The sequence below is a fragment of the Sphingopyxis sp. Geo48 genome (assembly GCF_949769155.1).
Taxonomy (GTDB): domain Bacteria; phylum Pseudomonadota; class Alphaproteobacteria; order Sphingomonadales; family Sphingomonadaceae; genus Sphingopyxis.
The window spans coordinates 841,397-954,837 of record NZ_CATKPA010000002.1; the positions used below are offsets into that span (position 1 = coordinate 841,397).

The 113,441-nt window shown below is 64.3% G+C and carries 110 protein-coding genes, 3 tRNA genes, 1 other RNA gene and 1 pseudogene (1 of these 115 cut by a window edge); 64 read left to right on the plus strand and 51 right to left on the minus strand.

Annotation, left to right across the window (positions count from 1 at the left end; translation table 11 throughout):
• The 7 genes from QOL79_RS10785 to QOL79_RS10815 all read left to right on the plus strand — a co-directional run.
• Window positions 1-692, plus strand: partial view of a helix-turn-helix domain-containing protein gene (locus QOL79_RS10785; RefSeq protein WP_058453881.1) — the 3' portion only. Its footprint begins 151 nt before the window's first position; 692 of the gene's 843 nt are visible here — the last part of the coding sequence; its start codon lies beyond the left edge, outside the window; the stop codon is at window positions 690-692.
• 131 nt (window positions 693-823) lie between these two features.
• Window positions 824-1,783 (plus strand): tol-pal system YbgF family protein, encoded by a 960-nt coding sequence (locus tag QOL79_RS10790; RefSeq protein ID WP_058453882.1) that lies wholly within the window; start codon window positions 824-826, stop codon window positions 1,781-1,783.
• Complete coding sequence (gene tilS, locus QOL79_RS10795) at window positions 1,737-2,738, plus strand: tRNA lysidine(34) synthetase TilS (protein ID WP_283419589.1); 1,002 nt, start codon at window positions 1,737-1,739, stop codon at window positions 2,736-2,738. The genes QOL79_RS10790 and tilS overlap by 47 nt, the downstream gene beginning before the upstream one ends.
• Before the next feature lie 87 nt (window positions 2,739-2,825).
• Window positions 2,826-4,769 carry an ATP-dependent zinc metalloprotease FtsH gene (gene ftsH / locus QOL79_RS10800; RefSeq protein ID WP_204994240.1) on the plus strand — a complete coding sequence of 648 codons (1,944 nt, stop codon included), beginning with the start codon at window positions 2,826-2,828 and terminating at the stop codon, window positions 4,767-4,769.
• A gap of 40 nt (window positions 4,770-4,809) precedes the next feature.
• Window positions 4,810-5,202: a hypothetical protein gene (locus tag QOL79_RS10805; protein ID WP_282947611.1), complete on the plus strand. Its 393-nt coding sequence runs from the start codon at window positions 4,810-4,812 to the stop codon at window positions 5,200-5,202.
• A gap of 25 nt (window positions 5,203-5,227) precedes the next feature.
• On the plus strand, window positions 5,228-5,701 hold the full coding sequence (locus tag QOL79_RS10810; RefSeq protein WP_282947609.1) for a hypothetical protein: 474 nt from the start codon (window positions 5,228-5,230) through the stop codon (window positions 5,699-5,701).
• 22 nt (window positions 5,702-5,723) lie between these two features.
• Window positions 5,724-6,329, plus strand: a complete 606-nt coding sequence (locus QOL79_RS10815) for a DUF3800 domain-containing protein (protein WP_282947608.1) — start codon at window positions 5,724-5,726, stop codon at window positions 6,327-6,329.
• 75 nt (window positions 6,330-6,404) lie between these two features.
• Here QOL79_RS10815 and rpoZ read toward each other — a convergent pair whose 3' ends face one another.
• The gene (gene rpoZ, locus QOL79_RS10820) at window positions 6,405-6,749 is read right to left on the minus strand and encodes a DNA-directed RNA polymerase subunit omega (RefSeq protein WP_058453888.1); all 345 of its coding nucleotides are present in this window, start codon (window positions 6,747-6,749) and stop codon (window positions 6,405-6,407) included.
• Window positions 6,750-6,895: 146 nt separating this feature from the next.
• Between rpoZ and QOL79_RS10825 the strand changes: the two genes are divergently transcribed.
• On the plus strand, window positions 6,896-8,113 hold the full coding sequence (locus QOL79_RS10825) for a phospholipase D-like domain-containing protein (protein WP_282947605.1): 1,218 nt from the start codon (window positions 6,896-6,898) through the stop codon (window positions 8,111-8,113).
• Here the strand turns inward: QOL79_RS10825 and QOL79_RS10830 are convergent.
• Window positions 8,110-8,745, minus strand: a complete 636-nt coding sequence (locus tag QOL79_RS10830; RefSeq protein ID WP_282947603.1) for a class I SAM-dependent methyltransferase — start codon at window positions 8,743-8,745, stop codon at window positions 8,110-8,112. The two genes, QOL79_RS10825 and QOL79_RS10830, sit on opposite strands and share 4 nt — an antisense overlap.
• Before the next feature lie 150 nt (window positions 8,746-8,895).
• Between QOL79_RS10830 and QOL79_RS10835 the strand changes: the two genes are divergently transcribed.
• Window positions 8,896-10,197, plus strand: a complete 1,302-nt coding sequence (locus tag QOL79_RS10835) for an MFS transporter (RefSeq protein ID WP_231729098.1) — start codon at window positions 8,896-8,898, stop codon at window positions 10,195-10,197.
• Here the strand turns inward: QOL79_RS10835 and QOL79_RS10840 are convergent.
• Window positions 10,194-12,521 (minus strand): CDC48 family AAA ATPase, encoded by a 2,328-nt coding sequence (locus tag QOL79_RS10840; protein WP_282947600.1) that lies wholly within the window; start codon window positions 12,519-12,521, stop codon window positions 10,194-10,196. The two genes, QOL79_RS10835 and QOL79_RS10840, sit on opposite strands and share 4 nt — an antisense overlap.
• 160 nt (window positions 12,522-12,681) lie before the next feature.
• Here QOL79_RS10840 and QOL79_RS10845 point away from each other — a divergent pair, with 160 nt between their 5' ends.
• On the plus strand, window positions 12,682-13,560 hold the full coding sequence (locus QOL79_RS10845; RefSeq protein ID WP_282947598.1) for a LysR substrate-binding domain-containing protein: 879 nt from the start codon (window positions 12,682-12,684) through the stop codon (window positions 13,558-13,560).
• A 6-nt stretch (window positions 13,561-13,566) separates the two neighbouring features.
• Here QOL79_RS10845 and QOL79_RS10850 read toward each other — a convergent pair whose 3' ends face one another.
• Together QOL79_RS10850 and QOL79_RS10855 are read right to left on the minus strand one after the other, a co-directional pair.
• Complete coding sequence (locus tag QOL79_RS10850) at window positions 13,567-14,640, minus strand: AI-2E family transporter (RefSeq protein ID WP_502957373.1); 1,074 nt, start codon at window positions 14,638-14,640, stop codon at window positions 13,567-13,569.
• A gap of 86 nt (window positions 14,641-14,726) precedes the next feature.
• Window positions 14,727-14,801: transfer RNA gene (locus QOL79_RS10855), tRNA-Thr, on the minus strand.
• A 116-nt stretch (window positions 14,802-14,917) separates the two neighbouring features.
• On the opposite strand from QOL79_RS10855, the gene QOL79_RS10860 reads away from it, so the two are divergent.
• Window positions 14,918-15,046: a hypothetical protein gene (locus tag QOL79_RS10860; protein ID WP_269433198.1), complete on the plus strand. Its 129-nt coding sequence runs from the start codon at window positions 14,918-14,920 to the stop codon at window positions 15,044-15,046.
• Here the strand turns inward: QOL79_RS10860 and QOL79_RS10865 are convergent.
• Both QOL79_RS10865 and QOL79_RS10870 read right to left on the minus strand, forming a co-directional pair.
• Window positions 15,036-15,350, minus strand: coding sequence for a DUF1905 domain-containing protein (locus QOL79_RS10865; RefSeq protein WP_204994245.1), 315 nt, complete (start codon window positions 15,348-15,350; stop codon window positions 15,036-15,038). The two genes, QOL79_RS10860 and QOL79_RS10865, sit on opposite strands and share 11 nt — an antisense overlap.
• Before the next feature lie 5 nt (window positions 15,351-15,355).
• Window positions 15,356-16,381 carry a peptidylprolyl isomerase gene (locus tag QOL79_RS10870; RefSeq protein WP_282947592.1) on the minus strand — a complete coding sequence of 342 codons (1,026 nt, stop codon included), beginning with the start codon at window positions 16,379-16,381 and terminating at the stop codon, window positions 15,356-15,358.
• Window positions 16,382-16,508: 127 nt separating this feature from the next.
• Between QOL79_RS10870 and QOL79_RS10875 the strand changes: the two genes are divergently transcribed.
• Window positions 16,509-16,599 (plus strand) — tRNA-Ser (locus tag QOL79_RS10875).
• A gap of 278 nt (window positions 16,600-16,877) precedes the next feature.
• On the opposite strand, the gene QOL79_RS10880 is transcribed toward QOL79_RS10875, so the two are convergent.
• Window positions 16,878-17,567, minus strand: coding sequence for a Crp/Fnr family transcriptional regulator (locus tag QOL79_RS10880; RefSeq protein ID WP_283419590.1), 690 nt, complete (start codon window positions 17,565-17,567; stop codon window positions 16,878-16,880).
• Window positions 17,568-17,985: 418 nt separating this feature from the next.
• Between QOL79_RS10880 and QOL79_RS10885 the strand changes: the two genes are divergently transcribed.
• The 7 genes from QOL79_RS10885 to QOL79_RS10915 all read left to right on the plus strand — a co-directional run bounded on the left by QOL79_RS10885 (window position 17,986) and on the right by QOL79_RS10915 (window position 25,100).
• Window positions 17,986-18,645: a hydrolase gene (locus QOL79_RS10885; protein ID WP_283419591.1), complete on the plus strand. Its 660-nt coding sequence runs from the start codon at window positions 17,986-17,988 to the stop codon at window positions 18,643-18,645.
• A 69-nt stretch (window positions 18,646-18,714) separates the two neighbouring features.
• Window positions 18,715-19,551, plus strand: coding sequence for an alpha/beta fold hydrolase (locus QOL79_RS10890; protein WP_283419592.1), 837 nt, complete (start codon window positions 18,715-18,717; stop codon window positions 19,549-19,551).
• Window positions 19,552-19,574: 23 nt separating this feature from the next.
• Complete coding sequence (locus tag QOL79_RS10895) at window positions 19,575-19,823, plus strand: DUF1427 family protein (protein ID WP_283419593.1); 249 nt, start codon at window positions 19,575-19,577, stop codon at window positions 19,821-19,823.
• Complete coding sequence (locus QOL79_RS10900) at window positions 19,820-21,751, plus strand: amidohydrolase (RefSeq protein ID WP_283419594.1); 1,932 nt, start codon at window positions 19,820-19,822, stop codon at window positions 21,749-21,751. Before QOL79_RS10895 ends, QOL79_RS10900 begins: the two co-directional genes overlap by 4 nt.
• A gap of 3 nt (window positions 21,752-21,754) precedes the next feature.
• Window positions 21,755-22,165, plus strand: coding sequence for a DoxX family protein (locus QOL79_RS10905; protein WP_283419595.1), 411 nt, complete (start codon window positions 21,755-21,757; stop codon window positions 22,163-22,165).
• The gene (locus tag QOL79_RS10910) at window positions 22,162-23,742 is read left to right on the plus strand and encodes an MFS transporter (RefSeq protein ID WP_283419596.1); all 1,581 of its coding nucleotides are present in this window, start codon (window positions 22,162-22,164) and stop codon (window positions 23,740-23,742) included. Before QOL79_RS10905 ends, QOL79_RS10910 begins: the two co-directional genes overlap by 4 nt.
• Entirely contained in the window at window positions 23,742-25,100 is a 1,359-nt protein-coding gene (locus tag QOL79_RS10915; RefSeq protein WP_283419686.1) for an alginate export family protein, read from the plus strand. The genes QOL79_RS10910 and QOL79_RS10915 overlap by 1 nt, the downstream gene beginning before the upstream one ends.
• Here QOL79_RS10915 and QOL79_RS10920 read toward each other — a convergent pair.
• Window positions 25,097-26,026, minus strand: coding sequence for a LysR family transcriptional regulator (locus QOL79_RS10920; protein ID WP_204994103.1), 930 nt, complete (start codon window positions 26,024-26,026; stop codon window positions 25,097-25,099). The two genes, QOL79_RS10915 and QOL79_RS10920, sit on opposite strands and share 4 nt — an antisense overlap.
• 113 nt (window positions 26,027-26,139) lie before the next feature.
• On the opposite strand from QOL79_RS10920, the gene QOL79_RS10925 reads away from it, so the two are divergent.
• Complete coding sequence (locus QOL79_RS10925) at window positions 26,140-26,838, plus strand: pirin family protein (RefSeq protein WP_283419597.1); 699 nt, start codon at window positions 26,140-26,142, stop codon at window positions 26,836-26,838.
• Window positions 26,839-26,874: 36 nt separating this feature from the next.
• On the opposite strand, the gene QOL79_RS10930 is transcribed toward QOL79_RS10925, so the two are convergent.
• From QOL79_RS10930 to QOL79_RS10955, 6 genes are all read right to left on the minus strand, one after another.
• A complete protein-coding gene (locus QOL79_RS10930) occupies window positions 26,875-27,219 on the minus strand; it encodes a UBP-type zinc finger domain-containing protein (protein ID WP_283419598.1) in 345 nt (114 codons plus the stop codon).
• 13 nt (window positions 27,220-27,232) lie between these two features.
• Window positions 27,233-27,787 carry a methylated-DNA--[protein]-cysteine S-methyltransferase gene (locus tag QOL79_RS10935; RefSeq protein WP_283419599.1) on the minus strand — a complete coding sequence of 185 codons (555 nt, stop codon included), beginning with the start codon at window positions 27,785-27,787 and terminating at the stop codon, window positions 27,233-27,235.
• 94 nt (window positions 27,788-27,881) lie between these two features.
• Window positions 27,882-28,382, minus strand: coding sequence for a retropepsin-like aspartic protease family protein (locus tag QOL79_RS10940; RefSeq protein WP_283419600.1), 501 nt, complete (start codon window positions 28,380-28,382; stop codon window positions 27,882-27,884).
• A gap of 93 nt (window positions 28,383-28,475) precedes the next feature.
• The gene (locus QOL79_RS10945; RefSeq protein ID WP_283419601.1) at window positions 28,476-29,345 is read right to left on the minus strand and encodes a hypothetical protein; all 870 of its coding nucleotides are present in this window, start codon (window positions 29,343-29,345) and stop codon (window positions 28,476-28,478) included.
• 17 nt (window positions 29,346-29,362) lie between these two features.
• Window positions 29,363-30,085 carry a PEP-CTERM sorting domain-containing protein gene (locus tag QOL79_RS10950; protein WP_204994106.1) on the minus strand — a complete coding sequence of 241 codons (723 nt, stop codon included), beginning with the start codon at window positions 30,083-30,085 and terminating at the stop codon, window positions 29,363-29,365.
• Between the two features lie 126 nt (window positions 30,086-30,211).
• Entirely contained in the window at window positions 30,212-31,084 is an 873-nt protein-coding gene (locus QOL79_RS10955; protein ID WP_204994107.1) for an EpsD family peptidyl-prolyl cis-trans isomerase, read from the minus strand.
• 98 nt (window positions 31,085-31,182) lie between these two features.
• On the opposite strand from QOL79_RS10955, the gene QOL79_RS10960 reads away from it, so the two are divergent.
• Window positions 31,183-31,437 (plus strand): XrtV sorting system accessory protein, encoded by a 255-nt coding sequence (locus QOL79_RS10960; RefSeq protein WP_283419602.1) that lies wholly within the window; start codon window positions 31,183-31,185, stop codon window positions 31,435-31,437.
• Here QOL79_RS10960 and xrtV read toward each other — a convergent pair.
• Complete coding sequence (gene xrtV / locus QOL79_RS10965) at window positions 31,434-32,342, minus strand: exosortase V (RefSeq protein ID WP_283419603.1); 909 nt, start codon at window positions 32,340-32,342, stop codon at window positions 31,434-31,436. The two genes, QOL79_RS10960 and xrtV, sit on opposite strands and share 4 nt — an antisense overlap.
• Window positions 32,343-32,607: 265 nt before the next feature.
• On the opposite strand from xrtV, the gene QOL79_RS10970 reads away from it, so the two are divergent.
• Entirely contained in the window at window positions 32,608-34,002 is a 1,395-nt protein-coding gene (locus QOL79_RS10970; RefSeq protein WP_283419604.1) for an oligosaccharide flippase family protein, read from the plus strand.
• A gap of 101 nt (window positions 34,003-34,103) precedes the next feature.
• Here the strand turns inward: QOL79_RS10970 and QOL79_RS10975 are convergent, their stop codons facing one another.
• The 5 genes from QOL79_RS10975 to QOL79_RS10995 all read right to left on the minus strand — a co-directional run bounded on the left by QOL79_RS10975 (window position 34,104) and on the right by QOL79_RS10995 (window position 40,561).
• The gene (locus QOL79_RS10975; RefSeq protein ID WP_283419605.1) at window positions 34,104-34,859 is read right to left on the minus strand and encodes a glycosyltransferase; all 756 of its coding nucleotides are present in this window, start codon (window positions 34,857-34,859) and stop codon (window positions 34,104-34,106) included.
• Between the two features lie 514 nt (window positions 34,860-35,373).
• Window positions 35,374-36,609: a glycosyltransferase family 4 protein gene (locus tag QOL79_RS10980; protein ID WP_283419606.1), complete on the minus strand. Its 1,236-nt coding sequence runs from the start codon at window positions 36,607-36,609 to the stop codon at window positions 35,374-35,376.
• Between the two features lie 98 nt (window positions 36,610-36,707).
• Window positions 36,708-38,012, minus strand: coding sequence for an O-antigen ligase family protein (locus QOL79_RS10985; protein ID WP_283419607.1), 1,305 nt, complete (start codon window positions 38,010-38,012; stop codon window positions 36,708-36,710).
• Window positions 38,013-38,075: 63 nt separating this feature from the next.
• Window positions 38,076-39,812, minus strand: a complete 1,737-nt coding sequence (locus tag QOL79_RS10990) for a hypothetical protein (RefSeq protein ID WP_283419608.1) — start codon at window positions 39,810-39,812, stop codon at window positions 38,076-38,078.
• 41 nt (window positions 39,813-39,853) lie between these two features.
• Complete coding sequence (locus tag QOL79_RS10995) at window positions 39,854-40,561, minus strand: exosortase C-terminal domain/associated protein EpsI (protein ID WP_282947554.1); 708 nt, start codon at window positions 40,559-40,561, stop codon at window positions 39,854-39,856.
• A gap of 146 nt (window positions 40,562-40,707) precedes the next feature.
• Between QOL79_RS10995 and QOL79_RS11000 the strand changes: the two genes are divergently transcribed.
• The 4 genes from QOL79_RS11000 to QOL79_RS11015 all read left to right on the plus strand — a co-directional run bounded on the left by QOL79_RS11000 (window position 40,708) and on the right by QOL79_RS11015 (window position 45,266).
• Window positions 40,708-41,925: a glycosyltransferase gene (locus tag QOL79_RS11000; protein ID WP_283419609.1), complete on the plus strand. Its 1,218-nt coding sequence runs from the start codon at window positions 40,708-40,710 to the stop codon at window positions 41,923-41,925.
• A gap of 1 nt (window position 41,926) precedes the next feature.
• Window positions 41,927-43,129, plus strand: coding sequence for a glycosyltransferase family 2 protein (locus tag QOL79_RS11005; RefSeq protein ID WP_283419610.1), 1,203 nt, complete (start codon window positions 41,927-41,929; stop codon window positions 43,127-43,129).
• A complete protein-coding gene (locus tag QOL79_RS11010; RefSeq protein WP_283419611.1) occupies window positions 43,126-44,148 on the plus strand; it encodes a glycosyltransferase family 2 protein in 1,023 nt (340 codons plus the stop codon). The genes QOL79_RS11005 and QOL79_RS11010 overlap by 4 nt, the downstream gene beginning before the upstream one ends.
• Window positions 44,149-44,294: 146 nt before the next feature.
• Window positions 44,295-45,266 (plus strand): glycosyltransferase family 2 protein, encoded by a 972-nt coding sequence (locus tag QOL79_RS11015; RefSeq protein ID WP_283419612.1) that lies wholly within the window; start codon window positions 44,295-44,297, stop codon window positions 45,264-45,266.
• A 39-nt stretch (window positions 45,267-45,305) separates the two neighbouring features.
• Here QOL79_RS11015 and QOL79_RS11020 read toward each other — a convergent pair whose 3' ends face one another.
• From QOL79_RS11020 to QOL79_RS11035, 4 genes are read right to left on the minus strand one after another with little or no spacing between them, the layout of a single operon-like run.
• Complete coding sequence (locus QOL79_RS11020; RefSeq protein ID WP_058454144.1) at window positions 45,306-45,821, minus strand: serine O-acetyltransferase; 516 nt, start codon at window positions 45,819-45,821, stop codon at window positions 45,306-45,308.
• A 48-nt stretch (window positions 45,822-45,869) separates the two neighbouring features.
• Window positions 45,870-46,628, minus strand: coding sequence for a WecB/TagA/CpsF family glycosyltransferase (locus QOL79_RS11025; RefSeq protein WP_282947543.1), 759 nt, complete (start codon window positions 46,626-46,628; stop codon window positions 45,870-45,872).
• Window positions 46,618-48,069, minus strand: coding sequence for an undecaprenyl-phosphate glucose phosphotransferase (locus tag QOL79_RS11030; RefSeq protein ID WP_058454145.1), 1,452 nt, complete (start codon window positions 48,067-48,069; stop codon window positions 46,618-46,620). The genes QOL79_RS11025 and QOL79_RS11030 overlap by 11 nt, the downstream gene beginning before the upstream one ends.
• The gene (locus QOL79_RS11035; protein WP_283404280.1) at window positions 48,054-49,634 is read right to left on the minus strand and encodes a tetratricopeptide repeat protein; all 1,581 of its coding nucleotides are present in this window, start codon (window positions 49,632-49,634) and stop codon (window positions 48,054-48,056) included. Before QOL79_RS11035 ends, QOL79_RS11030 begins: the two co-directional genes overlap by 16 nt.
• 196 nt (window positions 49,635-49,830) lie before the next feature.
• On the opposite strand from QOL79_RS11035, the gene QOL79_RS11040 reads away from it, so the two are divergent.
• From QOL79_RS11040 to QOL79_RS11070, 7 genes are all read left to right on the plus strand, one after another.
• Window positions 49,831-50,472: a polysaccharide biosynthesis/export family protein gene (locus tag QOL79_RS11040; RefSeq protein WP_282947537.1), complete on the plus strand. Its 642-nt coding sequence runs from the start codon at window positions 49,831-49,833 to the stop codon at window positions 50,470-50,472.
• 80 nt (window positions 50,473-50,552) lie between these two features.
• Window positions 50,553-51,695, plus strand: coding sequence for a hypothetical protein (locus QOL79_RS11045; protein WP_282947535.1), 1,143 nt, complete (start codon window positions 50,553-50,555; stop codon window positions 51,693-51,695).
• Window positions 51,692-53,158, plus strand: coding sequence for a GumC family protein (locus QOL79_RS11050; RefSeq protein WP_283419613.1), 1,467 nt, complete (start codon window positions 51,692-51,694; stop codon window positions 53,156-53,158). Before QOL79_RS11045 ends, QOL79_RS11050 begins: the two co-directional genes overlap by 4 nt.
• Window positions 53,159-53,166: 8 nt before the next feature.
• Window positions 53,167-53,952: a CpsD/CapB family tyrosine-protein kinase gene (locus QOL79_RS11055; protein WP_058453923.1), complete on the plus strand. Its 786-nt coding sequence runs from the start codon at window positions 53,167-53,169 to the stop codon at window positions 53,950-53,952.
• Window positions 53,953-54,670: 718 nt separating this feature from the next.
• Window positions 54,671-55,309, plus strand: coding sequence for a PEPxxWA-CTERM sorting domain-containing protein (locus tag QOL79_RS11060; protein WP_283419614.1), 639 nt, complete (start codon window positions 54,671-54,673; stop codon window positions 55,307-55,309).
• A 21-nt stretch (window positions 55,310-55,330) separates the two neighbouring features.
• Window positions 55,331-56,008 (plus strand): PEPxxWA-CTERM sorting domain-containing protein, encoded by a 678-nt coding sequence (locus QOL79_RS11065; protein WP_282947527.1) that lies wholly within the window; start codon window positions 55,331-55,333, stop codon window positions 56,006-56,008.
• A gap of 99 nt (window positions 56,009-56,107) precedes the next feature.
• On the plus strand, window positions 56,108-57,124 hold the full coding sequence (locus tag QOL79_RS11070; RefSeq protein ID WP_283419615.1) for a cell wall hydrolase: 1,017 nt from the start codon (window positions 56,108-56,110) through the stop codon (window positions 57,122-57,124).
• Window positions 57,125-57,154: 30 nt separating this feature from the next.
• Here QOL79_RS11070 and QOL79_RS11075 read toward each other — a convergent pair whose 3' ends face one another.
• The 4 genes from QOL79_RS11075 to QOL79_RS11090 form a co-directional block, all read right to left on the minus strand.
• A complete protein-coding gene (locus tag QOL79_RS11075) occupies window positions 57,155-58,516 on the minus strand; it encodes an efflux transporter outer membrane subunit (protein WP_058453927.1) in 1,362 nt (453 codons plus the stop codon).
• Window positions 58,513-59,670 carry an HlyD family secretion protein gene (locus QOL79_RS11080; RefSeq protein ID WP_283419616.1) on the minus strand — a complete coding sequence of 386 codons (1,158 nt, stop codon included), beginning with the start codon at window positions 59,668-59,670 and terminating at the stop codon, window positions 58,513-58,515. Before QOL79_RS11080 ends, QOL79_RS11075 begins: the two co-directional genes overlap by 4 nt.
• A complete protein-coding gene (locus tag QOL79_RS11085) occupies window positions 59,667-61,349 on the minus strand; it encodes an efflux MFS transporter permease (protein ID WP_058454147.1) in 1,683 nt (560 codons plus the stop codon). Before QOL79_RS11085 ends, QOL79_RS11080 begins: the two co-directional genes overlap by 4 nt.
• 132 nt (window positions 61,350-61,481) lie before the next feature.
• Window positions 61,482-62,114, minus strand: coding sequence for a cation efflux transmembrane domain-containing protein (locus tag QOL79_RS11090; RefSeq protein ID WP_283419617.1), 633 nt, complete (start codon window positions 62,112-62,114; stop codon window positions 61,482-61,484).
• A 66-nt stretch (window positions 62,115-62,180) separates the two neighbouring features.
• Here QOL79_RS11090 and QOL79_RS11095 point away from each other — a divergent pair, with 66 nt between their 5' ends.
• Complete coding sequence (locus QOL79_RS11095; protein ID WP_204994130.1) at window positions 62,181-62,591, plus strand: MerR family transcriptional regulator; 411 nt, start codon at window positions 62,181-62,183, stop codon at window positions 62,589-62,591.
• 5 nt (window positions 62,592-62,596) lie between these two features.
• Here the strand turns inward: QOL79_RS11095 and QOL79_RS11100 are convergent, their stop codons facing one another.
• Window positions 62,597-63,601: an NADPH:quinone reductase gene (locus QOL79_RS11100; RefSeq protein WP_283419618.1), complete on the minus strand. Its 1,005-nt coding sequence runs from the start codon at window positions 63,599-63,601 to the stop codon at window positions 62,597-62,599.
• 148 nt (window positions 63,602-63,749) lie between these two features.
• Here QOL79_RS11100 and QOL79_RS11105 point away from each other — a divergent pair, with 148 nt between their 5' ends.
• A complete protein-coding gene (locus tag QOL79_RS11105) occupies window positions 63,750-64,136 on the plus strand; it encodes a winged helix-turn-helix transcriptional regulator (RefSeq protein WP_283419619.1) in 387 nt (128 codons plus the stop codon).
• A 49-nt stretch (window positions 64,137-64,185) separates the two neighbouring features.
• On the opposite strand, the gene ssrA is transcribed toward QOL79_RS11105, so the two are convergent.
• Together ssrA and mscL are read right to left on the minus strand one after the other, a co-directional pair.
• Window positions 64,186-64,541, minus strand: a transfer-messenger RNA (tmRNA) gene (gene ssrA, locus QOL79_RS11110).
• Window positions 64,542-64,550: 9 nt separating this feature from the next.
• Window positions 64,551-64,994 carry a large conductance mechanosensitive channel protein MscL gene (gene mscL / locus QOL79_RS11115; RefSeq protein WP_283419620.1) on the minus strand — a complete coding sequence of 148 codons (444 nt, stop codon included), beginning with the start codon at window positions 64,992-64,994 and terminating at the stop codon, window positions 64,551-64,553.
• Between the two features lie 118 nt (window positions 64,995-65,112).
• Here mscL and QOL79_RS11120 point away from each other — a divergent pair, with 118 nt between their 5' ends.
• The 5 genes from QOL79_RS11120 to QOL79_RS11140 all read left to right on the plus strand — a co-directional run bounded on the left by QOL79_RS11120 (window position 65,113) and on the right by QOL79_RS11140 (window position 68,412).
• A complete protein-coding gene (locus QOL79_RS11120; RefSeq protein ID WP_058453934.1) occupies window positions 65,113-65,715 on the plus strand; it encodes a LemA family protein in 603 nt (200 codons plus the stop codon).
• A gap of 1 nt (window position 65,716) precedes the next feature.
• Window positions 65,717-66,241, plus strand: a complete 525-nt coding sequence (locus QOL79_RS11125; RefSeq protein WP_283419621.1) for a TPM domain-containing protein — start codon at window positions 65,717-65,719, stop codon at window positions 66,239-66,241.
• Entirely contained in the window at window positions 66,238-67,053 is an 816-nt protein-coding gene (locus tag QOL79_RS11130; protein WP_283419622.1) for a TPM domain-containing protein, read from the plus strand. Before QOL79_RS11125 ends, QOL79_RS11130 begins: the two co-directional genes overlap by 4 nt.
• A 12-nt stretch (window positions 67,054-67,065) precedes the next feature.
• Window positions 67,066-67,746 carry a TPM domain-containing protein gene (locus QOL79_RS11135; RefSeq protein ID WP_283419623.1) on the plus strand — a complete coding sequence of 227 codons (681 nt, stop codon included), beginning with the start codon at window positions 67,066-67,068 and terminating at the stop codon, window positions 67,744-67,746.
• Between the two features lie 123 nt (window positions 67,747-67,869).
• The gene (locus tag QOL79_RS11140) at window positions 67,870-68,412 is read left to right on the plus strand and encodes an NUDIX hydrolase (RefSeq protein WP_058453938.1); all 543 of its coding nucleotides are present in this window, start codon (window positions 67,870-67,872) and stop codon (window positions 68,410-68,412) included.
• Here QOL79_RS11140 and QOL79_RS11145 read toward each other — a convergent pair.
• From QOL79_RS11145 to carA, 5 genes are all read right to left on the minus strand, one after another.
• On the minus strand, window positions 68,409-69,044 hold the full coding sequence (locus QOL79_RS11145; protein WP_283419624.1) for a rhomboid family intramembrane serine protease: 636 nt from the start codon (window positions 69,042-69,044) through the stop codon (window positions 68,409-68,411). The two genes, QOL79_RS11140 and QOL79_RS11145, sit on opposite strands and share 4 nt — an antisense overlap.
• 25 nt (window positions 69,045-69,069) lie before the next feature.
• Window positions 69,070-69,546: a transcription elongation factor GreA gene (gene greA / locus QOL79_RS11150; RefSeq protein ID WP_058453940.1), complete on the minus strand. Its 477-nt coding sequence runs from the start codon at window positions 69,544-69,546 to the stop codon at window positions 69,070-69,072.
• Between the two features lie 97 nt (window positions 69,547-69,643).
• Window positions 69,644-72,964 (minus strand): carbamoyl-phosphate synthase large subunit, encoded by a 3,321-nt coding sequence (gene carB / locus QOL79_RS11155; RefSeq protein WP_283419625.1) that lies wholly within the window; start codon window positions 72,962-72,964, stop codon window positions 69,644-69,646.
• 2 nt (window positions 72,965-72,966) lie between these two features.
• Window positions 72,967-73,791, minus strand: a complete 825-nt coding sequence (locus QOL79_RS11160) for a ribonuclease E inhibitor RraB (protein ID WP_283419626.1) — start codon at window positions 73,789-73,791, stop codon at window positions 72,967-72,969.
• Window positions 73,792-73,796: 5 nt separating this feature from the next.
• Window positions 73,797-74,990: a glutamine-hydrolyzing carbamoyl-phosphate synthase small subunit gene (gene carA / locus QOL79_RS11165; RefSeq protein WP_283419627.1), complete on the minus strand. Its 1,194-nt coding sequence runs from the start codon at window positions 74,988-74,990 to the stop codon at window positions 73,797-73,799.
• Window positions 74,991-75,121: 131 nt separating this feature from the next.
• Here carA and QOL79_RS11170 point away from each other — a divergent pair, with 131 nt between their 5' ends.
• The 9 genes from QOL79_RS11170 to QOL79_RS11210 all read left to right on the plus strand — a co-directional run bounded on the left by QOL79_RS11170 (window position 75,122) and on the right by QOL79_RS11210 (window position 84,417).
• Complete coding sequence (locus tag QOL79_RS11170) at window positions 75,122-75,574, plus strand: GatB/YqeY domain-containing protein (protein WP_058453944.1); 453 nt, start codon at window positions 75,122-75,124, stop codon at window positions 75,572-75,574.
• Between the two features lie 55 nt (window positions 75,575-75,629).
• Entirely contained in the window at window positions 75,630-77,507 is a 1,878-nt protein-coding gene (dnaG, locus tag QOL79_RS11175; protein WP_283419628.1) for a DNA primase, read from the plus strand.
• 37 nt (window positions 77,508-77,544) lie between these two features.
• On the plus strand, window positions 77,545-79,572 hold the full coding sequence (gene rpoD / locus QOL79_RS11180; protein ID WP_058453946.1) for an RNA polymerase sigma factor RpoD: 2,028 nt from the start codon (window positions 77,545-77,547) through the stop codon (window positions 79,570-79,572).
• 52 nt (window positions 79,573-79,624) lie between these two features.
• Window positions 79,625-80,677, plus strand: coding sequence for a glycosyltransferase family protein (locus QOL79_RS11185; protein ID WP_283419629.1), 1,053 nt, complete (start codon window positions 79,625-79,627; stop codon window positions 80,675-80,677).
• Between the two features lie 27 nt (window positions 80,678-80,704).
• The gene (locus tag QOL79_RS11190; RefSeq protein WP_058453948.1) at window positions 80,705-81,472 is read left to right on the plus strand and encodes a glycosyltransferase family 25 protein; all 768 of its coding nucleotides are present in this window, start codon (window positions 80,705-80,707) and stop codon (window positions 81,470-81,472) included.
• Between the two features lie 344 nt (window positions 81,473-81,816).
• The gene (locus QOL79_RS11195) at window positions 81,817-82,113 is read left to right on the plus strand and encodes a PspC domain-containing protein (protein ID WP_283419630.1); all 297 of its coding nucleotides are present in this window, start codon (window positions 81,817-81,819) and stop codon (window positions 82,111-82,113) included.
• 266 nt (window positions 82,114-82,379) lie between these two features.
• Window positions 82,380-83,051 (plus strand): DUF6975 family protein, encoded by a 672-nt coding sequence (locus QOL79_RS11200; RefSeq protein WP_204994148.1) that lies wholly within the window; start codon window positions 82,380-82,382, stop codon window positions 83,049-83,051.
• A 95-nt stretch (window positions 83,052-83,146) separates the two neighbouring features.
• Window positions 83,147-83,992 (plus strand): AAA family ATPase, encoded by an 846-nt coding sequence (locus tag QOL79_RS11205; protein ID WP_058453951.1) that lies wholly within the window; start codon window positions 83,147-83,149, stop codon window positions 83,990-83,992.
• Window positions 83,992-84,417 (plus strand): GFA family protein, encoded by a 426-nt coding sequence (locus tag QOL79_RS11210; RefSeq protein ID WP_058453952.1) that lies wholly within the window; start codon window positions 83,992-83,994, stop codon window positions 84,415-84,417. Before QOL79_RS11205 ends, QOL79_RS11210 begins: the two co-directional genes overlap by 1 nt.
• Here the strand turns inward: QOL79_RS11210 and QOL79_RS11215 are convergent.
• On the minus strand, window positions 84,408-85,805 hold the full coding sequence (locus QOL79_RS11215; RefSeq protein ID WP_283419631.1) for a methyl-accepting chemotaxis protein: 1,398 nt from the start codon (window positions 85,803-85,805) through the stop codon (window positions 84,408-84,410). The two genes, QOL79_RS11210 and QOL79_RS11215, sit on opposite strands and share 10 nt — an antisense overlap.
• Before the next feature lie 485 nt (window positions 85,806-86,290).
• Here QOL79_RS11215 and QOL79_RS11220 point away from each other — a divergent pair, with 485 nt between their 5' ends.
• Window positions 86,291-87,469, plus strand: a complete 1,179-nt coding sequence (locus QOL79_RS11220) for a vWA domain-containing protein (RefSeq protein ID WP_058454148.1) — start codon at window positions 86,291-86,293, stop codon at window positions 87,467-87,469.
• 133 nt (window positions 87,470-87,602) lie between these two features.
• Window positions 87,603-88,409: a lipid II flippase Amj family protein gene (locus QOL79_RS11225; RefSeq protein ID WP_283419632.1), complete on the plus strand. Its 807-nt coding sequence runs from the start codon at window positions 87,603-87,605 to the stop codon at window positions 88,407-88,409.
• Here QOL79_RS11225 and QOL79_RS11230 read toward each other — a convergent pair.
• The 4 genes from QOL79_RS11230 to QOL79_RS11245 form a co-directional block, all read right to left on the minus strand.
• Window positions 88,406-89,650: a M24 family metallopeptidase gene (locus QOL79_RS11230; protein WP_283419633.1), complete on the minus strand. Its 1,245-nt coding sequence runs from the start codon at window positions 89,648-89,650 to the stop codon at window positions 88,406-88,408. The genes QOL79_RS11225 and QOL79_RS11230 overlap by 4 nt on opposite strands.
• Before the next feature lie 38 nt (window positions 89,651-89,688).
• A complete protein-coding gene (locus QOL79_RS11235) occupies window positions 89,689-90,519 on the minus strand; it encodes a hypothetical protein (protein WP_283419634.1) in 831 nt (276 codons plus the stop codon).
• A gap of 68 nt (window positions 90,520-90,587) precedes the next feature.
• Window positions 90,588-91,793: an exo-beta-N-acetylmuramidase NamZ family protein gene (locus tag QOL79_RS11240; RefSeq protein WP_283419635.1), complete on the minus strand. Its 1,206-nt coding sequence runs from the start codon at window positions 91,791-91,793 to the stop codon at window positions 90,588-90,590.
• A complete protein-coding gene (locus tag QOL79_RS11245) occupies window positions 91,790-92,356 on the minus strand; it encodes a DOMON-like domain-containing protein (protein ID WP_283419636.1) in 567 nt (188 codons plus the stop codon). Before QOL79_RS11245 ends, QOL79_RS11240 begins: the two co-directional genes overlap by 4 nt.
• A 182-nt stretch (window positions 92,357-92,538) precedes the next feature.
• On the opposite strand from QOL79_RS11245, the gene tyrS reads away from it, so the two are divergent.
• Window positions 92,539-93,765 carry a tyrosine--tRNA ligase gene (tyrS, locus tag QOL79_RS11250; protein WP_204994154.1) on the plus strand — a complete coding sequence of 409 codons (1,227 nt, stop codon included), beginning with the start codon at window positions 92,539-92,541 and terminating at the stop codon, window positions 93,763-93,765.
• Between the two features lie 75 nt (window positions 93,766-93,840).
• Entirely contained in the window at window positions 93,841-94,182 is a 342-nt protein-coding gene (locus QOL79_RS11255) for a PilZ domain-containing protein (RefSeq protein WP_058453957.1), read from the plus strand.
• Here QOL79_RS11255 and recG read toward each other — a convergent pair.
• A complete protein-coding gene (recG, locus tag QOL79_RS11260; protein WP_283419637.1) occupies window positions 94,179-96,245 on the minus strand; it encodes an ATP-dependent DNA helicase RecG in 2,067 nt (688 codons plus the stop codon). The genes QOL79_RS11255 and recG overlap by 4 nt on opposite strands.
• A gap of 173 nt (window positions 96,246-96,418) precedes the next feature.
• On the opposite strand from recG, the gene QOL79_RS11265 reads away from it, so the two are divergent.
• Together QOL79_RS11265 and mfd are read left to right on the plus strand one after the other, a co-directional pair.
• Window positions 96,419-96,679: a succinate dehydrogenase assembly factor 2 gene (locus QOL79_RS11265; protein ID WP_058454150.1), complete on the plus strand. Its 261-nt coding sequence runs from the start codon at window positions 96,419-96,421 to the stop codon at window positions 96,677-96,679.
• Window positions 96,676-100,254, plus strand: coding sequence for a transcription-repair coupling factor (gene mfd, locus QOL79_RS11270; RefSeq protein ID WP_283419638.1), 3,579 nt, complete (start codon window positions 96,676-96,678; stop codon window positions 100,252-100,254). The genes QOL79_RS11265 and mfd overlap by 4 nt, the downstream gene beginning before the upstream one ends.
• On the opposite strand, the gene QOL79_RS11275 is transcribed toward mfd, so the two are convergent.
• The gene (locus QOL79_RS11275; protein ID WP_282947469.1) at window positions 100,251-101,450 is read right to left on the minus strand and encodes a GGDEF domain-containing phosphodiesterase; all 1,200 of its coding nucleotides are present in this window, start codon (window positions 101,448-101,450) and stop codon (window positions 100,251-100,253) included. The two genes, mfd and QOL79_RS11275, sit on opposite strands and share 4 nt — an antisense overlap.
• Before the next feature lie 60 nt (window positions 101,451-101,510).
• On the opposite strand from QOL79_RS11275, the gene moaA reads away from it, so the two are divergent.
• The 5 genes from moaA (at window position 101,511) to QOL79_RS11300 (ending at window position 105,648) form a co-directional block, all read left to right on the plus strand.
• Window positions 101,511-102,518: a GTP 3',8-cyclase MoaA gene (gene moaA / locus QOL79_RS11280; protein ID WP_283419639.1), complete on the plus strand. Its 1,008-nt coding sequence runs from the start codon at window positions 101,511-101,513 to the stop codon at window positions 102,516-102,518.
• Between the two features lie 42 nt (window positions 102,519-102,560).
• Window positions 102,561-103,331: an NAD kinase gene (locus QOL79_RS11285; protein WP_058453961.1), complete on the plus strand. Its 771-nt coding sequence runs from the start codon at window positions 102,561-102,563 to the stop codon at window positions 103,329-103,331.
• A 61-nt stretch (window positions 103,332-103,392) separates the two neighbouring features.
• A tRNA-Asn gene (locus QOL79_RS11290) sits at window positions 103,393-103,467 on the plus strand.
• Window positions 103,468-103,649: 182 nt separating this feature from the next.
• Window positions 103,650-104,870, plus strand: a complete 1,221-nt coding sequence (locus tag QOL79_RS11295) for a tyrosine-type recombinase/integrase (RefSeq protein ID WP_283419640.1) — start codon at window positions 103,650-103,652, stop codon at window positions 104,868-104,870.
• 19 nt (window positions 104,871-104,889) lie between these two features.
• Window positions 104,890-105,648: a replication protein A gene (locus tag QOL79_RS11300; RefSeq protein WP_283419641.1), complete on the plus strand. Its 759-nt coding sequence runs from the start codon at window positions 104,890-104,892 to the stop codon at window positions 105,646-105,648.
• A gap of 227 nt (window positions 105,649-105,875) precedes the next feature.
• Here QOL79_RS11300 and QOL79_RS11305 read toward each other — a convergent pair whose 3' ends face one another.
• From QOL79_RS11305 to QOL79_RS11320, 4 genes are all read right to left on the minus strand, one after another.
• Window positions 105,876-107,054 carry a tyrosine-type recombinase/integrase gene (locus QOL79_RS11305; protein ID WP_283419642.1) on the minus strand — a complete coding sequence of 393 codons (1,179 nt, stop codon included), beginning with the start codon at window positions 107,052-107,054 and terminating at the stop codon, window positions 105,876-105,878.
• 18 nt (window positions 107,055-107,072) lie between these two features.
• The gene (locus QOL79_RS11310; protein WP_283419643.1) at window positions 107,073-107,897 is read right to left on the minus strand and encodes a DNA adenine methylase; all 825 of its coding nucleotides are present in this window, start codon (window positions 107,895-107,897) and stop codon (window positions 107,073-107,075) included.
• A gap of 409 nt (window positions 107,898-108,306) precedes the next feature.
• On the minus strand, window positions 108,307-108,573 hold the full coding sequence (locus tag QOL79_RS11315; protein ID WP_283419644.1) for a hypothetical protein: 267 nt from the start codon (window positions 108,571-108,573) through the stop codon (window positions 108,307-108,309).
• Window positions 108,573-108,710: a hypothetical protein gene (locus QOL79_RS11320; protein ID WP_283419645.1), complete on the minus strand. Its 138-nt coding sequence runs from the start codon at window positions 108,708-108,710 to the stop codon at window positions 108,573-108,575. Before QOL79_RS11320 ends, QOL79_RS11315 begins: the two co-directional genes overlap by 1 nt.
• A 261-nt stretch (window positions 108,711-108,971) precedes the next feature.
• On the opposite strand from QOL79_RS11320, the gene QOL79_RS11325 reads away from it, so the two are divergent.
• The 4 genes from QOL79_RS11325 (at window position 108,972) to QOL79_RS11340 (ending at window position 111,719) form a co-directional block, all read left to right on the plus strand.
• On the plus strand, window positions 108,972-109,298 hold the full coding sequence (locus tag QOL79_RS11325) for a glycoside hydrolase family 130 protein (protein ID WP_283419646.1): 327 nt from the start codon (window positions 108,972-108,974) through the stop codon (window positions 109,296-109,298).
• An 11-nt stretch (window positions 109,299-109,309) separates the two neighbouring features.
• Window positions 109,310-109,492, plus strand: coding sequence for a hypothetical protein (locus tag QOL79_RS11330; RefSeq protein ID WP_283419647.1), 183 nt, complete (start codon window positions 109,310-109,312; stop codon window positions 109,490-109,492).
• A gap of 1,112 nt (window positions 109,493-110,604) precedes the next feature.
• Window positions 110,605-111,477, plus strand: a complete 873-nt coding sequence (locus tag QOL79_RS11335; protein WP_283419648.1) for a hypothetical protein — start codon at window positions 110,605-110,607, stop codon at window positions 111,475-111,477.
• A gap of 98 nt (window positions 111,478-111,575) precedes the next feature.
• Window positions 111,576-111,719 carry a hypothetical protein gene (locus QOL79_RS11340; RefSeq protein ID WP_283419649.1) on the plus strand — a complete coding sequence of 48 codons (144 nt, stop codon included), beginning with the start codon at window positions 111,576-111,578 and terminating at the stop codon, window positions 111,717-111,719.
• Between the two features lie 329 nt (window positions 111,720-112,048).
• Here QOL79_RS11340 and QOL79_RS11345 read toward each other — a convergent pair whose 3' ends face one another.
• The 3 genes and pseudogenes from QOL79_RS11345 to QOL79_RS19595 all read right to left on the minus strand — a co-directional run.
• Complete coding sequence (locus tag QOL79_RS11345) at window positions 112,049-112,219, minus strand: hypothetical protein (RefSeq protein WP_283419650.1); 171 nt, start codon at window positions 112,217-112,219, stop codon at window positions 112,049-112,051.
• Window positions 112,220-112,530: 311 nt separating this feature from the next.
• Window positions 112,531-112,653: a hypothetical protein gene (locus QOL79_RS11350; RefSeq protein WP_283419651.1), complete on the minus strand. Its 123-nt coding sequence runs from the start codon at window positions 112,651-112,653 to the stop codon at window positions 112,531-112,533.
• Between the two features lie 67 nt (window positions 112,654-112,720).
• Window positions 112,721-112,939 (minus strand): annotated as a pseudogene (locus QOL79_RS19595) (hypothetical protein); the annotation flags it as partial.
• Window positions 112,940-113,441 lie beyond the last annotated feature (502 nt).

Genomic DNA, 113,441 nt, shown 5'->3' on the forward strand with positions numbered 1-113,441 from the left:
AGTCCGACTTCACCGAACTTCCCGGCCGCACCTATGTGACCGGATTCGCGCGCGCCTACGCCCGCGCGGTCGACCTGCCCGAGGCCGAGATCGGCGCCGGCATCCGCCGCGAGCTGGAAGAAGACGCCTATGGTTCGCGTCCGCTCTACGAAGCCTATGAACCCACCGATCCCGCCCGCCTGCCCACCGCGCGCCTGACGTGGACGCTGGTGATCGTCGCGCTCATCCTCGTGTCGGCCTATGGCGTTTGGCGCTTCCTGTCGGTCGAACCCGACGAGGCGCTGGTCGCTGCACAGAACCAGGCTGCCGACGCTTCGGAAGCCCCCGCAACCAAGGTCGCGGCACCCGCCCCGGCAAAGGCCGGGGCGACGATCGCAGCCAACGCACCCGTCGTGCTGACCGGCATTTCCGAGGTCTGGATCGGCTTCGACGATGCCAAGGGCAAGACCGAGAATTGGCGGACGCTCGACGCTGGCGAAACCTATGAAGTGCCGCCCGCCTATATCGAGCAGTTCACGCTGCGCACCAGCATCCCGCAGGCGCTCAAGGTCACCGTCGGCGGCCGCGACGTCGGCCCGATCGGCCCCGCCGACACGCTGGTGAAGGGCATTTCGCTGAAGCCGGCCGACCTCGTCGCGCGCGCCGAAGGCAGCCCGGCGGTGCCCGCCGCGGCGCCCAGGACCAGGGGCTGACCGCGCGCTGTATCGCCTCGTTCCGGCGACAACGCGCGGCATCGCGCCGAAATGGGTTTGCGCGCCCGCGCTTTGCGGCGTTATGGATGGACCCGCAGAATAGTTAATATCTCTTGGGGGCCAATCGGCACATGACGAAGCATCACATCACCCTTGCCGGCGCGGCCGCGATCGCGATCGCCGTGGCGGCACCCGCCGCGCTGGCGCAGGACGCGACGGTCGCGAAACGCGTCGACAAGCTCGAAAAGGAAATGCGCGCGGTTCAGCGGCAAGTGTTCCCGGGCGGCGCCCCGACCTTCTTCGAAGGCGAGATCGCACCCGAGGCGACGCCGGGCCAGGCGGTGAAAAGCAATTCGCCGGTCGCCGATCTCACCGCGCGCGTCGATGCTCTCGAATCGCAGCTTCAGGCGCTCACCGGCCAGACCGAGCAAAATGCCTTCCATCTCCGCGAGCTCGAGAAGCAGTTCGCTGCCTACAAGGCCGAAATGGACAAGCGTGTGCCCCCCGCCGCTGCCGGAGAGCCCGCCGTGACGCCTGCCAGCCTGCCGGTCGCCCTCGCGCCCAAGCCGGTCGCGCCGACGCCAACCCCGGTGGCGACAGCCACGCCGCCGAAAAAACCCGCGACGCCGCCAGCCGCCAGCACTGGAAAGCCCGACGCGGCACGCCTCGCGCTCGTGAAGAAGGTCGAAATCCCGTCATCGGGCAACGAGCAGCAGGACGCCTATGATTACGGCTTCCGCCTCTGGTCGGCGAAACTCTATCCGGAGGCGCAGGCCCAGCTCAAGACCGTCGTCACCAAATGGCCGAAAAGCAACCAGGCGAGCTATGCGCAGAACCTGCTCGGCCGCGCCTATCTCGACGATGGCAAGCCCAGCCTCGCCGCGGTGGCCTTCTACAACAATTACAAGGACCGCCCCGACGGCCCGCGCGCCCCGCACAGCCTGATGTACATGGGGGTGGCGCTCGACAAGCTTGGACGCAAGGCCGACGCTTGCAAGGCGTTCCGCGAACTCGACGAAGTCTATGGGGCAAAAGCGCCGCAGGATGTCCGCACCGATGCAGCCGCCGCAAAAGCAAAAGCAGGCTGTTGACAGCGGCGACGCGGTCGAGCGTCTCGGCCGCGATCTTGCCGCGCTCGCCGGCCCCGGCTGGCAGCGCCTCCACTATGGCGTCGCGGTGTCGGGCGGCCCCGACAGCATGGCCCTCCTTTGGCTCATGGCGGCGCTGCTGCCCGGACAGGTCCGGGCGGTCACCGTCGACCATGGCCTGCGCAAGGAATCGGCGGAGGAAGCGCGCATGGTCGCGGGCTTCTGCGCGCGCGAGCATATCCCGCACGCGACATTGACGCCCCCCGTTCCGCTTCGCGGTTCGCTGCAGGCCGCGGCGCGCACCGAACGCTACCGGCTTATGGAGGACTGGCGCGCAGCGAACGGCCTTGCGCAGCTGCTCACCGCGCACCACGCCGACGACCAGCTCGAAACGATCGTCATGCGCCTCAACCGCAGCAGCGGGGTCGGCGGCCTCGCCGCGATCCGCGCGCGTTACCGGCTCGTGCTGCGCCCGCTGCTCGCGTGGCGCCGCGCCGAACTGCTGCGCATCGCGCTCGATCACGATATTCCGTTCGTCGACGATCCGTCGAACAGCGACGACCGTTTCGACCGTGCGCGGCTGCGCCACGCCCTCGCCTCGCAGACCGCGATCGACGTCGAGGCGGCGGCGCGTTCGGCGGGCTGGCTCGCCGAGGCCGACGAGGCGATCGACTGGGCGGTCGAGCGGCTGATCGCGAACTGGCCCGACGCCTCGGACATCGCGGTCATTCGCGACGAGGGCTATCCGGCCGAGATTTTCCGCCGCGTCGTCACCCAGCGTCTGCGCGCGAACGACGGTCAGCTTCGCCTGCGCGGCGCCTCGCTCGACGGGGTGATCGCGGCGATGAAGGGCGGCCGCCGGGCGATGGTCGGCGCGCTGCTGATCGACGCCGTGCCGGGGCTTCAGGGCACGATCTGGCGCATTTCCGCCGCACCGCGCCGAAAAGCCCGAAAATAGGACAATCTGGCTCATTGTCATTTAACCCAATTATCCTACATTATCGGGATTGAAGCGCGAACGTGCGCGAAGTTTGGAAAGTTTCCGATGCAGGACGACAAGGAACCGCAGGGCAATCCCTGGATGAAGAGCGTGATGATCTGGAGCGGCATCCTGCTCGCAATGCTCCTCGTCGCCTCGATGTTCGGCGGCGCGACGCAGCCGACTGGAGCCCCCCTCGCCTATTCCGAGTTCCGGCAGAAGGTTCAGGAAGGCGCGGTCAAGGAGGTCGTGCTGTCCGAGGATCGCGTAACCGGCAAGCTCGACAATGGCGAAAGCTTCACCGCGAATATCGTCCGCGACCCCGATCTCCTGAAGATGCTCAACGACAATAATGTCAAATATGACGGCAAACCGACCGAGGTTCCCAATTTCTGGATGTATCTGCTCGTCCAGTCGCTGCCCTTCCTGCTGATTCTGGGCATTGCCTTCTTCGTGTTCCGCCAGGTGCAGAAGAATAATGGTTCGGGCGCAATGGGCTTCGGCAAGAGCCGCGCCAAGATGCTCACCGAAAAGCAGGGCCGCGTGACCTTCGACGATGTCGCAGGCATCGACGAGGCGCGCGAGGAACTGCAGGAGATCGTCGAGTTCCTGAAAGACCCCAGCAAATTCTCGAAGCTCGGCGGCCAAATCCCGAAGGGCGCGCTGCTCGTCGGCTCGCCCGGTACCGGCAAGACGCTGCTCGCCCGCGCGATCGCGGGTGAGGCGGGCGTTCCCTTCTTCACCATTTCGGGTTCGGACTTCGTCGAGATGTTCGTCGGTGTCGGCGCCAGCCGCGTCCGCGACATGTTCGAGCAGGCGAAGCGCAACGCGCCGTGCATCGTCTTCATCGACGAAATCGACGCCGTCGGCCGCCACCGCGGCGCCGGGCTCGGCAACGGCAATGACGAGCGCGAGCAGACGCTGAACCAGCTCCTCGTCGAGATGGACGGGTTCGAGGCGAACGAAGGCATCATCATCGTCGCGGCAACCAACCGCCCCGACGTGCTCGACCCCGCCCTGCTCCGCCCGGGCCGCTTCGACCGCCAGGTCGTCGTGCCGCGCCCCGACATCGAGGGACGCCAGAAGATCCTCGAGGTCCACACGCGCAAGAAGCCGCTCGCGCCCGACGTCGACCTCCGCCGGATCGCGCGCGGCACGCCGGGATTCTCGGGTGCCGACCTTGCGAACCTCGCGAACGAGGCGGCGCTGCTAGCGGCGCGCAAGGGCAAGCGCCTGATCGCCTCGAACGAGTTCGAGGAAGCCAAGGACAAGGTGATGATGGGCGCCGAGCGCCGCTCGATGGTAATGACCGAGGACGAGAAGAAAGCGACCGCCTATCACGAGGCCGGCCACGCGCTCGTCTCGCTCCATGTCGAGGGCAATGATCCGCTGCACAAGGTAACGATCATCCCGCGCGGCCGTGCGCTGGGCGTGACGTGGAACCTGCCCGAACGCGACCGCTATTCGATGAACATGAAACAGATGAAGGCGCGTCTCGCGCTCTGCTTCGGCGGCCGCATCGCCGAACAGCTCATCTATGGCAAGGACGAGCTCAACACCGGCGCGTCGAACGACATCCAGCAGGCGACCGACTCGGCGCGCGCGATGGTCATGGAATATGGCATGTCCGAAAAGCTCGGCTGGCTGCGCTACCGCGACAATCAGGACGAGGTGTTCCTCGGCCACAGCGTGTCGCGCGCGCAGAACATGTCCGAAGAGACCGCCAAACTGATCGATGCCGAGGTCCGCCGACTGGTCGAGGAAGGCGAAAAGACCGCGCGCAAGGTACTCACAGATCATCTCGACGAGCTGCACCTCCTCGCGGGCGCGCTGCTCGAATATGAGACGCTGTCGGGCGAGGAAGCGCGCCGCGCGATCAAGGGCGAGGATATCGGCCGCGAGAATGATCAGGACAGGTCGGGGACGCCCGTATCGGGCCACGTCGGCGGCCTGCCGCAGATCAAGCGCAAGCCGCGCCCCTTCGGCGACGCGAACCCGCAAGGCGTCTGATTCAGACCTTGTTCAGTGATTTGAAGCGATTCCGGGCCGCATGACCAGCAGGGACATGCGGCCCGGATTGGCTATCGCCGCCCTCAGTGCGGGTGTCCTGCTGTGCGGCATGGCGCCCGGTGACATGAGCGTCGCCGCCTTTCTCCAGCGCGCGAGCCTGCTCGAGCGGCTGGGCCCGCTCGCCATTGCCACACCCGAAGCGCAACGCCTGAAAGGCGAGGTTATCGAGGCCGGCAGGCGCTACAAGGCGCGGATCGATGCCGACCGCAAGGCCGGTCGCAAAACGGCAAGCTGCCCACCCGAAAGCGGCACGCTCACCCCGGAACAGTGGCTCGCGCATCTGCGCAGCTATCCCGCCCAGTCGCGCAAAATGATCTCGATCTATTCGGCATTCGACGGGCTGATGCGGAAACGCTATCCCTGCCCGGCGTGATGGAAACGGCTTCGAGGAGAGACGTATGAGGTTTTGCGGACCAGCGCTGCTTGCGGCCGCGCTCCTGCTGGGCTCACAGCCTGCAGCAGCACAGGGCACGCTGACCTCGAAGGTCGAACTCGAGAAGCTGACGTCCGCCAGCCCAGGCCAGCCCGCCGCCAAAAGCTATACCTCGCCCGATGTCGTCGTTCCGGGTGACCGGGTACGGATCACGCTGATTTTCACCAATGGCGGCGCGGCACCCGCTGCCGACGTCAAGATCGTCAATCCCATTCCCGAGGGACTGGTATTCGACGGCACGTCCGATCCGAAAGATTTCACCGTCTCGGTCGATGGCGGCCAGACTTTCGGGGCAATCGAGATGCTCACGGTTCCGGTCGCGGGCGCGGCACCGCGCCCGGCCACCGTTTTTGACGTAACTCATGTCCGCTGGCTCTGGAGTACCCCGATTCCCGTCGGCACCTCGCGCGCCGTCGCCTTCTTCGGCAAAGTGAAGTGATCGGCACGGGTTCGCGCGCGCCATGACCATCTATTGCGATGAGTCCGGCGGCCTCAACGCCGGGGCGATGACTTTCGCGGCGGTGATGCTGTCATCGGAGGCCGCAGCGGCCATCCACGCGCGCTTTCGCGCCGTCACCGGCTTGCGCGGCGAACTCAAGGGCAGCCGGATCAGCCTCACCGAGCGCGCCTATCTGCTCGAGCTGTTCGACCGCGCCGGTGGACGTGCCTGGGTCGCGGTCGCGAGGCGCCAGACGCTGGCGCCGCCCTCCGACGGCAAGTTGCCGAGCGACCTCGCGCTCTACACCGCCCTCCTCGATTTGGCGGTGAGCAATTGGCTTCCCGAAACCGGCGGCGTGTGTACCGACGTGGTGATCGACGATGGACGCTATGATCCCGCGATCCTCGCGGGCGTGCGCGAAACGATCCAGACGGGGCTCGCCGGATGGGGCCAGGCCTCGCTCGCCGACAGCCGCCGCTCCGACGGGGTCCAGATTGCCGATGTGGTCGCGAACAGCCTGTTCAACGTCACGATCGGTTCGCCCCGCGCACAGCGCATCGGCGTGATCATCGAACCGTTGCTCGCCTCGCGCGCGATCCGCATCGCCGAACTGAAACGGCTTCCCTGACCGCGCTACGAGCCTGAAAACAGGAAGGGCCGCGCTTTCCCGCGGCCCCCTTTGGCGATCGCTGTCGCGCTTCGCTTATTCGAAGTCGGCGCCGCCACCGGCCGGGCTGCGCGGCGGCGCAGCGGCGGTCAGGCGAAGCGCTTCTGCCGAACGCGCGATCGAGCTGATTTCATCGGGCGTGTCGTCATCGTCGACGACGACCTTCTGCAGCGTGCCAACGAGCGCATCCTTGAGCTCGACCGGACGGATCGTCTGTTCGGCGATTTCGCGCAGCGCGACGACGGGGTTCTTGTCGCGGTCGCGATCGACGGTCAGCTCCGAGCCGCCCGAGATTTCGCGGGCACGGTGCGCCGAAAGCAGCACCAGGTCGAACCGGTTGGGAACCTTGTCGACGCAATCTTCGACGGTAACGCGGGCCATGTTGTTTCCTTAAAAGTCGGAGAGGCCAGCCAATGGCATGGCGGCAAGCGCTGCGCGCTAGCAGGGGTCCATGCGAATGTCAATCAAACCGCCCTCCCCCAACCCCGTGCTTGCGGCCCTCGACGCGCCCGGCCTATGAGCAGGAGATGACCGATACCGCCGTTAGCGTCAGCGAGCCCTCCGGAAGCGCGAGCGACCGGATGAAGGCGGAGGTTGGCGGCCACCGGCTCGAACTGATCTTCGACGGCGAAAGGCGCCTCGAACGCCTGCTCACGCTGATCGACGGGGCGATCCGCAGCATCGACCTCATCATGTATATCTTCGAGCATGACGGCGCGGGCACCCGCGTGCTGGGCGCGATGACTGCCGCCGCGCAGCGCGGCGTGCGCGTGCGCGCGGTGATCGACAGCTTCGGTTCGGGCGATGTGGCCGACAGCGTCTTCACGCCGCTGCGCGAGGCAGGCGGCACGGTGACCTTCTTCTCGCGCCGCTGGCGATCGAGCTACCTCGTCCGCAACCACCAGAAATTGATCCTGATCGACGGGCATGTGGCGGTCACCGGCGGCTTCAATATTGCCGACGACTATCTGAGCAAGCCGTCCGCCGACTGCTGGTTCGACCTTGGCCTTGTTGTGACCGGCCCGACCGTCGAGCGCGCGGTGCAATGGTTCGACACGATCCATGACTATACGGTCCATGACGACGGCAAGCTGCTGATGCTGCGGCGACTGGTACGCGAATGGAATATCGGAACGGAGCCGGTGCAATGGCTGGTCGGCGGACCGACCGAGCGGCTGTCGCCTTGGGCGCGGGCCGTGCGAGCGGACCTCGACCGCGGCCGCCGCCTCGATATGGCAATGGCCTATTTTTCGCCCGGCCAAGGCGTGCTGCGGCGTCTCGGGCGCCTGGCGCGCCGCGGCAAGGCGCGCTTCGTCATGGCGGCGAAGTCCGACAATCCGGCGACGATCGGTGCCTCCCGCCTTCTCTACGGCTTCCTGCTGCGCCGCAGCGCAGACATCTGGGAATATCAGCCGTGCAAATTGCACATGAAGCTGATCGTCATCGACGACGTCACCTATATCGGAACCGCCAATTTCGACATGCGGAGCCTGTTCATCAATGTCGAGTTGATGGTGCGGATCACCGATGCCGCCTTTGCCCAAAGGCTGCGCGATTTCGTCGCGGGCCTTGAGCCGCAATGCGACGTCGTCACCGTCGAATCGCACAAGAAGCGCGGAACCTGGCTTACGCGCCTCCGCTGGCTTCTTGCCTGGTTTGTCGTGGGTTTCGCCGACTATACCGTTACGCGCCGGTTGAACTTCGGGCTGACCGAACACGACCCGAACGTCGATGTGCTGCGCTAGTCCTTCCAGCCCCAGAACAGGAAGCAGGGCGGGACGTTCACCCACTCGAACGCATTGTCGATGCGCCTGAAATGTGCCGCGAGGAAATCGCGCGCGCGGGCGCGGAACTGATAAACGAGAAAAGCGCCGCCAGGGCGCAGCACGCGATGCGTCGCGGCGGCGATCGCAGGGCCGACGCCCGACGGAAGAGTGGAGAAAGGCAGGCCCGACAGCACATAGTCGGCCCGCTCGAACCCATGCGCGCGGACGATCTCCTCGACATCGGCGGCCGAGCCATGAACGGCGATGAAGCGACTGTCTCGAATATCCTTGCGCAGATAGTCGATGAAATCCTCGTTGGTGTCGATCGCGATCAGGGTCGCGTCGCCCGCCATTTTTTCGAGGACGGGACGGCAGAAGGTGCCGACACCGGGGCCATATTCGACAAACAGCTTCGTATTTTTCCAGTCGACCGGCCGCAGCATATTGCGGATCAGCGTTGGCGAGGACGGAACGATCGATCCCACCATGACCGGATGCTTGATGAAGCCCTTTACGAACATGCCCCAGGGGCCGAAAAAGCGCTTCAGTTTCTCGCGGATCTTGCGGATCGGCGAGACATTCGATTGGGCGTGCGCCCGTGGATTGGTCATGATGGCTTTCGCGTTGTTGCGGTTGACGAATGCGTGGCAAAATCGTGACGCTCGCGCAACAAAAGAGTCAGTCTTGACACTGGACAGAAATGCAACCCGATGTACGGGGAGGGGCAACCCGCAACGAACTATGCGCAAAAAGGGGACCAAGTGACTGCCGCATCGCGATCGATTCCAGCCGACCGCATGGCCGTGCTGTTCGCGATCATGCTCGTAGCCGCGGCGGGCAATACCGCGATGCAGTCGATCCTCCCCGCTATCGGCGCCAAGCTCCACATTCCCGACGTATGGGTCAGCCTGGCGTTCAGCTGGTCGGCACTGCTCTGGGTGCTGACCGCACCGCATTGGGCGCGGCAATCGGACAAGCGCGGGCGCAAAGCGTTGATGGCGCTAGGGGTCATCGGCTTCTTTTCGTCGATGGCGCTGTGCGGCCTGACCTTGTGGGCCGGACTCGAGGGCTATCTGGCCGCTGGTTTCACCTTCATTGTCTTCGCAATCTTTCGCAGCCTTTATGGCGGGTTGGGATCGGCATCTCCCCCCGCGGTGCAGGCCTATGTCGCTTCGCGCACCGACCCCGAACAGCGCACGCAGGCGCTGTCGCTTGTCTCCTCCTCCTTTGGCCTGGGTACGGTGATCGGACCCGCGATCGCGCCTTTCTTCATTCTGCCCATGGTCGGCCTCGCTGGCCCCTTGCTGGTCTTCGCGCTGATCGGACTGATCGTGCTCGTCATGCTGCGCTGGCGCCTGCCCGACGACGTGCCACGATTCGCCGCGCGCGGCGCGATTGCTTCCTACCCCCTGTCGGCGGGCCCGTCGGAACCAACGGCAGAAGAGGAAAATGAACTCGACCCAGCCGAACAGGAACCGCTTCACTGGCGCGACCGCCGCGTCCGGCCATGGCTGCTCGCGGGCTTCTTCGGCGGTCAGGCGCAGGCGATGATGCTGGGCGTCGTCGGCTTCCTGATTCTCGACCGCCTGCACCTGCGGCTGAAACCCGATGAGGGCGCGGCGATTACCGGCATCGTACTGATGGCCGGCGCCTTCGCAACGTTGCTCGCGCAATGGGGGCTGATCCCGATCCTGAAGCTGACGCCGCGGCCGACCGTGCTCGCGGGTGCCGCCCTCGCCATCCTCGGCATCTTGATGACCGGGCTCGCACAGGATCTGCACGCGATCGTCATCGGTTTCGCGTCGGCATCGCTCGGCTTTGGCCTGTTCCGTCCCGGCTTCACTGCCGGCGCGTCGCTATCGGTCCCGCGCCGCGACCAAGGCGCGGTCGCCGGCATGACCGCGTCGATCAACGGATCGGCGTATATCATCTCACCCGCGATCGGCGTGCTGCTCTACAACTGGCACCCGATGGTCGCCTACGGGCTGATGGCGGCCTTCTGCGTCTGGCTGATGGTGTGGGGCTGGTCCGCGCTCAGGCAGGACCAGCCCGCAAACTCTTAGTCCTTCGTCGGTTCGCCCGCGTGCTTCTGCTCGCGAACCGGCTTCAGCATCCCCGGCGCAAAGAAGCCGATCGGGTCGACGCTCATCGCCTGCTGCTTGATCTCGCCCTGGATCTTTTCATAATCCTTTTCCATCGCCTCGGTCACCGACGCGCGCGTGTCCTTTAACGCCGCCTCGAAGTCCTCCAGCGTGACCAGATCGCTGTTGATCGAACGTTTGAGCGCCGCGAGACCCGCGCGGCGCACCAGATCCTCCAGATCGGCGCCCGTGAAGCGATCGGCCTTTTCGGCAAGCGCAGCCAGATCGACGTCCTTCGCGAGCGGCATCCGCGACGTATGGATTTCGAGGATGCGCTTCCGCCCCTCGGCGCTCGGTACCGACACATAGATCAGTTCGTCTAGCCGTCCGGGGCGCAGCAGCGCCGGATCGATCAGGTTCGGGCGGTTCGTCGCGCCGATCACGACAACCGATTGCATTTCCTCGATCCCGTCCATCTCGGCGAGAATCGTGTTGACGACACGCTCGGTCACCTGCGGCTCGCCCGACGTGCCGCTGCCGCGCGCGGGCACCAGGCTGTCGAGTTCGTCGATGAAGATGATCGTCGGTGCCACCGCCCGCGCCCGCGCGAACAGGCGCGCGATCTGCTGCTCGCTCTCGCCATACCATTTGGACAGGAGATCGGACGACTTGATCGCGATGAAATTGGCGTCGGACTCGCGCGCCGCTGCCTTCGCAAGCAAGGTTTTGCCTGTCCCCGGTGGGCCATAGAGCAGGAAGCCTTTGGCCGGGCGGATGCCGAGCCGACGGAACGCTTCGGGATGCTTCAAGGGGAGTTCGATTCCCTCGATCAGCTTGTCGCGCGCCGCGTCGAGCCCGCCGATGTCGCTCCAGCGCGTATTCGGCGCCTGCACCATCACCTCGCGCATCGCCGAGGGCTGGACGCGTTTCAGTGCGCCCAGAAAATCGTCGCGGGTCACGCGAACCCCTTCGAGCACCTCGGGCGGAATCGTTCCTTCCTCGAGGTCGATCTTGGGCATGATCCGCCGCACCGCCTCGATGGCAGCCTCGCGCGTCAGCGCCGCCATGTCGGCGCCAACGAAGCCGAAGGTCGTGCGCGCCAGTTCGTCGAGGTCGACGTCGTCACCCAGCGGCATACCGCGCGTGTGAATGCCCAGTATCTCGCGTCGTCCCTTCTCGTCGGGCACGCCGATCACGATTTCGCGGTCGAAGCGACCGGGACGCCGCAGCGCCTCGTCGATCGCGTCGGGGCGGTTGGTCGCGGCAATGACGACAAGGTTGGTCCGCGGCTCGAGCCCGTCCATCAGCGTCAGCAACTGCGCGACGATGCGCTTCTCGGCCTCACCGGTCACTTGTCCGCGTTTGGGCGCGATCGAATCGATCTCGTCGATGAACAGGATCGACGGCGCTGCTTTGGTCGCCTGCTCGAAAATCTCGCGCAGCCGCTTTTCGGACTCGCCATAGGCGCTGCCCATGATCTCGGGGCCGTTGATCAGGAAGAATTGCGCGTCGCTTTCGTTGGCGACAGCACGCGCGAGCCGCGTCTTGCCGGTGCCCGGCGGGCCGTGCAGCAAAACCCCGCGCGGCGGATCGACGCCGAGGCGCTGGAACAACTCGGGGTAACGAAGCGGCAATTCGACCATCTCGCGGAGTTGATTGATCGTGTCACCAAGCCCGCCGAGATCGTCATAAGTGACGTCGGTACGCCGCGCGTCCTGCGGCTCCTGATATTCCGCGAGCAGTTCGACCTCGGTATTCTCGTCGATATACACGATCCCCTTGGGGTTCGCCGACACGACGATCAGGCGCACCTCGGCAAGCGCATAGGCGGGCGCGTTGAGCATCTGGCGAAGCTGCGGCGGCATGTCGCCCGCCGGAAGTCGCTGCTGCCCGGCGGTCGCCACCGTGTCGCCGGCGACGAGCGGCCGGCCGAAAAAGCTGCGTTTCAGCGCCATCGCCGAGCCTTGCAGGCGAAGATTTTCCTGCGCTGGCGCAAAGGTCACCCGCGTCGCGGGTCGCATTTCGGCACGGCTCAGTGCCACCATATCGCCGGCGCCCGCGCCCGCATTGGCGCGTTGCAGGCCATCGAGACGAATAACCTCCAGCCCCTCATCCTCGGGGTAGGGCGCGACGACCCGCGCCGCGGTGTCGCGTTTGGCGCTGATCTGGACGACATCGCCCTCGGTCAGGCCCAGTTCGGCCATCGCGGTGCGCGGGATTCGCGCGATTCCGGCGCCGCTTTCCTCGGCCCGCAACGTCGCCACCTGCAGTTTGACCTGCTTTTCCTTTATTGCCGCATCGGCCAAGGCGTATCTCCCGCAAAAAGGTCGGAATGCGCAAGATAGGGCGATCGCTCGCGATTTTCGAGCCCCGAGAGCGCGTAATATTCGAACGATACTATGCCGCACTGCACAAATTGTCTGGCATGTCCGATATCGCCATGCCATCATCCGCCGAGAGACGCACATGCCACGCCTTCCTCCCCTCAGCAGCATGGAGGCCTTTCTGGAGGTCGCCCGCCATGGCACGGTGAAAGCCGCCGCCAGCGAGCTCGGCTTGTCGATGCCCGCCCTGTCGCGGCGCATCCAGACGCTGGAACATGCCGTCGGGCGGCCGCTGTTCAACCGCCATCACCATGGTCTCCGGCTCACCGAGACGGGGCGAGAAATGCAGGATCAGCTCTCGCCGATCCTCGACGAGCTGCGCGGCGTGATCGAAAAGGCGGGCAGCCCAGACGCGTCGCTCCGCCTCCATCTCAACGTCCTGCCGCTCTTTGCACAGCAACGGCTGTTTCCGCGCCTGCCCGAACTGAGGCGCGACCATCCCGAACTGCACATCGATATCGACACCATGTCGCACGCCGAAGCGCGGCTCGGCGAAGGGATCGACGTCGCCATCGCGCTCGCCCGATCGATCGACCCCATGCTCTATGCGGCGCGCCTCGACCAGGACAAGGTGTTCCCGATCGCGGCGCGGACGCTGACCGACGGGGGCCGCGCGATCGCCGTGCCCGAACAGCTCCAGCGCCAGACGATCCTGCTCCACCGCGAAATGCCAGAAACCTTCGCCGAATGGAAAAAGGCGATCGGGATGCCCTATCTCGAGCCCGCCGGGATCGACTTCTTCGATTCAGGCCCGCTGATGCTCGAAGCGGCCGCGCAGGGGATCGGCGTTGCCTTCATGCACGGTCACCATTTCGACGACGCCCATGATCCGCGCCTCGTCCGCCTCTTCGATTTCGATGTCGACAGTCCGTACAGCTATTGGTTCGTCTGCCGCCCGCGCGCGCTACGCCAGCCGGCGGTCAAGCTGTTTCACGACTGGTTGCTGGGCGCCCGGATCTGAGCGCCCTCAGGCCGACGCCTCGGTCCGCATCGTCGCGGCGATATCCCATACCGCGATGAACATCGCGGCGATCACCGGGCCGATCACGATGCCGTGCAGGCCGAAAAGCTGGAGCCCGCCGAGCGTCGTGATCAGCACGACATAATCGGGAATGCGCGTTTCGCGTCCGACGAGTACCGGCCGCACCACATTGTCGACCATCCCGATCACGAACAGGCCGCAGAATACGAGCACGACGCCCTGCCAGATCGATCCCGACAGGAAAAGATAGAGCGCCATCGGCACCCACACGAGCCCGGTGCCCACCGCAGGAAGCAGCGAAGCCGCGCCCATCAACACCCCCCACAGCAGCGCAGCCTCGATCCCCAGCGCCCAGAGGACGATACCGCCGATCAGGCCCTGCAGGATCGCGACGACGATGCTCCCTTTGATCGTCGCGCGCACCACCACGATGAACCGTTCGACCAGAAGCTGCAGATGGTCGGTCTGCAGGGGAATTGCGGCGCTGACGCGCTGCTGGATCGTCTCTCCGTCGCGAATGAGGAAGAAAGCGAGGTAGAGCATCACCATCAGCTTGACGAACAGGTCGAAAACCCCCTGCCCGATCGACAGGGCCTGGCCCAGCACCGCGCGGACCCCTGCCGCGGCGCCGCCGCCGAACATGTCTTTCACGGCGGCAATGTTGCCGATCCCGAGCCGGTCGAGCGCATCCGACAGCCATGCGGGAATTGCCGATTCGAACGCGACGAAGATTTGTTCGGGATCAAGGTTGCCCGACTGGATCCGCTGATACACCGAGGCAGCCTCGTTGAGCAGCGCGACGGTCAGCAATGCGGCGGGCAGCACGACGATCGCCAGAATCATCAGCAGCGTAAGCAGGGCCGCGCCGTTACGCCGGGCCGGCATGACGGCCAGCAGGCGGCGATAGGCGGGCTCGAACAAGATCGCGACGATCACCGCCCACAGGATCGCGGCGAAATAGGGCAGCAGAATTGCGGCGAAGGCCAGCGAGACGCTGATCAGCACGACCAGGAACGCCCAATAGCCGCTCGCCCTCGCTCCTCTGCCGTCGCTCACCACATGTCCCCTCGGTCGCCGCGCGCGGCGTACAGCAATCCTAGCCCGGGGGGCGAGCCCCGGTAAAGTCGGAAACGAAGGCGGAAAAATGGTGCTGCTGGAGAGGATTGAACTCTCGACCTCACCCTTACCAAGGGTGCGCTCTACCACTGAGCTACAGCAGCGTCCGGGGCGCCCGGGAACGCCTGTTCGCGGGGCAGGCGCGGCCTATGGCGGGGCGGCCTTCGCCTGTCAAGGTGCGAGACTTGACGCCGGGTCGATTTCCCCGCATCGCCGCCGCGTGAGCAAGCCGCCCTCCCCCGCCGACCTCGAACGCGAGCGCCGCCTCGCCGAGGCGCTCCGCGCCAATCTGCGCAAACGCAAGGCGCAGGCTCGCGAAGCCAGGCCCGATACGCCGCCTAAAGACTGACGGTCACCGTCACATCGTCGCCTTCAACCATCCCTTCGGCCTTGCGCACCGCAGCCTTGACTGGCAGCAACCAGCCGCCGCTTTCCTTGTGGGGAAACACCGATGTGCTCCAGATCGTGTCGCCGATCGTCGCGCGTACCTTGGCCGATCCGAAGCCCTTGCGGCCATCGAGCCATTGCCCGCTGATCGCCGCGAGCCTTATTCCATCGGCGACGTCGCCCGAAATAGTGACGAAAAACCACGCCGCCGGCGCGGTCGCCGACTGCCAGCGCCAAAGCCGCGTCGTGACGGTGAAATCCTCCAAGGCGGCTATTTCGCTTCGACCGGCCGGATCGGAATGGGAATGTTGCAGATATCTGCGCCGCCCGCCGGACGAATGAAAAAGGGATCGCGGCGGTTGGCGCGTGCGTCCGCATAGCGTCGAAAGCTTTCGCTGTCGGTCGACAGATATTCGAACCGCGGCCGTTCGGCGACAGGCAATTCCGTCGCCACGCGGATCGACATGATCGGCACCCGTTCAGCCCCGGTCTCGTAGAAACCCAGCGCCCCGGTCCCCCGGGGCAGGCTCGACAAATGCTCAATCCCGCGAACAACGCGTCCGACCAGGGCAATATTGCGGTCGAGATGGCGGGGTGCTTGCCCGATAACCACATAGAGTTCGGCACCCGACCCGGTATCGGGAGACATATTGCGGCCGACGCCGACCATGCCATAGCAGTGCAGCGGCCACCGTTGATCGGGCACCTTGCGATCGTCGAGACCGATCGGCCAACCCGATTCGAAGGTTACCCTCGGCGCATAGGCGTCGGTTGCCGGTTCGAAGCTGCTTCCATATATGTCGAGCCCTCGGTCTCTATCCATCCTTCCTGCCCGCCGCGCCGCTTCGTCCTTGGATAGGATGATGACCGGCTTTCCGCCGCTCGTCGTATCTTTGCTGGCGGGGTCGGAAACAACATATTCGCTCTCGGGCACCGTCACCAAATCTTGGGGCAACGGCTTCTTCTCGGTCGCGTCACCCCATTGCACGACATAATTGTCCTGCACCCGGTTGACGCTCGTCCCGTCCCACCAATGCGCGGCGGCGAGCTTGCGGATATTCCCGATCCAGCCTCGGCTGAAGGGTGCGGGCATGAGCTGGATGACGACGCGCCGCGGCTTGCCCTTCGCATCCGGAGCAAGATCCATCACGAGCAGATCGGAAGGTGCGATGGCGATCCAATCCGTCGCAGGCGCGGCGGCCGCAATTTCGCCCGGCGACGGGGTCGGCGCGGGTTCCTCGGCATAAGCGGGAAGGACGAGCGAAGCGGCGGCGGCCGCCAGAAGCAGGTGTCTCATGCGACGTGTCTGCCACGCCCAATCGGCTTGCGAAAGACCCGCCAAGCGATTAGGGCGCGCGTTCCAGTGCGAATTGGATAGCACCCGATTCACGCTCCGTGCTTCGCACGAAACGACCGGGTGCAGCGGAGCGGTGGCCGAGTGGTCGAAGGCGCTCGCCTGGAAAGTGAGTATACGTCAAAAGCGTATCGAGGGTTCGAATCCCTCCCGCTCCGCCATTCAATATCGAGTTTGTTATTTTTTCCGACATGGTTCCAAAGACTGTGTTGCTGAGGGCTCGGTTGGCGAGGATCAACAAGGAGGCTGCGCCGCCAATTTCCGGCGCCGGGGAGATACCTTTGAAACGCGGGAGCAAAGCCTGGCAGTAATGGGCGTTCAGGATGGACCCCATTTTTCCCGTGGGCATATTTTCAGTCACTTGATGTGAAAGTGCCGATGAGGTGGAGGAAACCCAGTCACTTTGACGCTAATCCCCCGAACTGACGCCGGCAGCCGGTCAGCCAGCCATCATTTCCACCGCCGCGCGGTCGTTGATCACGATTTCGCGGCGAGATGGCAGGTCGAGCAGACCGTCGGCGCGCATTTTGGTGAGCTGGCGGCTCGTCGTCTCGATCGTCAGGCCCAATATGTCGGCGATCTGCTGGCGGCCGAAGGGCAGTTCGAACCCGGCCTGCGTGTCGGCATGACACCCCTGCCCCGATAATCGTTCCGACATCTCAAGCAGGAAGGACGCCACCTTCTCCGACGCGGACTTGCGTCCAAGCAGCATCATCCAATGCCGTGCGCGGTCGAGTTCATCGAGCGTGCGGCGGAGCAATTTCTGCTGGAGGTCGGGGTGATTGCCCGCAAACTCGTCGAAATTGCTGCGATTGAAGATGCACACTTCCGCATCGGTCATCGCGGTGACGCTGTACGGGCTTTCCTTGCCGAACGGGCGTCCGATGAAGTCGGACGGAAAAACCACACCAACGATCTGCTCGCGCCCGTCGGCGGTCGACACGACGAGCTTCAGCACGCCCTCGAGGACATTCGCGACGACGGGCGCACCGTCGCCTTCCCAAAGCAGGGTCTGTCCGGCCCGTACCTTTTGCCGGCGTCCCATCTTGCCCAGTGCGGCAAGCTCCGCAGGGCTGAGGCTCGCACAAATCGCACGGTTTCGGACAACGCAGGTCGCACAATCGGTCACGGGCCCGCCTTACAGGACGCAAGCCGCTTTGCAAAGCGCAGCGGGTCGCGCCCTGGCGCTCGGGCGACGGGAATGGCGGCCCTGTCTCGACCGGACAGGGTCTCACGCCGCCGAACGGTACATCGCGCAGGCGAGGCCGACCGATCGCCCCATGACAGACCCTCGGGTCCGGCGGCGGCGATTTGATCGTTGCGGCGATGTTGTCATACAATTATCCTGCTCGCGCCGGGATGCATCTCCCGCGACCGGATTCGGAGCTCGAACGAAAGGAGCAGGACCGCAGCACTTTGCCATCTTTTCTATTTTCTAGAATATATGGACCAATTTTATATGTCTATTTCGCATTAATGAGACTGCCTAAACCATGGCCATCCCCGGACGGTTCGGGGCCCGCGCTTTCACACAAGGAGTTTCAGCCATGTCTATCAAAGCCGCCCCGACCCCCGCCAAAGCTTTGCTCGACCCGAGCAACCACGCGCTCATCCTGATCGACTATCAGTCGCAGATGGCCTTTGCCACCAAGTCGATCGCCCCCGAACTGCTCCGCAACAATGCCGCGCTGATCGCCAATGGCGCCGCGGGCTTCAAGGTTCCGACGATCCTGACCACCGTCGCCGAAAAGAGCTTCTCCGGCCCGATGTTCAACGAGGTCACCGATCCCTTCCCCGGCCAGAAGCTGCTCGACCGCACGTCGATGAACACCTGGGAAGATGCCGGTGTGATCGAGGAGGTCAACCGGATCGGCAAGGACCGGCTGGTTTTCGCCGGCCTGTGGACGTCGGTCTGCATCGTCGGCCCGACGCTGTCGGCGCTCGAACAGGGCTATGAGGTCTATGTGATTACCGACGCGAGCGGCGACATTTCGACCGAAGCGCACGAACGTGCGGTCGAGCGTATGATCCAGGCGGGTGCGCGTCCGATGACCGCCCTTCAATATCTCCTCGAACTGCAGCGCGACTGGGCGCGCGCCGAAACCTACGACCTCACCACCGGCATCGCCCGCAAATGGGGCGGCGCCTACGGCATCGGCATCACCTATGCCAAGACGATGTTTGGCGCCTCCGAAGGCGGTCACTGAACCCCTCCCGTGCGGCCGGACTCTCGGGTCCGGCCGTTTCTTTTGAAGCGAGCCTGAAAGGACAATGTCATGAGCTACGTCACCACCAAGGACGGCACCCAAATCTTCTACAAGGATTGGGGACCGAAGGACGCCCAGCCGATCGTATTCCACCACGGCTGGCCGCTGTCAGCGGACGACTGGGACACGCAGATGCTGTTCTTCCTGGCCAACGGGTATCGGGTCGTCGCGCACGACCGGCGCGGGCACGGCCGATCGGCTCAGGTCTCGGACGGCCATGACATGGCGCATTATGCCGCGGACGCCGCGGCGGTCGTCGATCATCTCGACCTGCGCGACGCCGTCCACATCGGTCACTCGACCGGCGGCGGGCAGGTTGCCGCCTATGTCGCGCGCCACGGCCTGCCCGCGGGCCGCGTCGCCAAGGCGGTTCTGGTCAGCGCGGTGCCGCCGATCATGCTCAAGACCGAACGCTATCCGGGCGGACTGCCGATCGAGGTGTTCGACGGGCTGCGCGCCGGGCTCGCCGCCAATCGCGCGCAATTCTTTCGCGACGTCGCGGCCGGCCCCTTCTACGGCTTCAACCGGCCCGGTGCGAAGGTCGACGACGGGGTGATCGACAATTGGTGGCGCCAGGGCATGATGGGCAGCGCGAAGGCCCATTATGAGGGCATCAAGGCCTTCTCCGAGACCGACCAGACCGACGATTTGAAGGCGATCACCGTGCCGACGCTCGTGCTGCACGGCGACGACGACCAGATCGTGCCCTACAAGAATGCAGGCGTGCTGCAGGCCGAAATCCTGCCCAATGCGACGCTGAAAATCTATGAGGGTTTTCCGCACGGGATGCTGACGACTCATGCCGACATCCTCAACGCCGACTTGCTCGCCTTCGTGAAGGCCTGACGCGAAGAGGGAGGACGGACATCGTGAAAATCTATCTCGTCTCGCTGGGAGCGGGATTGCTGGTTGGCGTCATTTACAGCCTGCTCGGTGTCCGTTCTCCCGCCCCGCCGATCGTTGCGCTGATCGGTCTCGGGGGTATTCTGCTCGGCGAGCAGTTCGTGCCCATAGCCAAGCGCCTCGCCGACCGCCCCGAACTCGCCCGCTTCGTCCGCGAAGATTGTGCCGAGCATGTTCTGGGACCGCTGCCCGACAACAAGGATTGCGGGTCATGAGCCCGCTGACCCGTCGCCAGACGCTCGCCGGCGCCGCCACCACCGCGCTTCTCACTGCAACGGAAAGTTTCGCCATGCGCCCGAAAGGCCTGATCATCGTCAACGCCAAGGTCACCACCCTCGACCGCGCAAACCCGGTCGCCGAGGCGGTCGCGATCCGCGAGGGCAAGTTCCTGAGTGTCGGCAGCGAGGCCGAAGCCCGCGCGGCAGCCGGTCCCGACGCCGATATCATCGACGCCAAGGGTCGCCGCCTGATCCCCGGACTGATCGACAGCCACATCCATGTCATTCGCGGCGGGCTCAACTATAATATGGAGCTGCGCTGGGACGGGGTGCCCAGCCTCGCCGATGCGATGGCGATGCTGAAACGCCAGGCCGCGAACACCCCCCCGCCGCAATGGGTCCGCGTCGTCGGCGGCTTTACCGAGCATCAGTTCGCCGAAAAGCGCCTGCCGACGCTGGACGAGATCAACGCCGCCGCGCCCGACACGCCGGTGTTCATCCTCCACCTCTACGACCGCGCGCTGCTCAACGCCGCGGCGCTGCGCGCCGTTGGCTATACGAAGGACACGCCGAACCCGCCGGGCGGCGAGATCGTTCGCGACGCCACGGGCAACCCGACCGGTCTTCTGCTCGCCCAGCCCAACGCGACGATCCTCTATTCGACCCTCGCCAAGGGGCCGAAGCTTCCGGAAAATTATCAGGTCAATTCGACGAAGCATTTCATGCGCGAATTGAATTCGCTCGGGGTCACCAGCGTCATCGACGCGGGCGGCGGCTACCAGAATTATCCCGACGATTATGCGATCATCGAGAAGCTCCACCAGGACGGCGAGATGACGCTGCGCATCGCCTACAACCTCTTCACGCAGAAGCCGAAAGAGGAACTCAAGGATTTCGCGACCTGGTCGACCAAGGTGAAACCCGGCGACGGCGACGACACCTATCGGCACAATGGCGCAGGCGAGATGCTCGTCTACTCGGCCGCCGATTTCGAGGATTTCCGGGTCGAACGCCCCGACATGCCGCCAAACATGGAGGCCGACCTCGAACCCGTCATCCGCCTCCTCGCCGAACGCCGTTGGCCGTGGCGCCTCCACGCTACCTACGACCAGAGCATTGGCCGCGCGCTCGACGTGTTCGAGAAGGTGAACCGGGACATTCCGCTCAAGGGGCTCAACTGGTTCTTCGACCATGCCGAGACGATCAGCGAGCGCAACATCGACCGCATCGCGGCATTGGGCGGCGGTATCGCGGTACAGCATCGAATGATGTTCCAGGGCGAATATTTCGTCGAACGCTATGGCGCCAAGGCGGCCGAGGCGACGCCGCCGATCAAACGGATGATGGAAGCCGGCCTACCCGTCGGCGCGGGCACCGACGCGACGCGCGTCGCGAGCTATAATCCGTGGGTCTCGTTGTCGTGGCTGGTCACCGGCAAGACGCTCGGCGGCGCGACGCTCTATCCCCTCCGCAACCGGCTCGACCGCGAGACGGCGCTGCGCCTCTGGACCGAGGCGAACACATGGTTCTCGAACGAGGTCGGCAAGAAGGGCCAGATCAAGGCCGGCCAGCTCGCCGACCTTGCGCTGCTGTCGGACGATTATTTCGGTGTCGCCGAAAGCGAGATTGTCCACCTCCGGTCGGTGCTGACCTTGCTCGGCGGCAAGGTGGTGCATGGTGAGGGCGACTATGGCCCGATCGCCCCCGCGCTGCCGAAACCAATGCCCGACTGGTCGCCCGTCGCGACCTTCGGCGGCTATTATCGTCGACCCGAAGCTAAGCAGAAAATGGCGGCGGCATGCGGCTGCGCCAGTGCCTGCGCGGTTCACGGCCACGACCATGCCGCGGCGCTCGGCGCCAATGTGCCAGCTGCCGATGTGCAGAGCTTCTGGGGCGCGTTCGGCTGCGGCTGCTGGGCGGTCTGACCCATGAATACTCCAGCCCCGATCGCCCGCCTGCTCGACGACAATCGCTTCGCGGTCCTCGCTGCAACGCTGCTGACGCTCCCCTATTGGACGAGCGGCATCGCCAAGCTCACCGACCTGCCCGGCGCGCTCGGCGAGGCCCGGCATTTCGGGCTCGAGCCCGCGATGCTGACCGTCGCCGCGACGATCCTCGTCCAGATCGGCGGTTCGCTGCTGATCATCCTCGGTCGCCAGGCCTGGCTCGGCGCGGGCGCGCTCGGGGTGTTCACCGCGATCGCGACGCTGATCGCGCATCCCTTCTGGCAGGTCGCCGATCCGATGACGCGCTTTCACGAGCGCAACACCTTCCTTGAGCATATCGGGCTGATCGGCGGACTGATGCTGGCCGCGATCCTGCGCGACCGAAAGGCATGACCGAGCCCGCCCAGCCCGACCAGCGCCCGCTGGCGAATCCCGTTTTCCGCGCGCTGTGGATCGCAACCGTCGTCTCGAACATCGGCACCTGGATGCACGACGTCGGCGCGGGCTGGCTGATGACCTCGTTGTCGCCAGATCCTCTGATGGTCGCGCTGGTGCAGGCCGCGACGACCTTTCCGATGTTCGTCCTCGCGCTCCCCGCCGGTGCGCTCGCCGACATCGTCGACCGGCGAAAGCTGCTGATCGGCGCCCAGCTCTTCGGCCTTGTCGCCGCGATGACGCTCGCGGCGATCACGCTCGCCGGCTTCACGACCGCGTGGATCCTGCTCGTTTTCACGGCAGCCATCGCGATGGGTGCCGCCTTTTCGGCGCCCGCCTTCCAGGCGATCGTCCCCGAACTCGTCCCGAGGCCGGCGCTGCAACAGGCAGTCGCGCTCAATTCGCTCGGGGTCAATATCGCGCGCGCGATCGGCCCCGCGCTCGGTGGGCTGATCATCGCTGCCTCGGGACCCGGCGCGGTGTTCGCAGCCAATGCGCTCTCGATCCTCGGCATATTGACGGTCCTCGCCCGCTGGCGGCGCGTCGCGCCCGATCGCCACCTCCCCGCCGAGCATATGGTCGGCGCAATGCGCGCCGGGCTCCGCTATGCGCTGCGTGCGCCGGAACTTCAGGTGGTGCTGATCCGGTCGGTCGGCTTCTTCCTCTTTGCAAGCGGGCTCTGGGCGCTGCTCCCGATCATCGCGCGGCGCGACCTCGAGCTGGGCCCGCTCGGCTATGGCGGCCTGCTCACCTTCATGGGGCTTGGCGCGATCACGGGCGCACTGGTGATGCCGAAGCTGCGCAGCAGGATGGGCGCGAATGCGATCACCCTCGCCGCTTCGATCCTGCTCGCAATCGCCATGGCCGGCCTTTCGCAAGCCGTCGCGTTCGCGACAGCGGCGGCGGCACTCTTCGTTGCGGGCCTCGCGTGGATCGCGATGATGGCGTCGCTGAACGGCGGCGCGCAGGCAAGCTCGCCCGGATGGGTCAAGGCGCGCGCGCTCGCGATCTATCTCCTCGTTTTCCAGGGATCTATGGCGGCGGGCGCGACCTTATGGGGCTCGGTCGCCTCGGCAATCGGCGTGCCGTCAACGCTGCTCGTCGCGGCCGGTCTGCTCATCGCCGCCAGCCTGATCCTCGCCTCGCGCTTCCCGCTCGACCGCGCGAGCACGCTCGACCTTGCCCCGTCGTCGCATTGGCCCGCGCCGCTCGTCGATGGCACGGTCGAACATGACAGCGGCCCGGTGCTCGTGACGATCGAATATCGCGTCGATCCGGCGAGGCTGCCCGACTTCTTCGCCGCGATTCAGGACATGCGCCGCATCCGTCGCCGCGACGGTGCGATCCACTGGGGCGTCTATGAGGATACGGCGGCACCCGGCATGGTCATCGAAACCTTTACCGTCGAAAGCTGGCTCGAGCATCTGCGCCAGCACGACCGCGTCACCAATGCCGACCGCGTGCAGCAGGAGGCGCTCGCCGCTTATCTGATCGGCGATGGCCCGCCCGTGGTGCGCCATTTCGTAACCCGTTGATGCGCCTTCTCCTGCTCCTCGCCGCGCTCGCGCCCGCGACCGCCTTTGCCCAATCGGTCGAGCAGACCAATTTGCGCTATGACGAGGATTGGTCGGTGTTGCGCGATGCGCCGCGCGAGGGCTGGCGGCAGGCCAAATATGTGCCGCTGGGCGATACGGGCGATGCCTATCTGACCCTCGGCGGCGAAGCGCGGGCGCGGTTCGAGGGCTTCGACAATAATCTGTGGGGCAGCCCGCCTGCCTCCGACGACGGGTATCTCTGGCTCCGCGTCATGCCGCACGCCGATTTGCACGCCGGTCCGGCACGCGTCTTCGTGCAGGGCATCGCGGGCCATGCGCGCGGCGTCGGCGCGGGCAAGGGCCCCGCCGACGAAACGGGGATCGACCTGCTGCAAGGGTTCGGCGACCTTCGGTTGACGCTCGGGACGGATAGCAGCCTCACGCTGCGCGGCGGGCGCGAACTGATGGCGCTGGGATCGGAGCGGCTTGTCGGCATCCGCTATGGCCCCAACATCCCACAGGCCTTCGACGGCGTCCGCGCAATCGCGGAGCATGGCGCTTTTCGCGTCGACGCCTTCCACCTGCGCCCCGTCGCGATTGGCGGTGGCGATTTCGACGACAAGACATCCAAGACGCGCCGCCTTGACGGCATCTATACGACGCTTGCGCCAGCCAGGGGCATCGGCGTCGACGCCTATTGGCTCGGCTATGCGGATGACGGCGCGCGCTTCACCAGCCGCAGCGGACGCGAAACGCGCGATACGTTCGGCCTGCGCTTCTTCGGCAAGCGCGGCGCCCTCGGCTGGAACTGGGAGGCGATGCTTCAACGCGGCCATTTCGACGGTGACCGCATCCGCGCCTGGTCGCTCGCGACCGAAACCGCATTGAGCTTCCCGCAGGCACCGCTGGCGCCGCGGCTTCGCCTGCGCGCCAATATCGCGAGCGGCGACCGCCATCCCGCCGACGGCAAGCTCGGCACCTTCAACGCACTCTTTCCCAAGGGCAAATATTTCGGCGAACTCTCGCCGATCGGGCCGCGCAACATCGTAAACCTCCATCCCAGCGTCGATTTCGATCTGGGCAAGGGCGTTACACTCGAGCTCGTCGCGGTACGGTTCTGGCGCGAAAGCCGCGGTGACGGCATTTATGACATTCCCGGCGGCCTCCTCCGACCCGCCGGGGGCAGCCGAGCGCGCCATATCGGCGATCAGGCCGAGATTTCGGTCGGCTGGCAGGCGAGCGAAACCCTGTCCTTTTCGGCCTCCCTCTCGGCCTTCCGCGCTGGCGCCTTCCTCCGCGACACCGGCCCTGCGCGCACGATCCGCATGGTCGGCGCCGAAGCGATGCTCAAGCTTTAAAGGTCGATCATCCCGGCTAGTTCGGCATCGTCGCGGCCAAGCTCGACGAACTGCTCGAGCAGCCACGACGCGGCGGGTCCCGGCGGCGTATCGCGCCGCCACACCCCCGCGAAGCGATAGGTGCCGCCCGGATGATCGGGCATCGCAAGCCGGATCAGCGTGCCCGCGACCAGATCGGCCTCGATCATCGGGAGCGGCATATTGCCCCAACCGACGCCCTCGCGCAGCAGCGCGTGCTTGGCGCCCAGATCGGCAAGCCGCCACGTCTTGGGACTCATCACCGAATAGTCGCGTCCTTCGGTAGAGCGCGACCGGTCGGTGAGCACGAGCTGCGTGTAATCGCGCCCCGCACCGGGCGGGATACGCTCCATCCGGCCGAGCGGATGGTCGGGCGCGGCGACCGGGACCATCGGGATCGAGCCCGCCGCGATGCATTCGACACCGTCGACCCCCGCCGCGAGCGGTCCCGAAATGCCGACGATCGCACGGCGGTCGAGGATCATTGCGGTGATCGCCCCCAGCGCCTCGACGTGCAGGCGAAGCTGGACGGTCGGAAACTCGACCGCGAAAGCGCGCAGCACCTTGCCGAGCCGCTCGGCGGGCAGCATCACGTCGACCGCCAGATCGACCTCGGCCTCCAGCCCGTCGAGCATCCCCTTCACCTTGGCGCGCAGCCCGTCGATCCCGAGCGAGATCGCGCGTGCCTCGGCGAGCAGAGCGCGCCCGGCGACGGTGAGCTGCGGCTTGCGCGTCCCCTCGCGCTCGAAGAGGATCAGGCCGAGCTGCGCCTCGAGGTTGGCGATGCCATAGCTGATCACCGAAACCGCACGATTGAGCCGCCGCCCCGCTGCGGCGAAACTGCCGGTGTCGACGATCGCGAGGAAGATGCGAAGCTGGTCGAGCGTCGGCGTGCCGGGGTTGCTCACTTTTCTATTTCCTCGAACGTTTCGATGAAATTTATCCCACTCAAACCGCAGGATCGCAATCCCTAAATCGCCTGCAACGGCGGCCTTTCCGGCCTGCACCTCGGAGACACATCATGATCGAACTTCGGCCTTTCGACAGCCTCGGTGCCGCCAACCACGGCTGGCTCGACGCGCATCATCATTTTTCCTTCGCCGGCTATCACGATCCCGCGCGGACGAGCTGGGGCAATCTGCGCGTCTGGAACGACGACACCATCGCGCCGCAGACCGGCTTCCCGCCGCATCCGCACCGCGATATGGAAATCATCACCTATGTCCGCGAGGGCGCGATCACGCACCAGGACAGCCTTGGCAACAAGGGCCGCACCGAAGCGGGCGACGTCCAGGTAATGAGCGCCGGCACCGGCATTCGCCATTCGGAATATAATCTCGAGGACGTGACCACGAAGATTTTCCAGATCTGGATTATCCCGACCCGCGACGGCGAACCGCCGCAATGGGGTGCCAAGCCCTTTCCCAAGGGCGAACGCTCGGGCAAGTTCGTGACGCTCGCCTCGGGCTATGAAAACGACAATGACGCGCTGCCGATCCGCACCGACGCGCGCGTCGTGGGCGCGACGCTCCGCGCGGGCGAGACGGCGGAATATCCGCTAGGCAAGGACCGCAAGGCCTATCTCGTCCCCGCCAAGGGCGCGGTGCAGATCGACGACCTCCGCGTCAACGCCCGCGATGGCGCCGCGATCAGCGGCATCGACGTGCTGCGCGTCACCGCGATCGAGGACAGCGAAATCGTCCTCGTCGACGCGGCCTGATCCCCGGGGCGGCGCGGCACCTCGTCGCCGCGCCGCCTATTGACGGAGCCGGCTGATCCAGTCCGCCGGCACCGCGCCTCGCGGACCGGGTACCGGCTGCGCGGCCGGGTGACTCGTCGGCGGGGCAAGCTGCGGCCCGGCGAGCGGCACGCCCTGCCGGTAATCCCAGAACCAGTCCTCGCCCGGTTCGAACGACTGGATAAAGGGGTGACCCGTCGCTTCGAAGTGCGCGGACGCGTGCTGCGCAGGCGAGGAATCGCAGCAGCCGATATGGCCGCAGGTGGCGCAGCGGCGCAGGTGGAACCACCAGCCGCCATGCTCCAGACATTCGGCGCAGCCGGTTCCCGACGGCGGAACCGATGGATCGATGTCGCTGCTCACGCCGCATTCTCCATCAGAAATCGAAGCCTTGCTGCGCCGGTTCGGGCTGCGCCACACCCTCCAGCGCGAGCATTCGGGCCTTCGAGATCGCACCGCCCGGGGCCGAAAAGCCCCCGATCTTTCCGCCCGCCGCCATGACCCGATGACAGGGAACGATCAGCGGTACCGGATTGCGCGCCATCGCCTGGCCGACGCTCCGCGCATATTCGGGACCGACTCCCAGCATCCGCGCAACCGCGCCATAGGTTGTCGTCTCACCCCAGCCGAGCTGGCGCACGACGTCATAAACCCTTGTAAAGAAAAGCTCCTGCGGGCCGAGATCGACGGGAACGTCGGAAAAATCGACGCGCTGACCCGCGAAATAGCGACGGATGCCGTCCATAACCACGTATACCTCCGGCGATGGGTCGGCACGCACGGCGTCAGGCAGGTGCCGCGCAATCGCTCGTTCGCTGTCTTGCGCGTCCGGCGCGGGCAGGCGCAGGCTGTTGATGCCGGAGGCGTTCCACCCGATCGCAGCGACACCGGCCGCAGTCTCGAAAAGCTGATAGTGGCTCTGCCTCGACATGTGCGGCTCCCATTCAGGGAGCCTGAATATAGGGAGCGCGGGTTTCGCGCCACAGTTTCCGGCCGCTTTCGTCACCCTTTTGATGGGCGGGGGTTCAGCGCGCCAGCGTCAGTCTGTCACCGTCGATGTGGATGCTGTCGAACTGCGCGAGGGCATTTTGCCCCAGCAGCGATACGCCGACATCGCGCCGCGGGACGGCCGCCTTCAGATTGCGGATCGGGTGGCCGTCGAATTCGATCTCGCGGATGACGATCCAGTCGACCGCCACGGGCCCCGCCGCAGTCAGCACCGCCTGCGTATCGCCCGTGACGACATAGCCGCCGAGCTTGCGGGCATCGGCGTGGCTCAGGACGACATGGCTTGCGCCGGTATCGACAAGAAACCGGATTGACCCCGCCGCCAGCTTTCCATCGATATAGAATAGGCCGTTGTCCGACCGCATTGCGCCCGACCGCGTTCCGCCTTCGGCCGGAGCGCCCGCCGCGCCTCCAGCCGAAAATGCGGTCGCAGGTCCCTGTCCCGGTTCGGACACGACCAGCGGCGACGTAACCATCGACGTCAATGCTCCGGCAAGAAAGATGGCAGAGGCCCGCATTCGGCCGCTTTAGGCGCGGCAATTTGACCTTCGGTTTCCCCATGTGGCTAACGGTGCGTTAACCGGAATTTGCCTCCGGTGCGACCGACCCGGTCAGCCGACCGCTTCTTTGGCCTCTTTGGCTTCCTCTTCGAGGTGTTTCACGCGCCGCGACTGCAGTACGCCGAACAGCAGGAGGAATACCGACAGGATCGTCCACTGGATCACCTGCAGCCAATATCGCACCTTGAGCGAATATTCGTCGCGATAGAGGGTGTAATAGGGATTGCCGATACCCACGCCGAGTGCGTTGAACAGGACGCGGATCGGGCCGGGCAATCCACCTTCGACCAGGATTCCCGACCAGGACGGGCGTTGGGTCGTCTCGGCAAGCCGCTTCCTGCTCTTTGCTTCAAGCTGCACGAAGAAGGTCGCGGCGCCTTTTCCGGCGGGCCGGTACGGCGAAAAGGCCATCCGGTCGTCGGCGATATACCAATCCTGTCCGAAGAAGACGATGGTGCCGAGTTCACCGCCGACCAACCTCGCCGGACCTTCGATGATCGCCACCGAACCCGCGTCGCTCGCGGCAATCGTCTGCCGCCGGCCGTCGGTGCCCGGCAGGGCGAACAGGATATAGGCGATAAAGCCGAGAATGACGCCGAGGGCTACAACCGCAAAGCTGTAGAATATCACGCGGAGCGTCTTGGCCCGCTTGATCTGGACCTCGAGCGGCGGCTCCACCTCCGGCTCCGGGTCGCGTTTGCGGAGAATGCGCAGGATGAGCCACGCCGGGAAGACGGCCAGAAGGAACAGGAACAAGAAGGTAAGCAACGGCGCATAAGCGCCGAAATGACCGATCTGCCATTCGGCAAGCCGCGCAAAGCAGCCGCGATATGTGGCTCCTTCCCACAGGAAATAGAGACCGCACAGCGCGATCCATACGCGAATAGCCAGTTTGCGAAGGGGCGTGGAGCGCGTCGACATGAACGGAGCGCGAAGCCTCAGGCGTTTGCGGCTGGCTGGAAACCAGCGCGGCGACGAAGGCGCATCGTCATTCCGACCCCGAACAGGCCGAGGATGAGCGATAGCCAGGTCGCCGGTTCGGGAACCGCCGGCGGCTGGTTCGGATCGCCGCCGCTGCTGGTCGTACCACCACTACTGCTGGTCGTCCCGCCGCTGCTGGTCGTCGTCCCGCCGCTGCTCGTTCCCCCGCCGCTGCTGCCCCCCGACGAACTGCTCGTCGTACCCGGGGGCGGTGTGCTCGCCGAAAACACATTGTTCGCGATGGGACCGAGCGCCGGCGCCGCCAGTGCAAGCACCGGAGGCCCGGCAGCGGGGGCAGCGGCAAACGCCTCGGTGGCAGCCGTACCGGTCGGGTCCGGGACCGCCGCCGCGCCGTCGGACGGCGCCGCGATGACCGGACCGTCGCGGCGCGCAATGGTGGCGAAGTCGCGATCGCGCAGGGCACGGCGCACCCTGTTGCGCGGCAGGCGCGTGGCCTTCGCGATCGGCACCGCCGCATCGGGTTCATCGGCGTAGCTGCCGTCATCCACCTCTTCCGAGGGTGGAATGGCCATCGCCGCCATCGCGCTGGCACCCTGCCCCGGAATTCCAAGGATCGCACGGTCTTCAAGACGCGTAAAACCGATCAGCAGGACACCCAGGATCAGCGCGATGCGCGTCGTCCTGTACCGTGACGGCTTGCTACCCTCACTTGCTTCCATGCTTCGGCAACCCCCACAATACGATTCGTGTCACCTATTGGTAGCATAGCGGATGCTTTTCAACAAATTAGCTGTCTCGACATGGCACAGTTCCACTGCGCCGCGCCGGGACGGCACCCGCGAATGCTACGATCCTGGAGTGGCCGCCTTTGCCGGCGCCTTGGCAGGCGCCTTGGCCGCGGGCGGCTCGAGCCCCGCCTGATAGGTGATGTTCGCCTTGGCCCGCGCCTCGTCGACGCGCTTCTTGAGGACCGCCCCCAGATTCTCGGCGCGCATGACCTGCGCCGCCATCGGCCCCGCATCCTGCTCGCTGACCGGAACGGGTTGCTGGCCGACGATGACGCTCACGATGACCTTGCCCTGTGTCGGGATAATGAAAGGCTCCCCGTCCGGAAGCGCCAGGATCTGCTTCATCACTGCCGCCGGAACGACGCCCGAATCGATGCTGTTCTTGCCCTTTTGGTAGGTGATCGCCTTTTGCTTCAGCGTCGCCTCGACGTCCGCGAGCGACCGCGCTGCCTGCAGGTCCTTCAGGATCTTCTGGTCGCTCGGCATATCGAAGCTGATCTGGTCGACCATATAGGCGGTGCGCTGGCCGAACCGGCCGGGATTGTCGGCGATGAATTTCTTTACCGCGGCCGCTTCCGGCACCCGGACGGTGTCGGCGGTCTTCTTGCCGTACATGCTGACGAGCAGCTCTTCCTTCAGGCGGCGTTCGCGAATGATGTACAGGGGATCGCGGTCGAGCCCGTCTTCCTTGGCGACCTGCGCCATCAGCCGGCGGTTGATGATCTGCTGCAGCATCTGCCGCTGCACCGCCTTCTTGTCGCCCGCCGGGGGGTTCGGAAGTTCCGCGATTTCGGCGTTGAGCTCCTGCTGCGTGATCTCCTCGCCATTGACGACGGCGACCACCTGCCCCGTCGGTTCCTTGTCGCATCCGTGGAGGACGATGGCGGCGGCGCAAATATAGGCGAGCCTTGCAGTTATAGCGGTTTTCACTTACGCCCCCAAAAGTTTCGAGCAGTGCAACAGGCAAGATGCCTAAGCTGCTGGCTGCATAGCGATTTAAGCGACCGCAATACAATGGGGAAACCGAATTGGAAACTGTCTACGATTGGATCACGGTTGCCATATTCGTCGGCCTGGCGGTACTCTTTCTCCAGCGCTCCTCCGAAGAGGAGCCGCGCGACAAAATCTATCATTACGCCCCGCCGGCCATCGGATGCGCGATCGCCAACTATCTGGGCAATGAGGGATATATGGTCGGGTCGGTCGTGCTGATCGTCGGCATCCTCGCCTATATCCACTACATCCTCAAACCCTTCGCGCCGTTCGACAGCAACGCGAACTAACCGCCGGCGGGTTTCCCGGCCGCGAAGCGCCAGACCCGCTGCAGCAGCTTGTCGAGCACATAGATCGTCACGAGCGAGATCGCGAAGGTCGTGAGCCCCGCGAAATTGTGCAGGAACCCCTGCGCCGCGGCTTCCCCCCAATAATAGGTGATGAGGATGAGCAGCAACACGCGCATCAGGTTCGAAAAGACCGCGACCGGGATCGCCGCCGCGACCAGCACCGCCATGTAGCGCCAGTTCGCCCGGTGGCTCATATAGACGTAGAAGAGCGTCAGGGCCGACAGCGTGATGAGCGAATTCAGCCCCGCACAGGCGGCCGCGACCAGCAGCTGATATTGCCCAATCTGGATCGTGACGCCCGCACTGGCGATCGGATAGCCGAGGGAATACAGCAGCGAGACCGCGCTCTCGCTGATCCATATCTTCAGCGGATTGGTCAGCGCGGCAACGAGGCTGTCGGGAAGCGGCACCGCGAACACCAGGTACAGCAGCGGAAACCACAGCCGCTGCAACGCCGCGGCGCCGACAAATGCATAGAGCAAGGCCACGACGAGCGCATAGAGCGCATAGACCTCCAGCTCGATGACCGCCGCGATCCGGAACAGCACGAGCGAGAGCGCGGTCACGAATATGGCGCCGAATGCCTTCCACGCGGCGGGTTTGTGCTGCACCGGACGCGTTTCCGGCAGCATCCTGACAAACAGCCATATCCCCGATGCCAGAACCAGCGGGCCGTGCGAGCCCTGCTCGGTCGACCAGCTTTGCGTGGCGATGAACCGCCATGTCGGAAACGACACCAGGGCCAGTCCCAGAAGGGCCGGCCAGTAACGCCCCGCCCATGCGAGCGCGGATTGTTTTACCACAGGGTTACCCGAAGCGTGCAATGTCGACTTTCGCCTTTGCATCGGGCAAGCAGGCCTTCCGCCACGATGGCGGTCACCGATCTCTCCCTGATGCACGCGACTAGCAAAACATCCGATCCTTTCGCAAGCCGGATGATGATGGGCATGCGGCGCGGGACGCCGATTCAGCGCGAACCGTGCTGAAGCGGTTCAGAATGGGGCGAAAGCTGTGCGATTTGCCTTCCCGTAAAGGGAGCTTTTTGCTCGACAAGATGCGCGCGAATGCTACCGCGTCGCGGGTGACGACATTTCACGCAGTCAAACCGGATTGGGCCAGCCGATTGTGGACCTAAAGCACCAGCTGACTTCGCTGAAGTCGATCTTCCTTGGTCAAGGCGACACCACCTCACTCCGCGGCCGGGCGATGAATTCGGGCGCGTGGATCGGTGCGGGGTTCATGGTGCAGAAGATTCTGCAGTTCGGGTCAAATCTGATCCTGACACGCCTGCTGTTTCCCGAAGCGTTCGGCCTGATGGCGCTGGCGTCGGTCTTCATGGTCGGGCTCGCGATGTTCTCGGACGTGGGAATTTATCCGGCGGTTATCAGGGATCCGCGGGGCGACGACCCGGATTTTCTGAACACGGCATGGACGGTTCAGGCTGTTCGAGGCCTTGGCTTGTGCGCTGTGGGAGCAGCGATCGCTTACCCCATATCGCTGATTTACGAGCAGCCCATTCTATTTCCGCTGCTTGCCCTGCTCAGCACCACTGCAGCCATATCGGGATTCCAGTCCATTTCCCTTGCCACGGCCGAAAGACGGCTGGATTTTCGCAGGGTCACGGTCATTCAGGTCATATCCCAGATTATTTCCATCACCCTGCTGATTACTTTATCATATTTATACAGATCGGTCTGGTCGCTGGCTTTCTCGGGCGTCATCAGCACGCTTGCCTCAGTTGTCCTGGGCCATCTGCTGCTTCCGAAGCACCGACATCGGTTCATGCTGCACCCCGCATCGGCAAAATCGCTTTTTCATTTCGGGCGGTGGATATTGCTGTCGACCCTCGCCACCTATTTGGGCGGGGAAGGACTCAAGGCCATTCAGGGAGGCCTGATTTCTCCTGCGGAATTTGGCGTCCTTTCTATAGCCTATACGATCGCGGCCATTCCGAACGAACTTGCGACGAAACTCGCCGCATCGATCGGACTGCCCGCCATTGCCGAAACCTATCGCGCCGCGCCCGATCGCACGTCCGCGGTGCTGCACGCACTGCGGATCCGGACACTTGCCGTTTCGCTGACACTTTTTGCTGGCGCAATCGTGGTCGCGCATCCCGCGATCCGCCTGCTTTATGATCCAAGATACCATGCAGCGGCAGACTATCTCGTGGCGCTGTGCGCAGGCAACGCGATTGCAGCGGTCGCCTCCGGCTACAATAGTGCAATTCTGGCGATCGGAAGGGCGTCAAGCTACTTCCTGTTGATCGCCTCGCTGGCGATAATTCGCATCGTGGCGGTCCTACTGGGCTTCCATATCGACGGAATCATGGGAATGCTATACGGGATGGCTTGCGCAAATCTTGTATATATCGCGATCACATGGATCGTCGCATTTCGATTCAAGATTATCGATTTGAAAATGGATATCATATTGATAATATTGGTTTTGTCATTTTTGCTCGTATTCAATTCGGCATATCATTTTATGGTTCATATCTTGTAGAGGAATTTGGACGTTTTACCTCAAAGAATACGCTGCATTGAAGGCAAATCTGTGCCAATAAAAATACCCCCTTATCTGGAACAGCTTGCCGGAATCGCGCATTAGTCCAATATGGTGGACAAACGATGGCGCCAGTCATGCCGGGTGCGGACATGTTCCACATTGCGTTCGCGGATGGTCGCTAGCTTCTGCGGTTCGGCGCACAAGGCGTGGAGCATGGCCAACGCCTCTTCTGGGGCCTCCGGTAGTTCGATGGTCGCCTCCGGCCAGTCGAGCAATTCGTCGGCTTCCTCGGTGGAGGGGCGGGAGCCAGCGACTATGCAGCCTGCCGCGAGCGATTCGAACCAGCGCTGGCCGACGATGGACATCGGCACCCGCATCGGACTGGTGATATGCGGGTCATAAGCGAGCGCGATCAGGGACGATTGCGCCAACTTCCAGAAATGCATGCGGTGTAGCCGCATATCATCGATGGCACCGATAGACAGATGATCGGTGTGGTGGAAGATGTAAGGGCTTTCCGGGGTATTCATCGCTTCGGCGACAGTACGGGTGATACCTGGCAGCTGCCGTCCGTAAGCGAGCACGGCAATCGGACGATCACTGTTAAGACCATTCACCAGCGTCGTATCTGTCGCCAGCGGCACGTGTCGCGCAATGGCGCGATGCTCCGGTCGGAGGCCCTCATAAACAGGGCGGAATGGCAGGCACAGCCGGTCGACGCTATCCTCCAGGCTGAACGCCGGGCGCAGGCGGCTTGCGATGGCTCGCGCCGGACCGGGCAGCCGTTCGATGAACTGCTGACCGCGCGAATAGAGTATGTGCGGCGTATCCCAGCAATCGAACAGGTAAACCACGACGCGATTGCCCGCTTCACGGAGAGCGCGCAATTGAGTCTCCAGAGGCGGCAATTGATAGAAAGCCGCAGGACACAGACGATCGTCGCGTTCCTTGCTTGGGCGGGGCTTTCCGGCAGGAGACACAGCTCGGCGTCATGCTCCCGCAGCAATATATTCTCCAACTCCGCCATGCAGCACATGGCCGGAGACCGATCGAGATTCCGCATCGACAGAACGTAAATCTTCCCGCCGGTACCGGATGTATAAACAGGAGCTCTACTCACTGCCTTCACCATATCAGGATCGGCGTTTATAGGGTGCGGCAGGCCGCGCCGCGCCTGACGTCGCGAAAAGTGGAACAGATGACACTTTCCGGACGAACGGACGCCAAGGCAGCTTGACTGGGCCTGAGCCAAATGCGGAATGGTACGGCGATGGCATCCCTTGCGTCCTTTTCATCCCCGGTCGCCAAATCGGGCAACGCCGTTTAAGTTCCAGGCGATCTTCACGGTCGAGGGCTGGTTCGCCTGTGTCAAATTCGCAAAACTACTCTCGCAAGCTGCGACCCCCATGATCGGTCGCGATCATAGAGCGCCTCGCGAACGACTGCCAGTTGATCCGACATTGCCGCAACACGCCCTTCGTTCACCATCAAGTCGCGCAACTCCGCTTCCATCGCGTCCTGACTGTCCGCCTCGAATATCGCGCATCCGTCACCCAAAGCAGCTATAGCGGGAACGATCGAACTCATGAGCGAGGGGACGCCGTGAGCAGCCGCCTCGAAGCCCACCACGGCAAGCCCCTCGTTGAAAGCCGTTCGCGTCGGACAGACCAGTAAATCCGCGGCATCGATTGCCCGATGCACCGCTGTCCCGTCCAGCTTGCCCACGAAGGAAACGCGCGGGTCATCGAGCTTGGCGATCAGCGCTTCGAGTTCGGCGGTTGCGCTCCCTGCACCCGCAAACACCAAAGTGAGATCCGGAAAGTCCGACTTCAACGCAGCAAACGCGTCCAACAGCATAAAGACGCCTTTGTCGTGCTCGATCCTGCCAAGATACAAAAGGTTACGAACTCGGCTGACGCGTTTCACAGCATGCCGATGCGCCATCTGAGGAATCTGTGCCAATCCCTGTACCCGCCCCAAAGTCACTTGCGCAATCTGCCGCGCGCATTCGGCCGATGTGCAAATCGCATCGTCGATCGACCGGGCGCGCCATGCAGTTTGCGCTTTTCGATAGACTCCTTTTGCACCGCCCAAGCGTTGCCCCATAGGCCAGAATGTATTGTGCGCCGTCAGCAGCAAGCGCTGGCTGCGCCGCGCGAGCCTCGGCCAGAACGCCGACGGAAAGTCGGTTGCCGCAAGGATCAGATGGGGCGCAAACCCATCAATTGCAGAACACACCCGGTTTCCATAGTCATTCTGCGCCGCAAAATATTCCTTGCGGCTATTCCAGCTACCTCGCGCGATCCGATGAAAAGAGAGGGACCGGTCCATCTGGTCCCTCGGAACGGATGTCTGAACGAAGATTTGCGCATCCATGCCAAGACGCTTCACCAATTCAAAGAATTGCGCGGAATAGGTGATGATCGGAATGCGCGGATCATGCTCCCGGCGACGCCAGCATTCATACGTGCCCGCAAGATCGCCCGGCCCCGGGATGTAACTTATGCGAAGCGGAGCATCTGGATCGAGCCCCAGGCGAAGACGCAACTTTTCCGGAGCGTCGGCGGGGAGACCCTCCACTCCGAAACTGTTGTCGGAACCCATCCAAAATCCAGACCTGAAACACGGGACAACGCGGCGGCACTCGAACGAGCCTTTTGCATCGCGGCGCCCTTTGATCAAGAGCTTGAATCGGATATCTTTTACCGAGTACGAGCCGGGCGTCCGGGCAAACTCGCAGTCGCGAACACGGCGCCGGCGATCAACCACGTCATCGGCACGATCGATGAGTTGGGAACGCTGTCCAGCAGATTGATGGCGAGCAACGCGCAGAGGGCGGCCGATGGAACCGAAATGGCCTCGAGCGCCTTGCGCCGCCACAAGAGGCTGACGGCTCCGATCGACAGCAGGCCGAACATCGACAAATACCCCGCCCAGCCCCACGTGCCGAACGCAATGATCCAGCTGCCGTCGGTGACGCTGTTGTCCTTCCCCGTTTCGGGGTCGTAAATGCGATTCCGGCCCCAGCTTCCCCAGCCGAACATCGGCTTTTGCGCGACTTTCTGAAGCAGCTCATCCTCGTTTGTCAGCCGCACTCCGAGCGAATCGCCGCGATCGGCGCTGAAGGCGTTGGTCATTTCGGATATCGTCGCCGTGGGGATCAGTCCGGCGGCGCGCACCGCGGGGTAGAGCAGCACCAAGCCGCATAGCGCCGCGCTCAGCAGGGCAAGCCGCCGGGCGCGCAGGAACGCGATCGCCGGGACCATCACCGCGGCGAGCACGAACGCCCCCAGCGATTTGCACAGAACCAGAATCAGCGCCAGATAGGCTGCGAACAGTCCCGACCGCGTACGGCGCGTTCCCGTGGCCTCCTTCCACCGCGCGGCAGCCGCCGCCAGCGCCATGGCACAGAAGATCGCGACTAGCAGGCCGTGACCCAGGAACACCACGGGGCGAAAGCCGCCTCCGCGGATCTGTTGCCCGAAGCTGTGCGGAAAAAAGCCGTAGATCAGCCGGTGCAACTGGGGGCTGAGCCGGACTTCGATCAGCATCAGCACCGAATAGGCCAGCGCCGCGAGCACCAGCGCAAAGAGGAACTGGCGGCGGCGCTCGTCAGTGTTCAACAAGCCATAGGCAGCCACAAACGGGATAAGCGTGATGACGTTCAAAGCCGCCTGCGACGCAGCGTCGTAAAGGGTCATCGGCGGAATGAAGCGGTCGCCGTAGAGGAAGGATTCGGGATTGAAGACCGACGTCGCGAACGGCGAGAAGACGAACAGCACGGCCAGGCCGACGATCGCGGGATTCTTGAAGGCGCCGAGCCATCGTTCGCGCGCGAACAGCGCGCAGCCGATCAGGATCGAGAGGTTGGAAATGCTGGTCTTGTCGAGCGGCGGCACACCCGAAAACTCGAACGAGGTCTTGACGGGGAGCAGCAGATAAGCGCCGAGAACCGACCAGATGAGCGCCCGGTGTGCGGGGAGCGTCGCAAACAGCAGGATCGCCACGCACGGCCAGACGCCGAGGACCAAATAGGCAAACAGATTCGGAATGGAACGCCCCCCGCGCGGTTATTCAGCGGTCGGCATATGCGGCCGCGGGACGTTGCAGTCCAGCAGCGCGCGCATTTTGGGGCTGTTTTCGTTCGGCGTGTCATAGCTCGCCTTGGCGCCCCAGCTTCCCCACCGGGTCCCTTGCCGCCCCACACTGTTGAAATGGGCGAGCAGGCTGCAACCAAGGTCGCGGTGCACCCGCATGAGTTCGACATAGAGATCATACATGCGCGGATGCGACTGCGCCGCCGCCAGCGCCGGACCATAGGGCAACTCCGCCTGCCCCTTGGGCTGGATATGCTGCCCTCCCTCATAAGCGATGTAGGCAAGTCCGTTGCGCTTCGCGAAATCGATCGTCCGGGACAGGCTGTCGCCGGCGCGCAGTTCCGCCAGCGTCGCCGCGACATCGTCGATCACCATATCGGCTGTCAGCGCCGCGCCAAGGCTCGCCCATTTCTCATAGGCCGCGTCGCGAGGCCCGACATAGGCCGCCGGCGACACCGTATCGACCCCGCCGTTTTCGAGACACCACCGGATCGTGCGTTGCGACGCGTCGAACCAGGCCGCCTGGACCGCGCCGACCCGCACCAGCCGCTTCGCATCGGCTCCCGCCCATTCGCGCTCCCATATGGCGAACGTCCGCCTGAACAGCGCCCCGATCCGCTCGGGGTGATCCTTCCCCTCGGTCTTCGCTTCATCCTTCCAGGGATTCCCGCCCTTCGCTTCGACCAAGGCGCCCGCCAGCGGCGAATTCAGCATCCAGCCGGCCTGCAGAAAGCCCCAGTTCCAGACCTCGTTCGAATATTCGAGATAGACTTTCAGCTTGGTGTCAAGCGTCTGATGCACCAGCTTCGCAAACTGTGCGATATAGTCGTCGGTCGCACGGTGCGGGATGCAAAACCACGGATCGATCTGAAGCGTGTTGCATAGCTGGACCATCAATTCGATCGCGACGCCGCCCGAAAACTTCATCTCGAACGGTGTCGGCGCAGGACCGAAACGCGCGTCGGGATCGCCCGGCATGGCCACCATCGTATAGAATGTCGGCCGTTTCCGGTTGCGCCAATGTTCTTCGATCGAGTTGTTCGTGCCCGCCCAATCCATGAACCGCAGGCAATGGAACGGACGGCAGAAATCGAGGAATTCGGGCAGGAACGGATCGCGCTTCAGGTCCGCATTCTCGTCTGCTTCCGCAACCAGCCGGATATTTCGGATGTGATTGCCGAGCTTCGAACGGTTGATACGGACCCCTTCATATTTTCCAGGCTCGTTCCGCATACGGAATTTCACGCGGCCCGGCTTGCTTGAGATGATCTGCGTATAAGCCGTTCCCTCGATTTCACCTTCGCCGTCATAGAGCAGGACATAAATGCCAGGTGGTCGGCAGTTAGGAACTAGGGTTGCAATCGTCTGCAGATCGTCGAGCCCGGCCACCCGGATCGGCACCTCTAAGGGATACCCATCCTCATCATATTGGAATGACGCGGCAACATCGGTGTTATCGGGCCCGGCGGGGCTCAGATTTTTCGTGTACCAGGGCCTCGCCCCCAAAAACAGGTTCCGGAAGGGAAAGCCCGGCTCCCAGTCCGCGATTCCGGCCAGATTCATGCCGATGGGCAATTTGGGAAAGCTGTCGCCGCGCGGGATGGGAATCGGTTCCTCACGCGTCGCGGCCCACAGTCCGCCGAGACCGGCCGTGAAGACGCCCGCGCCGGCCGCGGAAGCGAGCATCAACGACCGACGATCAATCTTCATCGGCCCACACCGCGCCGGTTATTGAGCCGCCGACGCGGCGTTCAAAACAAGACATTGTCCCGGAACTCGCTGGAACAGGCTCGAGCAAAAGCCTGCAGGAATTCCTCGAGCGCGTCGGGCGAATAGCCGGATGCCCCCTCTATCGTCGAGACGCGGAAAAGCAGCCCGTCGGGAGAAACGCCCCCAACATTCGCCAGCGCCATCGAGATTCTCTGTTCGGCCCACCCGACGGGAAAATCCCTACCTACGCGGACCCAGTACAGAATCTCCTCCTTCGGGCCGCCGCGATCGGCGATCAGCTTTCGCGCGGCGATGCGGCGACCGTCGAAATCGAGCGACACAGCCTTGGAAGAAACGATCGGGAAACCCGCCGCCGGATAGCAAACCTCGGGCCGATGGACCTGAACGTCATTCTGCTGGATATGGTTGTACGCCAGCAGCACCATGATTGTGGGCAACCCGTCGCCTTCGTAGATACGGGTTTCGAGATTCTGATAGAGCTTGTCGGAAAACGGGTCGGGGGCAGCGGTTACCAGTTCGCTGCTCGTCCGCGACCGCCACCTGCCCGCCGCCCCAGGGATCATCTTGCGGAACCGCTCTTTGGGGATGGGCGCAGCCAAGGCTCTCGGCATGTTGAGGGAGGAGATGGCAGCGGCCGTAGCCAGCCCTAGGCCAATCAGGGCGCCTCGCCGGTCGATCATCCTGATATCGGCACGTTCGCCCGGCGAAAAAATATTGCGTCTGGTCATATTAGCCCTTTGGATCGGCCGCTCATGCTTAGTCTCCGCCATACCAACTCGCCAACGAAAAAGATCGTCACTATACAAGGGCGCGGCTTGCAAAGCTGTTCGAACAGCCTAGGCGGGAAACAACGCAAGCGTTCGGGGGGCCAAGCTTGAGAATTGCGTATCTGGTAAATCGCTATCCGGCGACAAGCCACAGCTTCATTCGCCGCGAGATCGCAGCAGTCGAGGCCGCAGGCGCAGAGGTGTTTCGCTTCTCGGTCCGCCCCGCGGACCTCGCCGCCTTGCCCGACCCGCGCGACCAGGCGGAAGTCATGCGAACCGAGACGCTTCTAACCCCAGGCGGCCTGCGACTCATGCTGCGGTTGGCGGGCCGATTCTTCCGATATCCGGGCCGCGGCATCAGGGCGACGCGGACAGCCTTTGCGCGGGTGGAATGGAAGGTCGCGCCGATTATACGGCGCGTTGCCTATCTGGCCGAAGCCGCCGAACTGGCCGCGCGGATGCGGGCGCTGAAGGTCGATCACCTGCACGCCCATTTCGGGACAAATCCCGCGATGGTGGCCCGGATCGCCAGCAAATGGAGTAGCATCCCCTACAGTTTCACGGTCCACGGCCCCGACGAATTCGACCTCGCCGGCCCGCTCGACCTCGCCGGGAAGATCGCCGACGCCCGATTTTGCGTGGCGATCAGCAGCTTCGGGCGCAGCCAGTTGATGCGCTGGAGCGCGTTCGACGACTGGAGCAAGATCGAGGTGGTCCGGTGCGGCGTAGACGAAATGTTCCTCGATGACGACGCCCCGTCGCCTGTGCCTGCCACGCCGCGCCTGTGCGCCGTCGCGCGATTGAGCGCGCAAAAGGGCATACCGCTGCTGATCGAGGCCGCGAAGCGCCTCAGGGACGAAGGCAGGCATTTCGAACTTGTCCTGATCGGCGATGGCGAAATGCGGGACGAGATTGAACGGATCGTCGATCGCCACGGCCTCAAAGCGATAGTTCGGATCACTGGATGGGCGAGCGCCGACGAGGTGGTCGCGCATCTGTCCGAGGCGCGCGCTATGGTCTTGCCCAGCTTTGCCGAAGGGCTTCCGGTCGTGATCATGGAGGCGCTGGCACTCGAACGCCCTGTCGTTGTCACCGCAATTGCCGGCACGCCCGAACTCGTCGACCATGGGTGTGGCTGGCTTATTCCCGCGGGATCCGTCGACGCGCTGACCGATGCGATGCGCGCGGCGCTAGACGCCTCGCCTGCCGAGCTCGCCGCGCTGGGCAGTGTCGGAAGGGAAAGAGTGCGCGACCGGCACGATGCGAGCCGGAATGGCCGCGAACTCCATCGCCTGTTCCAGCTCCATCACGACATCGGCCGATGACATGATCGCGCTGCTGGCCTGGCTCCTCGCCCTCCCCCCTCTGATCGCTCTTTCGATATTCGTTCTTGAAACGCTGCTCGGCCTCGGGCGGCTTCGCGAAGCACCGCCACCACCGGGGCAGCCGGAAACCGTCATATTGATGCCCGCGCACAATGAAGCCGCGACGATCGGATCGACTCTCGACCGGCTGCAACCAGCCCTCGGGCAAAATATTCGCCTGCTAGTCGTCGCTGACAACTGCACCGACGACACGGCGAAAATCATCCAGTCGCGCGGTCATGCGGTGGTCGAGCGCCATGACCCGGAGAACCGGGGCAAGGGCTTTGCGCTGGCGTTCGGATGCGACCATCTGCTCGCCTCTCGCGATGAGCGCACGCTCGAATGCGTCGTCGTCCTCGACGCCGATTGCGAGACCGACGCGGCATCGCTGTCGACGCTCACGCGGACCTGTGTCGCGCGGCGCGTGACCGTCCAGAGCCGCAATATCCTTCGGGAAGCGAGCGACGCCCCCGCAAAGGTCCAGATGTCCAGTTTCGCATTCTGGATCAAAAGCGTCGTCCGCCAGCGCGGCGGGATGCGTTTGGGTGGTGCGGTCCTGGTGACCGGTACCGGAACAGCCTATCCTTGGGCCCTGTTCAAGACGCTTCCGCTGGCAACCTCGAACATCGTCGAGGACTTGGCGATTGGTATCCATCTGACGCGGAACCGGCAGGCGCCAATCTATCTGGACAGTGCCTCGGTCCGGAGCGCGGCCGCCGATGAGACGGCGACGCTGAGCCAGCGCACGCGCTGGGAGCACGGCTTCCTCCAAACCGCCCGGACATTCGCTTTCAGCGCGATCCACGACGGCATCCTGTCGCGGAATCGAAAGCTGCTCCACCTCGGCCTCCACCTTCTCGTTCCACCCCTGACGTTGCTCCTGCTCGTATCGCTCACAGCGCTCGCGGCAACCGGCGTTCTGGCGTGGCTCGGCGGAGATTGGTCGGCCTTCGTCGCGCTGGCTGCCGCGATCCTGCTGGCAGCCGCCGCTATCCTGCTCAATTGGGCGGTCGAAGGGCGGCGTTGGCTCAGCGCCCGCGCGATGCTCCAGTTGCCGCTGTACATGGTATGGAAGCTGCCGGTCTATCTCGGTTTCGTGCGCGGCAAGAGCGTCGGCTGGGTCAGGACCGAACGAACCGACGCGGGAACGGAACAGCGGCCTTGACCAAAATCCTGACCATCATCGTCAATTACCGCACCCCCGAACTGGCCGAAAAATGCCTTGCAGCGCTCGCCAGCGAACGATCGGGTGACGCCGGTCTCTCGGCCATCTTGGTCGATGGCAATTCTGGCGACGGATCGGCGGAGCGGCTCGCCGGCTTCCTGGCGCGTACCGGGTTCGACGGATGGACCGACCTGCTTCCGCTCGATTTCAACGGCGGGTTCGGTTGGGCGAACAATCAGGCGATCCTCAGCCGCGGCACCGACCTTCCCGACTATATCTACCTCCTCAATCCCGACGCGGAGGTGACGCCTGGCGCCGTCGCATCGCTCGCCGCGGTGCTCGATACGCATCCCCGGGTCGCGGCCGTGGGCAGTCAGCTTATCGAGTCCGACGGCGCCCCCGCCGCCTCGGCCTTTCGCTTCCCCTCCCCGGGCCGCGAGTTCGTGCGCGGATCGCAAACCTTTGCCCTGCATCGGCTGCTGGGCATTCCGCCGATCGTTCTGGCGCCGGACGAGGCAGGTCCGGTCGGCTGGGTAACCGGCGCCAGCGTAATGCTGCGCCGCGATGCGCTCGCCGCAACCGGCCTGTTCGACGACGGCTTCTTTCTCTATTTCGAGGAAGTCGAACTGATGCGACGCCTGACCCGCGGCGGCTGGCAGATATGGTGCGAACCACAAAGCCGCGTCCGCCATATCGGCGGCGCGTCGACCGGCGTCGACGGGAAACAGGTGCGAAAGCCGAAACCGGCCTATTGGTTCGCATCGCGCAACCGATACTTCACGCGCAGCGGTGGAGCCGCCTACGCCTGTCTCGCGAACCTTGCCTGGCTGTCCGGCTTCGCGCTGATCGGGGGCCCGCGCATGTTGCTGTCACGAACGGCGCGTGCCAACGCAACTGCGGGGGAGACGCGGGGCATCATCCAGGAGGGCATCTGGCCCGCGGCACGGCATCGCAGGGCCTCGATCGCCAGAATTGGCTCGGCCTTTGGTCAATTGCCCCGCTGGGCGGAGGATAGTTGACCGATCCGGAATATCGCCCGCGGACGTATCGAAACGCAGAAAGTCCAAAGCAATCATCGCCAATCGAGTGAGCGCATGACAAGAAGATTCCTGAGCCCCTCTCTGTGGATACTAGCTGAATGACGTCGCGACACAAACTCGGAATCGTGGTGATCGGACGCAACGAGGGCGAACGCCTCAAGGCCTGTCTGGCGAAGCTGCCTAACGGGCCCACCACCGTATATGTCGATTCCGGATCGCAAGACGGCAGCGTGGAGTTCGCGCGGGGACGGGGAATCGACGCGTTTTCGCTGACGTCAGACAAGCCGTTCACGGCTGCACGCGGACGCAACGCCGGTATCTGTCACCTGTTGAAACGGCACCCCGATCTTGAGTTCATCCAGACCGTCGACGGCGACTGCCTGATCGATGATCACTGGCTTGAAAAGGGCGTCGCCGCGCTGGAGGCGCATCCCACGGCAGGGGTCGTCTTCGGAAGCCTCCGCGAAGTGAACCCCGAAGGCAGCCTGTACAATTACCTGTGCGACAGATCGTGGAACGCACCCGTCGGCGAGGCCGAAAGCTGCGGCGGCATCGCGATGCACCGGGTTGCCGCGATCCGGCCGGCGGGCGGCTTTGACGAAACGCTGATCGCCGGAGAAGAATCCGACCTTTGCCTGAAGATCAGGAAGGCCGGCTGGTCTGTGCTGAGCGTCGACGCAGAAATGGGCCTTCACGATGCCGCGATATTCGAATTCTGGCAATGGCGACGCCGGATGCGGAGGACGGGCTATGCCTACGCCGAACATGTCGCGCGAAACGGCAAAGAAAGCCTGCCGAGCTGGAAGAGAGAGGTGCTCAGATTTTCTTTCTGGGGCTTGGCCCTCCCCCTGTTCATCGTGTTCGCCGCCTTCTCCCTGTTCTTCGCCAACAGGTCGTTGTTGTGGTTGGCGGCACCCCTTTCGCTGTACCTCCTTCAATTCTTCAGGATATGGAGGCGCGAGAGGGGGAAGAGCCGATATGCGATCCGGATCGCGCTGCTGACGGTGTACGAGAAATTTGCCGAGTTGGCGGGCGCTTTTCAATTCTTGACGAAACCGATCGCCGGCAAGCGATCGAAGATCATCGAATATAAGTAGAGCCGCGCCGCCGCGATCCGTCGCCGCGCGCAAGCTTGCTCAGTTTTCGGGCACGAGCCGACCCGGATTTCCGACCACGACGCCATAGGCGGGGACATCCTTCAGCACCACCGCATTCGCCCCGACGCGCGCATGGTCGCCGATCGTGACCGGCCCGATGATCTTCGCGCCCGCGCCGATGTCGACATGGCCGCCGATCGTGGGAATACCCCGGTCGTTCGCCCCTATGGTCACTTGCTGAAAGATCAGGCAATTGCACCCGATCTCGGCGCCGGGGTGGAGGACGATGCCGTTGGGATGGGGGATCAACAGACCACCACCGATCCGGCTGTTGATCGGGATGTCCGCGCCGGTCACGGCCGACCAGAAGCGATGCCGCAGGACCGCCAGCTTGCGCGCGAAGGGCGCCAGGATACCCCGTGCGTCCTGATAGCGCCGGATGCTGGCCAGCAGCGCCCGGGGCGGATCCCATGCGCCCGCCGCCTTGCGCTCGCGGGACCAGTCGGGGTCGGACGCCGATATTGCCGGCTGGCCTTCGGGATCGAGGATCGCCATGGGATATCGCTGTTCCTTCGAAATGCTGTCCGTCGGCGCCATCAGGGTCTAATGCCTGCGCTCGCGCCACGCCAAGGCGAAAATACGCGGGCCGGTGACCAGGTAACGCTTCCACAGGCGCCTCGGTTCGCTGAGCAGGCGGAACGCCCATTCAAGATGGAGGTGCTGCACCCAGATGGGCGCTCGCCGTTTGCGGTCGACGAGGAATTCGATCGAGGCCCCGATGCACAGTCCGACACCCCGGCAGCGCCGGTCGGCCTTGCATTTCGCAGCGACAATCTCGCTTTGCGGCGCGCCGATCGCGAAAAGGGTGAAATCGGCGCGTTCGCGCGCTACGAAATCGACGATCGCATCGATGGCCCCTTCGTTGCGGAGCACGCCCATCGGCGGAAGATGCTGGACGATTTCAAGGTCCGCGAAGCGCTCGCCAAGTTCGGCCATCATCGCCTCGTCACCGCCGACGAGAGCGATCTTTCGACCGGCGAGCCATCGGTTGCGAAACAGGTAGGCCGTGAGGTCGCTGCCCGTCACGACATCGAGCCGGATCCCGCGGAAGCGCGCCAGAAGCTGGAGAATACGGCTATCGCACAGGCGCATCGCGGCGTTGTCATAAGCCGCCTCCAACCGTCCTATCGTCGCGTTTCGCTGCCTGGGATTGAGCAGCAGGACGTGGTCGACGTTGGGCGTGACGACATAGGAAAAGCAATCGCGGCCCACGAGCTCGACAAGCTCGCGCGCGACCTGTTCATAAGACGATCCGGTAAATTCGATGCCGAGAAACCGAACACCGTCTGCGTCAGTAGGCATTCTTGTCCCAGACCAGCTTGAACAGGGTTTCGATCATGATCCTGAGGTCGAGCAGCGGCGACCAGTTCTCGATATAATAGATGTCATATTCGACCCGCTTCCGCGCCCGATCGGTGGTCGCGATCTCGCCGCGCAATCCGCGGATCTGCGCAAGGCCGGTGATCCCCGGCTTGACGCGATGCCGCGCCGTATAGCCTCGGACGGCGTCGAAATAATATTTGTCGCCGACGCGCATCATCGTCGCGTGCGGGCGCGGCCCGACCAGCGACATATCGCCGCGCAGGACGTTGAAGAGCTGCGGCAATTCGTCGATGCTGGTGCGGCGGATGATCCGCCCGACCCGGGTGACGCGGGGGTCGTCCTTCTGCGTCCGCGCCGCGCCGCTGACGTCCTGCCGGTCGACATACATCGAGCGGAATTTCAGCACCGAAATCTCGTTGTTGTTGAAACCGAAGCGCTTCTGCCGGAACAGGATCGGTCCCTTGCTTTCGAGGCGGATCGCCAGCGCCGTGAGCAGCAGGAGCGGCGATAGCAGGAGCACGGCGATCAGCGCGATGCCGCGGTCCATGACCTCCTTGAGAATGCCGTCGACGTCGCGGACGGGCTGTTGCCAGATCGTGAAGACGGGGATCGAGCCGAGGAAGTTGATCCGGTATCCCGCCTTGAGTTCGAGCGCTTCGGTCGGCAGAACACAGATGTCGATCGACGCGGCGCTCAGCGTCTCGGCGATATAGGCGAGCCGGTCCTGCTTGATCTCGGGCAACGCGAGGATGACCTGATCGAGGTCACCGTCGCGCGCAAGGTCAAGAAGCGCTTCGAAACCGCCGAGATAGGGCAGTTCCTCGACATCGTTCTTCGTACGGCTGCGATCGTCGGCGTAGCCGATGATCCGCAAATGCGGCAGGCGCTGGATTTCGAGAAGTTCCAGCACCTTGTCGATCGTCGCCTTGCCCGACGCGTAAAGCGCGACCCGCTGCCCGACGACGCCCTTTTCCATCAGGTTCCAGATCAGCTTCCGAAAAACGATGCGGCTCACGAAGAGCGCAATCATGCTGAAACCGATGAAGTAAAGCGCGAACCCCCGCGAGAATTCACGCATCATCTCGAGCTGGAAAATCACCAGGCTGGTAAGCGCCGACGCGAGCAGGAAGTCCGCTATGGCACTCCCCCCTACATCCTCGCCCTGCCCTCGGAAGACCGTATAGCCATCGCGCGAGATGCGGATGAGGAAATAGTTGATGCACATGATGATCGCGCCGGTGCTGTGCAGGCGCGCGTCGTAATAATAGCCGATCGTCAGATCATAGACCACGACCGTCAGGAGATAGGCGCAGAAGAAGCAGGCCACATCGTTCGCGACGCCGAGCGACCGCAACACATTCGACGTGAAGCGGATATGACCGCTGCTACGCCGCGGGACGGGCTTCAGCTTCCCGTGCATACGCCCCCCGAGGTCGCACATATTTTTTCGGGGCTGATGCGCGCGAACAGGCCGCGCCGCCGCGGCGTGCCCGGCGGGTCGTCGACGAGGAAGGATACGCGCGCGCGGGCAAGGCCGGCCTCGGCCTTCGCCGCACATAGCGCGTCGCCATATTGCGAACAGGTCCGCGAGTAGACGGCCCAGGCGCGAACCGAAGAGGGTTTCGCGATCGCAACATCCTGGTCGAGCGTCACCGCCCGCTGCCGGTCGCCGACGCGGAGCAGGAAGGCGCGATAAGCGTCGGCGAGTTCCAAGCTTTGCGGCAGAAAATCCATGCCGCGCTCGAAGGTCTGCCGCGCCCGGATGTCCTGCCCCTTGGCGATATAAGCGCGGGCCAGTTCGACATAGCCAAGGTAGTTTTCCGGAGAGTCCGAAACAACGACGTTCGCGTCCTCGATCGCCCGATCGAGGTTCCGTTCCGAAAGGCTTCGGGCTGCCCTCACCAGGAGGGCGTCCTCGTTTCGCGCGTCGGCCGCGAGCACCCTGCTCGCCAGCTCATAGGCATTTTTCTTGTCCCCCTGCGCCAGCAAGATCCTGGCCATTAGCGCCTGGCCCTCAAGGACATGCTCGTCGAAGAGTCTCGAAATCAGGCGCTTCGCTTTATCGGATTCCCCCGCGTCAAGATAGAAGCGCGCCAATATTATCTGCTGGGCCCGCGTTCCGCTCCCCGAAATATATTGGAGTTGCGTATCGGAAAGCGGGCGGCGATCATATTCCCGCCACAGCTGAACGAGCCTTGCGAGAAGCTCCCGATCATTGGGCGACCTGCCCATCGCCTTGACAATCTCGCTCCGCGCGGCCGCGATTTCGCCTGTCTTGTAAAGCAGATTGGCATAGTCGAGCACAAAATCTTCATTATAATCCATCGTCTTCAATATGTCGGGGAGGATCGCCTTCATCCGCTTCCCGTCGCCCTGCAACCGGTAGATCTCGAGCCGCGTGACGTTGAGCGCGGGCGTCGTACTGCCGCTGGCGATCGCCTCATCTACGGCTTTCAGCGCGACATCCGTTTTCCCGTCCAGAGCATCGAGGCGCGCGAGCAGGATGATACCTCCTTCATCCCTGGCATTGAGCGCGAGAATATCCGACGCCATCTTCCGCGCGTCGGCCGGGCGCCCATCGTCGATCGCGATAAAGCCCTTGACCAACATGGCCTGGGTCGCACCCGGCATGAGCAGCAACAGCCGGTCGGCCGCGTCATCGGCCTCGCGAACGCGTCCCGTCTGCAGGCCAAGTTCGGCGATCGCCTGAAGAATTTCCGGATTGTCGGCCTGCAGATCGAGCGCCATCGAATAGGCATTGAAGGCGCTCGTCAGCTGTTGCGCCCGCAATTCGATCCGCCCCAGCAGGATATAATAGTCCGCGACGTCGTCCCGCTCGGCAATCGCCTCGCGGATCGATTTGCGCGCCGCCTCGACGTCGCCCGCCGCCAGCTGGCTTTCGGCGATAGCGGCGTTTTCGGCGGCACGTTGCGCCGAATCGGCACACCCCGATGCGACCGCCAGCCAAAGGGCGAGCGGCAGCATCCGCATTGCGAGCCGAAAAGTCGGGAGAAGTGCCAAGCCGCTGCCTTATGTTAACATATGAAGCCGGTCGTTGTTACGAACGCTTCTGGATAGGCCGTTGATATCGCTGTTGGGTTAATGCGGTTGACTTTTCCCGGCAAGTAGGTCCAATCGATCCAACCGCTTAAGAGCGGTGTATTTCCACTAGAGGTGATCCGTGAACAGAGCGACCGCGGTGCTGCTTATAGGCCTGGCGGCCGGTTTTGCCACAACGGCTGCGGCGCAGCCATCGCTGCCCGTCGCGAACCAGTCGACCCCGGCGGCCGGCGCCTCGCCCGCAGCCTCCCCGCTTCCGGTTTACCGTATCAACCCGGGTGACGAGCTGGAGATCAACGTCTGGCGCGAGGATCAGCTCCAGCGCGTCGTCAAGGTTTTGCCCGACGGCTCGCTGAGCTTTCCGCTCGTCGGATCGATCCAGGGCGCGGGCCGGACCCCCGTGGAGATCGAACGCATCATATCCGCCGCGCTCACCAACAAATATGTCGACGGCAAGGTGCCGGACGTCACCGTTGCAGTGCGCAGCCCTTCGGGACTCCAATTTTCGGTCATCGGTAAAGTCAAAGGTCCGGGCATCTTCACGCCCGGACGCTATGTCACGCTGCTCGAGGCGTTGAGCTTCGCCGGCGGTGCGGACGAATTCGCAAGCCTCGACAACATCGTCATCGTCCGCAAGTCGGGCGCGGGGCTGGTGTCGATCCCGGCGCGGCTCGGCGGAATCCTGCGCAGCAAGTCGGTTAGCAGCGAAGCGGTGAAGAATATCCCGATCATCGAAAGCGGCGACACGGTCATCGTGCCATGAGCGAACGGCACCTGTTCCGACATCGCGCTCTTGGCTCTTCGCTGCGACGTGGCGCTTGCACCGGCGCGGTCGCCGTCCTGATGACGACGCCCGCCTATGCCCAGATTGACAGCGAGGTCGTGGTTTCGGCGTCCGCCGGTTATGACAGCAATCCGTTCCTCGCGTTCGGCGGCGATCGTGATGTCGCCTCGTTCAGGCTTGAGTTGGTACCGACGATTTCGCGGTCCGACGAGATCAGCAGCATCCGTGTTTCAGGCCGGGTCGAGCATGTCGAATATGCCCGTCTTTATGATTCGGCGCAAAATCTGTCGGCGAACGTCGATGCGACCTATCGGATCAACGAACGTCTCGACGTTGCCGCGCGCGTCCAGATCGCCAGCACGATATCGACGACCGACTTCACTCGCCCGGTCGACGTCGGCGGAGATGGTGACGGCCTTCCGCCGCCGATTGACGACGACATCACCTTGCTGGGCGACCGGCAGCGGCGGAACACCGCGTCAGCGCAGGCCTCGTTGCATTATATCGCGAGCGAGTTCGACGATATCCGCTGGACCGCGCTCGTGCAGACGCAACGCTATCCCTCGTCGAACAACCTCGAAGATTCCGACTATGCGTCACAGCAGATCGCCTATACGCGGCGGCTGAACGAGGATATCACGCTCGGCGGGGTACTTGCGGGAAGCATCAGCAATTTCCGGAACGGCCGCGCCGGCGACGCCAAGATGATTTCACCGCAACTGTCGTTCGGCATCCGCCTGGCGCCGCGGTTCGAAGTGTCGGGCAGCGCCGGCCTGTCCTTCACACGCACCAAATTGGCGCAGGGGACGAGCAGTTCCACAACCTTCGCGGGCAATCTGAGCCTTTGCTACAAGGTGACGCTCGACAATTTCTGTTTGACCGGCTCGCGGCAAGTCCTGCCCTCCGCGATCGGCGGCGTCCGCGAGCAAAGCTCGATCGGCGCGTCCTATTCGCGCCGGCTGTCGGAGCGTGACACGATCCAGCTCGGTGGCAGCTATGCAACCGCCTCCAGCCCGTTGACCGGTATCGGCGGCGATTTCGAGAGCGTCCGCGGCTATGCACGTTACGACCGCCAGCTCACAGAGAAGCTGACGCTCTTCGCGAGCGCGGGTTATTCGGATTCTTCCGACGATTTAGGCGGCAAACGGTCGAACGTTCAGGGGGTCATCGGCATTTCCTATCGGTTCGGGGGCGTGCGATGAGCGACGATCGTTTGGAACGGGAGGAGGAAGGCGGAAATATCCTCGCCCACCTGCCCACGATCATCCGCGAGCGCTATCGCTGGCTGCTGATTCCGGCTGTCCTCAGCTTGATTGCCGGGGTTGCCGCGGCCTTCCTGCTACCCACCGTCTATCGCTCGACCGCGACCCTGCTCGTCGAATCGCCGCAGCTTCCCGAGGATGTGGTCGGGACGCAGGACGGCGACGTTGTCGACCAGCGGATCGCCAAGATCCGGCAGCAGGTTTTGAGCCGCCCGCGTCTCATCGAGCTGATCCAGAAATATCGCCTCTATTCCGACGAGAGAGCGCGCAAGTCGCTTTCCGAAACGATCGAGCAGATGCGCAAGGCCACGACGATTGAGGCAGTCTCCGCCGAACTTCAGCGGTCGGGAGGAAAGTCGTCGACGATCGCCTTCACGCTCAGCTTCGATTACAAAACGGCGGCGCAGGCACAGGCCGTTGCGCAGGATATGACCGAGCAGGTGCTGCTGCTCGACGCCACGAAGACCTCCGAGCAGGCGGCGAACACTGTACAATTTCTGACCGATCAGGCCGCAGCGCTGCAAAGCCAGATCAGCGAGCTCGAAAACGCAATCGAGACGGTCAAGGCGCAGAACGGCCTGGCGCTGTCGAACAGCGGGGCGCTCATTTTTGGCGGATCCACCGGCGGCTATGATGCCCAGATCATCGCGTTGCAGCGCGACAACGCGCAGCTTGCGGCGCAAAAGGAAGCGCGCAAAAGTTCCGCCGACCGCGATCCGATCGTTGCGGCCGCCGAAGCCGAACTCGCCGCGGCGCAGGCGCGCTATTCCGACGACCATCCGGACGTCGCGATCGCACGCCGCCGCCTTGCGCAAGCCAAAATCCTTGCCGCGAGCAATGCGGCCAAGTTGCCTCCCGACATGATCGACCAGCAGATTGCGTCGAACAGCGCGCAAATCGCAGCGCTTCAGGCGGCGAAGGCTCAGGAGGTCGGACGGCTGTCGGCCGCGCAAAGCGCACAGGCGCGCGGCCCGCTCGTCCAGGAACAGATCGCGCAGCAACAGCAGAAGCTCGACGGCCTCAACAAGCAATATGAGAGCGTATCGACGCGGCTGCTGTCCGCGCAGGCGAGCGCCAAGGCCGAAACCGAACAGAAGGGCGAGCGCCTTTCGGTCATCGATCCGCCGGTCGTCCCCGAAGATCCGAACTCTCCCAACCGGCCGCTCCTGATCGCTGGCGGGCTGGTCTTTGGCCTCGGCTTCGGGCTGTTTCTGATCCTGGCAGTCGAGCTGTACCTCCGGCCCATTCGCGACGTCCTTGACATCCGTGCGGTGACAGGAACGATGCCCATGGTCTCCATTCCGACGATCGATCCGGCAAACCAGCCTTCCACGAGCTGGTGGCAGCGGCTTCGATCCCTTATTCCACGCCGCAAGCACGCCTTGCAAAGTTCGGGTGACTAGAGCGGCCGATGAACAGCTTTCCCAACCTTCCACAACCTCTCGGGGGCACACCGCTCATAGCGGGCCTTCCGGGAATCGGCGAAGTACCCGATGCGCGCGACCTAGAGCTCAGCGAAAAGCTGGTCGGCTTCGAATCCAAGGATCCCCGCTCGCGCTCGTTCAACCTGCTCCGGACCCAATTGATCAAGAAGCTGGCGGAAAGCGGCGGCCGGCTCGTCGGCATCACATCGCCGGCGCCCCATGCCGGCAAGTCGTTCGTCGCCTCCAACCTTGCTGCGTCGATCGGGCAGCTGCCGAACAAGCGAACCTTTCTCATCGACCTCGATCTGCGGCGCGCAACGATCGCCCGGATCTTCGGCCTCGATGTGCCCGAAGGTATCACCGAATTCCTTATCGGCGACGAGATCGAACTGCGGCAGATCGGACGGCGCATCGGCGAGAGCAATCTTGTCGTCTATCCGACCCTCGCGGCTCCGGTGAATTCGGCCGAACTGATGGTCAGCGAACGGCTCGATGATCTGGTGGCGCGCGCGCGCGCGCTCGGCGACGACGCCATCGTCATCTTCGACCTTCCGCCCGTGTTCGCAAACGACGATGCCATTCTGGTGGCAGAGAAGCTCGATGGGGTGCTGCTCGTCATCGAACAGGGCGTGACGACGAAGAAGCAGCTCCAGGGCGCGATGCAACTGATCCATCCGACGCCGCTGCTGGGGACCGTGTTCAATCGCTTCACCGGCGGCAATGGCGATCCTTATGGATATGGCGGGAAGTACGACAGCTATTACAATAGCTGAATAAAGGCAGGCGCAGCCGACGAACCCGGCGACTGGTGGCTTAGTCGCTGCGTTGCCTATTGGTCCCGATTCTCGTCCAAACTGCGCCAAAACGGGCTACCGCTCTTTCGCCCGGCCAAATTCGGCACGACGAGCCCGCCACCCTCGCGCGCCTCGGCGAAGTATCTGAGCCCGCGCCGGTCGGCCACCGCTCTTGCGCGGAATTCCGTCAAACGGACGGGATTCCGTACTTTACAAAATAAAGCAGCAACAGCGGGTTACACCTCATTTCGGCGGCATTACCATTCGCGGCGATGATGTTTCACTATGGAACACACTTGCGACCATCCGGCTCCGATCACACCGCCGCCCCGGGCTAGCCAAATTTTTTTCCCTTTAGAATCAGTATTATAGGACGAACCGCCCTTTTGACGCTCGAAAGCGCCAACGGCGGGAATCTGTCCATGGTCATTACAGATCATAACAACACATTGACAAACTTTAGCAAATCACAGTAACCCAAATGCGGAAGCAAGCAGCAGACTTGCTGAGAATATCGTGCAGTTCGGGTCGGAATTTGCGCTGGAAGCACACCCAATGGGGCTTCCGGCGACGAGTCCTTTTGGCCCGACGGGCGCGGCTTCGCGTTCAATCGGGATCGGGTGCTGTCGAGGGACGGTGCTCGCCTTCGGGGATCACCCCCGATGCTTGGGGTCTCGGAAACCAAAGTGGGGGTAAAGTGAAGAAATTTCTGCTGGCGGCTGCGGCTGCCCTTGCATCCTTGTCGGCCCCGCAGGCCGCATCCGCATCGACGATCGTCAACGCAGGCTTCGAAGCTGGCCCGGTCGGCCTTGGCGCGCCGACCGGATGGTTCACCCTCAACCCGCTGCGCGTCGCGACCGTATCGTCGTTCGGCGGCTACACGCCGCGGGAAGGCTCGCAGTTCGCGGTCATCGCCGCAGGCATTCAGGGCATTCCGACCCTGCTGACGCAGCTCTTCTCGATGACGCAGGGCGAAACGATTAGCTTCATGGTCGCCTTCGCGACCACCGAATCAAACTTCAACGACTTCGGCGGTCTCGGCATCTTCGATTTCTCGAACCTGTCCGGAACGACATTGTTCAGCCAGTCGGTCAGTTCGGTCGGTGCCGGCACCGCGGGTCCGTGGACGAAGGTCAGCTTCACCGCGCCCACCAGCGGTTTCTACTCGATCAACGCCACCGTCCAGAACGTCGGGAACAGCCGAAATCCGAGCTACCTGCTGCTCGACGCGCCCGGCGTGCCTGAACCCGGGACGTGGATGCTCATGCTTCTCGGCATCGGCGCGGTCGGCTTCTCGATGCGCCGCCGCCGGAACCTGCGCGTAAATTTTGCCTGAAATCAGTTTGGAAGATTGGGGATGACCATGATCAAGAACAGCCTTGCTTTGGCGTTGACGCTTACCGCGGTGACGCTGTCGGCAACCACGGCCAACGCCGCGACCACGGTCGACGTCAAGACCGGCACGCCGGCGGAAACGGGCCTCAACTGGCTTATCAATGGCTCTGCCGCCGTAACGCCTTCGAACATTCACCTGAACTGGTACAGCGGCGGTGCCGCTGCCGGCCAGAATGGCAATGTCGATGGCGCGCGCTGGATCACCCCCAATGGTGACGGCACGCTCAATCAGCCCGTCGGGACGGCGACCTATTCGACCGTTTTCACCCTCAGCCAGATCGCGACCGCAGCGACGCTGACGGGCAATTTCTGGTCTGACAATCGCGTCACCCAGATCCTGCTCAACGGCATTGCGATCTACAACAACGGCAGCAGCGCTTCGCAGTTCGGTGGCGGCACCGGCGTTCCGCTGAACATCAGCACGAACCTCCTCGCTGGCGCGAACACGCTTTCGTTCCTCGTCCAGAACGACTCGGGCACCAGCGGTCCGGGCTCGAACCCGGCGGGCCTCCGCGTTTCGGCGGTCTTCTCGGCGGTCCCGGAACCGGGCACGTGGATGCTGATGCTCCTCGGTTTCGGCGCGGTCGGTTTCTCGATGCGCCGCCGCCAGAAAACGCAGGTCCGGTTCCAGTTCGCCTGAACTCGACCGCGGCCAGCTTCTTGGGCAAAGAAGGGTCGGCCTTGATGGCCGGCCCTTTTTGCTTCAGGCTTGGGTCGAAAGAGAGTGGTTGACGTGCAGATGAAGCAGCGATCCCTGCGACTTCCTGCCCTGCTCGGCGCAAGCGGGTTGCTGATGCTTGCGGCGCTTTATGCCATCTATCTGTCGCTCTCGCTGCCGCACCGGTCGTCGGTCGATTCCCCGTCCCGGCGCGAAACGGCTGCACGTCCCGCCCCCGAGCCCGAAGCTTTCCGCTTCCGCCCGGGCATCGACGCGCAAACCGCCGAACAGATCAACGCGGCGGTGCCGCAATCCGACGAGCCGCTGGTGGCCGCGCGGCCGTTCGCACTGAACCTGCCGTCGACCCAGATGAACACCAAATTGTCGGCGGTCGATTGCCTGACCGCGGCGGTTTACTACGAGGCGGCGTCCGAAACGCTGACCGGTCAGCGCGCGGTCGCGCAGGTCGTCCTCAACCGGATGCGCCACCCCGCCTACCCCAATTCGGTCTGCGGGGTCGTCTTTCAGGGCTCGCAGCGCAAGACCGGTTGCCAGTTCACCTTCACCTGTGACGGTTCGCTGAACCGGCGCCCCTCGGCGAGCGGCTGGGCGCGCGCGCGCGCCGTCGCGGCGGCGGCGCTATCCGGCTATGTCGAACCCAGCGTCGGCCTCGCGACGCATTATCATACGCTTTGGGTGGTTCCCTACTGGAGCGCCAATCTCACCAAGCTGCGCACCGTCGGATCGCATATTTTCTACCGATGGAGCGGCCGCAGCGGCACGCGCAGCGCGTTCGTCAACCCCTATGCCAATGCCGAGCTGCTTCCGGCGTCGGCGGTCACGAGCCTGTCGGGCTATCTGCTCGAGACCTCCGGCGCGCTCCCGCTCGACCCTGCGATCGCGGACGGCGATGCCGCGGCCTCGGTGCCCGCCGTCCAGACGGGACTGATCGCACCGCCGAGAGGCGAACTCAGTTCCGCGGCCCAACCGGTCCTCGGCAAGAGAGGCAGCGAGCTGGCGCCGACCGACTCCAGGCTCAAGAGCGACGCATCCGAACACCGGCTCCTCGAGGATCAGGCGCCGCGCCTCAATCGCTGAGCGCCGCCGCCTTCCGCGCGCAGCGCTGCCTCACGGCTGGGCCGTGCCCCCGCCCAGGGCTTGATAGAGCGCGACATAGGAGGTCAGCCGATCGGCGCGCAGCTGAATCAGCGCGAGATCGACCGATAGCAGCGCTCGCTGCGCATCGATTTGCTCCAGATAGGGCGAATAACCGGCGCGGTAGCGGTTCGTCGCGTGGCGGAGCACTTCGGCGACCGCGGCGCGCTGTGCAAGCAAGGCTTGTTCCTGCGCGCCCAGCCGGTCGATCAATGCAAGCTGGTCCTCGACCTCGCGAAACGCGGTCAGGACCGCCTTGCGATAGGCGAATGCGGCCTGGTCGCGCTGTGCGGTCGCAGCATCGAACTGCCCCTCCAGCCGCCCGCCCGAGAAGATAGGGGCGAGGATGCTGCCGCCGATCGACCAGATGGTGATCGGATCGCTGAGCAGAGACGAGATCGCCGCGCCGCCCGATGCCGACAGGCGGATCTGCGGCAGGAATTGCCCGCGCGCGGCGCGCAGATTGGCGTCGGTTGCGGCGAGCGAATATTCGGCCTGCGCGATGTCGGGACGGCGGCGCACAAGGTCCGACGGCACGACCGCCGGCACGACGGGGGTCGCCAGCGCATCGAAATCGGCCCCGCGCGTTATTGCGTGCGGGGTATCGCCGACGAGCAACGACAGCGCATTTTCCTGCCGCGCAATCGCCGCTTCGATTGTCGGGATTTGCTGTTCGGCGGCGCGGTATTCGGCTTCGGACTGACGGAGTTCGAGCTCCGACGTATAGCCCGCCTCGGCGCGGTCGCGCGCGATGCGCAGCGCCTCGCCGCGCTGGACGAGCGTTTCCCTAAGCACCTTGAGGCGATCGTCGAGCGCGAGCAAGGTGATGTAGCCGCTCGCCGCCGTCGCGCTGACCGACAGCGTCGCCGCTTCTTGCGCGGCGGCCAAGGCGGCGGCGCTGGCACGCGCGGCATCGTGCCGCGCCGCGTTGACGCCGAACAGATCGACCTCATAAGCCGCCTGGAATGTCGGCTGCGCCGAGGTGCTTTCGCTCGGCTGGCCAAACGCGTTGACCGTGCGCGCCTCCGACCCCGGCACGCTTGCCGACAGGCTGGGCAGCAGCAGCGAGCGTGCGACGCGTTCCTGCGCGCGCGCCTCGGCCACGCGCGCCGCGGCGATGGCGAGGTCCGTATTGTTCGCGCGCGCCTGCTCGACCAGCGCAGAAAGCTGCGGGTCGCCGAACCGTGCCCACCATTCGCGCTCGACCGTGCCCTCGGCAGGCAGCGACGTGCGCCAGTCGGCGGGCGGCGCAACGACGCTCGCCTCGGGCCGCGGACTGATGGCCGGGGCGCACCCCGCGATCAGCAGCGGCAGCAACAGCGCCGCGCGTCTCACCGCCCGCCGTCCGTTTCGACCGTCGCGATCACCGACATGCCGGGCCCGAGCCGCTTGGCGAGCGGCTGTCCGGGATCAATGCGGATGCGCACCGCGATCCGCTGCGGCACCTTCACGAAATTGCCCGATCCGGTGTCAGGCTTGATGATGCTGAACTCGCTCCCCGCCGCCGGGGCGACACTTTCGACCGTCCCCTTGAGCTCGACCCCGCCGAGCGCATCGACCCGGAAATGCGCCTTTTGCCCGACCCGGATGCTCGCGGTCTGCGCCTCCTTGAAATTGGCGACGACCCAATGCGTTTCCGGCACCAGATACATGAGCTGGGTGCCGGGGTTCACGAGTTGTCCGACGCGGACCGCGACCTCGCTCAGCCGGCCGGCGCGCGGCGCCCGGATCACCGTGCGCTCCAGATCGATGTCGGCAAGGCCGCGGGTCGCCTCGGCATTCTGGACACCGGCTTTCAGCCCGCCGCGCCCGACGGTGACCGAGCGCACCTGCTCGAGCGCGATCTGCCGCTGCGCCTGCGCCTGCCGTACCGCGGCTTCGGCCTGCCGGAGCGCCGCGAGCGTCTGGTCGCGCTCGCGCAGCGACACCGATCCGGCGTCGACGAGTTCGTTGACGCGGCGCATGTCGGCCTGCGCGCGCTGGAGCTGCGCGCCGGCATTGGCCACCGCCGCATCCTGCAGGCGCACCTGCGCCTCGGCCGAACGTTCGCTCTGCTCGCTGTTGCTGAGGCTCGCATTCTGCGCCGCGATGTTCGCCGCGCCCTGCGCAACGCGCTCGCGATAGATGCGGTCGTCGATCCGAACGAGGATCTGCCCCGCCGCGACGCGCTCGAAATCCTGCACCAGCACCTGCGTCACATAGCCGCCGACCTGCGGCGAGATGATCGTCGTCTGGCCGCGAACATAGGCATTGTCCGTGGTCTGGCTGTCGGGCCGGAACGGCGGCAATCCCCAGGCATAGAGGACCGCCAGCGCGCCGAGCAGGATCAGCCCGCTGAACAGGATGATCTGCGATCGCGAACGGTCGGGCCGCCAACCGCCACCGCCTTGCGGCGGTGCGGGCTCGGCCGGCGCTGCTTCAGCCGGCGCGGGGGGCGCGGGAGGCGGCGTTTGTTCGGTTGCGGGTGCCGGTTTCTTGTCGTCGGTCATTTTCTTTGCGCCAACATCTGCTGGAGGATGGACAGGTCCGCTGCGAGCGGGCTGTAGCCGCGCCGTCGATCGCGCAGCCAGCGAACCAGCATGATCACGAAGCCGAGCGCGGCACCACAGCCGATCAGGAAGAATACGTCATTATAGGCGAGGACACCCGCCTGACGCACGGCTTCCTGAACCGCATTGCGTCCGGCGACCGCCGACCGCAGCGCCGGATCGCCGATCGAGCCGTTCAGGCCGCTCGACAGATAGGCGAGCGCCTGCACCAGCGCGGGATCGTCCGTTGCGAGCCCCTGCCCCAGCGTCGTCAGATGTGCCTTCGCGCGGACAGTGAAAAAGGCCGACAGCGCCGCCGTCCCCGCGAGCCCGCCGATCGTCTGCGAAAGATTGAACAGCGCCAGAAAGCTGACAATATAGGACGGCCCGCGCGTCAAGGCGCGCAGGAAACCCTCCATCAGCATGGGTCCGATGAAATAGACCGACGCGAAGGCGATCGCTGCCTGCGTCAGGTAGAAATCGGACGGCCGCGACATCAGTCCCGTCCGTGTGTCGGCGAAAGCCGCCACCGCGATGATCGCCAGCGATATCAGGGTCGAGATGCGAAGATCGGTGGGATTGAGCCCGACCAGCGGCACGAATACCCCGGCCAAAGCCGCCAGGGCCGTTATGGCATAGAAGGTCACGAGCTGGTCGTTGACATAGCCGAGCGACGTCAACAGCCCGGTCGCGCCGAAATTCTGCTCCGACAGAACGACGCGAATGAACGCACCGGCCAACGCCAGCTTCAGCAGGTCGCTGCTCGCCATCCAGCGCGTCTCGAGCATCGGCTTCTCGCGGTTATGCTCGATCAGCAAGGCGGCACCGATCAGCAGCACCGCGGGCGCCAGCAAGGTGCCCAACCACGGCGTCGGCCACCAGATGATGCGCCCCTGCACCAAGAAACTGCAAAGCAGGCCGACCCCGACGGCAAGCAAGGGAAAGCTGATCATATCGAGCAGCCCGAAGGCGCGCACTTTCACCCCTTGCGGAAGCGGCAGGATGTTGACGAGGCCGACGGTGACGAGCGAAAGGCCGAACTGCAACGCGAACAGGTTTCCGATATCGCCATCGTACACAAGGATCGGAGAGATCGCCCGGGCGAGCGGCAGTCCAATCTGAACGACGCCAATGCCAAGGACGAGTGCGATCAACTTTTGCGGACCCGGCAGGCTTTGCATCATGTAGAAAATCGCAAGCGTCACCAGCCCGCTCGCGGCGATCCCGGAGATCGCGCGCGAGACAAGCTCGACCTGATAGCCCGCATCGAAGAGCTGCACGAAATTGGCGACGACCAAGGCCAGCATCGTTGCGCGCACGAAGCGCTGTATTCCGAAATGCTGGCGAACCTTGAATAGCAATATGCTCATGCAGGCGTTGGTCAGGTTGTAGGCCACCGTCACCCAGCCGGTATCGACCGGCGTCAGCGCCATATTCCCCTGCAAGACAAGCAGATTGGCGAGAAGCAGGCCGTTGGTCAGCCCCGCCACCAGCCCCAAATAGATGCCGATCGCGAAATAGGCGATCCGGCGTCCTTTGGGGTGGTCCGGATTGGCTGGCGATCCTGGTATCAGCGGCCGCTCGTGCGGCTTCAGCACATATTCCGCGGGCGGAGCGACGGGTACGGCTGGATCAGCCACGCCGGTCGACCCGCGACGGACGGGGCGCTGCATTTCTATAGGTCAGTTCAAGCCCCGTTGCCATTCTGCGCCGCACAATATGCGCGAAGACCGCATTGGCAAAGGGCAGAAAATCCTATCTCGATCTCGGCGTTAAGCCGCTTCGGTTGCGGCGCGGCCGAGATCGCCGCGCGCGTGGCGGAACACGTCGACGCTGCCCCATATCGCCAGCGCTGCCATGATCGCCGCGACCGCAAGGTCAGGCCAGCCCTGCCCCGTTCCCAACACACCGAGCGCCGCCGCGAGGACGGCAAGGTTCCCGATCGCATCGTTGCGCGAGCATATCCAGACCGAGCGCATATTCGCATCGCCCGTCCGATAGCGATAGAGCATCAGCGCGACAGCAACGTTCGATGCCAGCGCCAGCGCACCGATGATTCCCATCGTCTCGGCCTGCGGCGCGGTGCCGGCGACAAAGCCCCACACCGCCGCGCCAAGCACCCAAAGTCCGAAAGCGAGCATCGTCGCAGCCTTGAGCAGCGCTGCGCGGGCACGCCACGCCAGCGCCATGGCCGCGACGCCCAGACTGATCGCATAATTGGCCGCATCGCCCAGGAAATCGAGCGCGTCCGCCTGGAGCGCCCGCGAATCGGCGGCGACGCCCGCGACGATCTCGACCCCGAACATCGCAGCGTTGATGATCAGCGCAATCCACAGGATGCGGCGCCACTTGGGATCGTTCAGCGCGGTCTTGCCGCTTTTTCCTGCGCAACATTGGTCGGCCATGCGAAACCTCTTGGTTCTTCGATTCGGCATCCCATATGCACCCTGTAGCAACTACAGGGTCAAGCAATGAAAATCGGCGAACTGTCGAGGGCCACCGGCACCAACATCGAGACCATCCGCTATTACGAGCGGATCGGACTCCTCCCCGCCCCGCTGCGAACCAATGCGAATTATCGCAGCTATGGTGACGCGCACCGAACGCGGCTCAGTTTCGTGCGTCACTCGCGCGACCTCGGCTTTACGATCGAGGAAATCCGGTCACTGCTCGACCTTTCCGACCACCCGGACCGCGATTGCGGCGAGGCGGACCGCATCGCGTCTGCGCATCTGGAACAGGTCGAGGCGAAGATCGACCAACTCTCGGCGTTGCGCGACGAACTGACCCGCATCGTCGGCCGGTGCCGAGGCGGCCTCGCCGGCGATTGCCGGGTGATCGAGGCGCTCGGCGACCATGGACAGTGCAGCCGCGCGCATTAGCCCGGTCAGGGGGTCACGATGATCTTGCCGACGGTCGTTCCCGCTTCTTGCGCCCGATGAGCATCGACGATCCGCTCGAGCGGATAGCGCGCCGCAATATTGTGCGAGAGCTTGCCCGCGGCCAGCGCCTCGCCGATCGCCTGCGCCGCGTCGGCGTGGGCCGTGGCATCCATGACATAGACGAGCACGAAACGAACCGTCGCGTCGAGCATGACGAGCGGCCAGAACGGCAGTGCGGGTTCCGGAACCGCGTCCGACGCATAGGTCGCGACGACGCCGCGCGGCGCGAGCAGGCTCATGATGACATCGAGGTTCGCACCGAAAGCGACTTCGACGAAACGATCGACGCCGCGCTCCCGCCCCGTGATCTCGCGAACGCGCGCGACGATGTCGTCGGTCTTGCGGTTGACGATGAAGTCGGCGCCCGCCGCCCTTGCCGAATCCGCCTGCTCGTCGCGGCTCACGCTCGCGATCACCGTCGCGCCGCCAAGCTTGGCGAACTGAATTGCATAACGGCCGACCGCGCCCGCGCCGCCCGAGACGAAAACGGTTTTCCCCACGACCGGACCATCGGCAAAGACGCTGCGGTGCGCGGTCATCGCGGGCACTCCGAGGCTGGCGCCTTCTTCGAACGAGGCGTTGTCGGGCAGGATCGAGACCTGCCGCACCGGCAGCGCGACAAATTCGGCGGCGGCGCCGAGCGCCCGGCCCAGCTGCGCTTCGTAGAACCAGACGCGCTTGCCGATCCAGTCGCCGTCTTCGGCCGATCCGGCCGCGACGACTTCGCCCGCGCCATCCTGATGCGGAATAACCAGCGGATAGGGCATGTCGGTGCGTCCGCGCGCGCCCTGCCGCGCCTTGGTGTCCGATGGGTTCACGCCCGAGGCGCGCACGCGAATGAGCAATTCGCCCGGCGCAGCAACGGGAATGGGCTGCTCGCCGACGACGAGCACCTCTTCGGCGCTTCCCTTTCGCTCGTACCAGGCGGCCTTCATGACGGATTGTTCCACGGCATTATCCTCGTTCGGTTTCCACAGGCGCAGCGGACGCGCCCGTTGCCCGAATCAATATAGGCCGCTATCTACAAATTCATAAGTACGCACATTTTGGACATGTACGATCATGAATGTAAGTATTACTGAAAATATTGAAGAAAATTTGAAAACACGGTCGGTCCGTCGTCGCGCCGGGCGCACGGGTTGCAGCGTCGAGGCGACGCTGTCGGTGATCGGCGGTGTGTGGAAGCCTGTGCTGCTGTTCCACCTGCTCGGCGGCCGCCTGCGCTTCAACGCGCTCTGCCGCCTGACGCCGAATGCGACGCAGCGGATGATCACGCTGCAGCTTCGCGAACTGGAGGCGGACGGCATCGTCGCACGGACTGTCTATCCCGAGGTGCCGCCGCGCGTCGAATATGAACTAACGCCGCTCGGCCATTCGCTGAAGCCCGTGCTGCTGAGCATGCGATCGTGGGGTGCCGACTTCCAGGCGGGCCTCGACGAAAGCGGCGTCGCGGCGCAGCCATGCGAGGGCGCAGAGCCAGCGTAATTGAGGGAAAGGTGGGACGATTCTGTTGCCCGGCTCGTCCCCAGCCGCTGGTATCCGATTCTGTTGCCCGGTTCGGTCCGAACCGCGTTCTATTTGAATAACCTTAGGCCGTGAGGCTTATCGGTTACGCAGCCAGAGCGAGTGCTTCGTTATCGTTAGCACTTATAGGTTTGAGCCTTGAACGGGTTACTCAGCCCGGAAGAAAACATCGTCTTTGAACACACGTCGATCCTGGTTCGGCCCCGTCAGAAACCCTCGATCCCTCTGGGAGAGCGTGGGTTTGTGGTGGAGCCGCCGGGTACTGCCCCCGGGTCCGCTGTGTCTATTCCACGACACCATTTATCCTCATAGCCGGTCGAAACCGGCACAACCCATATAGGAAACCCGCCCGCGCTTTGGAAGAGCGCAGGCGGGTCATTCGTCCTGAATCGGGCTCAAACCCCTATTTTTCCGCAGTTCGTCCCGGATTTCGGTGAGTAGGTCGACCTCGCTCGGGCCGGCCGGCGCATCGGGTCCGCGGCGCATCACCTTGTTCACCCACTTGACCAGCAGGAAAATGACGAAAGCGAGAATGAGGAAGTTGATGACCGCGGTTAGGAAGGCGCCATAGCCGATCATCGCGACGCCGGCCTTCTTGAGCGCCGCATAGTCGGTCGCTGCGATGCCTTCGGGGATGCTGCCGAGCAGGATGAACTTGCTCGAGAAATCGACCCCGCCGAAAATCCAGCCGACCAGCGGCATGATCAGGTCGGCGGTCAGCGAGGTCGTGATCGTCGCAAAGGCGCCGCCGATGATGACGCCGACCGCGAGGTCCATGACATTGCCCTTGGCGATAAATTCCCTGAATTCGCTCAACATGTTGCGGCTCCCCGGATCGTCGATCTTGCGTCCCGAACGTGCCGCGGTGATTGCACAAAGGCAAGCGCGATCCTATTATGTGTGTTGTTGCGGCAAAACGCCGCGCGAGGGAGCATTGATGACCATGACCTATCGTTCCGCCCGCTGGCTGATTGTCCCGGTTGCCGCACTGTCGCTTTCCGCCTGCGGTATCAACAGCGTTCCCACCAAGGAAGAGGCCGCGAAGGCCAAATGGGCCAATGTCGAAGCGGCGTACCAGCGCCGCGCCGACCTGATCCCCAACCTCGTCGAAACCGCAAAGGGCGCCGCGAAGATCGAGCAATCGACACTCGAAGGCGTCATCCAGGCGCGCGCGTCGGCGACGCAGGTCAAGCTGACCGCCGACGACCTTGAGGATCCCGCGAAGGTACAGGCCTTCCAGCAGGCGCAGGGCAATGTGTCGAGCGCGCTCGGCCGCCTGCTGGTCACCGTCGAGCAATATCCCGATCTCAAGAGCCAGGCGCGCTTCGCCGATCTGATGACCCAGCTCGAGGGCACCGAGAACCGGATCAACATCTCGATTCAGGACTATAACGCCGCGGTGCAGGATTATAACACGACGATCCGCACCTTCCCTGACATCATCGGGGCCAAGATCGTCCATGGCGCAAAGCCGATGACGCCGTACAAAGCGGTCAGCCCGAACGCGAACCAGGCGCCGAAGGTCGACTTCGGTCAATAAGGTGCGCGCCGCCGCCCTTGCCTTCCCGCTCGCGATCCTTGCCGTCGCGGGCGGATGCAAGGCGGCGCAGGAGTCTGCTGCCGCCGGCGAGACAGCGACGTGCGACGGCGTCCCGCCGGTGAAGATGGCCGGTCGCGTAACCGATGCCGCGGACATATTGACCGCCGAAGAGGAGGCACGCTTGTCCGATCGGCTGGCCCGTTACGAACAGCGCACGAAACATCAGATGGTCATTGCAACGGTGCCCGACCTGCACGGTGCGCGCGTCGACAATTTCGGGACCTGCCTCGGCAATCGCTGGGGTATCGGGCGCAAGGATCAGGACGACGGTGTCGTGATCCTCGTCGCACCGAACGAGAGGCAGATGCGCATCGCGACGGGTAGTGGAATGGAACAGATGCTGACCGACGAAGAAGCCCTCGCCGTCGTCCGCCAGATGACGCCGCGCTTCGGGGATCGCGACTATGCCGGCGGCCTGTCGGCAGGTATCGATGCCATCGCGGCACAGACCGGAGATCCGCAATGAGATCGCTTTTGCTCGGCTGGGCGCTGGGCCTGTCGTTGCTGGCGGCCCCCGCGACCGCGCAGACCTTCCCCAAGCTGACCGGCCGGGTCGTCGATCAGGCCGATATCATTCCGGCCGCCCAAGAAGCCGATCTCAACATCCAGCTTGAACAGGTCGAAAAGACGACGGGCCACCAGTTCGTTGTCGCGACCGTGAACAGTCTCGAAGGCTATGACATCGCCGACTACGGCTATCGCCTCGGCCGCGACTGGGGCATCGGCGACAAGGAGAAGGACGACGGAGTCGTATTCCTCATCGCTCCGAACGAACGGAAGATGCGGATCGAAGTCGGCTTGGGCCTGGAACCCGTGCTGACCGACGCGCTATCGGGCCGGATCATCCGCGACGTCGTGACGCCGAAGTTCAAGGACGGCGACCTTCCGGGCGGCATCCAGGCCGGCGTCAACGCGATCGCGCAGCAGATCCAGCTCCCGCCCGAGGAAGCCGCCGCGCAGGCCGCCGCGGCCGACCGGGCCGAGCGCGACCGCGCCGACGACGGCGACATCGGCGGGCTGATCTTCATCGGCTTCATCGTCTTTTTCTTCTTCATCCTGCCGATGCTCTCCGCCTTCGGGCGGCGCGGCAGGAAGCATCGCCGAAACCGTCCATGGGGCGGCGGTCCGATCATCATCTGGGGTGGCGACGACTGGGGCGGCGGCTCTTCGGGAGGCTCCTCATGGGGCAGCGGCGGCGGGTCGAGCTGGGGCGGTGGCGGCGGCTTTTCGGGCGGCGGCGGCAGCTTCGGCGGCGGCGGTGCCTCGGGCGGCTGGTAGGGGAACGGAGCCATGAAAGTCAGTCACGTCAGCGCCGCCGATCACGACCTCGTCACAGCCGCGGTTGCCGCGGCCGAGGATCAGACGAGCGGCGAGATCGTCACCGTCATCGCGGCGCAGTCGAACGATTATGACGATGTCGCACTGGTCTGGGCGAGCGTCATCGCTTTCCTTGCCATGTCGGTGATCGCGCTGTTTCCCGAATTCTACCGGGGGCTTTACGATCGCCTGACCGGCGGTTGGGGGCATGAACTAACCGCCAATCAATGGCTCGGGACAGTGATCGCTGTGGGCGTCCTGAAGTGGATCGGGATGTGGCTGATCCTGCTGTGGCGCCCCTTGCGCATCTGGCTGACCCCGCGCGCGATCCTTGCGGCCCGCGTCCGTGCGCGCGCGATCGACCTGTTCAAGGTCGGGACAGAGGCAAAGACGCTCGGACGCACCGGCGTCCTCCTCTACGTCAGCCTGCGCGAGCATCGCGCCGACATCGTCGCCGACGAGGCGATCGCGGCGAAGGTCTCGCCCGAGGTCTGGGGCGATGCGATGGTGGCGCTCATCGACCGCGTGCGCGCGGGCAAGCCCGGCGAAGGCATGGCCGAGGCGGTGCGCCAGATGGGCGTCGTGCTCGCCGCACATTTTCCGCGCGGCAGCGAGAATCCGAACGAACTGCCCGACCGGCTGATCGAGCTTTAATTCCTTCGTCATTGCGAGCGGCAAAGCCGCATGGCAATCCAGAACGGCGCACACCGCTCTGGATTGGTTGGCCTACCGGCCGCCTCCGGCACCGCTTCGCTCGCAATGACGACAGGATAAGATATGACCCGCCCCTCCCCCGACACCCCCATCGAGACGCGGTGGGAAGGCCGCTTCATCACCGTCAAGCAGCAAGGAACGTGGGAATATGTGTCGCGCTCGCGCGGCATCCACGCGGCGGTGATCCTTGCCATCGACGAAGCCGCGGACGGGCGCCACATCATATTGGTCGAGCAATATCGCGTGCCGTTGAAGGTCCAGTGCCTCGAGCTGCCCGCGGGGCTTGTCGGCGACGACGCCAGCGGCGAGGCGGCGGAAACTGCAGCCGAGCGCGAACTTGAGGAGGAAACGGGCTATCGCGCCGCAAACTGGCGCACGGTTGGCGAATTCTTCAGCTCGCCGGGGATGGTCAGCGAAAGCTTCACGCTGCTCGTCGCGACCGGCCTGACGAAGGTCGGCCAAGGCGGCGGCGTCGATGGCGAGGATATCATCGTCCACCGGGTGCCGCTGGACGGGATCGAGGATTTCGTCGCGGCGAAACGCGCCGAAGGGTGCGGGATCGACGTGCGCGTCGCGATGCTGCTGGCGGGCGGGCTGCTCGCCTAACGCCCCCCGAAGCGCCAGCGCAGCAGCGGACGCGCGAGGAGCAGGCCAGCGAGGAAGCCGCCGACATGCGCCCAGATTGCAATCGCGCCGAAATCGCCGCCGCCGCTGAGACCGAGGAGCAATTGCAACCCGATCCACGCCAGCGCGAGCCACAGCGCGCGCACCCAATGCGCAGGGATCGGCCCGATCGCCTTCGTCTGCGACCGACTGAAGATCAGCGCGAACACCGCAATCAGCGCCGAAATCGCACCGCTGGCCCCGATCATCGGCACGGCCGATGCGGGATCGGCCAGATATTGCGCAAATGCGCCGGCATAAGCCCCGACGACGAGCAACACCCCCATCGCCTTCGCGCCCAGCGGCGCTTCCAGCTGGCGGCCGATGAACAGCAGGATGATCAAGTTGAAGATCAGGTGGAGCCAACCCGCATGCAGGAAGGCCGAGGTCAGCGGCGTCAGGATAAAGGGCACCATCGTGCCCGGCGACGCGATCAGCTCGCTGCCGAACCGCGCGGGAATGAAGCCGGCACGGATGAATGAGTCGAGCTGATATCCGCTGACCCAGGTCAGGAGAAAGACGACGACACACGCGAGCGCGTAGCCCGTGACCAGCGGCGCATCTTGCGGCTTCATCGCCTTGGCTCCGTTCGCCCCCGGCTCAGACGAACTCGATCTTCGTCACCAGATAATATTTATCGCCCGACGGCACGGTCACTTCGACCTCGTCGTCGACCTTGCGGCCGATCAGCGCGCGGCCGAGCGGCGAGTTGTAGCTGATCTTGCCGTCCTTCGCGTCCGCCTCGGCCTGGCCGACGATCTGGTAGCGCACCGGCTTGTCATCCTCGTCGGCGAGCGTGACGGTCGCGCCGAAGACGATGCGGTCGCCCGACAGCGTCGTGGGGTCGATGATCTGGGCGCGCGACAGACGATCCTCAAGGTCGCCGATCGAGGCTTCGACCTGACCCTGACGTTCCTTCGCGGCGTGATATTCGGCATTTTCCGAAAGGTCGCCATGCGCGCGCGCTTCCTCGATCGCATCGACGATCAGGGGTCGCTCGGCCTTCAGAGCCGCGAGCTGGGTGCTCAGCTTCTCATAGCCTTCCTGCAGCATCGGAACCTTTTCAACGCTTGCCATTATCCTGTTGTCCTTCGTCAATAATCCTGCCTCGGCGGTTGAGCGCCGAGCGGCTGAGCCGCTGTTTCCGTAATGTCGGGGAGGTGGAGCGGTACCCTCAATAATAGTCCTGAAGCGGCTTTACTTCAAGACTATGCGCGCGCAGCGCCCCGATCGCCTGCGTCGCGGCATCGCTCGCCGCAGCGGTGGTATAATAGGCGATGTCGGCGGCCAGCGCCGAGGCGCGGATCGATTGCGAATCCTGCAGCGACTGCCAGCCCTCGGTCGTGTTGAAAATCAGCTGCACGTCGCCGTCCTTGATCCGGTCGACGATATGCGGCCGCCCCTCGGCGACCTTGTTGACGCGTTCCACCTCGATACCCTGCTGCGCGAGATAGTCGGCGGTGCCGCCGGTCGCGATCACCTTCCAGCCCCAGGCGCGGAGCTGCTTCACCGCACCGACGATGCGCGGCTTGTCGCTGTTCTTCACCGACACGAACAGGCGCCCCTCCGTGGGGAGGCGGTCGCCCGCGCCGAGCTGTGCCTTGGCGAATGCAAGGTTAAAATTGCGATCGATTCCCATGACTTCGCCGGTGGACTTCATTTCCGGTGACAGGACAGGGTCGGTGCCGGGGAAGCGCGCGAAGGGGAAGACCGCTTCCTTGACCGCGACATGCGCGATGTCGCGATTGATCTTCGGCAGGTCGGCGAGCTTCTCGCCCGCCATCACGCGCGCCGCGATCTTGGCGATCGGCGAGCCAACGGCCTTGGCGACGAAGGGCACGGTGCGGCTGGCACGCGGATTGACCTCGATGAGATACACATCCTCGTCCTTGACCGCGAACTGGATGTTCATCAGGCCGCGAACGCCCAGCGCGCGCGCCAGCGCATCGGCCTGGCGCTCGATTTCGGCGACGATATGCGGCGGAAGGCTGTAGGGCGGGATCGAGCAGGCGCTGTCACCCGAATGGACCCCGGCTTCCTCGATGTGCTGGAGCACGCCCGCGACCACAACATCGGTCCCGTCGCACAGCGCATCGACGTCGACCTCGATCGCGTCGCGCAGATAGCGGTCGATCAGCACCGGCGAATCGCCCGACACCTGCACCGCGGTCTCGATATAATTTTCGAGCTGCGCCTGATCGTCGACGATCTCCATCGCGCGCCCGCCCAGCACATAGGAAGGCCGCGTCAGCACCGGATACCCGATGCGCGCCGCGACCGCGACGGCTTCCTCGCGGCTGCGCGCGATACCATTCTCGGGCTGCTTGAGCTTCAGCTTGTTGACCAGCGCCGCGAAGCGCTCGCGGTCTTCGGCGAGGTCGATCGCGTCGGGCGAGGTGCCGAGGATCGGGATTCCCGCTTCGGCCAGCGCCTGCGCGAGCTTCAGCGGCGTCTGGCCGCCGAACTGGACGATCACCCCGACAAGCTCGCCCTTCGACATCTCGACGTTGAGGATTTCGAGCACATCCTCAGCGGTCAGCGGCTCGAAATAGAGGCGGTCCGACGTGTCATAGTCGGTGCTCACCGTCTCCGGGTTGCAGTTGACCATGATCGTCTCATAGCCCGCCTCTTCCAATGCGAAGCACGCGTGGCAACAGCAATAATCGAACTCGATCCCCTGCCCGATGCGGTTCGGGCCGCCACCGAGGATAACGACCTTCCTGCGGTCGCTCGGGTTCGCCTCATTCTCGGGCTCGCCAAAGGTCGGGGCTTCATAGGTCGAATAGAGATAGGGCGTCTGGGCCTGGAATTCGGCGGCGCAGGTATCGATCGTCTTGTAAACCGGGCGGACGCCGAGCTTGTGGCGGAGCGCGCGCACCTCGGCCTCGGTCACGCCGCCGGTCATCGCCTTGACGGCCTCGTGGATCAGCCCGCTGCCATGCGCGGTCGCGCGGCGCGTACCGGGGCGCAGGTTCGCCGATTGCAGCGCCAGATAGGCTAGCCGCTTGTCGGAGAAGCCCATGGCCTTGAGCTTGCGCATCCCTTCGGTGTCGCGCGGCAGGCCGTTCGCCATCACCTCGTTCTCGGCCTCGACGATCTCCGCGATGCGTTCGAGGAACCACATGTCGTAGCCCGCGATGCGGTTGATGTCCGCGAGCGGCAGGCCCTCGCGGATCGCCTGCGCGGTGTTGAGCAGGCGGTCGGGCGTGCGCTTCGCGAGCTCGCTCTTGAGTTGCTCGTGGCTCGCACCAACCAGCCGGTCGACGAAGTTGAAGCCGCTGAGGCCGGTTTCGAGCCCGCGCAGTGCCTTCTGCATCGATTCATGGATCGTGCGCCCGATCGCCATCACCTCGCCGACCGACTTCATCGCGGTCGAGAGCGTCGCCTCGGCGCCCTTGAACTTCTCGAAGGCAAAGCGCGGGATCTTGGTGACGACATAGTCGATCGTCGGCTCGAACGACGCCGGGGTCACCCCGGTGATGTCGTTCATGATCTCGTCGAGCGTGTAGCCGACCGCGAGCTTCGCCGCGACCTTGGCGATCGGGAAGCCCGTCGCCTTCGACGCCAGCGCCGACGAACGCGATACGCGCGGGTTCATCTCGATCACGATCAGGCGGCCATCCTTCGGATTGACCGCGAACTGCACGTTCGAACCGCCTGTTTCGACACCGATTTCACGCAGCACCGCGATGCTCGCGTTGCGCATGATCTGATATTCCTTGTCGGTCAGCGTCAGCGCCGGCGCGACGGTGATGGAATCGCCGGTATGGACGCCCATCGGATCGACATTCTCGATCGAGCAGATGATGATGCAATTGTCCTTGCGGTCGCGCACCACCTCCATCTCATATTCCTTCCAACCGAGAAGCGACTCCTCGATCAGGACTTCGGTGGTCGGCGAGGCGATCAGGCCGCCGCGGACGATATGCTCGAACTCCTCGCGGTTATACGCGATGCCGCCGCCCGTCCCGCCGAGCGTGAACGACGGGCGAATGATCGACGGCAGGCCGGTGCGTTCGAGCACCGCGAACGCCTCGTCGACCGTATGTGCGACGCCGCTGCGCGCGCTTTCCAGCCCGATCTTGTCCATCGCGTCGCGGAATTTCTGCCGGTCCTCGGCCTTGTCGATCGCCTCGGCATCGGCGCCGATCATCTCGACGCCATATTTCGCCAGCGTTCCGTCGTTGAACAGCGCGAGCGCGGTGTTGAGCGCGGTCTGCCCGCCCATCGTCGGCAGCACCGCATCGGGGCGCTCCTTCGCAATGATCTTCGCGACGATCTCGGGCGTGATCGGCTCGACATAAGTGGCGTCGGCGAGGTCGGGATCGGTCATGATCGTCGCGGGGTTGGAGTTGACGAGGACGATGCGATAGCCCTCCTCCTTCAAAGCCTTGATCGCCTGCGTCCCCGAATAGTCGAACTCGCACGCCTGACCGATAACGATCGGGCCGGCGCCGATGACGAGGATGGATTTTATGTCGGTTCTTTTGGGCATGATCAGTTTTTCTTCGCGCCGAATAGTTTATTGAGAAAAGAGCGAGGTTTTGCAGGCGGTTCGCGATGAGGGGAAGCGTTGCCGGGTGTCGCCGCGAAAGTTTCCCAGCCGTCATATTCGACGCCACTCTCCTCGGCCAATTCGAGCAGCTGCGGTGTGAGTTCGTGGAAGGTACTGATTTCAGTCCCCATCGTGCGGCTCAGAACGACCCCGCCTGGGTTATTCAGCCAATGATCGACCTCGAACCCGAGCTTCTCAAGCTTGGCTTCCAAAAGCTGGAGTTTGAGCGGTTCGCCATAAAACCAGAAATCGACCTTCCTCGGAACGTCGGCTTGATTGCCATTCTCTTCGAGCGCGCCGATCACCTGTTGATCCCCATCGAGTTGGATATCGAGCGGCGTAGGCGTGATAAATTCCCGGTAAGTCGTGAGTTCAAAATCGGACGCGACTTCGACGTCCGCGATTTCCGAGCCGATGCCCGAAATAAGTGCGGCTACCTCATCGCCCTTGGCGTGAGCAAAATAAAGCACGCGCCGCCCATCGCCAGTGACGCTCGCAGTATGAAAGCAGTGAGATTGCAAAGACGACAGCGCCACGATCGCTTTGTCTTCCAAGTCATGCAAATTGCTAAGGCCTGTCGGGGTTGGAAGCCGATTTTCCTGTATGAGACTCGGCTTCAAATCGCAAATCACCGCCGAAACAGCGTTTGACTTCTCAAAATCGACGATGAAGTCATTTTTGACACGCGCCCGCACGACCAGCGGATATCCGTCCGCAGATTGACGCCCCATCAGCATCCAGCGATCCGTATCGCCCGCGATCGTCATATCCGTCACGACGATTTGGCCAATCCACCCACAAACTTCTCGAACAGATAGAAACTATCCTGCGGCCCCGGGCTCGCCTCGGGGTGGTACTGCACGCTGAAGGCGTTCTTGCCGGTGATCGCGATGCCGCAGTTCGATCCATCGAACAGGCTCTTGTGCGTCTCGACCACGCCCTTGGGCAGCGTCGCCGCATCGACCGCGAAGCCGTGGTTCATGCTGGTAATCTCGACAACACCGTCTTCTGCGCGCTGTACCGGATGGTTCGCGCCGCGGTGGCCCTGATGCATCTTCACCGTCTTCGCGCCCGCCGCGATGCCCAGCATCTGGTGGCCGAGGCAGATGCCGAAGATCGGGACGCCCCGCTCGAGCAGCCCCTTGATCACCGGCACCGCATATTCGCCCGTCGCCGCGGGGTCGCCGGGGCCGTTCGACAGGAATACGCCTGCGGGGCGCAATGCCATGATCTCGTCCAGACTGGTCTTCGCGGGCACCACGGTCACGCGCGCGCCGGCCTTCACGAGGTTGCGGAAGATATTGTCCTTCGCGCCATAATCGACCGCGACGACATGCGGCGCGGGATCGCCCTCGCGCTTGTGGTCCGACGCCTCATATCCCGACCCAAGATGCCACACGCCCGCGTCCCAGCTGCCCTGCCGCTCGCGCGTGACGGTCTTGGCGAGGTCCATGCCCTCCAGCCCAGGCCAGCCCTGCGCCAGCATCAGCAGCTTATCGAGGTCGAACTTGCCCTCGGGGCTGTGCGCGACCACGCCGGTCGGCGCGCCGCCGTCGCGGATGCGGCGCGTCAGCGCGCGCGTGTCGATACCCGCGAGCCCGATCAGACCCTGCGCCGCCATCCAGTCGGGCAGCGTCTGGACGCTGCGAAAGTTGCTGGGCAGCGTCGGCAGCTCGCGCGTGATGCAGCCGATCGCGGCGCGCTTTTCGCGCTCCATATCCTCGGGGTTCGCGCCGACATTGCCGATATGCGGAAAGGTGAAGGTGATGATCTGCCCGGCATAGCTCGGGTCAGTCAGGATTTCCTGATAGCCGGTCATCGCCGTGTTGAAACAAATCTCGCCTACGCCCGCGCCGCTGGCGCCATAGCCCACGCCCCACAGGATCGTGCCATCGGCAAGGACAAGAACGCCAGTCGCGCCCGCGGGCGGGGTTTTGGGCGCGGCAGAGGGGTTGGCTGGTGCCATTCAACATGCTCCGGACGGGGGGCTAAACGGCCGACCAAGTAGGAAGCAAAAAAGTGATTCACAAGCTATCGGATTCGGAATCTTGCCGCTAGAGAGGGCCTTTCCGAAATTTGTGAGCCATGGGGACACGCATGATTCGTGACGACATCAAGGCTGCGCAGGTCGCCGCGATGAAAGCCGGCGACAAGGCGCGTCTGGGCACCATCCGGCTGATGCTGGCCAAGATCAAGGACAAGGACATCGAACTCAGGACCGGCACCGCGCCGGCCGACGACGATGTGCTCGTCACCGACGTGCTGCAGAAAATGGTCAAGCAGCGCCGCGAGTCGATCGCCATGTACGAACAGGGCGGCCGCCCGGAACTCGCCGACGTCGAGGCGGCCGAGGTCGTCGTGATCGAGGAATTCCTGCCCGCGCAGCTCAGCGATGACGAGGCGACGGCGGCGATCAAGGCGATCGTGACCGAGCTGGGCGCCGAGAGCCTGAAGGATATGGGCAAGGTGATGGCCGCGGTGAAGGACCGGCTGGGCTCGCAGCTCGACATGAGCAAGGCGAGCGGGTGGGTGAAGGCGGCGCTCTCCTGAGACACACGCTCGCCGCCTGCTTGCGGGCGGATGCAGGCAGAGGCATATCGAAGATATGACCCTCACCCCGCAATGGCTGGACGAACTCCGCTCGCGCATCACGCTGTCGACCCTCATCGGCCGCACGGTGAAGGTCACGCGTGCCGGGCGCGAGCATAAGGCCTGCTGCCCCTTCCATAACGAAAAGACCCCCAGCTTCACGATCAACGACGAAAAGGGCTTCTACCACTGCTTCGGCTGCAGCGCGCACGGCGATGCGATCCGCTGGATGACCGACCAGCGCGGGCTGTCGTTCATGGACGCGGTCAAGGAACTCGCCGCCGAGGCCGGCATGGAAGTCCCCGCCGCCGACCCGCGCGCCGCGAAGAAGGCCGAGGAGCAGGCTAGCCTCCGCGACGTCGTACAGGCCGCGGCCGACTGGTTCACCGCGCAGCTCGCGAGCAGCAACGGCGCCCCGGCGCGCGACTATCTGGCGAAGCGCGGCATTTCGGAGGCAACGCGCAAGGCTTTCGGCTTCGGCCTTGCCCCCGACAGCCGCTCGGCGCTGAAGGAAGCGCTCAAGAAATTTCCGACCGCGATGCTGGTCGAATCGGGGATGCTCATCGCGGTCGAGGAGAAAGAACCCTACGACCGCTTCCGCGGGCGGCTGATGATCCCGATCCGCGATGCGCGCGGGCGCGTCATCGCGTTTGGCGGACGCATCCTCGGCGACGGCGAGCCCAAATATCTGAACTCGCCCGACACCCCGCTCTTCGACAAGGGGCGCACGCTCTACAATCTCGACAAGGCAAGCCCCGCGTCGCGCCAGACGAACCGGATCATCGTCGTCGAAGGCTATATGGACGTCATCGCGCTCGCCGAGGCGGGGATCGCCGATGCCGTCGCGCCGCTCGGCACCGCGCTCACCGAGAACCAGCTCGGGATGATCTGGCGGATGGTGCCTGTGCCCATACTCTGCTTCGACGGCGACAGCGCGGGGCAAAAGGCGGCGATGCGCGCGGCGATGCGCGCCCTGCCCCTGCTCCGTCCGGGCTTCAGCCTCGCCTTCGCGACCCTGCCCGCGGGGCAGGATCCGGACGATCTCGTCCGGGCGCGCGGATCGGCCGGTTTTGTCGATATTCTGGAGGAAGCCCAACCGCTCGTTGAACGGCTCTGGGCGCACGAAGTCGCGGCAGGGCCGCTCGCGACGCCCGAGGAGCGCGCGGCGCTCAAGACCCGGCTGCTCGCCCATGCCGACGCGATTCAGGACGCCGACGTCCGCCACCATTATCGCGAGGCGTTCCGCGAAAAACTCGATGCGTTGTTCGCCCGCAAACAGCCCGAGCGCGGCCCGCGTGTCCCCTGGGCTCCGCAACCCCAGCGCGGCGGCCGCCGCTTCCAGCCCGACCCCCGCCTTCAGCCGCCTGGCGAGGAGACGCGCACACTCAGCCAGAGCGGGATTGCCGGCCCGCTCGCCGCGGCGTTGCTCGGCGGATTGCTCCGCTATCCGGAGGCGCTTCGCCGGCACGAGGACGAGCTGTTTCGCCTCCCCATCCCCGATTCCGGCGACGCCGAACTGCTCCGCGCAATGCTTGACATCGCAAATGGCCAAGAAGGGCTTGATTGCGAGGGGTTGCTTGCCATATTGGAGCCAATGAAAGTGTATAATAGGGCGATGACATTGCTCAGAGCCGACGGAATGCACTTCTCATTCAATCGCAGGCTCGAAGGCGAAGAGATTGACGCAGCACGCGAAATCGCGCTGCGTGATCTTGACGAATATATCGGCGTGCTGGTCACCCAGCCCGAAATCCGCGCCCGGCTTGCCGAGGCGACCGCGGATTTCCAGCGCACGATGGACGACGAAGGCCTGGCGCGTCAGCAAAAACTGCGCGCCATGGATGAGGAACTGACCCGCCGCCTGGCCGCGCTGTCCGACAGCACGAACCAGTGACGACCATTTTACAGATGCCCCAAGGCAGGAAGAATTGATGGCCACCAAGAACACCGCAGCCGACACCGATACCGACACCGACGGCCCGCTGATCGACCTCAACGAGGCCGACGTCAAAAAGCTGATCGCGCGCGGCAAGAAGCGCGGTTACCTGACCTATGACGAGCTCAATGCGGCGCTGCCGCAGGACGAGATGTCGTCCGAGCAGATCGAGGACATCATGTCGGCGATCAGCGACATGGGCATCAACATCGTCGAGAGCGACGAAGATGTGCAGGAAGAGGCCGAGCAGGAGGCCGACGACGATATCGACGTCACCTCGAACTCGGGTTCGCTGACCGCACCCGCCATCGAGAAGAAAAAGGAAACGGTCGATCGCACCGACGATCCCGTTCGCATGTACCTGCGCGAAATGGGCGCAGTCGAGCTGCTCAGCCGCGAGGGCGAAATCGCGATCGCGAAGCGCATCGAGGCGGGCCGCGACACGATGATCCTCGGGCTGTGCGAAAGCCCCCTCACCTTCAACGCGATCATCGAATGGTCGAACGCGCTCAACAACGGCGACATGCAGTTGCGCGAGATCGTCGACCTCGAGGCGATGCTCTCGAAGGATCCGGCGCCCGAGAATCTTGACGAGGAAGGCGCCGAGGACGACGGCGAGATCAGCGAAAAGACCGCCGGCGTCTCGTTCAAGGACGAGGATGAGGTCGAGGAAGAGCCTTCGGCCGACGAAGACGACGAAGATGGCGAAGGCTCGTCGGGCAAGCGCGAGACCTTCGAGGAGGACGACGAGGACAACACGCTGAGCCTCGCGGCGATGGAAGAATTGCTCAAGCCCGACGCGCTCGAGAAGTTCGCGAACATCACCAAGAGCTTCAAGGCGTTCCAGAAGCTGCAGGAAGCGCGCCTCGAATCGCTGTCGGGCGGCGAGGAATTTCCGTCGGCGTCGGAAAAGAAGTACCACAAGCTGCGCGAGGAACTCACCGCGCAGGTCGAGAGCGTGCAGTTCCACGGCACCAAGATCGAATATCTCGTCGACCAGCTCTACAGCTACAACCGGCGCCTGACCGCGCTGGGCGGCCAGATGCTGCGCCTCGCCGAGCGCCACAAGGTGCCGCGCAAGGCGTTCCTCGACAATTATGTCGGGCGCGAGCTCGAAGAGAATTGGCTCGACCAGGTCGGCGGCATCGACAAGAAATGGGCTGCTTTCGCCGAAAATGAAGCCGGCGCGGTCGACCGCATTCGCGTCGAGATCAGCGAAATCGCGCAAGCCGCGGGCATGAGCCTGGTCGAATTCCGCCGCGTCGTGAACATGGTCCAGAAGGGCGAGCGCGAAGCGCGCATCGCCAAGAAGGAGATGGTCGAGGCGAACCTGCGTCTCGTGATCTCGATCGCGAAGAAGTACACGAACCGCGGCCTGCAGTTCCTCGACCTCATTCAGGAAGGCAATATCGGCCTGATGAAGGCGGTCGACAAGTTCGAATATCGCCGCGGCTACAAGTTCTCGACCTATGCGACCTGGTGGATCCGGCAGGCGATCACCCGCTCGATCGCCGATCAGGCGCGCACGATCCGCATCCCGGTCCACATGATCGAGACGATCAACAAGCTGGTCCGCTGCAGCCGCCAGTTCCTTCACGAAAGCGGCCGCGAGCCTACCCCTGAGGAAATGGCCGAGCGCCTGTCGATGCCGCTCGAAAAGGTCCGCAAGGTGATGAAGATCGCCAAGGAGCCGATCAGCCTCGAAACGCCGATCGGCGACGAGGAAGACAGCCACCTCGGCGATTTCATCGAGGACAAGAACGCCGTCATTCCGGTCGACGCCGCGGTGCAGTCGAACCTCAAGGAAACGGTGACCCGCGTCCTTGCGTCGCTGACACCGCGTGAGGAGCGCGTGCTTCGCATGCGCTTCGGTATCGGCATGAACACCGACCACACGCTCGAGGAAGTCGGCCAGCAGTTCAGCGTGACCCGCGAACGCATCCGCCAGATCGAGGCCAAGGCGCTGCGCAAGCTGAAGCACCCGAGCCGCAGCCGCAAGATGCGCAGCTTCCTCGACCAGTAAGCCGAAGGCCGGGGGATATCGGACGATGGGGGGAACGCGCGGTTCCGCTGCCATGTCAGAAGCCCCCTCGCCGACGCGAGATTCGCGCCACGGTTCCCGCATTCTCGTCGTCTCGATCGGCGATGCCGGCGATGTCGGGCATCCGCTGACGGGTTATAGCGCGCTACTGGCCGACAGCGGATGCGGGGTGGAACAGCGCGTCATTCGTGAAGGATCGAGCCCGCGCCAGGTGCTGCGCGCGCTGTGGCTGACCCGTGATGTCCGCTCGTTCGACGCGGTTATCGCAAGCGATTATACGGGTGCCTTCGCAATGGCGATCATGGCGCTGTTGCTCCGCAGCCGCGCCTTGCTGATCGCGGTCGGGTTCAACCTCTCGCGGCGCCCTTTCCGGTCAGGCCACGCCGCGATCGACCGGATCGTCGACCGGGTCTTCGCGCGGCTGGACAGGATCGTCGTTCACTCCACTCCCGAAGCCGATCAGTTCGTGGCGCTACACACCATGGATCGGGGAAGGTTCTCCGTCGTACCTTGGGGCTTCGACCTGCCGCCCGTCGCGGACGACGTCGCGGCCCTGGTTCCTCGCACGCCTTATGTGGCCATGATTGGCCGCAACAATCGCGATTTCGAGGCAGCCGCGCTCGGATTGCAGGGGACCGGCATCGGCGGGGTGTTCGTGGGTTGCGGCGACCTGCAAGCGGCCGGGGACACCGAACTACGGACATTTCCGACGCTTCCGTTCGACCAGTGCCTCGGGATCATGCGCAATGCGATAGCCAGCCTGATCATCCTCAACAACGGAAATCGCGGCGCGGGCCATATCACCGCGGTCGCCGGCATGCTGCTCGAACGGCCGCATATCTTTTCCGACGCGCCGGTCATCGGCGATTATCTGCAGGACCGGGTGCACGGCATTGCGGTTCCCTTTGGTAAGCCGGAAGCCTTGCAGCACGCGATCCGGCAGTTGGCGGACGATCCCGCGCTGCGCGAGCGATACGGCCGCCAAGGCCGCGAGACCGCGCTCACCCAGATGAGCAACGCGGCATTCAGCCGCAAGATCGCGCATATTGTGCTGGGCGAACTCGGCCGACGGCGCGTCGGGCCATAGACTGAACGTCGCGGGAGCCGGACACATATGACGGACAATCAGGCTTCGCAAGGACCGGCGACGACGCGGGACGGGTCGTCCGGACGTCATCTGCTCGACCTGTTCGGCGCCGTCCGCATCATCAACCTGCCGAACCGGACCGATCGGCAGCGCGAGATGCTCGATGAACTGGGGCGCATCGGCATCGCGGGCAACGACCGCGTCGCATTCCACGCCGCCAGCCGCTTCGAAGATGCCGCCGATTTCCCCACGACCGGCGCGCGCGGCTGCTTCCACAGCCACCTCTCCGTCCTGGAAGAGGCTGCGGCAAGCGGCGCGCGAGCAGTTCTGATCCTCGAAGACGATCTCGATTTCGAACGCGATTTCGACGCGCTTATGCCCGCGGTTCGCGAGGCGCTCGATCGGGTCGGCTGGTCAGTCTTTTTCGGCGGCGCGCTCAATCTGTCGTCCGACGGACCGGTGACGCCGATTGAAAGGCTGGTCCCCGAAACAGCGGTGATGGGCGCGCATTTCATCGCCTTTCGCGGCGATGCGATCGGTGCCGCGGCGTCCTACCTCCGCGCGATGCTCGACCGTCCGGCGGGCTCGCCGCTGGGCGGCCCGATGCACGTCGATGGCGCCTACAGCTGGTTCCGGCGCGAAAATCCCGCGTTCGAGAGCTGGATCGCTAAGCCTTTCCTCGGCCACCAACGCCCGTCGCGCACCGACATCCACGAGCTTGGCTGGAAAGACCGAATCCCGCTCGTTCGCGATCTGATTGCACTAGGCCGCCGATTGCGGCGGCGCATACAATAGGGCTGCGCGTTTTCGTCGACGCCCTTTCAACAGCGCACGCTTGCGCACACCGTGACCAGAAATGCTGCACCGCACAATTAGCGGCTGCGCGACTTCGGTTTTTCATATTTTGCTCCCAGATAGCGCCAATGGCGGGACCGGTGTAACCGGAAGGCATTGCGCCACCGAATGGTAATCAGCCCCATTAAATGGGAATCGCTTTGCCATGAGGCAGGACCAACCGACCCGCTTGGACAAGAAAAAGCGGAAAAAACATGGGAATGCATAAATTGGCATGCGCATTGCTTAGTAGTCGGTACGAACGCGGCTCCCCCTCCGCCGCGGCCAAAGGGAAAGACAAGACGATGCAGACCGAAACCACCAATCTCTTCCGCCGCCGCGATACCTTCTTCGGCATCTGCGAGGCCGTGGGCCAGGATTTCGGGTTCAACCCGCTCTATCTGCGTCTGGCGTTCATCGCGCCGCTCTTCTTCTTCCCGGTGCAGACTTTCGCCGCCTATTTCGCGCTCGGTTTCATCGTCCTCGCCTCGCGCCTGCTCTTCCCGAACAAGGCGGCGGCGGTCGAAACGCCGGTGCAGTCCGCGGCTGAACCCGCGGCCGCCAACGAAGAAAAGACCGAGGAGTTCGCGCTCGCGGCTTGACGGGACACGGACCGGGCATCCCCCCTCTCCCCGCCCCGTCCGCACCCGCAACGCATGGCGTCCATGTGCGCCATGGCAACCGGGACCGGCAAGTTTCCCCCGTGCTTGCCGGTCCCTTTGCGTGCATCCTGTCCCCATCCGGCACAGCCCGTCATGCAATTGAAAGCTGGCTTATAAACGGGACGTTTACGACGTTCGCGTAAGGCTCTTGTCTTGCAATCACGCGCGTCGGGCAGCGATCCGGCGCCACAGGCAAGGATCAAGCGTTGAGCCAGTCGACCCAGCCCAAGCTGCAAACGCGCGGCGTCGCCGAACTGCTCGACAATCTGGTCGCCGGCGAGGGCACCGGCGCGCATCCGCACATCAGGTCCGGGGCGCTGTCGAGCGGTCCGCAAGCGATGCGCAATCTTGCCGATGCCGTCCATTTCATCGGGCTGCTCCACGGCCGCTATCCGGGCGTGGTCGACAGCGCCGCGCGCAAGGCGATCGATCCCGCGTCGCGCAAATGGATGGAGGAAGCCGCGCAGGCCTTTGCCCAGGAACGCGCCTTCCTGTCGAAGATCGCTGCCGCCGCCGGTCCGGTGCCCAGCACGCAAGGCCAGGCGCAATGCGAAGCCGCCGTCGCGGCGCAGCGCCGCGCGCTCGACATGCTCGCCGAATCGGATCGCCAGGGCTGCGCCATCGGCGCCGCGATCGCGCTGACGCTCGACTGGCGCACGATCCGCGTCCTCCTCGACATCAGCGCGCAGCGGCTCGAGATGACGGTACCGCGCTGCACGCTCCCCGACCTTCGCGACACGGCGCGGGTCGCGGCGCAGGTTGCCGAAACCCCCGCGGTCGAGCGCGCGATAGCGTTCGGCGCGCAGCAGCTGATCGCCCAGCATAGCGGCCTTTGGGATCTGCTCGCCGCGCGCGCCGCCAGCCGCGCCCATAGCTGACCAACGCCTCCCTGTGTCGACGGAGGGGAGATTCGCTTGCGCCCCCTGCGCCGCTGTGCCATTTCGCTTGACGTTCACGTTAAGGGAAAGAGCCGATGCGTTTCGAAGGTACCAGCGCCTATATCGCCACCGACGACCTGAAGGTTGCGGTCAACGCCGCAACGATGCTGCGCCGCCCGTTGCTCGTGAAGGGCGAACCCGGCACCGGCAAGACCGTGCTGGCCGAGGAAATCGCCAAGGCCTTCGACGCGCCGCTGATCACCTGGAACATCAAGTCGACTACGAAGGCCCAGCAGGGCCTGTACGAGTATGATGCGGTTGCGCGCCTGCGCGACGGCCAGCTCGGCGAAGAGCGCGTCCACGACATCCGAAACTATATCAAGAAGGGCAAGCTGTGGGAGGCGTTCACCTCGCCCAAACTCCCCGTCCTCTTGATTGACGAGATCGACAAGGCCGACATCGAGTTTCCGAACGACCTGCTCCAGGAACTCGATCGCATGGCCTTCCATGTCTACGAGACCGACGAGACGATCAGCGCCAAGGAACGCCCGATCGTCGTCATCACCTCAAACAACGAGAAGGAACTGCCCGACGCTTTCCTGCGCCGCTGTTTCTTCCACTATATCAAATTCCCCGACCGCGACACGATGGCCGACATCGTCGAGGTCCACTTCCCCGGCATCCAGAAGACGCTGGTCAGCCGCGCGATGGACATCTTCTACGACGTCCGCGACGTGCCGGGGCTCAAGAAGAAACCTTCGACCAGCGAACTCATCGACTGGCTGAAGCTGCTCCTCGCCGAGGACATGCCGCTCGAGGTGCTGCAGAACCGCGACGTCGGCAAGGCGATCCCGCCGCTCCACGGCGCGCTGCTCAAGAACGAGCAGGATGTGATGCTGTTCGAAAAGCTCGCCTTCATGGCGCGGCGCCAAGGCGCCTGATGGTCTATACCGGCCGCTGCGCGTGCGGCGCGGTCGAAGTCCGCATCGACGGCGAACCGCTCGCTGTACGCCAATGCTGGTGCCAGCACTGCCAGAAGATCGCGGCGGGAGGGCCCACGCACAATGCGATCTTCCCGACCGATGCCATTATGACCGACGGCATCACGGCGTCCGACAGCTATGTCGCCGACAGCGGCAACACCCTCACCCGCTCGCATTGCGCCGCGTGCGGAACGCCGATGTTCAGCGCGTCATCGGCGCGGCCGCAGATGCGCGTCGTGCGCTTGGGCGTGCTCGACCAGCCGCACGGTCTCAAACCGACCGCGGCGATCTGGACAGGCGAAGCGCCCGACTGGGCGATCCTCGATCCGGCGCTAGAGCAGTTCCCAGCGCAGCCACCTGCGCCGCCCAGCCCTCAGAGCTGATAGGCGACCTCGACGTCGCCCCAGCGGCGGCCGTTGATCACCGCGGGCATATAGACGTTGCGCACGGTCAGATAATTGATGCCGTCGCCTTCCTGGCGATAGACCGTCATGAAGAAGGGCGCCGTGCTGCGCTTCGCCGCCGCGTCGGTTTCGTCATACAGGATGCGGCCGTTGCGGCAGTGCGCCGTATCATGCTCCAGATCGCCCGTCGGCGCGCGCGAGCATTCGGTGATGTGCGTCGGCAGGAAGCCGTTCATGTCGCCCGCCGACGACATCTTGATCTCGGGATGCTCGGCGACGATGCGGTCGAACAGCGGGCGCCAATTGGCATCCGCCCAGTCGCACAGCGTGGTGCGAAAGCGTTCGGGGTTCGAATTCGGCACGCGCACATAATTGCTATCGAACAGCTGCTCCATCGACAGCTCGCCGCGCTCGATCGCACGTTCGGCAAGGCCGACGAATTCGTCGCGAACCTTCGCCGCGAGCGCGACGATCGCCGAATCCTGGGGGCTGACCCCGGCCGAAATCACCGCGTTGAACATGCGGTTGGAGACATGCTCCATCGACAGGATCGAATCGCGCGTGCCGTCGAGGGTTGCGCTGTTGTCGCGCACCGAGGTGACGACGCGGTCCAGCGCCTCGCGAACCTTGGCGCCATTTGCATGGACCATGGCCGAGCTTTGCGCGATGCGGTCGCTCTGATCGTCGAGCAATGCGACAAGGTGGGTCGCGTCGTGCAGCGCCTCGGTGATCGTCTCGAACTGCGCCTCGGCGCGGCTCGACTGCTCGACCCCCGACTGGATCTCGGTGACGAGCCCGCTCGCCTCGGCGGCGAGGCTGCCGATGCTGCGGCGGATCTCGTCGGTCGCGCCGCGCGTATTCTGCGCGAGCTTCTTCACCTCGGCCGCGACGACCGCAAAGGTGCGCCCCGCATCGCCCGCGCGCTCGGCCTCGATCGCGGCGTTGAGCGCCAGCATATTGGTGGTCTTGGCAATCTGTTCGATCGACTGGCTGACCTGCTGCACCTGCTCCATCACCGCCGCAAAATTGGTGACGTGGGTGCCGAGCCGCGCGACAAGGTCGATGACCGAGCGAAATTCGCTGACCGCCGCGTTGACGCGTTCGGCGCCGGTGTCGAGCTGTTCGCACGCGCGTGCCGAGAGCAATTTCGCCTCGTCGGTCGAATCGGCGATCTGGCGCTGGTCATTTTCCAGACTGACGACGAACTCTTCCAGTCGGCCGAGTTCGGATATCTGGCGTTCCATCTGGTCGGTCGCGCGCTTGATGCGCCCCGCCGCGTCGCTGCAACCGACGGCAAGCTCGCCGCAGTCGCTGGCGACCGACTGGTCGAGCAATTGCGCGGCCGGATTGATCGGATCGAATTTCATTGCGCACCCACGTCCCTGAATGATCGCAAAGCTATGCCGAACATTGGTTAACACGGGGTCAAGACGCTGTCCCCCACGGCGGCGCGATATGGCAAAGTTCAGGAAAGTTCAGCCTTGCGCGTCGCCCGTTTCGGACCGGGGGATTGCCGAACGCCTCACGCCCGCCTTGCCGCGTTGATCCACCACATGAAAGAGCCGGATGAAGGCTGGCACGGCCGGACAATGTAGGAAAGGCCTTTATTTGCGTCGGCTTTGGGGTGGGAAGCGGACGTATCAACAACGTCGCCCCCGCGCAGGCGGGGGCCGCTAGCCGCCTATTCCTGCGCGGCCGCGTAAACCGACAGCGGCCCCCGCCTGCGCGGGGGCGACGGCTTATTTCGGTCGAAACTCGTCATTGGCAAAACCGTCCCGCACCTCTTGGCAATCTGCTTTACGTTCACGTAAAGTGATTGCGCGCGCCGCGCGAACGCGATACGCCTGCGCTCATGCTTCTGGGCTTTCTCGACGAACTTCGGGCCGCGGGCATTCCCGCCAGCCTGAAAGAGCATCTGCTGCTGCTGGAGGCGCTCGACCGCGAGGTGATCGACCGGACGCCCGAGCAATTCTATTATCTCAGCCGCTCGATCTATGTGAAGGACGAGGGGCAGCTCGACCGCTTCGATCAGGTCTTCAACAAGGTCTTCAAGGGTCTGCTCACCGATTACGGCCAGAACCCCGTCGATGTGCCCGAGGAATGGCTGAAGGCGGTCGCCGAGAAATACCTCACCCCCGAGGAGATGGAGGCGATCAAGTCCCTGGGCGACTGGGACGAGATCATGGAGACGCTGAAGAAGCGGCTCGAGGAACAGCAGAAGCGCCATCAGGGCGGCAACAAGTGGATCGGCACTGGCGGCACCAGCCCCTATGGCAATTCGGGCTATAACCCCGAGGGTGTGCGGATCGGCGGCGAGAGCAAGCACAAGCGCGCGCTGAAGGTCTGGGAGAAGCGCGAGTTCCAGAATCTGGACAACACCAAGGAACTCGGCACCCGCAACATCAAGATCGCGCTCCGCCGCCTGCGCAAATTCGCGCGCGAGGGCGCCGCCGACGAGCTCGACATTCCGGGCACGATCGACGGGACCGCGCGGCAGGGCTGGCTCGACATCCGGATGCGGCCCGAACGGCGCAACGCGGTGAAGCTGCTGCTGTTTCTCGACGTCGGGGGGTCGATGGACCCGTTCGTCAAGCTCTGCGAAGAATTGTTCAGCGCCGCGACGACCGAGTTCAAGAATCTCGAATTCTTCTACTTCCACAACTGCCCGTACGAGGGCGTGTGGAAGGACAACAAGCGCCGCTGGTCCGAGCGCCACCAGATGTGGGACATCCTCCACAAATATGGCCACGACTATAAGCTGATCTTCGTCGGCGATGCGTCGATGAGCGCTTATGAGATCACCCACCCGGGCGGCAGCGTCGAACATTTCAACGAGGAGTCGGGCGCGGTCTGGATCCAGCGCATGACGCATGTCTATCCGGCCGCGGTGTGGCTCAATCCCGTACCCGAGGCGCATTGGGGTTACACCCAGTCGGTGAAGTTGATCAAACAGCTGATGAACGACCGCATGTACCCGCTGACCCTCGCCGGGCTCGACGATGCGATGCGCGAGCTGACGCGCAAGCACTAGGCGCCAACCACTCCATTTCCGTCATTGCGAGCGGCGAAGCGCCGTGGCAATCCAGCGCCCGCGTAAACCGCCCTGGATTGCTTCGCTTCGCTCGCGATGACGAGACATCCGCTTCCTCCCTATTAGGCCCGCCATGATCGACCTCCCCCTCGTCACCATCCTGCTGCTGACCGGCTTCATCAACCTGATCGGCGCGCTCGCCTATGCCGCGCGCATCGCCGGCGTCCGGACGCGCCGCATCGCGATGTCGTTCGCGCTGTTCAACATCCTCGTGCTCTTCTCGCGCACCTCGAACAGCTTTTTGGGTCCGTTCCTCGCAAAGCGGATCGAAACGCGCATCCACGCGGGCAGCGGCGCCTCGCTGTTCGTCGACATGCAACTGGTTCTGGCGGCCGCCAGCGTCGCGACCTTTATCGGCATCCTGCTGGTCCCCACGGGCCAGCGCATGTTCGCCGCCGCGATCGGCTGGTATCAGAACAACCGATCGACGACTAAGCTCGCGATGAAGGCGATGAGCCCGAGCGGCCTTCGTACCCTCCGCGCATCGCTGACCATTCCCAGCTTGTCGCACCTGAAAGCGTGGAAGATGCCGAAGGGGATCGGCTGGGGCGTGCTGATCGCCAACTGCCTCGCGCAATCGCTGATCGCGGTCGGCGTCGTGGCCTCGCTCTACGCGGGCTATCTCGCCCCCGAATTCCGCGTCACCGCCTCGCAGCTGTCGGCGCTGATCAACGGCTTCGCGACCATCCTTCTGTTCGCGTTCATCGACCCGCAGCTATCGGTAATGACCGACGACGCGGTCGAGGGGAAGGTCGACGAGCCCGATTTCCGCCGCGCGATCACCTTCATCTCGCTGAGCCGCCTCGCGGGCACGATCCTGGCGCAGGCGCTGCTTATCCCGGCCGCGACCTTGATCGCGTGGGTCTCGGTCCACGTCTAACCGAAGGGCCGATCGATCGAAGGCGGCGGTTCGCTGAACCATTTCGGGCCGTTGTCGGTCATGTAGAAACAGTCTTCGAGGCGGATGCCGAATTCGCCCGGGATGTAGATACCCGGCTCGTTCGAGAAGCACATCCCCGGCGCCAGCTTCGTCATCTCGCCATGGACCAGGTTGACCGGTTCGTGCCCGTCGAGGCCAATGCCATGACCGGTGCGGTGCGACGTGCCGGGCAGCTTGTAGCCCGGTCCCCAGCCGAGATTCTGGTAATAGGCGCGCACCGCGTCGTCGACCGCCCCCGCGGGCGTGCCGAGCTTCGCCGCGGCGAAGGCGACGTCCTGTCCCTTGCGCATCTGCTCCCACACCTGCCGCTGGCGCGCGTTCGCCTTGCCGTACACGAACGTCCGCGAAATATCGGACTGATAGCCGTGCACCGTCGCGCCGCAGTCCATCAGCACGACCTCGCCATCCTTCACCGCCTGCGGCTTGCCCGACCCGTGCGGATAGGCGCTCGCCTCGCCGAGCAGGATCAGCTCGAATTCGCTCTGCCCGCCGAGCGCCTGCGTCGCGGCCTTCATGATCGCGCCGATGTCGGCGGGTGTCATCCCCGCCTCGATCCGCGGCGCGGTGTGGCGATAGGCGGCGATGGTGATGTCGGCGGCGATCTGCATCAGCGCGATCTCGGCCGCCGATTTGTGCATCCGGCATCCGCGCACGACCGGCGCGCCATTGACGACGGTCGCGCCCGGCATCGCCCTTTGCAGGCCGTCCACGGCGAAATAGCGCACCGTCTCCTCGACTCCGATCCGGCCCTTGGCGAGCCCGCGCTTGCCCAGCCATCCGGCGACGGCGGCGAGCGGATTCTCGTCCTCGTTCCAGGTCAGCACCTCGGCCTCGATGCCCAGGCTCTCGCGCACCGACGGCTCCTCGAAGAAAGGCGTGACGATCGCCACCTCGCCCTCGCGCGTCAGCACCGCGGCGGTCAGCCGCTCGCTCCGCCACCATTCGACCCCGGTGAAATAGATAAGGCTCGACCCCGGCTCGACCAGCAGCGCGCCGATGTCGTTCGCGCGCATCAACTCGGTCGCCCTGGCGATCCGCGCCATGCGCTCGGCCTTGCCGATCGGGACGGCCCTTGCGGCAAGGTTGGGAAGGCCTGCGGTGTCGGCAGCCCAGCCGGGTAAGGGCAGTGTTGCGACCAATCCGCCAAGGGCAGCTGTGCCAAGAAATTGCCTGCGCTGCATCGTCAGAATCCTTGTGGGTTTTGATATTTTTACGAAAATTAGCGCAGTGTAACCGCATCGATGCCAAATGTTCTCGCGTCCGCAAGTATCGCATCTAAGTGGTGGCCGCCTGCTTCTCCGGCCAAGAGGCGGCGCTCAAATTCCTTAGACACCTTCATCCTTTGCGTCTCGCTCATTCGAGCCGCAGCGGTTGCTGTCAGAGCGGCCTTTTCGGCGAAGAATGGCAAAAGCGCCTTAGGCAGAACGAGCTTTTTCTGCGGAAATCGCCCGCTTTCGTTGTTTACACGAACGCCCATCCAATCCCGCTTTCGATACTGGATCATACCCAACGCAGTAAACGGCCCAAATTTCGTATAGGTCATCAACGTGCTCTTCGAGCCCGCGATATCTAGAGTGATCTGGCGCATTTGGAACCTGTGCCAGTTGGTCGGCAGATCAACCAAATTGTGATCTTCAATTTTATCAAAGTATATTAAGAACATCGGAAAAGCCGAGGCTGAACTGCTTGATCCCAGAAGATAGCTTCGCCAAGCTTTTTCAGCTTGATCCATTTTTTCGGCTTGAACGCCCGAATATTCACCGCCGCGCCCGTGGTCCCGGCAGAAGTGATATGTTCGCCAAGCCAGAGACGTCAGAAATGCGTTCAGCCAAGGACCATATTGCACCGAGGATACCGGCAGCGGGATTTTCTCCATCATCAACGACGAGAATTTTTGCTCGTGGCGAGAAAAGATTTGCTCACATTCGTGGCAAAGCCAAGGCTCCTTTGGTCCGTCCTGCACGCGCTGATTGAAGTTGTCGGTACAGCGAATTGGGCCGCCGGTCCTCTTCTGCCAGCGGAAAGCAAAAGCTGGAATTATGTGGCTCATTACCAGCGGTCGATTGGCGTTGCACAATCTGCATGTTCCAATTGTAGGTAAAGCCATCGATGGGTTCACTAATATATAAGCAGTGACGCGATCTCATCGCGCCACCCCGCCTCGTCGGGCAGCGCGAGCGCGTCGAGGTCGCCCGGCGTCGCATTCGCGTCGTCGACCCATAAGCGCAGGCTCGGGCCGCCATTGATCACGTCGATCGCGAGCACATCGTCGGTATATTCATATTTGAAATCCTTGCCGCGCCAGATCGGATAGTCGGGGTAGAGCGAACGGATCGCCTTGAATCCCAGCGCCTGCACGCGCCACGGCCGGAACGCCGCATGATCGTACCACGCACCCTCGGCATGGATGTGAATGCCGTTGTTGAGCTGCTTCATATGCTTGTGAAAGGTCGGCTCGAACCAGATATCGCGCAGCTTGCAGCCAGCGAGCCATTCGGGCGCGAGGCGGCGCATTTCGGCGATCACCGCCTTGGCATCGATATCGGGCGCGCCGAACAGTTCGAGCGGGCGGGTCGTCCCCCTGCCCTCGCTCAGCGTCGCACCCTCGACCATCACCGTGCCAGCATAGGCGCGCGCCATGTTGAGGTTCGCGGCATTGGGGCTGGGGTTGATCCACACACGCTCGGCGGGCCAGCCGAAGCCCGGCCCCTCCGGCTCCCAGCCCTCCATTTCGATCACGCGATAATCGACGTCGAGGTTGAAGTGGCGGATGAACCAGCGCCCCATTTCGCCCATCGTCAGCCCATGGCGCATCACCATCGGCCCGGCGCCGACGAAGCTTTCCCAGCCTTCGCGCAGCCGCGTCCCCTCGGCGGGGCGGCCCGCGGGGTTCGGGCGGTCGAGCACCCATACCGCCTTGCCATGCTGCGCTGCGGCTTCGAGCACGTAGAGCAGGGTCGTCACATAGGTGTAGATACGGCAGCCGAGATCCTGCAGATCGACGAGCATGACGTCGAAGGTGTGCATCGACTGCCCCGACGGCCGCCGCACCTCGCCATAGAGGCTGAACACCGGCATGCCGTAAGTGGGATCGGTGAAGTCGGGCGACTCCATCATATTGTCCTGAAGGTCGCCGCGCACGCCATGCTGGGGACCGAACACCGCGGTGACCTCGATCCCCGCCGCGACGAGGGCGTCAACGCTGTGGGTGAGGTCGGCGGTGACCGAGGCGGGATGCGCGAGCAGCGCAACACGCTTGCCCTGGAGCGGCGCGCGAAGCGCGGGATCGGCGAGCAGGCGGTCTATACCGAAGAGGGTCGTCATGCCCGCCCGCGTGCCTCAAGCGTCAGCGCAAAGCAATCGGGATGATGGAAGTCGGGCTTGCCCGGCGGATGCCGGAGCGCCCAGTAGCTTTTGGTGCCGTCGACTTCCTCGATCACCGCGGCGAGCGCGAGCTTCGATCCGGTGTCGGGAAAGATACCGGGCTCGACGCGCAGGGCATAGCGGCCGACCTCGCGCTCGACCTCCATCATCCACGGCGCGAGATCGTCGGCGCGCAGCAGCGAGCGATAATCGTCGAACTGGTAACAGGCCCAGCGGCCGTCGGGGGCATAGTTGAACTCCGTATAGTCGGGTTGCCCCTCCTCGGTCAGGAAAGCCTCGAAGCAGGTGCCCTGCCACAGGCCGTCGGTGCCGCTGTCGGCGATCACCAGTTCACCCTCGCCCTGCGGCAACACGATCGCTCCGATCTCTCCCTCGACGACGAAGCGCAGCGCAAAGCCCTCCTCGAACGACAGGTCGATCTCGACCGCGATCGAACGCACCCCCCGGGCCGGCGTGTCGGGGTGGCAAATCAGTTCGCGCCGTTCGCTAGAATAGCCCGACATTCAACCCTTCTCCGTTCATCCCGAGCTTGCCGAAGGCAATCCCTCTTCGTCACCCTGGACTTGATCCGGGGTCCATCCACCCTTCTTGAGGAAGCGGGACCCCGGATCAAGTCCGGGGTGACGATAATGGAAACATGAACCAGTTGGGTTTGCCGCACCGCCATGCTAAGCGCCCGCCCACCATGACGAACTTCAAATCCGACCTTCTGCGCCTGCTGGACGAGCGAGGCTATATCCACCAGATGACCGACGCGGAAGGGCTCGACGCCCTTGCCGCGAAGCAGATCGTCCCCGGATATATCGGCTTCGACGCGACCGCGCCCAGCCTGCACGTCGGCAGCCTCGTCCAGATCATGATGCTGCGCCGCCTTCAGCAGACCGGGCACAAGCCCGTCGTCCTGATGGGCGGCGGTACGACGCGCATCGGCGACCCCACGGGCCGCGACGAGAGCCGCAAGATGCTGTCGGACGAAACGATCGCGGCGAACATCGCGTCGATCTTCAGCATCTTCCAGCAGTTCCTGACCTTCGGCGACGGTCCGACCGACGCGGTGATGGTCGACAACCAGGACTGGCTGGGCAAGCTTGGCTATATCGAATTGCTGCGGGAAGTGGGCACGCATTTCACGATCAACCGTATGCTGACCTTCGATTCGGTCAAGCTGCGGCTCGACCGCGAACAGCCGATGACCTTCCTCGAATTCAACTACATGATCCTGCAGGGCTACGATTTCCGGCACCTGTCGAAAGAGCGCGGCGTGCGCCTCCAGATGGGCGGGTCGGACCAGTGGGGGAATATCGTCAACGGCATGGAACTCGGCCGCCGCATGGACGGTGCCGACCTCTATGGTTTGACAACTCCGCTGCTCACGACCGCCGCGGGGACCAAAATGGGCAAAACTGCTTCGGGTGCCGTGTGGCTCAATATGGGACAGTTGCCCCATTTCGATTACTGGCAATATTGGCGCAATTGCGACGACCGCGACGTGGGTCGATTCCTGAAGCTGTTCACCGACCTGCCGCTCGACGAAATCGCACGGCTGGAAGCGCTCGAGGGTGCCGAAATCAACGAGGCGAAGAAGATCCTCGCGAACGAAGCGACGGCGATGTGCCGTGGCGCCGAGGCGGCGCGAGTTGCCGCCGAAACGGCGACGCAAACCTTTGAAAAGGGCCATATTGGTGGCGATCTGCCGCAGGTCGTGGCCCCCGCCGACGGCATCACGATCGTCGACGCGCTGCGCGAGCTCGGCTTCGCGGTTTCGAACAAGGAAGCGCGGCGCAAACTCGACGAGGGCGCGGTCAAGGTTGACGGGGTCGTGGTCCGCGATCCGCATCACCGGATCGAGCCCGCGAACGACCCGGTTCCACTGAGCCTTGGCGCAAAAAAACACGGGCTGGTGACGCGATGACCGCGCCGATGTCGTTTACCGATTCTTCAGCATTCGCGTAGAACGTCCATGGCAAACCACAAAGGTCCGGGACGTATGCGTAAGATCGATACCAGCAAAGCCCATTATGTCGGGCTCGACCAGCGGATTGCGCCGCGTAGCGACGTCTATTGCCGCCTTCCCTTCGTGCTTCCCGACGGGCGGCAGGAAATGTGCACCTGCGTCAACATCAGCGCCGACGGTTTGCTGATGCGCTACGAACGCGGGCTCGAACCCGGCGACCTCGTCGTGTACCGGATGCCGATCATCGGCCGCGTCGCGGCGAAGGTCATCTGGTCGCTCGGCGGCAAGGCCGGTGTGCAGTTCGAAAAATCGATCGCCGCCGAAGATTATCTGCCGATGATCCGCGCCATGGGGGCGCGCGGCGACGTCAACTAGCCGCTCCTGAGCAGCGGCACCGCGGCGTCGCGCTCGAATAGATAGAGGCAGAGGCGCACCGCGTCGCCTCTTGCTCCCTCCATGCCACTGTCGCGCTCGACGAACAGGCGCGCATCGTCGTGGGCCACCGGCAAGAGCCGCACCAACTGCTCGGGCGTCGCGACGCGATAGTCGGCGTCGCCCGACTGCTTGAGCCCCAGCAGTTCGCCGCCGCCGCGCAGTTCCAAATCCTTTTCGGCGATGACGAAGCCGTCGTTCGTATCGCGCATCAGCGCGAGCCGCTCGCGCGCGGTTTCGGAGAGATTTTGCGAGCGCAGCAGCAGGCACACCGACTTGGCAGCGCCGCGCCCGACGCGGCCGCGCAGCTGGTGCAGTTGCGCGAGCCCGAAATTCTCCGCATGTTCGACGATCATCAAGCTGGCCGCGGGGACATCGACCCCGACCTCGATCACCGTCGTCGCAACCAGGACGCCGATTTCGCCCGCCTGGAAGCGCGCCATGACGTCATCTTTCTCTGGCCCTTTCATCCGCCCGTGGACCAGCCCGACGCGCTGGTCGCCAAGCCGCGCGCGGAGCAGCGCAGCGCGATCCTCAGCCGCCGCGAGTTCGCTGCCCTCGCTCTCGGCGACGAGCGGGCAGACCCAATAGGCCTGCGCCCCCGTTGCGAGATGCCGGTCGAGCGCGTCGATGACATCATCGAGCCGGTCGAGCGAAATGACGCGCGTATCGACCGGCGTGCGCCCCGGCGGCATCTCGTCGAGCTGCGACACGTCCATCTCGCCATGGTTGGCGAGTTGCAGCGTCCGCGGGATCGGGGTGGCGGTCATCACCAGCAAGTGCGGCGGCCGCGCCGCCTTTTGGGTCAGCATCAGCCGCTGCGCGACGCCGAAGCGATGCTGTTCGTCGACGACGACGAGCGACAGGTCCTTGTAGGTCACCGCCTGCTGGAAGATCGCGTGCGTGCCGACGAGAATGTCGATGCTCCCATCAGCCAGCCCCATCAGCGTCGACTCGCGCACCTTCCCCTTGTCGCGCCCGGTCAGGATCGCGAGGTTCACCGGCAGCCCGCCGAGCATCCGCTGCAAGGTCGCATAATGCTGGCGCGCGAGGATTTCGGTTGGCGCGAGCAGCGCCGCCTGTGTCCCCGCCTCGACCGCGGCGAGCATCGCGCGGAGCGCGACGAGCGTCTTCCCCGATCCGACGTCGCCCTGCAGCATCCGCAGCATCGGCGTGTCCTGCGCCATGTCGCTGGCGATCTCGCGCCCGACGCGTTCCTGCGCACCGGTCAGCCCGAACGGCAGCTGCAGCGCGTCGGTCAGGCGCCCGTCGCCGGCGATCGCCCTGCCCTTCCGGTTGCGCAGCCCCTGCCGAATCAGCATCAGCGCGACCTGGCTCGCGAAAATCTCGTCATAGGCGAGCCGGTCGCGCGCGGCCTCGTCGCGCGGGCTCGCATGCGCGCGTTCGATCGCCTCGCGCCACGCGGGCCACCCCCGGCTAGCCAGCAACGGTGCATCGATCCATTCGGCGAGTTCGGGTCGCCGTTCGAGCGCCACCGAGGCGAGCTGCGACAGCCGCGCGTTGGTCAGCCCCTCGGTCAGCGGATAGACGGGCTCGTGCACCGCGATCCCCGCCTCGTCGTCCGGCTCGGCGACATGGTCGGGGTGCACGATCTGGCGCATGTCGCCATAAAGGTCGAGGCGCCCCGACACGCGGCGCTTCTCACCGAGCGGAAACAGCTTGCGCGCCAGCCCCGAGGTCCGCCCGAAATAGACGAGCCGCACATGATCGCCCGCACTGTCGAACGCTTCGACCCCGAAAGGCGCGCGCGGGCTGCGACCGGGGCGGTAATCCTGTGCCGTCAGCTCGACGATGATCGTCTGCCCCGCCTGTGCTTCGTCGAGCCGGTCGACCGGGAAGCGCGAGATCAGTCCCGTCGGCAGGTGGAACAGCACATCGACGACGCGCTCGAGCCCAAGCCGCGTCAGCGGCTTGGCAAGCTGCGGCCCGACGCCTCTCAGGTCGGTCAGCGCGGCAAAGAGCGGATTGAGTATCTCGGGTCGCATCGCTAGGGCGTGTCTAGACCTGAACCCTTCGTTTTGCCCAGCCCTTCATCTCAGTTCGCATCGAGCGAAGTCGAGATGCCCGTCGGCGCTGCGCAAGACCGGTGGGTGTCTCGACTTCGCTCGACACGAACGGATCGGGACGATGTTTGTCGATCGCATTCTGGAAGCCCGCCATGCAAGACCGCCTCAAACGCCTGAAATTCCGCGCCTGGCACCGCGGCACGCGCGAGGCCGACTATATGATCGGCGGCTTCTTCGATCGCTATGCGGCTGAATGGAGCGAAGAGGAACTTCGCTGGTACGAGACCGTTGTCGAGGAAGACGATGTCGACATCATGAGCTGGGCGCTCGGCACCGGCGAGCCGCCCGCGCATCTCGACAACCCGCCGCTGATCGCGGCGATGCGGCGGCTGGACTATATCCCGCTGCCATGACCATCGCTGCCGCCGACATTTTTGCCGCGATCGCGCGCGCCGAGGCGCCGTTGACGCTCGCGCGCGCGGCCGACGGGTTCCTGCCGCTGCTGCTCGCCGACCTCGCGCGCGCCAGCGACAAGCGGCTCGTCTATGTCGCGACCGATGATGCCGCGATGCAGGCGGTCGCCGACGCCGCGCCCTTCTTCGCGCCCGACCTGATCATCCATCGCTTTCCGGCATGGGACTGCCTGCCCTACGACCGCGCCGGACCGTCGATGCGGGTCAGCGCCGACCGGCTCGCGACGCTCTCCGCCCTGCAGGCGGCGCCGAAGCGCGGCGAGTTGATCCTGACCACCGTCGCGGCGATCACCCAGCGCACGCTCACGCCGTTCCGCATCCGCCAACTCGCGACAACACTCGCGGCCGGGCAGCGGATCGACCGCGATGCGCTCGCCGAGCTGCTCGTCTCGAACGGTTTCAACCGCGTCGATACCGTCGCCGATCAGGGCGAATTTGCCGTGCGCGGCAGCCTGCTCGACCTGTTCCCGGCGGGCGAGGAGACCGGCCTTCGCGTCGATTTCTTCGGCGACGAGATCGAAAGCATCCGCCGCTTTGACCCCGCCGACCAGCGCAGCCTCGGCCCCGCGAAGGCGCTGCAACTGCTCCCTGCCGCCGAGACCCTGCTCGACGAGAGTACGATCAAGCGCTTCCGCTCGAGCTATCGCGAAATTTTCGGCGCGCAGGCGACCGGCGATCCGCTCTATCAGGCGGTCAGCGAAGGCCGCCGACAGGCGGGCATGGACCATTGGCTGCCGCTGTTCGAAGAGCGGCTGGCAACCCTGTTCGACCATATCGATCCTGCGACCCCGGTGCTGCGCGGCCACCGCACCGACGCGACCGCCGAGACGCGCTTCGACGCGATCACCGACTATCATGCGAACCGCGTCGCCGCGGAGCGCGAGCAGGCGGGCAGCTATCGCCCGCTTGCGCCGGAAACGCTGTACCTCACCTCGGACGAATGGGGCACCTCCGAACGCACGCGCCCGATCCACATGGTCTCGCCCTTCGACGTCCCGCCGTCGCCATCGGTGATCGACCTCGAAACCTTCGCGGCGCGCGACTTCACCCCCGAGCGCACCGCCGATCTCAACGTCTATGACAAGGTCGCCGACCATCTGTCGGACGAGCGCCGCAAGGGTCGCAGGACGATCATCGCCAGCTATTCGGGCGGTGCCCGCGAGCGCCTGTCGGGGCTGCTGCGCGATCATGGGGTGACGGGGCTGGTTCAGGCCGAGACGTGGCAGGAAGCGCTGGGCCTATCTTCTCCCCTCCCGCTTGCGGGAGGGGTCGGGGGAGGGCCTGTGGGCGCACACACCAATGAAACACGCCCTCCCCTAGCCCCTCCCGCAAGCGGGAGGGGGACAAGCGTCGCACTCATCGTCCTGCCGCTCGACCACGGCTTCGCGAGCGACGCGATCAGCCTGCTCACCGAGCAGGATATCCTCGGCGAACGCCTCGTCCGCCGTCAGAAGCGCCGCAAGAGCGCCGACGCCTTCCTCGCCGAACTCGCGACGCTCAGCGTCGGCGATCTTGTCGTCCACCTCGATCATGGCATCGGCCGCTACGAGGGGCTGACTTCGATCCCGGTCGGGAACAGCCCGCACGACTGCGTCGCGCTCACTTACTCCGGCGGCGACAAGCTCTACGTCCCGGTCGAAAATCTCGACGTCCTCTCGCGCTACGGCGGCGAGAGCGAGGGCGTCGCGCTCGACAAGCTCGGCGGCGAGGCCTGGCAGCGCCGCAAGGCGCGGATGAAGGAACGTATCCGCGAGATCGCGGGCGAACTGCTCGCGACCGCGGCGCAGCGCGCGCTCCGCCCCGGCGAGGTGCTGGCGCAGGACGCCGCCTACCCCGCCTTCGCCGACCGCTTCCCCTATCAGGAAACCGACGATCAGGACCGCGCGATCGGCGACGTCCTCGAAGATCTCGCCTCGGGCCGCCCGATGGACCGGCTTGTCTGCGGCGACGTCGGCTTCGGCAAGACCGAGGTCGCGCTCCGCGCCGCGTTCGTCGCGGCGATGGCGGGCGTGCAGGTCGCGGTCGTGGTCCCGACAACCTTGCTCGCGCGCCAGCATTACACGAATTTCGTCGAGCGTTTCAAAGGCTTCCCGGTCAATATCGGCCGCCTGTCGCGGCTCGTTCCGGCCGGCGAAGCACAGAAAACGCGCGACGGTCTCGCGAGCGGCCAGATCGACATCGTCGTCGGCACCCATGCCGTGATCGCGAAATCGGTCGAGTTCAAGAATCTCGGCCTCGTCATCGTCGACGAGGAGCAGCGTTTCGGCGTCGTCCACAAGGAACGGCTGAAGCAGCTCAAGGCCGACGTCCACGTCCTGACCCTCACCGCGACGCCGATCCCGCGCACCTTGCAGATGGCGATGTCGGGCCTCCGCGAACTCAGCGTCATCCAGACCCCGCCGGTCGACCGGCTCGCGGTACGAACCTACGTCGCCCCATGGGACGCGGTCGTGATGCGCGAGGCGCTGCTGCGCGAGCATGATCGCGGCGGCCAGAGCTTCTTTGTCGTGCCGCGGATCAAGGATTTGCCCGACATCGAGGAATTCCTGCGCAACCGCGTGTCCGAAATCAAATATGTCGTCGCGCACGGCCAGATGACCCCGACAGAGGTCGAGGACCGCATGAGCGCCTTCTACGACCGCAAATATGATGTGCTGCTATCGACGACGATCGTCGAAAGCGGGCTCGATATTCCGAGCGCGAACACGCTTATCATCCACCGCGCCGACCGCTTCGGCCTGGCGCAGCTCTACCAGCTCCGCGGCCGCGTCGGGCGGGCGAAGACGCGCGCCTATGCCTATCTCACCACGCCCGAGGGCGGCGCGATCACCGACACCGCCGAAAAGCGGCTCAAGCTGCTCGGCGATCTCGATACGCTCGGCGCGGGTTTCCAGCTCGCGAGCCACGACCTCGACATTCGCGGCGCGGGCAATCTCGTCGGCGACGAACAGTCGGGACATATCCGCGAGGTCGGCTTCGAGCTGTACCAGTCGATGCTCGAAGAGGCCATATTGGTGGCCAAGGCCGAAGGCATGGGCGCCGCGCCGCCGCGCGAAGCCTTGTCGCCGGTCATCACCGTCGATGCGCCGATCCTGATCCCCGAAAACTATGTCCCCGACTTGCCGCTGCGCATGGCGCTCTATCGCCGCCTGAACGAGGCCGAGGACCGCCCGGCGCTCGACGCCTTCGCGGCCGAGATGATCGACCGCTTTGGCCCGCTGCCGCCCGAGACGGCGAACCTCATTCAGCTGATGGAGATCAAGGCCAACGCCAAGGCGGCGGGCATCGCCAAGCTCGACGTCGGCACCAAGGGCGCGCTCGTCAGCTTCCACGGCGACGCTTTCGCCAACGTCCCCGGCCTTATCGCCTATGTCGAGCGGCTAAAGGGCCGCGCGCGCATCCGCCCCGACAACAAATTGTCGATCAGCGGCGATTGGGTGAGTACCGGAGCGCGGCTCAACGGCGCGCTTCAGCTGTCGAAGGGATTGGGCAAGCTCGCGAAACAGGCTGCTTAGGCGGCGAGAAGCCCGGGAAGCTGGTCGCCTGGCACTGGCCCCGACTTCAGGAAACCCTGCCAGGTCGCGACACCCAGTTCCTTCAGCCGTTCGAGCTGTTGCGGCTTCTCGATGCCTTCGGCAACGACAAGCAGACCGAGCGCGCGCGCGAGGTCGACGATCGCGCGCACGACGATGCGGTCGCGATCGCTGTCGTCGATCGTCCGCGTAAAGCCGCTGTCGATCTTCAGATAGTCGATCGGCAGCCGCGCGAGCAGCGACAGGCTCGAATAGCCCGTGCCGAAATCGTCGATCGCAATCGCGCAGCCGAACGCGCGGATCTGCGCCAGTTGCTCCGCCGCGCTCGCAGGGTCGCTCAGCATCGCCTGCTCGGTGAGTTCCAGCGTCAGGCGCGCGGGGTCGACATTTGCCTGCCGTGCCATGCCGGCGAACCGTTCGGCGAATTCGGGATCGCCAAGGTCCGCGGCGGTGATGTTGAGCGAGACGCGAATGTTCGCCAGCGCCTCCGGCCATGCCGCGATCTCGGCCAATGCGACATGGTGCGCATGTTCGGTGAGCTCGCGTTCGAGGCGCGCCGCGCGTGCCGCGGTGACCAGCGGCCCGGCGCCCAGCAGGCCCAGCTCCGGGTGCTGCCAGCGCAGCAGCGCCTCGACCCCGCTCATCGCGCCGGTCGCGACATCATATTGCGGCTGATAGTGGATCACCACCTCGCCGCGCGACAGCGCAGCCATCACCATCGCGCCGTCGCGCGCCGACGCCGGGCGCGCCAGCTGGTCGCTCGCGGTCCGGAGCTGCTCGACGACAGGTTCGTCGCGCGCGATCAACGCCGCGGCGATGCGAATCGCGAGGCGGCCCTTGGGATCGCCCACCATCGGCTCGGCGAGCGCAACATGCAGCGCGCGTTCTTGCGCCCTCAGCGCGCCAAGCGACAAAGGCACCGCCGGAACGATCAGGAAGCGCGGCCCGTCGATCCGGTCGACGCAGCTCCCCTGCCCGAATTCGTCGGTCGCGAAACTTTCGAGTCGACGGCCGATCTCGTCGAGCACGGCGTCCCCCGCAGCAGTCCCGGCGCTATTGTTGATACGCGCCATCTGGTCGACCTGAACCAGCATGACGCCCACGTCGGCGTCGTACCGCAAATGAAGATTTTCCAGCGTTCGGACGCAGCCGGACAGCGACTCGGATATGCGATTCATCGCGCCGCCTTATCAGGCTTTCCTTGCCAAGCCCTTCCATTTTGCATCATGATCGTGCCGATGTCCGCGCTTTCGCCCCCGCCCGCCGCAACGTTGACCGACGCCCATGGCCGCCGGATCGAGTATCTGCGCCTTTCGGTCACCGACCGCTGCGACCTGCGCTGCCGATATTGCATGGCCGAGGACATGCAGTTCCTGCCCAAGGCGGCGGTGCTCAGCATCGAGGAAATGGGCGAACTCGCCGAACGCTTTGTCGCGCGCGGCATCCGCCGTATCCGCCTCACGGGCGGCGAGCCGCTGGTACGACGCGGCATCGAAATGCTCGCGGCGCGGCTCGGCTCGCTGATCGGGCACGGCCTCGACGAGTTGACGCTGACCACCAACGCAATGCGGCTCGCCGAACACGCGCCGATGCTGGCTGCCGCGGGGGTGCGGCGGATCAACGTCAGCCTCGACACGCTCGACCGCGAGGCTTTTCGGCACATCACGCGGTTCGGCGACCTCGACGTCGCGCTTCGCGGGATCGCGGCGGCGCAGCGCGAAGGCATCGCGGTAAAGATCAACATGGTCGCTCTCGCCGGCATCAACGAGGATCACCTCCTGCCGATGCTGCAGTGGTGCGCCGCGAACGGATGCGACCTTACGTTGATCGAGACGATGCCGCTGGGCGAGGTCGAGGGCGACCGCAGCGATCATTACATCCCGCTCCACCAGTTCATCGCGCCGCTGCGCGCCGAACGGCCGATCTGGCCCGTCGACAAGTCAACCGGCGGCCCCGCGCGCTATTTCGCGATCGAGGACAGCCCGGTGACGCTCGGCCTCATCACCCCGCTCAGCGACAATTTCTGCGCGACGTGCAACCGCATCCGCCTGACCGTAGAGGGGCGCATCTATATGTGCCTTGGTCAGGACGACCATGTCGACCTGCGCGCGGCGCTGCGCGACGGCGGCGATGTCGACGGCTTGATTGACGCCGCATTGGCTGGCAAACCCCGCGCGCATGACTTTCATATCGAACGAAAGTCCACACCGGCGGTCGCGCGTCATATGAGTGCAACGGGCGGCTAGGATAGCCTCGCCCAGGGATTTTTCAGGGGGCTCGGGACCATAATGCAACGCAAGATCGCGCTCGTCGCGTCGAACGCGCCGGCGGCCGAGGAGGCCGAGGCCGAGCTTCGGCCGCTCTACGATTTCGTCGACCTCAACGAGGCCGACCTGCTGATCGCGCTCGGCGGCGACGGCTTTCTGCTGCACATGCTGCACCAGTTGCTCGACCAGCGGCGCAGCCTGCCCGTGTTCGGCATGAACCGCGGCACGATCGGCTTCCTGATGAACGAGTTCCGTGTCGAGGGACTGCTCGACCGCCTTGCAGCCGCGCGCCCCTATCTGATCCACCCGCTGTCGGGCGACATCACGACGATCAGCGGCGAACGGCACATCCTCCCCGCGATCAACGAAATCTCGCTGCTCCGCGAAACGCGCCAGGCCGCCAAGCTCGAGGTAATGATCAACGAAAGGACGATGCTCGAGGAACTCGCCTGCGACGGCGTCCTCGTCTCGACCCCCGCCGGATCGACCGCCTACAACCTCAGCGCGAACGGCCCGATCCTGCCGCTCGATTCGGCGATGCTCGCACTGACGCCGATCAGCCCCTTCCGCCCGCGGCGCTGGCGCGGCGCGCTTGTCCCCGAATCGACGAGCATCCGCTTCAACGTCCGCGAGGCCGCAAAACGCCCGGTCAGCGCGGTCGCCGACCAGCGCGAAATCCGTGACGTGAAGACGGTATTGGTCACCACCGACCGCAGCCGGCCGCTGACTTTGCTTTTCGATCCCGACCAAGGATTGGACGAACGCATCGCGATGGAACAATTTATCGTTTGAGGTCTTGCAAAATCATTCGCGCGGCGGCAAAGGGGCCGCCTTGCCCGCCACGGCGGGGTGTTCCTCGGTAGCTCAGCGGTAGAGCAATCGACTGTTAATCGATCGGTCGTAGGTTCGAATCCTACCCGGGGAGCCACTTTCCTGTTTCAACCTGTTTCAACGAAGCCCGAAACGCTTGCGTTTCCGGGGCGATCGGCGAAAAGATTGTTTCAACCTGTTTCAGCTTGTTTCAACCAATCCCCCCTCAAGTGGGGGCACCAGCGGGGGCACAATGGGGCAAAGGCGGTGTGTTAGTGGGGGCATCGGATCCGGGGCCTCGTGGCGCTGACCGACGCGGCCTGCAAGAAGGCCCTCCCCCGCGATCGCGACTGGAAGCTCTCCGACGGCGGCAGTCTCTTCCTCTTGATCAAGGCCACCGGCACGAAATCGTGGCGGTGGAAGTTCCGTTTTGGCGGAAAGGAAAAGCAGCTGACGATCGGGCTTTATCCCGATGTGTCGCTGGCCCAGGCGCGCCTTGCGCGCGATGCCGCCCGGGCGCAGGTGGCGCAGGGCATCGATCCGACAGTGGTGCGCAAGCAAGCGAAGGCGCGCGCGTTCGAGGCCTCGCTTCACAGCTTCGAGAAAGTGGCGCGCGCCTGGCACGCCAGCCGATCGGAGACACTGGCGCCGCGCTACGCCGGACAGATCCTGCAGCGCCTCGAGGCGGACATCTTTCCCCAGTTTGGTTCGGTCGGGATCCGCGACGTGACGGCATCGATGGTGCTGGCCGCAATCCGCAAGGTCGAGGCGCGGGGATCGAAGGAGATGGCGCACCGCGTGCGCCTGCACGTTTCGGACATCTTCGTTTGGGCGATCGCGTCGGAGCTGGCGGACAACGACCCCGCGGCGATCATCCAGAAGGCGCTCGCCAAGCGAACGAAGCAGCTGCGCCCGGCGCTGACCAAGATCGAGGACGCGCGCGCGATGCTCGCCGCGAGCGAGGCTATGTCGAGCTGGCGCTATACCCTTCTGGCGTCACAGCTGATGGCGCTGACGGCCGCGCGCCCGGGTGTGGTGCGCCTGGCGGAGCCCCGCGAGTTCGAGGATCTCGACGGGCCGAACCCTGTCTGGCGGATCCCCGCGGCGAAGATGAAGCTGACGCGCGAGCGCAAGGAGGACGTGACCTTCGAATTCGTGATACCGCTCTCGCTGCAGGCGGTCAGGGTGGTGAAGTCGGCCCTGGCGGGCAACCCGCGCCGGCGCTGGCTGTTCCCGGGATACGGCGGCGGCCATCAGCCGATCAGCGAATCGACGATCAGCAAGCATTATCGCGAAGCCGGGTACCGGGATCGTCACGTCCCGCACGGCTGGCGCGCCACCTTCTCGACGATCATGAACGAGCTCGCGGCGATCGAGGATCGCGAACGCGATCGCGAGATCATCGAGCTGATGCTCGCCCACATCAAGGAGGGCGTCGAAGCCTCGTACAATCGCGCCGCCTATCTGCCGCGGCGACGCGAGCTGGCGCAGGCCTGGGCGGATATGCTGATGCCCGACTGACAGCGACGGGAGGCGCGGCATGAACGCGCCCACACGGTCGATCGGCGAGCTCCTCGCTGGAACAGCTGCCGCCAAGACGCGCCGCACCGGGCAGCCGGTGTGGCGTAACAGCTACTACAAGGGGCAGATAGAGGACAGGATCTGGCGCCCCTTCATGGGCGGCAATGTCCGCGGCGCGAAGCGCCGGATCGGAGCGATCCTCAAGGCGGCGCGCCACCTCGAGCAGCGCACGCGGCGCGAGCGGCAGCGCCAGCATGCCGGCACCCGCAACGGGATGATCGGTCACATCGGCCTCGCGGTGCTCGAGGTGATGTACACGCGCTATCTGGATTTCCGTACCGGCCGCCTCGATCCGGCTGTCGCGACGATCGCGGAGGCCGTGGGCCACAGCTACGCGGCCGTGCACGCCGCGCTGCGCCGCCTGCGCCAGGCGGGCTTCCTGCACTGGGTCCGACGAAGTGAACCGATCGAGGACGCCGAAGGCGCCGGCCCGCAGGTCAAACAGATCTCGAACGCCTATGCGCTGCTGCTCCCCAAGCCGCTCGAGCGGATGGTGAGCCAGCTGCTCGGAGGCGCGCCTGCACCCGACGACGCCGACTGGGCGCGCGAGCAGCACGCCAGGGAATGGCAAGCCATGCTGGACAGCATGAGCTCCGCCCAGTTCCACGCAGCGACGTGGAACGGCGACGAGCTTGCGGGAGAAACTCTCGCCCGCATCGCGACCTTGTTGGACAAGGAGCGCGAATCGTCGAGGCACGTTGAAACCGGGGGGATATAGATCATATCCCATGAAAGGTGTGCCTTCGGCACGCGCTATATAGATCCGCCCCCTCCCCCAGCGTAGAGCAGCGCCTCGGCCTCACCGCCGAACGAACCGTCGTGCGCGTCGGCTGTGCCGACGCGGGGCTCGGCGAGGGCCGAGAGCAAGGTCCGTGCCACCCATCGGGCGCTGCTTCGGCAGGCCCGGTTGCGGCAATCTGCATCATCGTGATGCAAGTTGATGCATCATCCGCTGAGCAGCTCGCCCCACCGGTTCATCAGTTCGCGCCGGCGCGCCAGGCGCTCGGCGCGATTATAGGCCGCCTCGACCTTGTCATTCTTGCTGTGTGCCAGCGCGGCGTCGATCGCCGCCGACCAGATCTCGCCCAGCTCCTCGTTCAGGATCGTCGAAAAACTGGCGCGCCAGCCGTGAGGTACATGGCGGCCGGCGAAGCCGGCCCGGACATACAGGTCGCGCAGCGTCGCCTCGCCGATCGGCCGTGCGCGATCGCGCCCGGGAAACACCAGATCAGAACCGAGACGTCGACCGGCGGCCGCGCGCACGATCGCCGCGGCGGCCGGCGACAATGGCACCAGGTGCGCGAAGCGCTCCTCACCCTTCTTTGCCCGCGACAATTTCATCCGCGCCGGCGGAACGCGCCACAGCGGTTCGTCGCCGTCCAGATCCTCGACCTCGTCCCATCGCATCCCGCGCACCGCATCGAGGCGCACGGCCGTGAGCGCGAGCAGCTGCGACGCGCCCAGGACGGCCGGCGCGACATCGAGCGCAGCGCACGCGGCGAGCAGCTCGCGGCATTCGGCGATCGTCACCAGCGCCGGGTGCGGTGTGGCGAGCTTTCCGCCCTTCATGGCGCGCCCGAGCTTCTCGGCCGGATCGGTTGCGACATGGCCTTCGGCGATCGCGAAGCCGAAGATTGCCGACAGCCGCTGGCGAAGGCGCCCGGCGCTCTCGAGACAGCCGCGCGCCTCGACCTCTCGAACCAGCGCGAGCAGCTCGGCCGGCGCGATCGATCCGATCGGCCGCGCGCCGATCGCCGGAAAGACGTCGCGCTCGAGGCTGGCGATCACGTCGGCGGCGTGCGCCGGCGACCAGTGCGCTACCTGGTGCGCGTGCCAGGCGCGCGCGACCCCTTCCAGTGCGTCGCCGCGATCGGCGCGCTTCCCGGGATCGACGCCTGCGTGCAGCTGCTGCTTCGCGAGCTCGCGCGCGGCGCGTGCGCCAGGCAGCGCCATGTCGGGAAAGCTGCCCAGGACGAGCAGCTTCTCGCGCCCGCGCCAGCGGTACTTGAGCCGCCAGCTCTTGTGCCCCGCCGGCGTGACGAACAGGAACATGCCGCCGCCGTCGCTCATCTTATAGGCGCGCGCCTGCGGCGCCGCGGCTTTCACCGCGCCGATCGTCAACATAGTCACCTCGCTTTGGATTTACCGGGAAATAATGAGCTCGCCGAAATCGCGGGCCTTGTGGTTCCCGCCGATCGTGTAGCGACAGCTAACCTCTTCGATGTCGAAGCCCGCGAAGAGTGCTCGGATTTCAGGAGTATCGTTTATCGACAGGATGAAGCGGCCCTTGATCGCCGCCAGTTGCTCGGCCATCGCGGCAAACTCTTCGCGGCCGAACATGCCCTTGCCGTAGTCATTTTCGCCGCCGAAGTAGGGCGGATCGAGGTAGAATAGCGTTCCGTCGCGATCCCATCGTTTGATGAAGTCCGCCCAGGGCAGTCGCTCGATTGTCACTGCGGCAAGGCGGTCGTGGATGGCCTCAAGCATGGGCTGCAGTTTCGTTACGTCGAAGCGACCGGCGTTTGCTGGCGAAATTCCGAAGCCGCGACCAGCCACCTTCCCGCCGAATGCCGTGCGCTGAAGATATAGGAAGCGCGCCGCGCGCTGCATGTCGGTCAGCGTCTCGGGATCCACTGCTGCGAGCCGTTCGAACTCGGCCCGGCTTGTCACCTGAAATCGCATCATCTCGAGGAAGGCGATGTAATGCACCTGCAGGACGCGGAAAAAATTATGCACATCCTTGGCCCAGTCATTGATCGCTTCGGCCTTGGGCCTCGCGCTACGACGGAAGAAAACGCCGCCCATGCCGACAAACACTTCGGCATAGGTTTCGTGCGGAACTTCGGCGATCCGCTGGCAAAGGCGGCGCGATAGTACCTTCTTTCCGCCGATGTAGGGCGCGGCCGGTCGGACCGGATCGACAGCATATGTCGCCAGATCGGAAGCTATTCGGTTGGACTCAATCATTTCTCTGTACCTACTCATTGCCCCGCCGGCTCGGCAGGCGGGATGATCCAGCCCTCTGTTTCATGGACAGGATCGGTTGGTCGTGGCGGCTCTGGCCGTCGGCTTGGGGTGGGTAGGATCACCCCGGCCTCCGCTCTCGAGCGGAGAATCTGTAAAAGTCGAATTGACGCAAAAGCGTCGTTTCCGCGTCCGAGTGTCGCGGATAATCCCTCCCCGACACTGGCGCGCATAAAGCGCAGATTTCCGGCGCGCGCGCCCGGTTCGCGCGGCGGCGATACCCCCGGCGATACCCCCACTTTGGGCGCGGCTTTGCCGGCGATCGCGATCGGGGCGGCACCCCGTTTCAACATGGGGTGAACCCCATGTTCGTGACTCAATCTGAGTCAGAGGTCGGGCACGATACCCGATCTCAACAGGCCGACGTCGCCGCCTCGAGCGAAGCCGAATGGTTCATCCGCCGCAGGCCCTGCGCGGCAACGGTCTCGGCCTTCTGTTTCAGCGTCAGCGCGTCCCAGGCGGCGCCATCGATCCGATTGCGCAGCGGGGTCACCGCGGCCGGCTTCTCGCTCGCGCACTTCTGGATCACCGGCACCGATACGGGCTGGATGCGATCGCGCACGACGGCGCGATCGGCGCAGCCCGACAAGAGCAGCGCGGCTATCAGGATCCCTCGCATCAAAAGCCCTCCCTGTATAATTGGTTGAGCGCGTCGTCGGCCGCGCGAATCTGTGCCCAACAGTCGGCGCGATCGCCGGGATCGAGCGCATCGTCGTCGAGCTTTTCGATCAGCGCCCGGCGTTTGCGGTTGACCAATTGCTACTCCATACCCCGACGCGCATTGTAGATTCACGCATTTCGATGCAGTCGCTGGAGTAGCTGTCTAACCCCGGGCAGATCATTCATGCACATCCGCGACCTTCCTCCAGCCCGCGTTCGGGAACAAATTCTAGCGGCTCGCCCCCTGGCCCGTTCGTCGCGCTGGCGTCCGCCTTTGTCGATGCGTCAGTACCATGTCTCACGATCATCCGGTTTCATAGCAAATGTAGGGCGTCGACCCATATGTTCGCTCATTAATTGGCAGCGGCATCCAGTCGCGAGGAATGGCGACACATCGGCTGGCCCAATGCTGGCAGTCGCCCACTTTCGGGAGACAGCCATGCAAAACTTTCGTCCCGAATCCGCTCGCGTGCTTTCGGTGGCGTTGGAGGGATCGGCCTGCGCAAGCTACCGCTCGTCCAGCCGGCGGCCGCGGAGCGCCATGGCTATGTCCCGAACGTGGTCTACTCGTGCGGCGCCATAAAGGTGGGAGAACGCATCCTGCTTCCCTATGCCATATCCGACGCCTTTTCGACCGTCGCCACGATCAGGATCACGAATCTTCTCGACCAGCTCAAGGATTGAAAGGCTTCGTCATGGACAAGACTCCTCCCGGAAACGACCGAGCGTGCAAGAGCGGCAGAATCGATGCGGCCGAACGTAAAACACTCGATCGATACAGCATTACCCGCGTTCCCGTGGCGACCTATGTCCTGGACGGTTATCGCTATTCTACCCTTGCCGATGCGGTCGCGCAGGTGCGCCGTTCCCGCATGTGAAGCGAAATCGGACGCTAGCCGGCGACCGGAGACGACTTGAAACGCCACGGGACGCTTCCCAAAACGGAACCCGCCCAGAACTAGCCGCCCCACCTGCCTAGCGCTGCGGCTTCTCCACCTTGGTGCGGCCACTTGTCACGATCCGGGCGATCCTGATGCAAGCAACGTGGCGGCCGAAAAGATTGTGCAAAATCACAGCCGCGGTCCTCGTCGGGGTTGTGCTCCGCCTTCATTGTCCCATTGTTCAATCGCTTGTTGGACGGGAAACGATTGTGCGATTTGAAGATGGGCTGGTTGCGAGGCCCCCGAGCGGGCGTTGCTCTCACGCGCCCAGCTATCGATTGCGCGCTCAAGGTCGCGCCGCCTGCGACGCGACTGGCGAAACGCGTTTTCGATTGTTTGCGGGACATGTTCCAGCCCATGAGTGAGAAGCCGGTTCCACAGCCGAATGATCCGGCCGAAAGGTTGCGAGGGTTCGTGGATGGCAATCATCGAATAGACTCCCGTCGGCAAGCGGGAGCTCGATGTCTCTCAGTCACGGGAAGCTTGCGATCGAAATCGGGTGATGCCTCATCCTAACACAGACGGACATAATGCTGGCATCAATTCGCCGCGCAGAACGAGACCATTCCACCCGCCCAGCCCGCATCGTCGCATTCCCTCCGGTCCACCCGAGCCCCATGCGAAACCGAAGCGTATCACAGCGCAATAACCGCCGAGCGAGGCTTCAATCTTTCGCGCCTGGCGGATTTTACCGCTCGACTCTCTCGTGGATAAGCCTAGGCTCTCTATACAAAGACTCTCTGATGCGACCCTCGTGAGAGTTGATGGGGCTTCCTTTGGTCACGACCGCAGAGGATGGAAAAAGCCCCGTCGAAGGATGGGGCTTTTTCTGTCCGGTCGATCCATCCCTGCGACCATCGCCCCTCAGGTTGCCGGACGCGAGCATGATCATGCCGCGCGTTGACCGCCACCGGAACGGCTGGTTTCTACGGTGACCATTGACCTTGTAATCAGCGGTTGTTCGCACCACATTCAAGACATCGCCAGATTCGTTTTTTGCATGTTGGCGACCGAGAGACTTTCGCGCTCCCGCACATGGGAGACGGAACATGGATCTCAATCACCTTCTCGATCACTATCAGATGGCCTTGATTGCAGTAAGCCGGGCGCGGCGCAATGGACATCTTTTGCCCAACTTCGATTTGCCTAGTCACTATGCCAAGCGGATCGCCGAATATCGCGACCCGCGCGGCCTCAAAGACGGACTTCCAATAAGAACGCAGCCTGGTTCCGTACGCCCAAGGGCCGACCCAGCAACCTCAGAACCGGTCACCGGATATGGGGATTTCCTCGTCGACACACTCATTGCCGAGCTTCTCATTCAAAAGGGGTTCAGCATGAAGCCTCAGGAACGCAGAGCGTCAGCACTCGAAGATATAGGCGGCCGGCTGGCCGACATCGAGGAAGCGCTCCGGGTCATCGGCCGCGATATCTATCGGTCGCTCGGATATGATGACATCGCGCTCTCGACTCTTGCCGACGATACGATGCTGGACGACAATGTGAGCACCACAAGCACGGTCAAGCGCGGCTCTGAACGGCCATCGACGGACGAAGGTATCTCCCGCAGCCATGCCGGGCAATTGCCCCCGGAGACTTCGCAAAACACCAACGTTCATGACGATCGCGCCGAACTCCTTCGCCAGCGCATTCGGGAGCGCAGCTTAAGCGAACAAGCCGATGATCCTGATTGCGAACAGATCATTTCAAGGGCGATGCTCGACGCGGAAAATCGCCACGGCAACGCTTCGGAACAGTTTGCCGTCGGCAAGGAAGTCGAGGCGGCCCGCCTTGGCGATCGCGCGGCCGCCCATATCTGGAAAATCGTTGCCGAACGGCTTCATAAACTCCACGATATAGGCGGGCCGCTCGAAGCAGGATTAATGAATCGATTATGCGCCGCTGCCAAAGCGACAAGCTAATGGCGAACGGGAAGGATACGGATGCGGTCGATTGCACCAGGCGAAGCGGGCGACCGCGCAACCGAAGCCCCGCGCAAATCCTCTAACATCACCATATCATGACCATTCCCGCCGAACCGGAGCAGCACATCGGCTTCGATAATCAGGAACATTTCCCGTTTACGCCCGTCAAACCGCCACTCGTGCCAGCTTCGAACGATAGGGTCTTGGTTTTAGCGATCCGTGGTAGCAGGGCTTCGTGACCTGAATTCTGAACAAGCTGCATGAGACAAAGGGAAGATTGTTGTACTCTCGCTTGATGCAACAGTCCGCACTATGTGCCTCAATCCGCTACTTGAAGACGATCGGATCGCACGGACGCGCCATTCGGCCGCGACCTCGCTTCTCGACGATTATCGCCTCACCGGTACTTGCCTATGTGGTGCGAAGGCACATTTTTCCAACAGGTTATGCGAAAATCGCACACTGCCAGCGGCCGGGAGTCACTGGAAGGGTGGCAGGATACTTCTAAAGACGAAACCGGGCCACGCATCGACACGCAGCCCGGTCGGGGAAGATCCGTTAGCTGGGGCTAGCTGCTCTGCTTGCCCGGCTTTGCCGTCTCTCGGCCCTGCTGAGGCCGCTTGTCGCGGTCCGGCTGGCCGGGCTGACGGCGATCGCCATCTTCCTGCTGGGGCTGGCGCTCGCCTTCCGGCTTGCGGCCCGGCTGGTTGCCGGTCTGGTTCTGGTCGGGGTTGACCATGACCATTCTCCTCTCTTCAAATGCCCGGTAGTGGGCATGGAGACGACGCGCCAGAGAGAGCATTGTTCCCGATCATCATACGAGAAGACAAATAGCGCGTTTCCGGTCGGCCGAGCGGCAAAAGAAGAGCGGCAGAAGAAGATCGTCTCAGCCCCGCTGTCCGCTTGCCTGCCATACCAGGCCGGTCAGTTTGACCATCTCGCAACCGCAAACGGTGCAATAACTGACGAAGAGCCCCCGGCCCCAGGGGTTCGCCCTGAGATCGAGAAGGTGCCGGCCACAAAATTGTGCAAAATATGATCGCGTTCCTTTCACAGGTTGTGCTCCGCCCATAGCTCCTTCACCCCCCCCGGCGCGCCCATCAATGCCGACAGCAATACCGACGCCAGTACCCTGACGAGAGCCTCGACGATCAACCGGCCGGCGGCGATCATATCCTTGATCGAACCGCATCCCTACACCGAACATCAGCAGGATGCCGATTTCGGCGAACTGGTTCGCTACATCGGCGCCGCCCCCCAAGAAACCCCGAGTGAACGAGCCGACGGCCAAGCCAGCAAGCAGATAGCCGACGAGCGGCGGCAGCTTGAGCCTGCTCGCCATAAACCCGCCGATGAAGGCGAGCACCAGTCCCATGAGGAGCATGGCGAGAAGCCTGGTATCGTGGAGCAATAGCGATCCTTCCCGAAAGGTCCGCCATGCGGACGCCGGCCGCCCCATCAGCGATGGCAAAAGGTCGATCCTACGGCGGCGATAGTGCCAAGGCCATGCAACAGCGTCGATCGTACGTCAGCAAGCCAGAGACGTAGTTCCCCAAAGCGCCATCCGAGCCATCGACGAATGTGATGGCTCTACCCTAGCATTGGCCATGCATCATCCCAGATGGAGGGTATTGCATTCCATGCCTTGAGCGCCGGTGCGACTGAGAGATTCCTCCATACTCCCGCTCGACGACGGAGCCGGGTCATGCCGACTATATCAGAGGTTTTGAAGTCGGGGCGGGCTGCAGCCGCGCCTCGCGTGATGGCGTTACCTTCGCGGCATGAAGCGGACAGGCGATCGGCTGTCGAGAGCTGGAAAAATGAAGGTGGCCACTTCCCCGAGCTCGCGCCCATCCGAAACCCAAGCGCCGCAATTCCCGAGCCGGCGGCCACCGACTCCGAAAGGCAAAGAACGGAGATAGAGAGCCTGACCCGTAAGCTCGCCGACGACTTCGCCAATT

Bases quoted from the DNA above. Each gene is read 5' to 3' on its own strand.
- QOL79_RS11345 (WP_283419650.1), bottom strand. From the start codon at position 112,219: ATGGTCAACCCCGACCAGAACCAGACCGGCAACCAGCCGGGCCGCAAG.
- QOL79_RS11170 (WP_058453944.1), top strand. From the start codon at position 75,122: ATGATTCGTGACGACATCAAGGCTGCGCAGGTCGCCGCGATGAAAGCC.
- xrtV (WP_283419603.1), bottom strand. From the start codon at position 32,342: ATGCAAAGGCGAAAGTCGACATTGCACGCTTCGGGTAACCCTGTGGTA.
- QOL79_RS11210 (WP_058453952.1), top strand. From the start codon at position 83,992: ATGGTCTATACCGGCCGCTGCGCGTGCGGCGCGGTCGAAGTCCGCATC.
- moaA (WP_283419639.1), top strand. From the start codon at position 101,511: ATGTCCGCGCTTTCGCCCCCGCCCGCCGCAACGTTGACCGACGCCCAT.
- QOL79_RS10900 (WP_283419594.1), top strand. From the start codon at position 19,820: ATGAGCCCGCTGACCCGTCGCCAGACGCTCGCCGGCGCCGCCACCACC.
- tilS (WP_283419589.1), top strand. From the start codon at position 1,737: ATGTCCGCACCGATGCAGCCGCCGCAAAAGCAAAAGCAGGCTGTTGAC.
- QOL79_RS10915 (WP_283419686.1), top strand. From the start codon at position 23,742: ATGCGCCTTCTCCTGCTCCTCGCCGCGCTCGCGCCCGCGACCGCCTTT.
- QOL79_RS10995 (WP_282947554.1), bottom strand. From the start codon at position 40,561: ATGACCAGACGCAATATTTTTTCGCCGGGCGAACGTGCCGATATCAGG.
- QOL79_RS10945 (WP_283419601.1), bottom strand. From the start codon at position 29,345: ATGTCGACGCGCTCCACGCCCCTTCGCAAACTGGCTATTCGCGTATGG.
- QOL79_RS11195 (WP_283419630.1), top strand. From the start codon at position 81,817: ATGCAGACCGAAACCACCAATCTCTTCCGCCGCCGCGATACCTTCTTC.
- QOL79_RS11220 (WP_058454148.1), top strand. From the start codon at position 86,291: ATGCTTCTGGGCTTTCTCGACGAACTTCGGGCCGCGGGCATTCCCGCC.
- rpoD (WP_058453946.1), top strand. From the start codon at position 77,545: ATGGCCACCAAGAACACCGCAGCCGACACCGATACCGACACCGACGGC.
- QOL79_RS11045 (WP_282947535.1), top strand. From the start codon at position 50,553: ATGACGACGCCCGCCTATGCCCAGATTGACAGCGAGGTCGTGGTTTCG.
- carB (WP_283419625.1), bottom strand. From the start codon at position 72,964: ATGCCCAAAAGAACCGACATAAAATCCATCCTCGTCATCGGCGCCGGC.
- QOL79_RS11240 (WP_283419635.1), bottom strand. From the start codon at position 91,793: ATGACGACCCTCTTCGGTATAGACCGCCTGCTCGCCGATCCCGCGCTT.
- carA (WP_283419627.1), bottom strand. From the start codon at position 74,990: ATGGCACCAGCCAACCCCTCTGCCGCGCCCAAAACCCCGCCCGCGGGC.
- QOL79_RS10845 (WP_282947598.1), top strand. From the start codon at position 12,682: ATGCCACGCCTTCCTCCCCTCAGCAGCATGGAGGCCTTTCTGGAGGTC.
- QOL79_RS11300 (WP_283419641.1), top strand. From the start codon at position 104,890: ATGAACGCGCCCACACGGTCGATCGGCGAGCTCCTCGCTGGAACAGCT.
- mscL (WP_283419620.1), bottom strand. From the start codon at position 64,994: ATGTTGAGCGAATTCAGGGAATTTATCGCCAAGGGCAATGTCATGGAC.
- QOL79_RS11230 (WP_283419633.1), bottom strand. From the start codon at position 89,650: ATGCAGCGCAGGCAATTTCTTGGCACAGCTGCCCTTGGCGGATTGGTC.
- QOL79_RS10950 (WP_204994106.1), bottom strand. From the start codon at position 30,085: ATGGAAGCAAGTGAGGGTAGCAAGCCGTCACGGTACAGGACGACGCGC.
- tyrS (WP_204994154.1), top strand. From the start codon at position 92,539: ATGACGAACTTCAAATCCGACCTTCTGCGCCTGCTGGACGAGCGAGGC.
- QOL79_RS11235 (WP_283419634.1), bottom strand. From the start codon at position 90,519: ATGAGCCACATAATTCCAGCTTTTGCTTTCCGCTGGCAGAAGAGGACC.
- QOL79_RS11145 (WP_283419624.1), bottom strand. From the start codon at position 69,044: ATGAAGCCGCAAGATGCGCCGCTGGTCACGGGCTACGCGCTCGCGTGT.
- QOL79_RS10870 (WP_282947592.1), bottom strand. From the start codon at position 16,381: ATGAGACACCTGCTTCTGGCGGCCGCCGCCGCTTCGCTCGTCCTTCCC.
- QOL79_RS11030 (WP_058454145.1), bottom strand. From the start codon at position 48,069: ATGCACGGGAAGCTGAAGCCCGTCCCGCGGCGTAGCAGCGGTCATATC.
- QOL79_RS11350 (WP_283419651.1), bottom strand. From the start codon at position 112,653: ATGATCGCCGCCGGCCGGTTGATCGTCGAGGCTCTCGTCAGGGTACTG.
- QOL79_RS10805 (WP_282947611.1), top strand. From the start codon at position 4,810: ATGACCAGCAGGGACATGCGGCCCGGATTGGCTATCGCCGCCCTCAGT.
- QOL79_RS10940 (WP_283419600.1), bottom strand. From the start codon at position 28,382: ATGCGGGCCTCTGCCATCTTTCTTGCCGGAGCATTGACGTCGATGGTT.
- QOL79_RS11215 (WP_283419631.1), bottom strand. From the start codon at position 85,805: ATGAAATTCGATCCGATCAATCCGGCCGCGCAATTGCTCGACCAGTCG.
- QOL79_RS10885 (WP_283419591.1), top strand. From the start codon at position 17,986: ATGTCTATCAAAGCCGCCCCGACCCCCGCCAAAGCTTTGCTCGACCCG.
- QOL79_RS11310 (WP_283419643.1), bottom strand. From the start codon at position 107,897: ATGATTGAGTCCAACCGAATAGCTTCCGATCTGGCGACATATGCTGTC.
- QOL79_RS11255 (WP_058453957.1), top strand. From the start codon at position 93,841: ATGCGTAAGATCGATACCAGCAAAGCCCATTATGTCGGGCTCGACCAG.
- dnaG (WP_283419628.1), top strand. From the start codon at position 75,630: ATGACCCTCACCCCGCAATGGCTGGACGAACTCCGCTCGCGCATCACG.
- rpoZ (WP_058453888.1), bottom strand. From the start codon at position 6,749: ATGGCCCGCGTTACCGTCGAAGATTGCGTCGACAAGGTTCCCAACCGG.
- ftsH (WP_204994240.1), top strand. From the start codon at position 2,826: ATGCAGGACGACAAGGAACCGCAGGGCAATCCCTGGATGAAGAGCGTG.
- QOL79_RS11330 (WP_283419647.1), top strand. From the start codon at position 109,310: ATGGACAAGACTCCTCCCGGAAACGACCGAGCGTGCAAGAGCGGCAGA.
- QOL79_RS11205 (WP_058453951.1), top strand. From the start codon at position 83,147: ATGCGTTTCGAAGGTACCAGCGCCTATATCGCCACCGACGACCTGAAG.
- QOL79_RS11090 (WP_283419617.1), bottom strand. From the start codon at position 62,114: ATGGCCGACCAATGTTGCGCAGGAAAAAGCGGCAAGACCGCGCTGAAC.
- QOL79_RS11005 (WP_283419610.1), top strand. From the start codon at position 41,927: ATGATCGCGCTGCTGGCCTGGCTCCTCGCCCTCCCCCCTCTGATCGCT.
- QOL79_RS11225 (WP_283419632.1), top strand. From the start codon at position 87,603: ATGATCGACCTCCCCCTCGTCACCATCCTGCTGCTGACCGGCTTCATC.
- QOL79_RS11160 (WP_283419626.1), bottom strand. From the start codon at position 73,791: ATGACGATCGCGGGCGATACGGATCGCTGGATGCTGATGGGGCGTCAA.
- QOL79_RS11190 (WP_058453948.1), top strand. From the start codon at position 80,705: ATGACGGACAATCAGGCTTCGCAAGGACCGGCGACGACGCGGGACGGG.
- QOL79_RS10810 (WP_282947609.1), top strand. From the start codon at position 5,228: ATGAGGTTTTGCGGACCAGCGCTGCTTGCGGCCGCGCTCCTGCTGGGC.
- QOL79_RS11080 (WP_283419616.1), bottom strand. From the start codon at position 59,670: ATGACCGACGACAAGAAACCGGCACCCGCAACCGAACAAACGCCGCCT.
- QOL79_RS10830 (WP_282947603.1), bottom strand. From the start codon at position 8,745: ATGACCAATCCACGGGCGCACGCCCAATCGAATGTCTCGCCGATCCGC.
- QOL79_RS11135 (WP_283419623.1), top strand. From the start codon at position 67,066: ATGAAAGTCAGTCACGTCAGCGCCGCCGATCACGACCTCGTCACAGCC.
- QOL79_RS11245 (WP_283419636.1), bottom strand. From the start codon at position 92,356: ATGTCGGGCTATTCTAGCGAACGGCGCGAACTGATTTGCCACCCCGAC.
- QOL79_RS11315 (WP_283419644.1), bottom strand. From the start codon at position 108,573: ATGCGAGGGATCCTGATAGCCGCGCTGCTCTTGTCGGGCTGCGCCGAT.
- QOL79_RS10935 (WP_283419599.1), bottom strand. From the start codon at position 27,787: ATGTCGAGGCAGAGCCACTATCAGCTTTTCGAGACTGCGGCCGGTGTC.
- QOL79_RS11035 (WP_283404280.1), bottom strand. From the start codon at position 49,634: ATGCTGCCGCTCGCCCTTTGGCTGGCGGTCGCATCGGGGTGTGCCGAT.
- QOL79_RS11335 (WP_283419648.1), top strand. From the start codon at position 110,605: ATGGATCTCAATCACCTTCTCGATCACTATCAGATGGCCTTGATTGCA.
- greA (WP_058453940.1), bottom strand. From the start codon at position 69,546: ATGGCAAGCGTTGAAAAGGTTCCGATGCTGCAGGAAGGCTATGAGAAG.
- recG (WP_283419637.1), bottom strand. From the start codon at position 96,245: ATGCGACCCGAGATACTCAATCCGCTCTTTGCCGCGCTGACCGACCTG.
- QOL79_RS11185 (WP_283419629.1), top strand. From the start codon at position 79,625: ATGTCAGAAGCCCCCTCGCCGACGCGAGATTCGCGCCACGGTTCCCGC.
- QOL79_RS11140 (WP_058453938.1), top strand. From the start codon at position 67,870: ATGACCCGCCCCTCCCCCGACACCCCCATCGAGACGCGGTGGGAAGGC.
- QOL79_RS10910 (WP_283419596.1), top strand. From the start codon at position 22,162: ATGACCGAGCCCGCCCAGCCCGACCAGCGCCCGCTGGCGAATCCCGTT.
- QOL79_RS11130 (WP_283419622.1), top strand. From the start codon at position 66,238: ATGAGATCGCTTTTGCTCGGCTGGGCGCTGGGCCTGTCGTTGCTGGCG.
- QOL79_RS11285 (WP_058453961.1), top strand. From the start codon at position 102,561: ATGCAACGCAAGATCGCGCTCGTCGCGTCGAACGCGCCGGCGGCCGAG.
- QOL79_RS10990 (WP_283419608.1), bottom strand. From the start codon at position 39,812: ATGAAGATTGATCGTCGGTCGTTGATGCTCGCTTCCGCGGCCGGCGCG.
- QOL79_RS11065 (WP_282947527.1), top strand. From the start codon at position 55,331: ATGACCATGATCAAGAACAGCCTTGCTTTGGCGTTGACGCTTACCGCG.
- QOL79_RS11120 (WP_058453934.1), top strand. From the start codon at position 65,113: ATGACCATGACCTATCGTTCCGCCCGCTGGCTGATTGTCCCGGTTGCC.
- QOL79_RS10925 (WP_283419597.1), top strand. From the start codon at position 26,140: ATGATCGAACTTCGGCCTTTCGACAGCCTCGGTGCCGCCAACCACGGC.
- QOL79_RS10905 (WP_283419595.1), top strand. From the start codon at position 21,755: ATGAATACTCCAGCCCCGATCGCCCGCCTGCTCGACGACAATCGCTTC.
- QOL79_RS10890 (WP_283419592.1), top strand. From the start codon at position 18,715: ATGAGCTACGTCACCACCAAGGACGGCACCCAAATCTTCTACAAGGAT.
- QOL79_RS11050 (WP_283419613.1), top strand. From the start codon at position 51,692: ATGAGCGACGATCGTTTGGAACGGGAGGAGGAAGGCGGAAATATCCTC.
- QOL79_RS10790 (WP_058453882.1), top strand. From the start codon at position 824: ATGACGAAGCATCACATCACCCTTGCCGGCGCGGCCGCGATCGCGATC.
- QOL79_RS11265 (WP_058454150.1), top strand. From the start codon at position 96,419: ATGCAAGACCGCCTCAAACGCCTGAAATTCCGCGCCTGGCACCGCGGC.
- QOL79_RS11025 (WP_282947543.1), bottom strand. From the start codon at position 46,628: ATGCCTACTGACGCAGACGGTGTTCGGTTTCTCGGCATCGAATTTACC.
- QOL79_RS10980 (WP_283419606.1), bottom strand. From the start codon at position 36,609: ATGGGTTCCGACAACAGTTTCGGAGTGGAGGGTCTCCCCGCCGACGCT.
- QOL79_RS10825 (WP_282947605.1), top strand. From the start codon at position 6,896: ATGACCGATACCGCCGTTAGCGTCAGCGAGCCCTCCGGAAGCGCGAGC.
- mfd (WP_283419638.1), top strand. From the start codon at position 96,676: ATGACCATCGCTGCCGCCGACATTTTTGCCGCGATCGCGCGCGCCGAG.
- QOL79_RS11095 (WP_204994130.1), top strand. From the start codon at position 62,181: ATGAAAATCGGCGAACTGTCGAGGGCCACCGGCACCAACATCGAGACC.
- QOL79_RS10815 (WP_282947608.1), top strand. From the start codon at position 5,724: ATGACCATCTATTGCGATGAGTCCGGCGGCCTCAACGCCGGGGCGATG.
- QOL79_RS11055 (WP_058453923.1), top strand. From the start codon at position 53,167: ATGAACAGCTTTCCCAACCTTCCACAACCTCTCGGGGGCACACCGCTC.
- QOL79_RS11070 (WP_283419615.1), top strand. From the start codon at position 56,108: ATGAAGCAGCGATCCCTGCGACTTCCTGCCCTGCTCGGCGCAAGCGGG.
- QOL79_RS11020 (WP_058454144.1), bottom strand. From the start codon at position 45,821: ATGGCGATCCTCGATCCCGAAGGCCAGCCGGCAATATCGGCGTCCGAC.
- QOL79_RS11340 (WP_283419649.1), top strand. From the start codon at position 111,576: ATGACCATTCCCGCCGAACCGGAGCAGCACATCGGCTTCGATAATCAG.
- QOL79_RS11275 (WP_282947469.1), bottom strand. From the start codon at position 101,450: ATGAATCGCATATCCGAGTCGCTGTCCGGCTGCGTCCGAACGCTGGAA.
- QOL79_RS11305 (WP_283419642.1), bottom strand. From the start codon at position 107,054: ATGTTGACGATCGGCGCGGTGAAAGCCGCGGCGCCGCAGGCGCGCGCC.